Genomic DNA, 115,343 nt, shown 5'->3' on the forward strand with positions numbered 1-115,343 from the left:
CTTCACATTCTCCTTCAGCTTGCAGCCTGATGATATAGGTATCCAGCCCACTGCGATATAATTGCCGAAAAGGCTGAGTATGGCGAATAAAGCCGCAAAGGCTTATTTGGACACGATTAGTTTCCATAGCATTCACTCCACTTCTCTTAGTAGTCGATGACCAGATTGTTGAGGTTCTTAGCCATATTGTTTCTTCAAAGAGCAGTGAATCTCCTTCTATAATAAAGACAGAATTTATATGTACAGGAGGTTACCAACCCTATGAGTAAAATTGTTCGCGTCATTCAAACAGCCAAAGATACCACCGACCGTTTAACGGAAAAAGACCCTCTGATTTTCCTTCCCGACACTTTAGGAGTCGAATCAGAGCTCATCAATATTTATGATGATCTGGAGTATCAGGAAATTGCAGGTTTCGGTGGTGCACTTACCGAGGCCTCTGCTGTTACCATCGCTAAACTAAGTGAAGCTAAGCAAAAAGAAATTATCGAGGCTTATTTTGATCCTGAGCACGGAATTGGCTATACTCTATGCCGCTCGCATATCCAGAGCTGCGACTTCTCACTGGGCAACTATGCTTATGTAGAAGAAGGCGATTCGGAGCTGCGTTCATTTGATATTTCCAGAGATCAAGAGTCCATTATTCCCCTAATCAAAAATGCTGCAGCAGCTGTTGGTGAAGATTTCCGTTTATTCTCTTCTCCTTGGAGTCCACCTGCTTTTATGAAGACGAACGGTCAAATGAACGGTGGCGGAGCCCTTAAGCCTGAATACCGTGAGGCTTGGGCCAACATGTTCGTTAAATATATTCAGGCTTACGCGGCTGAAGGCATCGATATTTGGGCCGTTAGTGTTCAGAATGAAGCGAAAGCTGTGCAAATATGGGATTCTTGCCTTTATACTGCCGAAGAAGAAAAGGATTTTGTTCGTGATTACTTGGGTCCAGCCTTGGAACAAGCCGGCTTGGCACATGTAAAGGTAATGATCTGGGATCATAACAAGGAGCGCGTGTATGACCGTGCCAAGGTTGCTTTCGAAGATCAAGAAGCTTCCAAATACATTTGGGGAATTTGCTTCCACTGGTACTCCGGCGATCACTTCGAAGCCCTATCTGCCGTACATGATCGCTTCCCAGACAAAAAGCTGTTCTTCAGCGAAGGCTGCCAAGAAGGTGGCGTTCATCTCGGCTCCTGGAACACAGGCGAACGTTACGGCCATGATATCATTGGCAATCTGAACAACTGGATGTCGAGCTGGACCGACTGGAACATTGTCTTGGACGAGCAAGGCGGCCCTAACCATGTAGGTAACTACTGCGATGCTCCAATTATCGGGGATACGAAAAACGATGAAATTATTTTTGAGAGTTCCTTCTATTACATCGGGCATTTTAGTAAATATATTCGTCCGGGCGCTAAACGCATTGGGCATTCCAAATACACAGATAAGCTTGAAACCACTGCTTTCCGTAATCCAGATGGCACCATTGCTGTTATCGTTATGAACCGCACGGAACAAGAGCTACCTTTCACTCTGCGCTTCCAAGACAATTTGGCTGAGAACATGATTCCGGCTCATGCCATTCAGACACTGCTCATTAAGTAGGACTTACAGTTAGTCACCACTAAATAAACGGGCTGTCCCATAAGTCATGAAATGGCTGGGACGCCCCTTTTTTTTGGAGTTGGATAGACGCTTGCTCTCTGTGAGGACGCTCCGCGAACGGACCGTTGTTCCAATCGCTGTGCTCTCCAGATTTTTTTCATTCCCCTTAGCGGTGAAAATCCGGAGACCAAGGCGAGCGCTGCCGCTTTTCCACAATCAGTCCGTTCTCTCCACTGTTTAAGCGGGAAATGTACTAAAATATTTATACAAACGCAAAAAAGAACCCCCTCGAAGTCGGGTGGCTTTCCCTTGCCCATAATCTGCTAAAGCAAGCAGCCAATGACCAAAAACGCAGAGCAGCGATTCTCCAATAACGAGAGAATCGCTGCTCTGCTCACTTTTTGTGGTTTTAAGAATGTAGAAAACTGCCTCCGGTCATAGAAAATCTACTGTGTTAAAGCCTAGCCGTCAGTATTTCGCATAAAGCTCCGTACAGCGTATGTTCAAGCTCTAACGAGGCAAGGGCGGCTAATGCTGCCATCGGCGTTGCTGATTCTTTGACTACACGGTAAATTTGTTCTTTCAATTGAAAAAGAATTTGCGCACGGTTCAGGAGGTTGAACACCTCATCATCTACCGAATTCACAGCAATCCTAGCATCTGTGAACATTACCTCCAGTGAATTCTCTACCGCTTGATCCGAGATCATAACCGTTAGTGTGTGTGTAGCTGCGTCATACTCAATTTTTGCTGCGATTTCTATGCCACTAGCAAATACTTCTACCTTCGAATCCGTAAAGCCAACAAAGGATAACTTCCATGACCGCCGTTCAGGCACGACTTTTGTATTCCCTCTAGCAGGCTGAATCTTGAAATTAACGACATCCCCCACATCCAGTACCATTTCCGTGTCGCACCATTGATCGTCCCGGTCTTCCGCAGTATTGCCCTCATCCTCCCAGAGATGAAAGTGACCACTGCCCCCAGCAAAGACACGAACCTCCATCTGTTTGGGATTGTCCACTGAAGAGGTATATTCCGTAAGATCCGCCATAGGAACGATAGCGCCTGCTTTAGCCAATACAGGAATACTCTCCAGATTACGATAGAGAGAAAGCTTTCTTCCACCGTCGTACACTCTTCCGTTAAAGAAATCTATCCAGACCCCTTCAGGTAGCCAAGCCTTAAATTCAGCAACACCCACTTTTTGGTTCACTGGCTGCGTAATTGGACACGCTATGAGCTCCGTTCCGAAATAATATTCATTTGGCACTTCGTAAGCTTCATTCCACTGCGCATGATGATGATACATCGGCCGTACAAGCGGAAGTCCTTCCCTACTGGCATAACGATTCATTGTATACAGGTAAGGAAGCAGGCGATGACGTAAACGCAAGCAATCCTTCATCACAGCTTCCGCTATCTTATTGAACCGCCATGGCTCCTTACTGTTAAAAGGACTCGCAGAGCTATGTAACCGCAAAATAGGTGAAAACACACCAAATTGCACCCAGCGCATCGCCAATTCATCGTCTAAATAACCGTTCATATGCCCCCCGATATCATGGCTCCACCAACCATAACCGGCGTTTGCGGCATTGGCTGTGAAATAAGGTTGGAAATCCAGTGACTCCCAAGTCACAATGGTGTCTCCAGAGAATCCCACTGGATAACGATGGCTGCCAAGACCTGCATAACGAGAAAAAGTAATCTGCCTATTACCTCTTCGGCCGCTATCCAAGTAGTGATAGTGGTTCAGCATCCAGAGCGGATCTAATCCCGGAACCTTAGTCACGCCACCCTGCTGCCAATCAATCCACCAGAAATCCACGCCTTCATCCTCTAGCGGATGATGCAGAAACTTAAAATATGCTCGTAAAAAATTCGGGTCAGTGATGTCAAATTCAACTGCATCACCTTTTTCCGGGTCCATGCCCATCTCCGCTGCAATAGCAAGGTAAGGATCTTCAAACGCCCGTACACCGTCTGCTGGATGCACGTTGAGCGTTACACGAAGCCCTTTTTCATGCAGCCATGTCAAAAATCTTTGTGGGTCAGGAAACAGTTCACGGTTCCATGTATAACCCGTCCAGCCACTACCGTACTGCGGATCAATATCGACGAGATGCCAATCCATATCTATAACAGCGACAGAAAACGGAATTTGCTCACTCTCAAACCGTTCTATTAACGCTTTATATTCTTCCTCTGAATACCGATAATACCGACTCCACCAGTTACCAAGCGCATAGCGTGGCAATAAGGGTGTACGGCCGCAAAGGTGATAGAAATCCTTTAAGCATTTCAGGTAATTATGACCATATCCGAGAAAATAAAGATCGAGGCCTTTCTGCGCCCTTAGTTCGACTAGCCCATCCTCTTCCAATACAAGTGAGGTGCTGTCATCAACTAACGTATATCCGGAACGTGAGAGTAATCCATGCTCTAGCGGAATAGCACCATCGGCATTATCCAATGTACGTGCCGTGCCTCTCAAGTCTTGTACTGTATCACCGTAATTCCAGACACTCATCAGATGACCCGCTTCGTTTCTCACCTGAACACTGAGCCCATGCCGGGAGAAGGGCTTCTTATCATAAGATAAATGCAGGCGATCTGTAATCAACTCAAGCTTGTTCCCCAGATCAATTACGCGGAACGCTGGAACCGGAAAATTGCGATTCACAACGGTCTGCGACGCCCGATCTTCGAAATAACCCTCCGCGCTGTATTCCATCCGGATGAGCTCCGGAGTTAATACAGAGAAACGATAGCATTCGCCCTGAATAATTACTTCGGCATTAGCGTTTGGTTCAGAATGCAGCTTTAAATGCTCAGATAATGGCGTTAGTTCTTTCAATATATTTCCCATCTGCTAATCCTCTTTTCTTTTATTCAACGTTCATGTAACGACTGTAAGCATTCGTCCGAATTTTGACCATCTGATCAAGGCCCATCCCCCGCAGCTGCTGCACATAGTCAGCCCACGCTTCGTCGACTCCACCTAACATAACGAATTGAGCACGCATTGTATTGATATAACTATCAATATCCGTGGTCAAGGTCGGTAGCTTCTTAAACTCATCTGCAGTGTACATTACATTAGGAAATGGTAGTTTTACGTAATTGCTTCCCAGCTTATCGAGTTGAAGCTTAAGCCCATCTCCACTATTAGGGTTCAGAATGATCTTATTTTCAAAAGATGGGCTAACATATTTCGGTCCGAAATCTCGTAAAGACTGTTCCCAATACCAGGCATCTGCACTAGTTCCAGCTGGTGGGTCCATCAACATATAGGTGCTATCATCGTTCTTCTTAATTACCGTTCCAATAGCTCCCCAGAAATTCTGAATGCTCGCTTCATTTGTATAGAATTGGTCGGCCCAACGAGCTGCAATCTCTGGATATTTACAAGAAGTAGTGATCAGCAGTTCGTTGCGTGACAGATTCATTCCATTCGGATTTCCAACGGTATAGCGTTTACCATCTGGTCCAGCAATCGGCGGAATGGTCATATATTGATTGCTCCATTTACCAAATACGGCGTCTGGAGTCCACTGATAGGAGAAGCCTACAATTGGCGCATCCGGATTGGAAAACTTGGCTGATCTGAGCGTTTCGTCTTGAGTAAATATCTCATCATCAAGTACTCCTGCTTCAAACAATTTATTCTCCCATTTCAGAGCCTCTTTGTACGCCTCTGAAACAGGATAAAATACCGGTTCTCCGTCTTTAATCACCATATAGTTATTGTTCAAGTCAGCGATCCCAAAGGGACTGATCAGATCATTACCTGTCTCGATAAAAGGAATCTCATCCTGTTTTCCGTTTCCATTCGGATCTTGTTCCTTGAAAGCTTTAAACACGTTATATAGATCATCAATCGTATCCGGAATCTTCAAACCCAATTTGTCCAGCCAGGTTTTGTTGATCACAGGCTGGCGCGAGCTTTTTGGACGCGAAGGCAGTCTTGCAGGCAGAGAGTAGATTTTCCCGTCAGGGAAGGTACTGATTCTTTTCATCTCAGGCGTTTCTTGCATAGCTGCTTTGAGATTAGGCATATTCTGCTCTATATAATCATCCAGTGGGCGGAATAAGCTTAGGTTATTGACAATATCGGAATCCCCGAAGGTTTGACTCCCAATGATGATATCTGGCAGCGTACCACTTGCCAACATAATAGACTTTCGTTCATTCCAATCATTGGAGGACATCACCTGCCATTCAATTTTGACATTTGTCTTTTCTTCCAGCTCCTTCAGCCACTCGCTATGGGTAAAATTATCTCCCATACTTCCCCATCGAACAGTCAGCACCTTTAATGTCACTGGCTTATTGACAATCGGCAAGCCCACTTGGTTGAAGTCACCTGGCTCAGATATGACATCGTTAGCCCCTTTGTCTCCTTTACAGGCTGTTAGGCTTGCAAGCAACGTTGTCGCTAAAAGAATGGCAGTGATTGTTTTATGCATTTTTCTCATTGCTATCCTGGTCCTCCACGATTGTTAGTTGAAAGTATTTACTCTTTCACTGCCCCAATCATAACCCCTTGATTAAAGTATTTCTGTACAAATGGATATAAGCACATGATTGGAACCGTTGCTACAATAATAACAGAATAACGCATCATATTTGCGAGGCGCAGAGCGATTTGTGCGGCTTCGCCTGTTCCCATACCCGATTGCATCTGGTTGGTGACCAGAATATTTCGAAGAATCAGCTGTAATGGATACATATTAGGATCTTTTAAATAAATTAAGGCGTTAAAATATGAATTCCAGTAACCCACGGCGATCCATAATCCCAGCACTGCGATAATTGCTTTCGACAGCGGTAGCACAATCTTAATAAAATAACGGATATTGCCACAGCCATCAATTTGGGCTGCTTCCCACAAATCCCCAGGAATGCTCGTCTGAAAAAACGTTCGTGCGACGATAATATTAAAGACCCCAACAGAGAAGGGCAGCACCATAACCAGGAAAGTGTTATATAGATTGAAATCACGAATCGTTAAAAAGGTAGGAATCAACCCGCCGTTAAAAAACATTGTAAAGATAAAAAACAGCGAAATATATTTTCGTCCCACAAGGTCTTTTCTTGACAATGCATAAGCCGCTGTGATATTAACTACTAACCCGATCGCGGTTCCCACCACCGTGTAGAGGATGGTATTCCAGTACCCGGTCCAGATATTATCGTGACGAAGCAACTCTTTATAGCCATCTAATGTGAACCCCTTCGGAAATAACCATACCTGTCCACCTGCCACCGCAGAAGGATCACTGAATGAAGCAATGACGATAAAGTACAAAGGGTAAATCAGGATAACTAGGAAAATAGCCGATATTACATACATAATAATCTCAAGAACGGTATCTGATGAACGATTCTTCTTTATTTTCCCTGCATTTCCATTAGTTGCTGTTTCTAATACTCCCATTTCAATTTCCCTCCTTCCTACCACAAGCTATTTTCGCTTAATTTTTTAGAAATCTGATTGACCATAATTAATAAAATAAAGCTGATGACGGTGTTGAACAAGTTGATCGCCGATGAGAAGCTGTACTGGCTGCTGAGTAAACCAATTTTGTAGACATAAGTGGACAGAATTTCGCTTGAGGTGATGTTCAGATCATTCTGCATTAGATACACCTTCTCAAATCCAACCCCGAGCAGCCCACCGACCCGCAGGATTAACAGAGTAATCGCTGTTGGCATTAACATAGGAATATCGATATAACGAATTTTGTGCATTCGACTTGCGCCATCCACGGTTGCAGCCTCATACAAGCTCGGGTCGACTGAGGAGAGTGCAGCGATAAAGATAATGCTGTCCCAACCTACATGCTGCCACACATCGGACCAGACATATACACTGCTGAACAGACCAGCGGAGCCCATCAGATCGGGAGCTTCTTTTCCAAACAGATTGTATAAATTCCCAAGCAACCCAGAGCTAGGTGAGAACAAAATCATCATCAAACCCACCATTACAACTGTTGAAATAAAGTGTGGCATATAGGATACCGTTTGGAAAAACCGTTTGAACCGGTTAGGTCTCATCTGGTTAACCATCAGCGCGAGTATAATCGGAATTGGAAACGTAATCAGACTATACACGCTAATGATCAATGTATTCTTAATCGTTGATGAGAATTGGTAGGAATTAAAGAACTTCTCGAAGTACTTGAATCCAGCCCATGGGCTGCCGTCAATACCCAACGCTGGGCTGTAATCCTTAAATGCAATAAGCACCCCGTACATCGGTTTATACGCGAATAATAACGTAAGTACTACCGCGGGGAAAAGCAATGTATATAGACCCCAATTTTGTTTGATTTGTCCGAATGTCCGTCCTAAATTAGATTGACCGGATTTCATGACATCCCTCCTTAGTATCTGTGAATTTTCTTCTTGTGCTGTAACAAAAGTTGAACACCTTCAGTATAGTGTCTCAGCCTCATTTCTACCGGACATTATGTAGGGGTTAATCGGACTTTTAGGGTCCGCTTTTCATGCTAAATAGAGAAGCTTCTCCATGTGAACAGCAAACCCATATGAGATTCGGACTTTAATTGACGTTTTCTGGACTTTCGTAACATAAGAATAGAAAAGACCTCCCACTTGTTTGGAGAAAAGCTCTTTTCCATTTAAAGTTCAATGATGATCGGCTCTGCAATACTGTGTAATTTGCCTTGTGTGACTGTTACATTACTTCCGTTAATCAGATTTAAATAGACACCGTCCGGAAGCTCAATGTTCACCTCTGCGGACTTTCCCTTCAAGCTGAACACACCTGCCAGCTCTTGTTCACCCCATGTATAAGTCCCAATAATGATATCATCTGCATCAGATGCTCTCAGACTGCATATACCGTTTGCCATGATTTCTTTTTGAAAGTTCCAACTTCACTATGATTGCGTACATAAATCGAATACACTACATTGTTGCGTAGCGTATTTTCTGTTAACTTTGCCATTGAATACACTTCTAAAGTGTTATGAGCGTACGTTTAATTTATCTTCTACAAAACAAGTTTGGTATGGACGACTCCCGAACGATAAGCCCATGCTCAATAATGAAGCGGTTTGGAACCTTGATTTTATTACCCAACCCTTGAATACTCTCTATTAATACTTTGGAGGCTGTATAGCCCAGCCGGTAGCTTCCGATGTCGATGCTGCTAATCGGTGGAGTCGATAACTCTGTAAGCGAAGTATTGTTGAAGCTGACTACTGCCAAATCATTAGGCACCTTATACTTCAGCTTATTCAGTTCGCCAATCACACTAAATGCTGCTATGTCGTCCACGGCTAGAATCGCTGTCGGGCGCTCTGGAAGCCTCATAAAGTTAGATATGCCGTGATAACCTCTGTCCTCCACGGACTTTCTATCCATTATCCATTCGGGACGCCATTCCAAGCCGTTATCCAGCATAGCTTTCCGATAGCCCTCCAGCCTATCTAATGAAACGATTTGATTCGACGGACCGTGAACAAAACCAATTCGTCTATGGCCCATGGAAATCAAATAGTTCGTTGCATCGCAGGCTGCTATTAAATTGTTGGTATCTACGGACAAAATCCCATTATATTTGTCGCTGCGTCCGATCAAGACAAACGGGTAGTCCTTTTCCTTCAGGAAATCGATCACAGAGTCATCTTTACGGGAGGAGCATACAATTATACCGTCGACCCGTCTTCCTTCCAGAAGGCGGGTGACGATTTTCAGTTCTTCTTTCTCACTGGCTCCTGTGCTAATGAAAATATCGAAGCCCGAAAGGTTGGCCTGTGCAGTAATTCCACGTATCATTTCCATAAAGAACATATTGGAGAACATTTTCTCTTCCTGCTTCGGCAAAAGAATGCCAATACTACTTGTGGTATTGGAAACAAGACTTTTCGCGATTATATTGGGAGTATACTCCATATCATCCATAATTCTTTTTACCTTGCGAAAGGTTTCTTCACGGACATTTGGATGACCCGCTGCCACCCGTGAAACCGTAGAGGGAGAGACTCCGGCTCTACGGGCCACTTTCTTGAGGGTAACTACCATATCATTCTTCTCAGATCCGTCCCAGCAGGGCGAAGACAACTTTCGCAGCTTCTGCGTGGGTAAGCTGTGAATCCGGGTCGAACTTGTTACTTGTCTTTCCGTTCAACAGACCGGATGCGGTGGCTTCTTTAACAGCATCGGCCGCCCAGAGTGAAATACTGGATTCATCCGCGTAGTGGTTGGCAGCGGTTAGCGTTCCGGTAGGAGCTTCGGTGTGAAGCTTATACGCACGGATCAGCAAAACAGCCATTTCCTCTCTGGTGATAAAATCGTCCAATCCCAACTTGTCGCTGCCTTTACCAATCACGATGCCTGCCTGTGCAGCGGCGGCCATCTCGGTTTCATATGATGCTTCAGCTGGATTTAGCTGAAGCAGCCTAACCAGCATCGCGGCAAACTCGCCACGCGTTACCACTCTGGCCGGCTCAAACTTATCAGAACCCGTAGCTATAATCTGCTTCGCCGACAATGATTGTATCGCCGTGAAAGCCCAGTGGAGGTTGCTCACATCTGAGTAGATAACTTTATACTCCAGTGCGCCATAACGATCGGACCTCCCCACCTCTGCAGCTATCGTGCCGCTTGCTGTTCTCCCATTTACATAGGTAAGGCTATAATCATCTCCGATCCGATAGATACCAGTCATATCGGTATTCACATTAAAGGTAAGCGTTACCGGCTTCGTGAACGTTGGCAGCAATTTCAGCTTTCCTTGATTAGAAATAACCGACACGTTGAAATCATATAACAACCCAGTCAATCGGATGTTGCTGTTATTTTTCTGTGCACCCGTCAGCAAAACATTAGCAGCAGATGGTTCCACCATGGAAGCAGTGATCTGAAGCTGTGCTTGTTCGAAACCTGACTCCTTCATAGCCTTTTGTGCTTCAATTAAGACTTCAACCGGAAGCTCGACCGTAACCTGATCAAATTTGATTTGTATACCTGCATCGCCGGTAATCTCGGCAGCTCGGATTGGAAGAAGTACTTTCTTCACAGCTTTGTTCACTGAAAGTGTAACTTTACCCTCACTTGTCACTTTCAGGCTGTTCTCGTCAAATACAGCAACCGATTCATCCTTCGGCTTCACAGTGGGACCTCCAACTGTGATCCCACCTCCCGATGTATTTTCATTACTAGGTGTTGGTGTTGGTGTTGGTGTTGGTGTTGGTGTTGGTTCTGCATCAACATCTTTGCTTGTAAGGATCTGATATCCCCAAGGCTCAAGTGTAAACTCTTGTTCCGATGTGATCTCCGTACGCGACTGGACAAAATAATTGTAATAACTTCCTGCCAAGTCTTCCGCCTGTACAGTTGCTTTACGCTCCACATCAGACAGATTCAGGATAACGATCACTTTGTTGCCATCCTTCACCCGCTCAAAGGCCAGCACATGTTCATCATTCACAGATAAATATTTGATTTCTCCGCCTTCGCTGCCGTTCCAAAGCGCAGGATTATCTTTCTTAATTTGAATAAGCTGTTTGTACAATGTCTGCTTGGACAAATCACTCCAGTCGATTTCATCCTTTTCGAAAAATTCAAGCCGCTTGTTCAAATCTGCTTCCTGACCAGAGTAGATAAGCGGCATACCCGGTATGGTAAAACTGAACGCTGCCAGCATATCCTCTGCATCGCCGAGCATTTCCGAGGCCGAACCTTCCCACGAATTTATATCATGTGATGTAATATAGTTCATCGGATAAGAACCTTTTGGATATTTTTGAAATTGATTGTCCAGAAATTTCTTCACATCACCGCTACGGATGGTTCCTGTCGGTATTTTAGCTGTGATGTTGTAGAACAACTCCCAATTGTAGTTAGAATTAAAGGCTTTCTCCAACAAACCATATTGGCTGTCGTCTTCGGCCAACATGTAGACTGGCTTGATGGCGTCCAGCTCCTGCCGAGCCTCTTCCCAGAAATCCTGCGGTACGCCTGAAGCAAAGTCAGCACGGTAACCATCAATATTTACATCTCTCACCCAATATTTCATGGCGTCAATCATCGCCGCACGCATGTCGGGATTGTTATAATTCAATTCAGCAACATCAGCCCAGCCTTCAGGGGAGACGATGTTACCACTGCTGTCGGTAACGTACCAGTCTTTATGCTGTATCCAGGCGTTATCCCAACCTGTATGGTTGGCCACCCAATCCAGCATTACCGTGAAGCCCATTTCATGCGCTTTATCCACAAGATGTTTGAAATCTTCTATCGTTCCAAATTCAGGGTTAACTGCTTTATAGTCCGAGACAGAATAATAAGATCCTAAAGAACCGACTCGATTCGTCTCTGAAATCGGGTGGATTGGCATCATCCACAGAATTTCTACGCCAAGCTCCTTGAGGCGAGGCAGATGCTCTTCGAAAGCCTTGAAAGTACCTTCCTTCGTGTACTGTCTGACATTCACTTCATAAATGGTAGAATCCTTGGACCATTCAGGAAAGTTGGCTGAGCTTTCAGTCTCGGTAACATAAGGGGAGGTATAAATAGAAGGATTCCCTTCTTTCAGGTAGATCGTCTGATACTCTTTTAGTCTGATGAAGCTGCGTCCATCCCCATCTTTTTCATCCTTTGTGCGATTAACTACAATAAAACTGATTTTCTCTGCATTCTCGTTGAAAGGCACATCCACATAGGCGCCATTCTTGTCACTCTGACTGTTGGAAAACGCTACTGCGCCTGTTGGCCAGCTCCCCACTGCTTCAGACGGGGTCGTCACATCATCCCACAACCACAGTCCCCAATCATCGTAATTCTGATCTTTCCGTTCATAATAGATTCGGATCGTATTTTCATTCTGCTCATGTGGTGCCGTTAATGAGACGACGTCTGATCCTTCACTAATCCATACTTCATTGAGTTTCGACGAAATCAGGGTTACATTCTTCTGATCTGCATCTTTTTCGTCAGCTATTTTATTAATGACTATAAAGTAAATATTCCTGGCATCTTCCTTGATAGGAATATCAACATAAGCGCCATAACTTGTTAAATGCTCGTCGCTAAAAGATAAAGCGCCAGCCGGCCAGTCTCCTACCTGGTCAGATGGAGTACTCACATCTCCCCATAACCATAGCCCCATATCCCCATATTGATTGTCTGCCCGTTGATAGTGAACTCTCAGTGTATGATCCGGAATTGGAGTGGTTTCAGATTGGACAGTATTCTCCACTTCTGCGTTAACAGGTTGAATAAAGATGAAACCGCTTGCCAAACAAACTAACATAACTACACTCATCACAAATGCTGTTAGTACCTTCCATCTCCTTATCACAATGACACTCTCCTTATCAAAATGTAAAAAACATAAGCTAAAATCAAAGTACATAGAGAGTGCTGCCCCACATCGTTCATGCAGGACAGCACTTCTTGGAGACAAATATGTTATTTTACGCTCATGTAACGGTTGTAAGCATCAGTCCGAATCTTGATTAACTTTTCAAGACCCATTTTATTAAGTTGCTTAACATAAGCGGCCCAACCTTCGTCAATACCGCCTTTGCTAATAAATTGAGCACGCATAGTATTCACATAGCTATCGATATCTGTAGTCAATGTTGGCAGTTCCTCGAATTCTTCAGAAGTGTACATAACATTTGGGAAAGGTTCTGATACATACTCACTGCCCAGTTTATCGAGTTGCAGCTTCAGTCCATCTCCACTTTCTGGATTTAGGACAATTTTCTCTTCAAAGGACGGACTTACATATTTCGGCCCGAAATCACGGAGCGATTGATCCCAGTACCAAGCATCTGCGCTGGTTCCAGCCGGTGGGTCCATCAATGTATAAGTACTGTCAGCATTTTTCTTAATAACGGTCCCAATCGCACCCCAGAAATTTTGAATACTCGCTTCGTTGGTGTAGAACTGGTCGGCCCAACGAGCAGCGACCTCAGGATATTTGCTGGAAGTGGTGATCAGCAGTTCGTTGCGATTTAGATTCATACCAATCGGATTTCCTACGGTATAACGCTTACCATCTGGTCCGGCAAGCGGAGGAATAGTCTCATATTGATCACTCCATTTACCAAACACAGAGTCCGGGGTCCACTGATACGAGAAGCCCACAATCGGAGCATCCGGATTTTGGAATTTAGCCGATCTCATTGTGTCATCTTGAGTGAACATTTCCTTGTCAAGCAAGCCTTCTGAGTACAATTTATTTTCCCATTTGAGACCTTCTTTGAATTCCTCTGAAACAGGATAGTAAACCGCTTTCCCATCCTTGACGATCATATTATTGTTATTCAAGTCAGCAATGCCAAAAGGACTGATTATATCATTACCTACTTCAATATAAGGAATTTCATCTTGCTTTCCGTTTCCATTCGGATCTTGTTCTTTGAAAGCTTTAAATACGGTGTAAAGCTCATCAGTCGTTGTAGGAACCTTCAAACCTAATTTATCCAACCAGACTTTGTTAATCACAGGCTGACGCGAGCTCTTTGGACGCGATGGAAGTCTTGTTGGCAGAGAGTAGATTTTCCCGTCAGGAAAAGTGCTGATTTTTTTCATTTCAGGATTTTCTTCCAAAGCTGCTTTAAGATTAGGCATATTCTGATCAATATAATCATCTAAAGGGAGGAAAAAGCTTAGATTATTAACGATATCGGAATCTCCAAAAGTCTGGTTTCCTATGATGACATCGGGAAGTGTGCCGCTTGCCAGCATAATAGACTTCTGTTCAGCCCAGTCATTGGAAGACATCACTTGCCAGTCAATTTTGACATTCGTATTCTTTTCCAGATCCTTCAACCACTGATTCTGGGTAAAGGTGTCACCCATACTTCCCCAACGGACGGTTAGTACCTTCAATGTCACAGGCTCATTAACAATCGGCAAACCTTCTTTGTTATAACTGCTAGTTTCGCTCGTTGCGGCATTATTCGTATTGTTTCCACCGCAGCCCGCAATTCCAAATACCATTGCAGCCGCCAGAAGACTTACAGACAATTTCTTTGTAGTCATTTTCTTACTGTGTTGACCCATTTCATAATCCCCCATTCATATTATTGAAACCATTCGATTCATCCATTTGTGGAACGCGAATCTGAATATCTTTATAATAACTTCTTGTTTTTTCTCTTTCCGGACACTTTAAGACTGTTTTCCAGACCTTTGAATTCGCTTACAAGAAAAAGGGGTGTTAAAATCATCTATGGTTGAAATAGAGTAGCATTATTCAGACTTCCGTATGCGCTATCCGGACTTTGAAGTGAATTGATACTGACTTCGTATGTTTTTTTTACGCAGAGGTTTTATAATGAATTTAGCACTTATAAAAACGCATTCATAAAACGGATGCACACAGAAAGGATTACGAGTAAGGGCTTATGACAAAAAGAACAGCAGTAAAGAAAACCTACCCTATTCGTCATTATATAAAAGTCATGATTGCAGTCTCATTTGTGGTTTTTATTCTAGACTTAGCCATCAGCATCGCTTCCATTTCTATTGTTAAGCAGCAGACCAATAGAAATTTACAGGATACTGCCTCTATCTATATCAATCGTATTGATCATGATTTTGCTTACATTAATCACTATATGGGCTGGACGCTTGCGAACGACGAAAGCTTGCTTACAATGAATACTTACGGTGTCAAAAGTAAGGAATTCTTAAAATCGAATGAAAATCTGCATAAGCGTTTTACTGAACTGCAAAAAAACTATGGCCAGGAATATAACTTCTTCTACTATTTAAAAAACGAGTCCTATTTTCTGAATTGTGCGCCACTCAGCGTATCCTATACGGATTACCGGGATCTAAAAAAGCAGATCATTACTTTTATTGATGACAAACAGATGTACGAAAAATATTATTCCAAGTGGACTCCTATCCTTGTAAACGGCAATCATTATGTAATTAATATTGTTCCATACTATAACCGCTACTTAATCGGATTGATCTCTGCAGATAACCTGATCCGCCCCCTGCGGGAAATTAATCTTGGGGCAAACGGCTATGCTTCACTCATAGATGAGAATCAAAATACTTTATCCAGCCCCATATCCAACAACGGAAAGTTGTTACAGGAAAATGGCGGGCTCTTGGATCGGTTACAATCCAGTACAACGATCATCAGTGAGTTCTCAGACATGACGTTCAGCACCAAGATGGTTATTAAGTTTGGAATATTTGAAAACATCATGATAGCTCAGCTGCTTATTATGTTGTTGTTCTTCATAGTGATTTCTGCTTTATGCCTGGTTATGCTGTTTTTTAAGAAAAGGGTGTTAAGCCCCATTCAAAGCTTCTCCGAAAACCTCGCTTTCATTAATGAGGAGGGGCAGCCGGCAGACTTCAAAAGCAGTGAGATTATTGAGCTGGAACAGGCGAACACACAATTCAAAAGTCTTGTTGAACAAATCAAAACGTTTAAAATCACTATGTATGAACAGGAACTGGAGAAACAGAGCATACAGCTAGACTATATGAAACTTCAGATTAAGCCGCACTTTTTCTTGAACTGCCTAACTAGTATCTATAGCATGGCTCAAATTCAAATGTATGAAGAAATCGAGAATATGGCGATGTCTACATCTAAATATTTCCGTTATCTTTTTCAAAATGGTGAGAATTTTGTCCGACTGAAGGACGAAATCGAGCATGTCCGAACCTATCTGGAAATTCAAAAGCAACGTTATCAGGATGCGTTTATTTACTATATTGAACAAGAGGATCAGGCAAGTAGTGTGGAAATCCCACCGTTAGTGCTGCAAACCTTCATCGAAAATTCAATTAAATATGCTATCTCACGAGACCATCAAGTAGTGATCAGGCTTACAGTACAACGATTACGAATGGAACAGGAAGAAATGCTCGTTATCCAGCTCACCGACACCGGTCCTGGTTTTCCACCACAAGTGTTAGAGAAACTTAACCATGGAGAGCCCTTGGATCAAAGCAAAGGTACGCAAATTGGCATTATGAATACCCTTAAAAGGCTCGAATACCTCTATCTTAAAAGAGCTAGAGTTAGCTTCTCCAATTTGGAGGGAGGCGGCGCAAGTGTCATCTTATTTCTTCCGAAACCACCTAATGAATCAACAGAAATGGAGAGAAAACTATGAATGTATTGCTTGTAGATGATGACTTTTATGTTATAGCCGCATTGCAAAAGAGAATAGATTGGGATTCACTAAACATCGAAACGGTTTATACCGCTAATAATGTTGCCCAAGCACGTGAAATTATAGAAAAGCATTCGATTCAGATTCTGATTTCAGATATTGAAATGCCTCAGGGTAGCGGACTCGAACTACTGGCGTGGATTCGGGAGGGGAATTATAGTATTCAGACGATTCTTCTTACCAATTACGCGGATTTTAATTATGCGCAGAAAGCGATTGAATTGCAAAGCTTTGAATATTTTCTTAAACCCATTGAATTTGATAAGTTGATGCTTATAATCCAGAAGGCTGTTACACAGGCAAAGGAGCAACAAAGTAACAAAATAGCCATACAGGAAGGCTACTTTTGGCAAAAGAATCAGGCGAAAATTCTCGAGCATTTTTGGCGCAAAATGGTTAGTAGCAGTACATCATTCCCGATTAAACCTGCAGACATCACTCATGACATTGAAGAACAAAATCTGTCCTATCAAATGAACGATATATTGCAGCCTATAATATTCAACTTATTTCCTTACAATGGCAGTATGGGAAAAGAAGAAAAGGATCTTTTCGACTTTGCCCTGCTGAATGTACTATATGAATTATTTCAGAATCTTTGCTTTACCATCGAAAGCATTCTGGAATACAAAGATTATAACTGGATCGCCATATTAAAATGGAATCAAGCACCCGATACGCCATTGCTTGAAGAAATATGCTCTTCCTTTATTCAAAAGGCGAATCCTTATTTAAAATGTAACGTCTGCTGCAATATCGGTTTATACGATAAACTGAATAATGTGGGGAATGTTCTAAAACAATCTCTAACTATGGATGAAGAAAATACGAGATGCAGAAATCAGACCTTTTTGGTGGAAACCTATCTTCATCAAAATAAAACAATCTACACTCCGCCAGATCTTGCCTATCTGGAAGAACTGCTGAACCAGAATAAATTCACTATTTTTCTTGAAGAGGTTACGCAATATTTAAAGGTTATGCTTAACAACAGGGCACTTGAGACTTCTGTGCTTAGCTTGTACCGCATAGATATTGTTCAGCTTGTTTATTCATTTCTCAACCTGAAGGGGATACGGTCACACAAATTATATTCAGGAAAAACAAATGATAAGTTATTCATGCACTCTTTGGATTCGATCGAGGATATGGAGGAATATCTAGAATATCTAGTCACTATAGCCATGAAATACCGTGACTTTGCCGCACAACCACAATCCGTCGCAGAAGAAATCAAACAATACATTCATGCCAATTACGGCGATGACTTGACACGAAATGATTTGGCCGAAATTGTTTATCTCAATCCTGATTATTTGGCGAGAATATTTAAACGAGAGACTGGTGTTTCGTTAGGTAGCTATATCATCCAAGTCCGAATCTCAGCTGCGAAACATCTATTGGAAACAACGAACATGTCTGTGTATACCGTTGCGAATAAAGTTGGATACAACAACTACTCCTATTTCTCCAAGCTTTTCAAACAAGAGGTAGGCCTTCCTCCTAACGAATATAAAAAAGAACAACATTATAATCCTGCTTATTAAAAAGAGGGTAGCCCAGAAGCCATTTTATGAATGCTGGGCTACCCTCTTCCTCACTTACTCCAACTACAAGAAACCTTCCCCGTCCACATAGTGCTTTCGGACCCAGATGCCGTTATTTGCCCATTTATCGCCTTTTCAGCACAGTTTCGGACTCCAGTGCCGCTATTCCTTCGAAATCGCTCCAAATCGAGTGTGTTTCAGACCAATAGCGATCATGCGGTCCGATAGAATTCCAAAAGTGGGAATATGCCACGTTTAACGCCCGCTGGGTCCGATAGCTCCGATAGCTACATCGTACGCGGAATTCCGAGCGAATCAGCGGAGCTTGCAGGGGATAAGGAAACGCATAACACAACCAATAACCTTACAAGTTCTAAAAAAACGCATAAATGCCCCAGCCGTCATAATAACAACGGTTGGGGCACCTCTTTTACTAAATTAAACCTAAAGCGCTACAAATTTATCGCCAAGTAAGTTTTTAAAATAAGTGCGATTATATAACATGCTCGGATGGGATGGATAAAAGCTCAGCGCCGTTTCATTATGATGATTCGCTAACTCGTGTTGACCGAGGCGATCATAACAGAGTGCCAATTGGAGATGCGGCAGCCAGGTGTAAAAGATCCCATTCTTCATCCCCATCGAATCGTTATCTCGAGGTAGCTGAATGGCGAGCTCATACCAATATGTCGCAGGATGCAATTGGCCTTTTTCCAAAAGAAGAGCCCCCAGTCGGCAGCAGAACTCAGAACGTGGTTTATCGTATTGTAAGGTTCTGCATAACGCTTCAAATGCACCTTCTTTATCCCCCTGCCGTTCCCGGCATTCGGCAAGCTTTAAACATGCTTGAAAATTATCTTCTATCCAGCCCTGCCCGCCCGCCAAAAACATCTCGTAGTATTTACAAGCCTCTTCATTCAAAGCATGATCCCGTAACTCATTTGCAAAATAATACTGATCTCTCGGGGAGAACAATTCACCCTCTGCCACTCTTTTTTGGTAAATCCGCAAATTACGGTCCGTATATTCCTTATCTTTCTCATGTGTAATACAAACATCACTACTGAAGGAAGGACCACTTACCTCTAAGTACTCATGCACAGGTCCTATCCATTGAAAATTACAGCTCCGACGAACAAGCCGGTTCCGACGTAAGCTAGCTGTGACATTTCCCGCCTCATCAAACGCCAGATTATATTGCATGTTCACACTGTGTATATGTCCTGGCAGAATTTCTTTTAGCTTTTTAAACAGAATCTGATCCGCTTCCTTTATAAAGTCATCCGCATCAAGCCACAAAATATACTCCTGTGTAGCTTTACTAAAGGCAAAATTACGTGCGGCGCTAAAGTTCTCGATCCATTCAAAATCATAAATCACAGCTCCGAAGGACTTTGCGATTTCTTTTGTTTTATCCGTCGAGCCTGTATCCACGATATTAATTTCATCTACAAGACTTGCAACGCTAGACAAACATCTATGCAAGCTTTTTTCTTCATTTCGTACAATCATACATAAACTAATCGTAACCATACTCGCCCTCCCATGCGTTTTATTAAAAATTTCTTTCTATATTGATATGCATGCTCCGTGAATCGGACTCCTGCTCCTGCTTTTTAAAAGACGGATGTGCTAATTTTTGTTATAATCATTTCAGTGCGTTGTTTATGAAATCAGTTATATAAAGGGGACGTTACCATGACAAAAATCATTAAAACACTTACTATTGCAGGCAGCGACTCCAGTGGTGGTGCAGGGATCCAAGCAGATTTAAAAACATTTGAAGAATATGGAACCTACGGCTTCAGTGCCTTAACCACTATCGTTACTATGGACCCTGACAATGGATGGCACCATAATGTGTATCCTATTGATGCATCTATTGTTGCTGAGCAATTAAAGACTATTTTCGCAGGCGGTCCGGTAAATGCTATGAAGACGGGTATGCTGGGAAGTGTTGAAATTGTGCGTGTTGCTGAGCAAGCCATTAAAGAAAATCTACAGACAAATGTAGTAATTGATCCGGTCATGGTGTGCAAAGGCGAAGATGAAGTCTTGAACCCTGAGAGCGCGGATGCTATTCGCGATTTACTGCTGCCTCTAGCCACTGTGGTTACACCAAATCTGTTCGAAGCTGGCGTTCTTTCGGGTCTTGGCAAACTTTCTACCCTAGAGGATATGAAAGAAGCTGCTCGTCTGATTCATAAGCTCGGTGCACGTAATGTCGTAGTTAAAGGCGGCAAAGCACTCGGCGGTGATCAAGCAATTGATGTCTTCTTCGACGGTTCTGAGTTCACTGTATTTCAAACAGCCAAAATCGAGCCCGCTCACAATCACGGAGCTGGATGCACCTTTGCCGCAGCAATTACAGGCGGTTTAGCTAATGGATTATCCGTCCATGAAGCTGTAGCAAAAGCAAAAGATTTTGTCTCCGCAGCCATTCGCAATGGATTTGCGTTTAATGAATATGTGGGTCCTGTATTTCATGGTGGCTACCGTTTAGAGCGTTAGAACCCATTAGCTAGAGATCCAGAAACACAAATGGCAGTTCAGATGCTGAAATTCAGCACTGAACTGCCATTTTGTATTTATCTTAAAACAATACATTATTTATTTAGGCACAATCGCTTTTCGAATTGCTCCGAAACGTCTTGAAAATGGAGTTATCTGAAGTTAGTGGCTTCAGCCAATTTCTTTAATTCATTATTTCGATGTTCTAAAAACCTTTTCATGTATTTTTCAAGTATGATCCTTTCAACTGCCCGTCCCAAAAGCCCAAATGGGGCTTCAAAATGCAACGTATCAGTCATCAATGTCTTTCCACCAAGTTCTTTAAATTCATGTAAGTGTTTTAATCTCTTAAATGCACCCTTCTGCATTTCATCCACAAATAAAAATGGTTCATTATAATCGGTAATTTTTGAAGTTAATTTTTGTCTCACTAAGAAATGAGTGGCTTCAAATGTTACCGATTGGCCAGGTCCGATCAGTCCCGAGGTAACTCCCATGATTGCTTTTTCTTTTGTGTGTATCCAAACTGTTTTTGTATGTATTTCAATGTCTCTGGCTAAGTCAAAACAGAGCTGAATAGGTGCAGAGATTTCAATTTGGGTCTTAACAGTAATCAAACGAACTCCGCCTTTCATAGCTTTCTTGTTTCAAATACGGCTTAACGATGTCCATGGCTGTATCAGATAGTATTTAAGACGATCTTTCGCCGCTGTTTATTCTTTATATTTTATTGTTCAGGCCGGCTACGCTAAAAACAATAATCAATGTGCTGTCATCGGCATATATTGGCATTTTATCATTCCAATGCAAGTTACCGCTATACAATTGCTCAAGCAAAATGTATTCGGTCAGCATTCTTCTCATATTTAATACGCACAGTATCTGCATCAATCATGATCGCGGATACTGTTCCAATAATAGTTCCTAGAATTGCGATGATTATATTGCCTGGATCTCGCTGTCATTAAGCTTTGCTATTCAGTATATACAACCCGTTTATAAGCGCTTAATATTTTAATAGAGAATGCACATAAATGATGGTACCTATTCGAGAAGGAGACATAAGGAATATGCTGAACACAAACATAACTAACCAGTTACAAAAAACACTGAAAGCTAGCATCGTTAACAAAGAAATCGCCGGTGCGAACCTTATGGTAATCAAAGACGGTAAGGAAGTGTTTTACCATGAAGACGGCATGGCTGACCTTGAGTCGGGACGCCCTATTACCAGGGATTCGATTTTTCGCTTATATTCGATGACTAAGCCAATTACCGCCACCTCCGTAATGCTGCTGATGGAGCGTGGAGATATCGACTTGTTCGATCCGGTAAGCCGCTATATTTCAGGTTTTAAGAATCAGCTAGTTGAGAAGAACGGTGAACTAGTGTCTGTAGGCCGAGAAGTCAACATTCATGATTTGCTAAATATGACATCTGGATTGGTATACGGGGGAACCGACAAAGCCGGACAGCACACAGATGCATTGTTTCAAGAACTGAGCAGTCGATTGTACAGTGAGAACCCGATGAGTACCATGGAATTCGCATCCAGTCTAGGCCGAGGGCCCCTTTCATTCGAGCCGGGATCGTACTGGCAGTACGGAACGTCGGCAGATGTCCTTGGCGCAATTGTGGAAGTGGTTAGCGGCATGCGTTATGGGGAATTTTTGAACAAGGAAATTTTCGAGCCTCTGGAAATGGAAGATACCGGGTTCTGGCTACCTGAAGCTAAAAGAGAGCGTCTTGCAAAAACCTATCAGGATGACGGCAACGGAGGCTTGAAGCTATATGCGGAAAGTCATCTTGGTATCTGCCATCAGATGGATCTTGAACCAGCCTTCGAGTCGGGCGGAGCGGGGCTTGTATCTACGATTGACGATGCCGCCAAATTTACGACAATGCTGATGAATCAAGGCAGCTTAAACAACGTTCAGCTACTCAAGCCTAGAACGGTTCAATATTTGACGTCGCCCTCTTTAACGGATTGGCAGCAAAATGGGTTTAGTCTATGGCACTCCTTGTGCGGTCATAGCTATGGCAACCAGATGCGCATCATGACCGAATCTGGAAAAGCCGGACTTATCGGCGGCCAAGGTGAATATGGTTGGGACGGCTGGCTGGGAGCGTACTTCAGCAACAGTCCTCAAGACAGCCTAACGATACTTTTTATGATTCAGAAAAGAGATGCCGGCACGATGTCGATTACGCGCAAGCTGCGTAATATCGTGTTTAGCAGCTTGTAAGGGACATAATATAGGAAACCGCGCGGCGGGAATAACGCCATGGCGCGGTTTTTATAATTTTTTTCTATCAAAAATAGAGTAATATTTAGCATTTCTATGATCCATTTAATCAAAATCCGTAAACTTAATACTCTGCTTATGCTTTCGTCTATTCTGATCTTTCCATGAGAGAACGACTTCCAATTCTTTTGCCCCATTCTTTATAAAAAAATGACTAAAGCTAACGGGCTCATTCGGTCTCATAACATAACTTGTTGGATCAATTAAGATGATTTGTTCTTGAAGAGGTTCTTGCACGGGTCGATACAGCTCAAAAGTTACATCTATCGTATCTTCACTTAAATTTGTGATTAATAACTCGTAGCTCTTATATTTTTCTGGTTGTGGCGAAGGCAGTTTGCTTTTATTAAGCTCCACAGCCCATTTGGGTGTCTCACTCCTTACAGGTAGAACACTTTTAACAGCAAAAATACTAGATCCACCAGTAATTATCAAACAAATAACTAGCAGCGTCAGCACAAACTTTCTATTCAATGCTCATGTCTCCTCGCTTTAGGGATGCGTTTAAGATTCACAAACACTGATTTTTTATGCATTTTTCTCATAAAAAAGTGCCCGAATCGAAATTCGAGCACTTCATATACAAGTTATTTTATCAAAATAGATAAGGCACTTTTAGAGGCTAAACGGAACATTAAATCATCCTTACCTTGCAAGTTCACAGCAACATTCTCAGCCTTTTCACTATCATTGAACAGGATTACTGCAATAGAGCGATCTGTATTCTTAAAAGCTACGGAACGAATCACTTCTTGATTAGTGGAAGCGTCAATACGTACAGCCTTAGGACGAATGAATTTGCTGAAATGCGCCAACGCATAATAGTCGAGCGTATACGTAAGCTCCTTCGTTTCTTGGTTGACCGTCACAATACCGCGACAAGTGCTTTTGCCAAAGCCCGGCACAGTTGGACCATTCTTCTCATCTAAAGCCATATTCCATAATACAAAGGATTTACTATGATTTCTGAGAATATCAATTCCAGTTCTCATTACATTCGAGAAGGCTTGCCCAAACGGAGGAATCCATTCCCCACCTGAACCTTCTGTAAAATGAACTTCTTTATCCGCAAAAGCCTTCAGAACCTCGGATTGTGCTGAAGCATTCCCACCATACCAGTGCCAAGCTACACCATCTACTTCATCTTTCGCATAATCTAGCACTGTTAGTGGATAATCTGGACGATCCCAGTTGTGATCATAGCAGAGAATTTTGGTATGGATGTTGTGTTTCACGAAGCTAGGCTTCAGATAGTTTTTAATGAAATCCCTCTGTGCCTCAGGCAGCATTAACATACTTGGATAGTGCTTTGGTTCAAAAAGAGGCTCGTTCTGCGGTGTTACCGCATAAGTTGGCAGGCCGTGCGCTTCAAAAGCTTGAATGTATCGTACAAAATAGTCGGCATATGCCTGGTAATATTCGTGTTTGAGTTCTCCCGCAATCATCGATCCGCTAGTCTTCATCCAACCTGGTGCACTCCAAGGTGAAGCCATCAGCTTAATCTCAGGATTAAGTTCCAGCGCTTGTTGCAACAAAGGGATAATATCAGCTTCATCATGTGCGATGGAGAAATGAGTTAATTCTGTATCGGTTTCCTGTGCAGGCATATCATCATAGCTATAAATATCTCTAGCATAATCCGATGCTCCCATTGGATTTCTTAATACCGACAAGCCAATTCCGTCTTTGGAATCAAAAAGCTTGCTCATGACTTCTTTTTTCTGCTCATTGTCCAGCACTTGGTTAATCAAGTAGGCGGATGAATCCGTAAAGGATGCCCCAAAGCCATCCATTTCCTGAAAGGTTTGCTTCTCATCAAGGTTTACAGTTGTGATCTCCTCACCAGTAGCGATTGGAGTCAATTGTTCTAGTGTTTGCTCTACGAACAATTCATTCTCCCCTGTAGATTGATACATTTTAAGTTTTGTCATGTTGTTTCCCTCCACTTTTCTATATATTTTGCTGTGTTTATCACTCCTGTAACGATAAGGCCCCGGAAAAGGGGCCCACGTCCATCCCTCTACTTATTTAAGACCTAGTTTTTCTTTGTTGTTCTTCATTTTTTCACTGCGGATTTCTACGATCTTATCCCAGTTGTTATCGGTCAAGAATGTTTTGTAAGCAGCCAAGGTACTTTCAAATGTAGCATCATCCTTGGAACGAATCATACTTACAAGCGTAGTGTTCCAATTCGTATCGATTGCCGATAGACTACGAGCTTCCGGTGTTCCTTGAGCTGGATTGATGTTTTCAAGAATAAAGTGTGGTTTCAGCTTTCCTTTACCCCACTCTTGCATTTGTTTAATGGACTCTGCGAATGCGTCATTACTCAAAGCTTTATCACGGTCATGTCCGAAGAACATAAATTCGCCCATCCGGTAATCCTTTTTAAATTTATCGGCATTATTCAATTGAAGGTCTTTGATTTCAGGTAAAAATTCAATTTTACCTTCTTCGTTAACTTTATAGGTTTCCCCTTCAATACCATAGTTCATAAGCTTTTGACCTTCTTCACTCAATAAATAAGTGTAGATTTGAATCGCTTTAGCAGGGTCTTTAGCTTTTTTAGTAACATAGGTGATCATCCAACCTGTAATGCCTGACTGGTTCAAGGTTGGCGCATTTCCAACAGTGCTTTGCGGTCCATCAATAGCGATATATTCTTTGCCTGGATTCTCAGTCATGAAGATTTGCAGGTTACCACTTTGTTGAGGCGTTCCATCCAGCAGCATTGTTGCATATTTACCTGACTTTAATTTTTCTTCAAAAGCCGTACCGTCATCCGCAAAGCTGTCATCACTGATGTCACCATTTCTGTAGACTTCATTTAATGTTTTCACCCAAGTCAGGTAATCCTCATCTAGGTTACGATTATAGAATTCACCATTTTCGGTTTCCATCGGTACGCCGATGAAGTCCTGAAGTGCATCTCCCAGAGAACCGGTACCCGAACCAATAGAGTTAAAGCCAAATGGAATCATTTCTGGGAACTGCTTTTTAATTTGTTGCATAGCGCTCTTGAATTCTTCCGGAGTACCAATAGTTGGTTTTCCAATAGCTTCGTAAACATCCTTACGGATGACAAATGCCGTTTTAGCTGGAATGTTACCGCTGTCAAAATCGTTCTGAGTATTAGAATAGTTAGGATAGCCATAAGTCTTACCGTCTGCTAGCTGGAACCAGTTCATCGTATCTTTTGCAGCTACTTTATTGAAATAAGGATCATATTTATCCGCCAGATCATTCAAAGGCAGGGCCCAAGTTGCGGCTTTTTGTACCACTGGTGAGTTAGAATCAAATATTGTCAACATGTCCGGCATTTCGCCACCAGCAAAAATAGTATTTAATTTCGTGTCGTCTCCAGTAATGAATTTAATATTGATGTTCAGATCCTCTTTAATCTTTTTAGTAACGAGGTCCTTACCAAAATCTGTGTTCCACCAATCCGCATTCACATACCAAGTAAGGTCAGTAGTCTCTTCTTTTGTATCTATCTTCCAAGCTGGGGTTTCCGGATCTATCGTATAGCGGCCTTCAATGGAGCTTAATTCTTTGCTAGAATTATCAGAACTACCTTTTGATCCACAACCTGTAACTACCAATACAACAGCCATAAGCGCAGTACAAAGTATGAGTCCTTTTTTCCCAAATGCTTTGATCATCTTTTGTTTCCCCCTAAAAAGTTTTGTAAGCAACGGAAGTGTAAATCTGAATGCGCTATCAACACTTCCGCTTGACCACTTCGTTCACAAACATTTTCTATAAGATCCCTCCGATCTTCTTATTCTTTAACCGCCCCCATCATCATTCCTGAAATAAAGTATCTCTGTAATATTGGATACATCACAACAATCGGCAGAGTTGTAATGACAATTGTTGCTAGTTGAACCCCTTTTGTCGTAGTTTCGATAATGGCAGATCCACCGATATTTTGCATGGATTGTGTTTGCGACTGAACGATAATTTCATAGAGCTTCATCTGCAGCGGATAAAGTGCTTGATCGGTAATATATAATTTGGTGGTCATAAAGTCATTCCATTGCCCAACCCCGTTAAATAACGCAATCGTAGCCATAGCCGGCATGGAAAGAGGGATAAATATTTTCAGGAAAATACGCCAGTCGCCTGCACCATCGATTTTGGCTGACTCTTCAAGTGAATCCGGCACGTTTCTAAAGAAATTCATTAGAATTACTACATCGTAATAACTGAACAAGGCCGGGATAATATAAACCCAAAAACTATTCAATAAACCGAGTGACTTAATCAGTAAATACGTTGGGATCATACCACCCGAGAAGAACATGGTGATTACACCCATGGCAACGTATAGCTTGCGGCCACGTATGTATTTTTTACTCAAGCCATACCCGATCATCGCGCAAAAGAATACGTGGGTGATGACACCGATGAACGTTTTGGCAATGGAAACCAGAAAGGCTAGTCCAATCGTCTCGTCATTAAATACTGCACGATAATTCTCTAAGGAAAAATCGGTAGACCAGAATATAAATCCGCCTTCTGCGAGCGCCTTGCCTGAACTTAAGGAGGATATGACCACATTCCATAAGGGAACAACGATAATTACTGTACAAATACAGAGTAAGATAATATTTATGGTATTAAAGATTCGACTGTCGAGATCTTCTTTAGCTACCGTACGATTCACAGAAATGCCTCCTTCTACAGAACGGATTGATTATCATTTAATTTACTGGATACTTTGTTGGCACTGATCAGTAGGATCACTGAAACAATGGAGACACCTAAACCAACAGCGGTAGCATAAGAGAAGTCACCTTGCGTCATACCCATACGATATACATAAGAATTAATTACTTCTGCCTTCGCACGGTTCTGAGAATTCATCAAGACCAAGGTTTGATCCAAATTCGAGCCTAATAAACCGCTTACAGTGAGAATCAGATTTAAACTGATAATCGGCTTCATGTTAGGGAGCGTAATATTCCAAATTTGTCTCATACGGCTAGCCCCATCTATTTTTGCAGCTTCATAATAAGTAGGATCAATTTTCGACATGATGGCTAAGTATAAAATCGTTCCCCAACCAGCCTCTTTCCAAATATCCGATAACGTTGCAATCCACCAATATTTGTTCGCATCGAGCAAAATATTTACCGGTTTCGAAATTATGCCTAAATTGAGCAGGATCTCATTAAACATACCGGATGAAGAAAACCAAGCAATCAACATCCCGCCCAGAACGATCCAGGACAAAAAGTGAGGTAAATAAGAGATCGTTTGTACTATTTTCTTAAAACGTCCACCGCTTAATTCATAAATCATAACGGATAGAATAATTGGAATCACAAAACCTATAGCTAATTTCAGAAAGCTGATCCCTAGGGTGTTGACTACAGCATCCCAAAAATATTTGTCAGATAAAATAATTCTGAAATTATCAAGCCCAACCCATGGCGCAGAATCGAGCGTGTCAATTACGGTGTAGCTTTTAAAAGCAATCGTTAATCCGTAAATAGGAATGAAACAAAAGATAATCATAAAAATGATTCCCGGGATGACCATGGACTGAATCTCCCATTGCCTCTTATAATCAATCACAAATTCTTTGACCCTCTGTCCCATAGGTTTCTTACTATTCATTGGATTCTTCCCGTTCACTGGCACTACGGCTAATTTATCCACGTTGTTCTTCTCCCCTCCAAATCATGATCCCCAAAACAATAAAAACGTTTTTATTTCTTCGAAAAAAAAACCTCCCAAAACAACAAAAATTATCAAGTATAAACGCCTTCAGCGTCCTTATTAGGACGGTATGCATTTAAGCGAGAAATATAAGACATAAAGTATAGGTGCAAACTTATACTTTCTTATATTTAAAAAATGATCAGATACTACTTGTTGCCATTCTTAAAAGTGTTAGTACCGATCAATCTTCACTTGAGTAGAACCGCGTACTATTAGTTCGCCTGTCAATTTCATCATTTCGCCCTGTTCCTTCTTCTGAATCATGCGAACCAGGTGATTAATGGATAGAATGCCTTGTCTGGCAATTTGATTTCTTACCGTCGTTAATGGCGGTGAGAAATACTGCGCGATATCAATATCGTCAAACCCCATAACGCTTACTTCTAGAGGGACTTCATATCCATTCGATTTCAAAGCTTGAATACATCCAATGGCGCTCAAATCATTCCCTGCTAAAAAAGCATCAGGCATTTTATCAGGACTCAAGTGAACTAAAGACTTTATGGCGTTATAGGTGCTCTCTTCCTCAAAATATCCTTGTATAATATACTCTTCCTTCGTCGGAAGCTGATACTGACGCAAGGCAGCCAAGTATCCTTCTCTCCGCTGAACACTGTCATACATCTCATCCACACCAGATATGTAAGCAATCTTCTTGTGTCCCAGACTAATTAAATATTTGGTTGCATCGTAACCCGCTTCAAAGGAATCAAAGATCACGCTTCCCATCGTATCATTCTTAAGCGGTCGATCCAGAAACACAGCTTTGATCTTGTCTTTCACCATCGCGGCAATTTCTTCTTCATCTATTCTCTGCTCTTCGTAAATAATGACGCCATCCACACGTCGGCCTAGAATATTGCTCATAATCACTTGCTTATCCTTTGTAACAAATACATTCAGCCCGTAACCTAACCGATCACATTCACGCGACATGGACTCCACCAGCTTATAGAAGTAAGGACCCGCTACACTTGTCGTGAAAAAACCTAGCATTTTAGTTTTTCCGTTCCTTAGGAGCTTACCATTTAGGTTTGGAACATAATTTAATTGCTTCGCGACCTTAAGAACATGTGATTTCGTCTCCGGGTTTAATACATCAACGTCATTTAACGCGTTAGAAACTGTAGAAATGGAAACGCCAGCCTCTCTAGCAACGTCTTTGATGGTTACCTTTTCCATAATGATTCAATCTTCCTTTACGAATAAAAACGTTTTTATAGATTTAAATTAACATAAAAACGTTTTCATTACAATATGTTTTTTATTTTTTCTTTATTTCACTATTTCGCATCATTCATAATAGACTCTGAACACCATGTCTTGCTCATAGTTCCCAAATCCACGCCCGAATACCGTTAACCCACCTCTTCTATGTCCGCTATCCTCTGCGCTTAAACGAAATGTCCACTGGTCTTGGTCTACCAGCACATCATCCAATGTCACCTCTGATATTTGCTGCCCATCCATAAATGTTCCACCTGCATTAATCCGCAGAACCTTCAGGAAACCGTATTGGTTAACATCTGAATTCCACCAAGCGGGGGTTAATCGTCCTCTAGTCAGTCCGAAATCTCCGGGACTTGTCCATTTCCCTAAATCCTGTCCATTCATAGCAAAAGCAATATCCGATGGCCATTTCTCATTTACATGTGGAGCCTCAGAACCAATCTCCATGGAAATTTCTATCTCCTGAACTACCTGATCCTTAAACAGATAATTAGGGACCTTATATTCAATGTACCCTTTGGCAAACCATAAAATACTGGCATTCACTCGTTCTGGGTCCAGAAAATACCTTGGATCGTCATAATATCCGATTAGCTTGTCGGTCGTTGCAATTCCGCAGGTCGGTGATGCCTGAACATCAGTATACTGCCCAACAGGAACCGAAACCTCAACCACCTTTCTAGCGATTCCCCGAGAACCTGATAATTTAATCTGCAGGTAATTCGCAGACAGTGAGCAATACTTATAGGTTCCTCCATCCACACGTCTCATTTTAGAGCTGATCAGGCCTGCTTTTTGCAGCTTGGCAACATGGGTACTAACTATCGCACTACTTAGATAGAGCTCCGCAGCTAGTTCTTTAATATGCATCTCTTTTCGGTCCAGTAGTTCGATAATCCTTAGCCTGACTTCACTTGCTAGTGCTTCATACACCCGAAGCGATTCAGTATCTGTAGTTAAATGCATTCTATTGTCCCCTATGCCTTTGAATTAGTATTTTAACGAATCCTAAATTATTCAATTGCTTATTATCTCTTAATATAAGTACTATATAATCATAATTCGATTCCTCAGTTAGTAATATCATTAATTCCACTAAAGGGAGATATGTATTCATGACGATTAAGTCCACCATGATTATTGACAAGGATTTCAAGCTATCCGAAGTAGACCCACGGATCTATGGCTCATTCATCGAGCATCTAGGCAGGGCCGTGTATGGTGGTATTTATGATCCTGGTCACCCTACTGCAGACCACAATGGTTTTCGGGAAGATGCCATTAATGCTATTCGTGCCCTGAGTGTCCCTATCATTCGTTATCCCGGAGGCAATTTTGTATCCGGATACAACTGGGAAGACGGCGTTGGGCCTAAGCACGAACGTAAGCAATCCCTTGAATTAGCTTGGTGGACAACAGAAACTAATCAAGTGGGTACCAATGAATTTGCAGATTGGGCTAAGCTCGTTGGCTCTGAAGTCATGATGGCGGTTAACCTGGGTACACGCGGCATCGACGCGGCTAGAAATCTGGTAGAGTACTGCAACCATCCTTCTGACTCCTACTTTAGTGACCTACGAATCTCACATGGATATAAAGAGCCTCATGCCTTCAAGACCTGGTGTCTTGGTAATGAAATGGACGGTCCTTGGCAGATTGGAGCCAAAACTGCGGCCGAATATGGTCGATTAGCGAACGAAACGGCGAAAGCCATGCGCTGGGTAGACCCAACGCTTGAGCTTGTGGCATGCGGTAGTTCAGGCAGTGGTATGGATACTTTTGCAGAGTGGGAAGCTACTGTCCTTGATCTCTCTTATGAGAATGTAGACTACCTCTCACTGCATACCTACTATAACAATAACGAAGATGATACCCCTAATTTTCTAGCTCGCTCCCTGGATATGGATCACTTCATCAACAGTGTAGCTGCTACCTGTGATTATATTCAAGCTAAGAAAAAGAGCAAGAAGAAAATTAATCTTTCGCTAGATGAATGGAATGTTTGGAAGTCGCAAGGAAGCAGCCGTGCCGAAAAGCGTTGGCAGATCGCTCCGCCAGAGTTCGAAGATGTCTACACCCTTGAAGATGCACTGGTCGTTGGCTGCTGTCTCATTACATTACTAAAACATGCGGACCGTGTAAAGATGGCCTGCATCGCCCAGCTTATTAATGTTATTGCACCTATCATGACCGAAAACGGCGGCCCACTATGGCTACAGACCACTTATTATCCATATCTGCATGCTTCGCTTTATGGTCGAGGAACCGTTCTTCACCCGCTGGTCTCCAGCCCTAAATACGATTCTAAAGATTTCAGCGATGTGCCTTACTTGGAAGCGATTAGTGTATACAACGAGGAGCAGAATGAAGTAACTGTCTTTGCTGTAAATCGTCATTTGTCCGAGGGACTTGAGCTGGACGTAGACCTACGAAGTTTCGGTTCGGTTAGCATTATTGAGCATATGATGTTGGGACATGAGAATATTAAAGCTGCAAACACCAAGTTCAATCCACATACTGTGATGCCAAGCCATCAGAGCAACACTGCTGTGGAAGAAGGTCATGTGAAAGCCCTTCTCGCAAAAGCATCTTGGAATGTGATCCGTCTGCGAGTGAACGGCTAAGATACTGCGAAATAGCATCACAAAAACGCCCCATTGAATCTTAGTAACACTAAAGACTCAATGGGGCGTATTCGTTATTTTATTCTAAATATAATTACGGATTGCTTCGGAAATTCATAAGAAAAGCTGCTACCCACTGCCGTAAAGCTTGTATATTTAGGGGAGACAAGCTCTTTGTTCTCAAAGTTGTTTTCGTCCTCAAGATGGTATCCCGACAATTCATATACTTCGATGTTCAGGCCCTCTTTTGCCAATTCTTCTAATACAATCTCTGCAGAAACACTCTTCTCTTGTACGTTTACTACCTTGAGAATGATATCACCTGTCGAATCCTCCACACTCGATGTGTAATACAGCGGTTCGATGACCGGAAGTTTATCCTCCGTCTCATTTACCAGGTCTCCATTAATAAAAGTACGGATATGTCTGCCTGATACTTCTAGCTTTAGATCGTATTCTACGCCCGTCTCAACCGTAAACATAGAATGCGTTAGTACAGAATTTCTTCCGTTGATAATAGAGGCCACAATGGAATCCTGATTCTGCCAGCCACCTAACTCCCAGAATAAATGATTCTGATCATCCGCTTTGCCAAAATAAAATACAAACCCTTTATTCCCTACGGTTCTTGTCGCCTTAAAATTTAAGGTATAGTGCTCCCAATCCGTCTCACCGAGCTCCAGTGTTCGTTCGGCCGTTCCGTTCTGAGCAGGGTCTGGCAGATTCGATATTTCTGCTGACAAGTCAGAATACGCCTTAACTTCTCCCGTAAGATTGTTGACCAATGTGATCTCGGAGAAACGAGCTGCAGAGGCATCCACGCCAAAGCTGATTGCTCCCTTAATCGGTTCATTTCTTCGTTCCTCTGGTAATGTGAACCCGCTTGCTTCTAGCTCCAGTAGCTGATCACCCTGATGGTTCATGAACAGCTTTTGCACATAATAGTTTGCAGTCCCGTACACTTCATGATTATTGAACCAGATCAGATCCGGCTTCCAGTTGATATAATCCACATTGCAGAGCATAGGCGCATAACAAGCCAAGCCAATCGCATGGGCATTGTTCTGAAGCCCCGTCATAAACGCCGCTTCCACCAGCGCATTATAATAGGTATTGCCCCATGAGGCATACTCGCCTAGGAATACTTTCGGTTCATCGGCTTTGAAGTCATCATAACGATGATGATTAGCTAGGAACCATTCTGGTGTACAGTAATAATGCTCGTCTACGAGATCAGACTTATTCTCTTTTGCTGATGTCCAGCCCCGCTCATATTCCTTGCCGGCAGAGAATGGACCACTCGAATTAATGACCTTGATTTCCGGATATTTCTCTTTAATCGCTTGATGAAAGTAAGGATATCTCTCGAAAAAGGGTGCACCTACCTCTTCATTACCGATGCCGATATACTCCAGACCAAAAGGCTCAAGGTGACCGAGACTTGCACGGATACTTCCCCATTTTGATGAGCTGTCGCCATTAGCAAATTCGATCAAATCGAGCGCATCGTCAACCCAAGGCTTTAATTCGTCCAACGGAACCATACGTTTATGATGTGGATCGTAACCGCCCGGAAGGACGGGGATCGGCTTGGCGCCAATATCCTCACAGAACTGAAAATATTCAAAGTATCCTAACCCAAGCGTCTGATTATAAGACCAGTTATTCCGTCTTGCTGGTCTTTGCGCCACATCCCCGATTGTATTCTTCCATCTGTACATGGAGTCTCTGTCATCTGGGTTCAAGGAACCGTCATGCACCAGACAACCTCCCGGGAAACGCATGAACTTAGGCTTTAAGTCAGCCAGAAGCAACGAGATATCCTCACGCATCCCCCCAGGTCTGTTCATAAAGGTCTTCTCCGGAAACAGAGAAATCATATCCAAATATACTTTCCCGCTCCCTTTGGTAACGATTACAAGACGACACCTAGTAGACGTAGCATTTGCCTTAATGACTGCTTCATATCGGGTCCATTCGGAGTTGTGAACGGCTATTTCAGCTTTTCCTAAAACAGTACCATAAGTACTTTCGATCGTTACGGTAAGCGGTACGTCAAAGCTTGTCTCCCGACGAGCATACACCGAGAACTTATAACTCTCGCCCTCTTTTACCGGAATACCACTATTGAATCCCAGATTCATCAATCCAACGCCGTCACCTTCAGCCACAATATCAATGGCTACATAATGCAAATTGCGATCATTCAAGGGCTCGCTGTCTTCCACGGTGATTACGGCCTTTCCATCCCCACGTTGTACGAGCTCCCAAGCCATTAACGCATGATAATCTGCCCGATCAATCGGATCAAATTCAAAGGATCGGTTCTGAACTAGCTCAGCATAAAGTCCACCATCTGCCGCATGATTTAAATCCTCGAAGAAGATCCCGAATAAATCCCCTAGCTTTGCACCACGCTTCTGTGTATGTATTGTCAGAGTTCCTTCTGTCTTCATTTATTCATCACTCCCTTGTCGAATCCAGTTTAGTTTATATTTATGTTATTTAGTTCATATCTATATAAATCATTATAATGAGTTCACTTCATATTCGTCAATTCAAATGCTTTGAATGAACAACAAAAGACCGATATCGTATGAGAAACCATACGACATCGGCCTTTATTACAGGTCTATTTATACATAATCATTTATTTATCATTCATTTGCCCAGCTAAGAACTCAACAAAATCAGTTGATTTGTTCTTATCTTCGCCTTCCCCAAACACCCCGATGATCATCTTCCGAGAATGAATAGGAAGGTCTGTAGCAAACTTCGTATCGGTGATATCTACACCTGTGATCGATTCCTCACCGTTCTCCGTATTAGTTATACGTTTCAAACGAATATCATCTAAAGGTAGTCCCGCTGATTTAATAAACGGCTCCAGATTCTTAAGTCCCTGCTGCTGCCCGATCCAATCAAAAGTAGCATCATCCAAAATGAGGATATCCGGACGTTCCGCAGCCAGCATCGCCATCGCGCGCTGGATGTAAGTCATGTCTAACGCTCCTCCACCCGTTCCACCAGTAGAGGGAAGATAAACAATATCCGTCTTTACTCGCTTCCATGCTGGATACCGATTGACAATCTCTTGTTTAAGCTCTTCATCCTTACCTGTTGAATCTTGAGATTCATAATTGCCTAAGAACATGATATGTACATCCACTGGCGGGAGTGAAGCTTCATATTTTTTGGCCTGATATTGATTATAGAGAGCGTTACCTCCAAAGATTAACACCAACAGCACGATGATAGATACAAAAGTATGGACTTTGTAAAGTCTGAAAAAATTCTCTGATTTACGCGCTACGCCGGAAAACGCTCCCCATTTCTCCAGCCGTTTGTCCTCTGCCTCCTGAATTTCCTGCTGATCCAAGCCGTCTAGGATCGTTTTGAAAGCAAGAAATTCTTCTTCATAGGCCGTAGCCTCACCTTCCGAGGAATTAGATCGACGGCGTTTCAAGTGCAAATCAAACTTTTTATTCAGTTCCTCGCGGGTAATGTCTTCAGGCAAGCTCAAGCGTTCATAGGCCTGCTTTAACTTCTCATTCAAATTGATGTCTCCTTCCTGATGCTTAACTTGATATCTGAGCGTGAATCTGGTTCTATGTATTGAATTCAGGTGAGCGAATTCGTGAAATAAACAACGTATAAACTCTATTAAACTATATCATGGAGTGCTAGACGCTAACAAGTAAGCGTTTATCATAGGGATTAGAAGTATTCTCCATCTTACTAGTCCAAACCATGTAGCTGTTTAAATTGCTCAGGACTCATGCCGGTCAACCGCTTAAATACTAAACAAAAGTAGCTGGCATTTTCGAAACCTACTAACTGAGCAATTTCATACATTTTTTTATCACGTTCATTAAACATTAGTTGTTTACTCAAGTTGATACGTTGCTTGTTGATAAAGGTTACAGGTCGATCATGAATTGTTTTTTGAAAAAGCCTACATAAATACTGCGGCGACACCGCAATAACCTCCGCAAGTTCCTTTAAGGGGAGCGCCCTATGAAGATTACTCTCTATATGACGAAGCACCGGTTTAATTCGCTCCAGTTCAAGAGCCTCATTTAAAGGAGAGACTAGGTTGCTTTTTAAATCCAGTAGCAGCGCATATAGTTGTTTGGATCGTTCCAGATTCGTCTCCAGTTCATTGCTGTCTGACAAGCTGAGCATTTCCTTTAAAGGATTTAGCCACTTATCCTCCTTCAATCTTGCAGGTCCTGATTCACGGATTCCTGCGTATAGCAGCATTTGACCGGCCTCTCTACCATTGAATGAAATCCATGACAGCTTCCATTTACTACTGATTGGTGCATACGAATGTTTAATATTCGGAAACAAAAAGAAGACATCCCCTGCTCCGACTAGATATCGTTGCTCATGAATGACCAGCTCACCCTTGCCTTCGTGAATCTGATGCATTTGATAATCCGGAAATCCAGTAGGTCGTTCCGTGTCTCCCTGATGCTCCCAAAATCCTATCGTTGTAGCATACAGCGGCAGCATGATTGTATCTTCCGTTTGGCAAAAGATTATCTTGCTCTCCATTTCATCACTCGTTTCATATTTTGTTATAGTGGATGAAAAATCTTTTATATCTCTTAACATTACTCCAACTTATAATATGAATATAATAACATCTCTATTATAAAGGAGTTTTACTCATGCGAGCAAAATTTGTTTACCAGCCTCCTGCAAACGGTTATCCCGAATGGAATAACAACCCGGAAATTTTTGAACAGAATCGATTGGATGCTCACGCCTCCATGATCCCTTATAGCGATTTATCGCAAGCCTTAATGGGAGATAAAGAAACCTCGCCATACTACAAGACGCTTAACGGTATTTGGAAGTTCTCCTTTTCCGAAACACCAGATCTACGGGTCGTGGATTTCTATGAGGCTGATTTCGATTGCAGCACCTGGGCTACGATTCCTGTACCCTCTCACTGGCAATTCCATGGCTATGATTATCCGCAATATACTAATGTGAGATATCCTTGGGCAGAATCTGAACCCGATCTCAAACCACCCTTTGCTCCGACAAAATATAATCCAGTAGGCTCGTACATACGAACCTTTACTGTACCTGAGTCCTGGAACGGGCAGCCTGTATACCTCAGCTTTCAGGGTGTTGAATCCGCTTTCTATGTATGGGTTAACGGCGAGCGGGTCGGTTACTGTGAAGACACCTTTACACCTTCGGAATTCGATATTACCCCATATTTAATGGCTGGTGACAATAAACTAGCTGTCGAGGTCTATCGTTGGTGTGATGCCAGTTGGTTGGAGGATCAAGATTTTTGGCGTCTTAGCGGTATTTTCCGAGAGGTCTATCTGTACACCACTCCTTCCGTTCATATTGCTGATTTTTTCGTCCGAACCGAGCTAGATGAAGATTTCGTACATGCGGATTTAACTGTAGACATCAAATTGGAGAATTATTTTAATCAGAAGCCAACCCCCTACACACTCCAAATGCAGCTTTATAATAAAGAGAATCAGCCTGTATGGGAGGCTCCAATATCTACTGTTTCATCCTTTGATCAAGAAGAGGTTCAGCATTTCAAGCTTTCTGAGCATGTTGAACAGCCCTATAAATGGAGTGCTGAGACACCGTATCTGTACACATTGGTTCTCACCATAAATGACGACAAAGGAATTACGCAGGAGACAGTCAGCTGTAAGGTTGGATTCCGCACCTTTGAGATCAAAGACGGACTTATGAAGATTAACGGCAAAAGAATCGTATTTAAAGGTGTTAACCGGCATGAGTTCTCTTGCGACACAGGACGCGCGCTGTCCAAAGCCGATATGATCCAAGATATCAAACTTATGAAAACACACAATATTAATGCCGTTCGAACCTCCCATTACCCGAATCAGTCTGTTTGGTATGAGCTGTGCGATGAATACGGACTTTACGTAATTGATGAAACTAATCTGGAAACGCACGGCACTTGGCAGTATGGGCAACAAGGCTTGCATGAGGGAAATGTACCTGGAAGCAAACCGGAATGGCGGGCCAATGTAATCGACCGTTGTAATTCCATGATGCAAAGAGACAAGAACCATCCTTCAGTTATCATCTGGTCACTGGGAAATGAATCCTATGGCGGCGATAATTTCATCGCTATGCATGACTATCTCAGAGAAGCTGACCCAACCAGACCTGTTCATTATGAAGGTATCTTTCATTGCAGAGAGTCAGAAGCAGCTAGTGATATAGAGTCGACCATGTATGCTAAACCGCACGAGGTTGAAAAGTATGCGTTGAGCAATCCTCAAAAGCCTTATATCATCTGCGAATACAGTCATGCTATGGGGAACTCCTGTGGTGGACTACATTTATACACGGACATGTTTGACAAGTACGAAATTTTCCAAGGTGCATTCATTTGGGATTGGGTGGATCAGGCCATCCGCACCAAAACGAATGAGGGTATAGAGTATCTTGCTTATGGCGGTGACTTTGGCGAGTCGCCTAATGATGGCAACTTTAGCGGTAACGGATTACTTTTTGCCGATCGTTCAGTAACTCCAAAGCTATTTGAGGTCAAAAAATGCTATCAAAATATTAAAGTAACTGCCTTAAATATCCGTGAAGGTCTCTTCCAGATTCGCAATAACTTTTTATTTACGAACATAGAAAAATACGATCTTAAATGGGAGGTTACTTTAGATGGAGTAACCGCGCAGGAGGGCAATCTGCAAATCTCTGCTGCACCTGGAGAAATCATTGAATGTACTGTTCCATTTAAGCTGGATTCACATAACGACAATCACGAGGCTGTTCTGAATTTATCCTTTATTCAGCGTTCTGCGACATCTTGGGCAGATGCTAACCACGAGATCGCCTGGGAACAGTTCATTCTGTCACCTCGCATCGTGACAGTCGCTCCAAAGACAACGGATGGAACGTTAAATGTGCAGGAACATGAGGAAGCATTGACCGTACAGGGTGGGAATTTCACTCTGACCTTTAATACAACAACTGGCGAGCTAAGCTCTTACCATTCATCCGGTAAAGAACATCTGCTTGAGCCTGTAAGACCCAACTTCTGGAGAGCGGTCACGGATAATGATCTTGGCAATGGATTGCCAAAGCGCTGTGCAGTGTGGAAGCAAGCTGCCACTGACCGAAGCTTGGTGAGCATGACATACAGAACCGAAGGAAATCTCTGTTTCGTTTCCACCACTTACCTTCTACCTACGAATCCGGATTCCACACTTTTGGTTCAGTTTGAGATTCGCCCTGACGGATCTTTAGAGATCCTACAAGAATTGAATCCGGGTAGTAGCGATCTGCCAGAAATCCCTGAGTTTGGAATGATGTTCGTCCTTGATGGAAGCCTCGATACCCTCTCATGGTACGGCCGAGGACCACATGAGAATTACTGGGACAGACAGACCGGAGCACCACTTGGTCGTTATACTGGAAAAGTCAGTGACCAGTTCATCCCTTATCTCAGACCGCAGGAATGCGGCAATAAGACAGATGTGCGATTCGCTTCTATCACGAACGGCAACGATGGATCAGGACTCTATTTTGAAAGTGCCATCCCTATGGAGATTAATGCATTGCCTTGGAAGCCTGAGGAGCTGGAGGCGAGTGACCATGTTTATAAATTGCCTGCCTCAGACAAAAGCGTACTGAGAGTCAACTACAAGCAGATGGGTGTTGGCGGCGACGATAGCTGGGGCGCGCAGACACATGAAGAGTTCACTCTATTAGCTAATCGTCCATATTCCTTCCGTTTCACCTTATCTTCACTCTAATTTCATATACTAAAACAAGGCCGTCTCTGGTGAATTTCTACCAAACAGAACGGCCTTGTTTTATTTTATTTCACTACTACTGTTCCTTGGATACTGTTTTGCCAGACAAATGGGGGTATTTCATGCACATGATGTTGTATTCCGATATAATACGACCGTGAAGCGGATGTTTGGTGGGGATTTTTAGTTGCAGCGCAATGACATCACTAAGTCCGAGGTTTCGGATGTCCGCCTGAAGCTGTAAAGCTTCTGGATCTTTTTCATAATCAAAATAAAGCGCTGAAGCTATAGCCGAGACAAGATGCGAAGTCTCAAAGCCAAGCTCATAGGCGAGCATTGTTGGTTTTACGAGTCGATCATTAGGTGAAAGCTTGCGAAGGGGGGATCGGGCGACACGTGTGATTTTATCGTTAAAATTGGGGTTAGTGAATCGTTCCATCATCTTTTCTATATATCTTGCATGTTCTAGGGGCTCGAAGCCATACAAATGCACCAGTAAGGCCCCTGTTTCCTTAAGCACCCCACGAACACGAGCTCTAATTGTAGAATCAGACATCGCTTCCTGTATGCTAGTATAACCTTCCAGATATCCAAAATAGGCTGCACTGCAATGGCCAGTATTCACAGTATAAAGCTTCCGTTCGAGGTATGGTGCCAGCGAATCCACATAGTGGACGCCTTTGATTTCGTTGTAATTACCAATCATTCCACTACGGGGAATTACCCACTCACTAAAGGGTTCAACGAGGATTTCAAGCGAATCTGAATTTTTCTGCACAGGTACGATCCGGTCAACCATCGCATTGGGAAAAGCGACATTGCGGTCCGCAAGCGCCTTGAAGGATTGCTTCATATGCCGATATACAGATTTTTTCAACTTCTGACTGCTTCCAATCCCATTCTCACAGGCGATGATATGAAGAGGGTTGAGATCCATATTATTTATGAGCCTTCGTTCGATTCCCTGTGCGATGGTCCCAGCAATATCGTTTAAAGCAGATAGCCCAACTGCAGTAGTCACAATTTCAGCCTCTGCTATAGCTTTAGTAACGTCTTCAGTATCATTCAAATTGATCGCAGTAACATTATCAACGATAAAGCTGTCCCGATTCTTGTTAGCCAAGATGATGGGATATTGTCCTCGTTTTTGCAGTTGAGCAATTTTGCTCTTATTTCTTCCGACGAAACAAACGTTGTAACCGGAGTCCGACAATATAGGTCCAATAAAGCCTCTGCCAATATTGCCCGCTCCAAAATGTACGGCTCTCAATTTGGTATCCCCCTTTAATTTGAACTTCGTTTCTCAGTTTCTCTATACGAAGCATCGTTGAGTAACTACATGATCAAAATCAAGAAGACTTAAATTGTCTATTTTATGGTGCTGTTTATCGAATTCAAGGAAATTAGTAATTTCGTTAGGAGTCACAATACAGCGAATACCTGCTGCTGCTGCTGCCTTCGATCCATTTGGTGAATCCTCGATTGCAATCGCCTCACTTGGGGTAATTCCAAGACAAGCTAACGTTTGGTTGTATAGCTCCGGATCTGGCTTCACTTTTGCCACATGGTCAGCAGTCCGAATACATTCGAAATACGCACGAATTTCTAGTTGGTTTAGATATTTTTCCACCCATTCCAGTGAAGAACTTGAGGCTAGCCCTATCCGTAGTCCAGCTTCTTTGGCGGAATCTAGATAATGTTGAATCCCTGGTCGAATTGTTTCAAGCTCCATAAGTTTGCTATGTCTCTGTTTAACAGCCTTACTGAACTCTTCTTTGTCAATTTCGAGCTTAAGATCAGTCATCAAATATTCATAGGGATTAAAGCTGTTCAAACTCGTTCCGATGCAGGTAGAATACTGTTCAAGCGTCAAATCCACTCCATATTCTGCATAAGCCTCGTTAAATGCGGTGTACCAAGCAGTCTCCGTGTCGATAATCGTTCCGTCAAAATCAAAAATAATGCCTTTGATCACAATCAACCATCTCCCTCGTATTATGTTTGGTTAGAATATCTTACGCAAAATCTTCTGAATGTTCTACAAAAAGCTGTTTTGGCTTGCGTTTAACTATAAAAACCATAACAAAGGCCTTCTGCTGACGTCAAGCACGATAGATAACATGCCACGTTATGATAACGATTACAATCGATGAGGACAATCCTAGATTTTAGGATCTCATAAATGTCTAAATTCACAACAATCATCCACTTCAATAAAATACCATAATCCTATGTGCTTCAAGGGATTCCGTATGCCATGATTGTCTTGAAGACAAGCCCCTTTCTTTCTCTTTTTTTCCGTAATTCAGAGTGTTTTTTCATGCAACTAAAGATAATCAAAAAAAATTTTAAACACCACCTTTTTACATGATTGTACAAATCAAAATATAGGGTTATGTTTTGTCCATTGAGTAAAAAGAGGCTTTAATTTATGATTGTTTTTATCGAGAATGATTATCATTATTGGTGGTCGTTACATATAATAGGGAGGCAATAAGATATGAACAAGGTACGACAATCCTTCGCTCTGGTATGTGTACTATTTTTGATGAGTACTTTGCTACTAGCGTGCGGAAGCTCAAAGGAACAATCATCTGCCAATAGTACGACCAACGCAACCGGAAACTCTTCTGCTGCAACCGCGGTTCCTTCAACAGAACCCACCAATAGCAGTACAGATGAAGCTGCTGCGACTACTCGCTCCTATACGGATTACATAGGCCACACTGTAGAAATTCCTGTTAACCCTAAGCGCGTGATTTATTCAGGAGAAACCTATGGCGATCTGCTCGCACTTGGTGTGCAGGCTGTAGGTTATCCTCTTTCTATGGGCGAAGGCCAGGTTTTTGAAGATCAGTTGCAAGGTGTCGAAGATGTAGGCTTTCCTATCAACCTAGAAAAGACATTGGAGCTTCAGCCTGATTTGATTATCTATGCAGGAACAGACGAAGCTGATTTCGAGCAGCTGTCCAAAATTGCACCAACGATAATATTCGATACCTTTGCCCCGCTAAAAGAACGGATGCTAGATATTGGTGGTATTCTTGGTAAAACGACCGAAGCAGAGGCATGGCTTGCTAAGTATAAAACGAGTGAAGATGCCATGTGGGAACAGTTGAAGTCAGCAGGCATAAAAGAGGGAGAAACGGCTTCGGTCTTCACTTATTATCCTGGAGACAGATTGTTTGTGATGGCGGCAACCGGACTTTCACAGGTACTCTATGGAGAGAACGGATTCAAACCGACGCCTGCGATCCAGAAGGTACTTGACGAAGGCATGGGGTTCCAGGAAGTATCTATGGAAGTGCTTAAAGAATATGCCGGAGACCGGATTTTCATCCTGACTCCTGTGGCCGATGAAGCTAAGAAATCCACAGACACTCTATTAAAGAGTCCAATCTGGAAAGGCCTTCCTGCTGTCAAGAACGGATATGTCTATACACAAGACATTATGAAGACCTCAAGTGATGCAACAACAAGAGAATGGCTGCTTGGTGAAATCCCTCAGCTTTTGAATATGAAATAATTCTAACCATAATGTGACATTTTTCAATTAACTGAAAGAAAACTGCAAGAAGCATGTCAACATCTGTTGATATGCTTCTTATTTTTATATACAATGAATTAATTGATAATCATTCTCACCAGATGAACGGAGGCTTCTTCTTGCTGCAAACATTACCCTTCGCTACCCCACTCCGCTCGTTGCTGTTTCAGCTGAACGATGCGGGACTAACTGTTCAACCAGCAGGCTTTTGCTCAGAGTCTCATACTACTGACTTTTATAGTCTTCTAATATTCACAGGTGGTAGCGGACAGCTGATCCTTAACGATCAAACCATTATACTGGCCACAGATACTTGTTATCTGCTATCTCCCGGAACTTCCTATAGTACGGACAATCAGGAGATGACACTTTATTATTATCTCTTCACTTTTACAGCTATTAATACAGCCGAGTTTCCCAAATATTGTTCAGAGGAGCTCCTTCCGGGCAGGCAGGAACTAATTGTCCACCCGTTCACTAAGGTAATCCGCCTTGCAGAAGAACTGCTTATGGACAAAAATAATGCCGATGATGTGCAGCTATTTAAGCGGCAGTTGAAATTTCAAGAATTGCTGCTCTTACTCTTTGAGCATAATTATCCTTCCGAGCAGGTGCCAAGTCCCGCGGATTCCGTGGAAAAGACCGTCCAATATATGCAAGAACACTATACGGAGAGTATCACCGTTAAGCAACTAGCTGAGCTCGCGGGTGTAACGCTCTGGCAGTATACTCCGATCTTTCAAAAGCTTACCGGCAAAAAACCACTCGATTATCTGACTGAACTCCGCATCAATCATTCGAAGCGTTTCCTGCTGGAATCCGCTGAACCGCTGCGTGAGATTGCTCGGCTAGTTGGCTTCTCCGATGAATATTATTTCAGTCGCCGCTTTCGCCAAAAAACCGGAATTACTCCCGGACAATATGCACATCAGCAAGGTCGGAAGCTTACTGTAAAAGATTGGACTGGCCATGAGGTGGATATTCCTGAGCGGCCTAGGCGCATTGTATACCATGGTGAGACGCTTGGCGACCTTCTCGCATTAGGTGTAAAGCCTATCGGAGGAGATGAAGCCTTTGCACGGAACAGTGTCTATAAACATAGGCTTAAGAAGCTCTCTAACGTGGGCTTTCCACTGGACGCTCAGCTTACCGCTTCGTTAAATCCTGACCTGATTATTATAGCTAACGCGGATGAAAGAGCCTATGGAGCAGTCGCCGGCATCGCCCCGACACTTACCTTTGATTCATTCGCTCCGCTTGAACACCGTATGCGGACACTAGGAAGCTGGCTAGGTAAACAGCACGAAGCAGAAGCATGGCTTGATTCATTCACAGCAAAAAACGCTGCCATGTGGCAACAGCTTTACACGGATACACTCCTACCTGGAGAAACAGCCTCCGCTTTGTTCTATGACCACGGAGATCACCTATACGCTATGGGAATGTCCGGATTGTCCACTGCTCTCTACGCGCCTTGCGGTTTACAGCCTACCGAAGTGATTAAAGGCATTCTCGATGAAGGGCTAGGATTCGCCGAGGTTGATCCAGAAAGGTTACATGCATATACTGGAGACTATATTTTCATGCTCATACCGGAACGCAAAGATTCACGAGTTGCAATGGAGCGACTATTGCAAAGTTCGCTATGGAACAGTCTACCGGCAGTGCGTCAGGGGCATGTTTATCTGCTCGACGGAAACAAATGGAACTCAAGTGATGCGTTAACCCGTGAGAAGCTACTAACGCTACTGCCTAAACTGCTCGGAGGAAGTATCGTTAGCAGCGGAAACTGAACTTAGGAATGATTTAATTCCTCTCCAAACTTAGAAAGGAGAATGTATTTTATCTATGGGAATTGATAATCTAATTGAAGCAGGCTCAAGTGGAGATTTGAGGGCTTGGTTACAGGAGAATTGTAAGACTGAAAAATCTTGTTGGGTCGTAGTTAGTATGACGCCAAACCCAGATACATTGTTATATTTGGACGCGGTCGAAGAATCTTTGTGCTTTGGATGGATCGATGGAGTCAAGAAGAAAATATCGGAAACTGGGGTGGCACAGCGCCTGTCTCCTAGAAGCAAAAGAAGTTCTTGGACTGAATTGAATAAAGAACGTGTCCGCCGCCTTGAAAAGCTGGGGTTAATGACTGATGAAGGAAGAAAGGTACTTCCTGATATGGACTACGATTCTTTTAAAATAGATAGTGTTATAGAGCAACGGCTAAAAGAAGAAAGCCAAGTATATGAGAATTTTTTGACATTCCCAGCTCTTTATCAAAGAGTTCGGATCGACACGATACAAAGCAATAGAAATCAGCCAGAATTATTTAAGAGTAGATTAGACAAATTTATAACAAACACTAAAGAAAATAAAATGTACGGTCTATGGCATGATAATGGTCGCCTTCTAGATTATTAAGCTGCAATAGGTCGAATGAGCACTGTTTGATTAGTAGCAGCTACTAATGATCGTCTGCTGGGTCAAATGCTACTGAAGCATGATCATTCGTTGGGATTGATACCGTCTCAGCATGATCTTATGCTGAGACGGTATCGGTCCCCAAAGACGTTATTTACTAACTAATCTCCATTGGCGCAGTCTATCGGACTCCAGCGCAGTTATACCTTAAAAATAGGCTCATATATAGCATTTTTCACGCCAATAGGAGCTATACGGTCCGATAGTATTCAAAATGTCGGATAATCCTGCATTTAAGGTCCGCTGAGTCCGATACCACCTACTCATAAGCAGCTACTAATCCGAAAGTGCTATTGGAGCACCTCCCTTTTTAATTAAAGCCCATCAGCCAGAATCCGTTTCAAGAACATCCCCGTGTAAGATTCCTGTACTTCTGCAACCTGCTCCGGTGTGCCTTCAGCTACAAGCTTACCACCTACATTGCCCCCTTCAGGACCAATGTCAATTACCCAGTCGGATTCCCGAATTAACTCAAGGCTGTGCTCTACAACTACGACGGTATTTCCCGTATCAACCAGCTTGCTCAATAAGGTATGAAGCTGTTTAATATCCGATGGATGAAGGCCTGTCGTTGGTTCATCGAGCAGATAGAGCGTATGGTTTTTAGATGGCTTGCTCAGCTCTTTGGCCAGCCTGATTCGTTGTCCTTCGCCACCTGATAAGGTTTTGACGGATTGTCCCCATTTAAGATATCCAAGACCCACCTCACATAACGTCTCGATGATACCCGCAATTTTAGCCTCCGACTTAAGAACCGATAAGCTTTCCTGTACGGACATGTCTAGCAGATCTGAGATGGAGTAGCCATCATACTTCACCAATAAGACCTCATCCGTAAATCTTCTTCCTTTGCAGGCGTGGCACTTCACTTCTAGATCAGGCAGAAAGTTCATGTCTACGGACAATACACCAAGTCCCTGACAAGTTTCACATCGCCCACCCGGTGTGTTAAAGGAGAAATGCTTGGAGGTCAGCTTTCTTGTCTTTGCCTCCGGCAAAGCAGCAAACAACTGGCGTAGATGTGTAAATACATCGGTATACGTCGCTACATTAGAACGCAACATTCTACCCATGGGTGATTGGTCAAAGATCACAAGGTTACCGACTTGATCTAAGCCCGTAATCTCCTTGCAGCCTGTTTGTTCATGTCCTTTAGAACTTCCTTGCGCAAGGATATCAAATATAAGCGTAGATTTACCCGAACCCGAAACCCCTGTTACAGATATAAGACAGCCCAGAGGAATGGAGACTTCCGGGATATCAATGTTCCTATACTGTGCCTGTCGGATGATGATCTGCCTTCCGTCTCCTTTCCGGCGAACGCGTACCGAAGCTTCGAGACGTTCTTCCCTAAGATAGGCTCCAGTAACCGAAAGCTCACTTGCCATTAAGTCTTCCAAGCTACCTTCACCCACTACGGTTCCACCTTGCAACCCAGCACCCGGTCCCATATCAATCATATGATCAGCAGCACGCATCATCTCGATATCATGCTCAATAACGAGGACAGTATTGCCTAGATCACGTAGCTCCTGAAGCACACGAATGAGCCCAATTGTATCTCGCGGATGAAGACCAGTCGTCGGTTCATCCAAAATGTATATCACACCGGTCAGCCCTGAACCCAGCAAGGACGCAAGACGTAGGCGCTGTGCTTCCCCGCCAGATAGGGACACTGTCTGCCGGTTCATGGAAAGATACCCAAGCCCGACATCGATAATCCGTTTTAGTCGGGTTGGCATCTCATGAAGGATCGGCTCAAGCAAATGAAGTCCTTCGGCAGGCAATGCCGTCTCCAGACCTTTTGTCCACTCATACACCTCACTAAGCGACCAGTCGGATACCTCTGTGATCGATGCGTCAGCAACTCGAACTAGACGAACTTCTTTTTTTAGACGTGCTCCAAGGCATTCCGGGCATTGCTGCTCATGAAAAAAGCCACCATCTTTCTCCTGACCACCTGACTCCCCTTCCTTCTCCTTATAACGCCGCCACAAACCAGGTATAACGCCTTCAAACTTAGTACCTTGAATTGGCTTAACATTGGGGAAATGACGTTTGAAAGCTTCACTGTCCACGCCGTAATACAGCAAATCACGCTGAATTTCACCATAATCCTTCAGTGGCAGATCCGAGTCAAAATCGAATCCGAAATGCTTTCCCGCAGCAACTAATATACGCATCTGTATATCCCGATGAACGCCATTCAGAGAGGCTACCCCACCCTCCTTCATACTTAGCTCTGGATTAAATACCGCTGCTTCATTTATAGTCGCCACAGACCCCAGTCCACCACACGCTTCACAAGCTCCTTCAGGCTTATTGAAGGAAAAGTGGGACATTCCCAATAGCTCAAGCTCAGCTCCACAATGCGGACAGCCCATCGACTGACCATCCATTTCCTCGTCTTCCTCTATTAGTAGCCCCCTCGCTTCAAAAGAAGGTGAGATGCTGCCATTACAGGAAGGGCAAACTCGAACTCCTAATCTAGAAAAGATAAACCGGACAAACGTATAAATATCCGTAACAGTCCCGACTGTGGAACGTGGATTACGATTCGTAACATGCTGTCCAACGCTAATAGATGGGGACAGTCCGACAATGGACTCGACCTTAGGCTTACTGATCGTATCTGACGTCATCCCCATGGAATCTAAATACTGTCTTTGGCATTCCCGTTGAAGTGTATCCATAGCTAACGTCGATTTTCCTGATCCCGAAGGTCCCGTCAGGACAACAAGCTTATACTTAGGAATCGTGAGCGAGACATTCTTCAGATTGTTCTCTCGTGCACCTTTAATAACAATAGCTTCTTTCACAACGATTCCCCTCTCAATTAAAGCAATCACACATAGATATATCTCTTATCCATAACCGTTTACGAATGCCGTCATACCACTTTCTTTGCAAAAGTATGCTGATTTCGATAAAATGTAGTTGTTAAATAACACATTTTCTAATAACTTCATAATCAAATATCTCGATGGACGAGATATAAATATTTTAAAAGGGGCGTTATCCTTTGTCAAGCCATGAACAAGCTCAACCTACACCAGAGCAAGAACAATTCACCTTACTCATGCGTGGTCTGGGAACCCGAACGGTAGTATACCAGCAAAATGTAGCCGCCTCTCTTGGGTTATATAATAACGATTTCTTATCTGTGGATATCCTGCGAGAAAAAGGTCCCATCACTGCTGGAGAACTGTCCAAATTAACTGGACTTGCTACAGGCAGCGTTACAGCATTAATAGATCGGCTCGAAAAAAACGGATATGTTCGCAGACAAAATGACCCTAATGATCGTCGTAAAGTGATTATAGTCCCGTTATATGAAAATAAAGAAGATGTCATTGACACGTACCTGCCGCTTCATACCGCTATGGTTAAACTGGCTGCCTCCTACACCGATGAAGAGCTTGCCCTCATCTCTGAATTTTTAGGCAAAGCAAGCACTGTTCTAGACGAGCAGATTGATCATCTCAGTTCCACAACGCGCAGTAAATCTTCTTCCTAACTCATATGCTAAAAACAACAAACCCCGCTTATTTGCACATAACATGCATAAAGCGGGGTTTGTTGTTCAAATTCTTTTGGCAACGATTGATCTTAATCAAACTTGGCGATCACGATACTCCGAAGGACTCATTCCGGTCGCATTCTTAAAAATACGGCTGAAATAGTGTTGGTCGGGATAACCAACGATGGTGGCAATTCGACCAACTTCACTTTGCGGATTTTCACGAATTAGCCGTTTCGCTTCTTCGATTCTCAGCTTGATCATATATTTAAGCGGTGTTCCGTTGTATTTCTTTTTGAATATTTTGGACAAATACGATGAAGTAAAATGAAACTTCGTAGCTAGCTCCTCGAGGCTAATATCCTGTGTATAGTTTAGCTCCAAATAGTTGGCGACTTGCTCCACCAGTTTAAGCGTATCTTGATCTTCTTCGCCGATCGAAACCATCTTCTCTACGAGTTCCCATACCTCGATGTAAAAAGCGGGAAGTTCTCGACATACGGTCAGTTTGGCGAACAGCTCGATCTCCTTTGAGAACAACTCAGCTTCGGATAGTGCCCCTGTCTGCAAATGAACGGACCGGATCAAATGCATGGTTACCTTCTCCAAAAGCCGTTGCGTGTATCCCGCCTTTTCCCATTGATCAAAAGCTTGGAAAACCTCACTCTTGAGTGAATTCGTCTGACCGGCTTGAATAAATGCGCTAACTTTGTTCCTAAGCACTTGATCCAAAAGCTGGGTTGTAGATTGTATCTCTTGCTCGCGGGGAGCAAATAGCAGGCTTGATCTGCAGGGCACCAGCTCCTGTTCCATCAGCCTTCTGACAGTCTGTGCTTGCTCCCAAATATCTGCCCGTGTCACGAAAGAGTCGAGATGTCCAATATGAGTGGGCAGCCCACCGGTTCGATCAGCAATGGATGCTTGAATCTGTTTGGCCATGGCATGGAGATCTTCCTCTCGCTTCTGGTCGGCAGCTACGAGCACAAATTTCTGGTTCGGTGCCTTCTCATCGACCACAACCCAGTATTCATCCGGGCCGACGGCATGCCTCAGTACTGACTCCAGAGATACATCTTTCCAAAGTTCGCGGAAATAGGTGTATTGATCCAGGGGAACAATGGAGGCGCATAAGTTGCCGATGCAAATCAAAAATATCGCAAACGGTTGACTTGGATTCCCAACCCTTGAATCGGTCTCTTCCTGCCCTCCGTTCATAGAGGACGTCAACAATTCCCTCCTCCTTCGTTGGTTCCTCGTTAGTAAGCTTTCACTGATATTCTTCAAACACTCGTTCAGAGCTTCTACACTTACTGGCTTAAGCAGGTAATCGCGTACTCCCAGCTTGATTGCTGTCTGGGCGTATTCGAATTCGTTGTAACCACTGATGATGACGAAATGAGTCTCCGGGAGAGATTCCTTGATTTGTTGAACCAATTCTAGACCGCTCATCTTCGGCATTTTGATATCGGTGAAGACGATATCTGGCTTCTGCTCCAAAATAACGTTTACCGCCTCCACACCATCCGAAGCCGTTCCTACGATCTCGTACTCTTCTGATCGTTCTATTTTTTGTGCGATGTTCCTCCGGATTTTGGGCTCATCTTCTACAACCACGACCCGATGCTTGAAAGTATTCATCTTGGCTTCCCCCCTGGTTCATGATGGACGATTAGCGTAACGATCGCACCTCCTTCCGGATGATTAGAGACGCTCATCGCGAAGCGGTTTCCGAACAATAGTCTTAATCGAGTATAAATATTCATCAGACCCATACCATTGATGCGTAATGCCGGAATTTTGACCGCGGAATCCGTCATCTCGAACTGTTTCTGAAGCTGAGCGAGTCTTTCCTCCTCGAACCCGTGGCCGTTGTCTCGAATCGTCAACTCCCAACGATCCTCCTTTACGGTGCCGGTAATCGAGATGATCCAAGGGGGATCGACGTCAATTCCGTATTTAATCACGTTCTCAACAATTGGCTGGACGATTAGCTTAGGAACTTCGATATGATTTAGCGCTGCTGGCACATCAATCGAGAAGCGGATATTATCCTCATAACGCAGCTGCATAAGATTCAAATAATTACTCGCGTGTTCAAGCTCTTCGGAGAGAGGAACAGGGGCTGCATCGCTAGACGAAATGTATCGAAGCATTTGGGCCAGCTTCTCGCAACATCCCACGATCGAGGTCTGCCCTTGATCTTCGGCCAGAATACTGATGTTTGTGATCGTATTATAGAGAAAATGTGGATTCATCTGCGCCTGTAGTGCGAACTTATGAGCTTCCAGTTCCTGCTCGCGTGATGCCACCGTCTCCTCCAGCGATTCTTGCAATCGCAGTCTCATTTCGTTGAACGCCATATTCAAATGTTCCAACTCGTTAAGACGGGCTGGTACTTTAGCCTGAGGCTTCGGCGGGAGCGTATTAAGACTCAACAGCTTAATGGATTTGTGCACTTGTTTGATAGGGATCGTCAACGATCTTGACACCAAATAGGATATCACCAGTGTGACGAACAGTGTCAGAATCCCCAGCACGAGAATCGCGTTGCGAAAGTTGTTGACGGGGGCCAGCAATCTGCTTTTTGATTCCGCAGCGATGACCGTCCAGCCCGACAAGTCGGAAGCACTATAGGCAATAATGTTACTATTTTTCCCACTCGAGTTGATAACCTTAGCCAAAGTATCGTTGTTAATACGTTCTTTCACCAACTGCCACCAGGTTTGAGCATTGGCAGCCTTAGCAACCGAGTCGATCGGATAGACTAACCGCCCTTGTTCATCAAGGACGTATATTTCGATGTCCTTATTCTTTTTTAAATCCGGATGGGCTTGCGCGTTATCGATAATTCGAGTAAACACTTCGTAATCCTGCTGCACCTCTAAAATGCTGTCGACTTTCTCGCCCCAATTAGGCGCAAAAGCCCTATTCAGGGAGATGACGAATTCATCTCCTCTGTTCCAAGAATCCGGATGAGGGAGAGTGATCATCCTTTTACCGTTCAAGAGAAGGGTATCATTAACCCACGAGGTCGTAGCGATTTCTTTCGCAGGAAGCTCTGAGAATCGAAAATCGTCACCGATGCTAGCGAATTCGCCGGTTATACGAAACATATTGATTTGTCTGAAAGATTTGTCATAACCGATAATGGGATAGATAATATTATTGAACCGGCGCTGTTTATCGATGGACGATTTGTTGATCTGGAACATTGAGGAGTAAAAAAGCTCATGAAGCGGCTCAGAAAATAGAATTTTGGTTGAGATGGAGTTCATGTTTCTAATCTGAGTGTCGAATTCTGTGGAGATGTGTCCTGACAATTGATAGAGCGATTCGGACGCCTTCTTCTGCAAAATATCGGAGATGTAAATGTAAAAAGAAACGACGATGACTGTGACGACGACGATAATCAACATCGAATAATTGTAAAATAGCTTCGCTTGAATACTTTTTGTTCTCATTCTATGAAAACCCTTTCTCTCAAATTACACACATTATAGCGCTCGATTTCGAGAGTTACAAATATTTATTTTTAAAATTGAGTAATTCAAAAATGTCCACATGAAAACGCTTAAAACATCCATGTCACTTATAATTTTTGTGTTATATGATGGATTCAAGGTAGGCCACCCCAAAGATAGAAATTAACAAGGAGGCGTCATTAGTAATGATAAACGTAAAGAAAAACAAATGGACCAGTAGCGTCATTGCATCGATTGCATTGGTAAGCCTGTTGGCTGGTTGCGGAACTAATGGTGCGAACTCGAACGCCTCACCGTCAACTTCAACAAATGCGCCCGCAACGGAGAGTGAGTCTACCAGCACCCCACCTAAACAAGATGGAGTGACAATCACGGTCGCAACTTCTGCAAACTGGACTAAGGATATTGATAAAGAGCTCGCCAAAGATTTTGAAACGGCAACCGGCAACAAGATCGAATTTCAAGTATCCCCGGACGACCAATACGTGAACGTTCTGAAAGCAAAATTCCAAACGGGCGAAGGCCCGGATGTTTACTTAACTCAAGGCGGCGTAGCGATGGAACAATTTATGCCGGACCAGCACGCACTAGATCTTAGCGGCGAAGCGTGGGTTTCCCGTTATGCGGATTGGGCGAAAGCCGGAACAACCTATAATGGTAAAGTCATTGCGCTCAATACTTGGTCTGTAGACGGCTGGGGCATGCTATACAACGTTGCCCTGTTCGAGCAAGCAGGGCTCTCGGTACCGAAGACTTACGATGAATTCGTCAAAGCCTGCGAAGCTTTGCTCGCCAAAGGGATTACACCCATTTACGAACCAGGAAAAGCGGAATGGCACCAAGAAATCCTGTTGAATACCATGGGTCCTTTGCTCTCGAAAAAGACATCCGACATTTATGAACAATTTAACACCAACAAAGCTAAAATGGCCGATCAAAAGGAGCTTGAGCTCGGTCTAACGCAGCTCAAAGAAATAGCTGACAAAGGATTTTTCGGCAAAGACTTCCTATCCCAAACTTGGGAGAACTCAGTCGATGCCATGGGCTCTAATAAATACGCCATGATGCTAACCTATTCGACGTTCCAGAATGAAGTGTTGGCCAAATTCCCAGACTCCAAAGCTGACACTTGGGAGATGTTCCCGCTTCCACTCGCGGACAACAAAACTTGGGCCATCAGTGCTGGTGGTGTCGTTCGCTCTATCAATAAGGACTCCAAAGTCATTGACGCAGCTAAAGAATACTTTGCTTTCTTAACTCAACCAGATACCTTGAAAAAGTATTATGCTGCTCGTCCGGATCTCGGACCGATCTCATTTACAGACGTAGAAGGCAAAACGACTAACGGTTACACCTCCGTCATCGCGAACTCGGCTGACGGCACTGGATTGGACTTTGAAGGTGGCGTCAAGTACTGGAACCAATCCGTCATAGGCAAACTAGTTCAGGACCTCTACCTTGGAGGCAAAACTCCGAAGCAAGTGCTTGAAGCTATCGATTCAGATCGTGAGAAAATGTTCCAGTAATCCTTTCTTATATTTCAAGTTAAAGGAGTTCGGCGGGTAGATGATATTATCCTCTGCCGAACTCCTCTTCTATTCCACCAGAACTTTAGGAGATAATCGTATGCAAAATAATAAGCTATACAGCCGCCTCTTCGTGCTTCCAGCCTTTTTACTCTATACGATTCTATTCATCTTACCGGTACTAGGAGGACTGTACTATTCGTTCACGAACTGGTCGGTCACGAGACCAGACATTTCTTTTATCGGGCTGGACAATTATAGAGAAATTTTCTTTTCATCGGGTTCTTATCTGAAAAGCATTTACCATACGCTCTCTTTCACGTTTTACACCGTCATTTTCAAAGTAATTATTGGTTTAGGATTAGCTCTTCTGCTGAATGAAGGATTAAAAACGAAAAAGGCATTAAGAACTATATTTTTTCTGCCGTACACGTTGTCACCGCTCATTATTGGTATCCTGTTTGTCTCTATTTTGGGGCCGGATGGACCACTGAATATAATTCTAAGATCTATTGGACTGGAACAGCTTGCACATAGCTGGCTAACAGAGAAAAACGTCGCACTTGGCTCCACGATGGGCGTTGAGGTATGGCGGATGGTCGGATGGAATATGGTTATTCTGCTCGCCGGACTCCAGACGATTCCGAAATCCTACTATGAAGCTTCAGCCTTGGACGGGGCTAGCGGTTGGAAACAGTTCCAGACCATTACCATCCCGTTCCTCATGCCAACGCTAATGATCGCGACGATCCTTAATATTATTCACGGTCTTCGCGTATTTGAAATTATCTACGCCTTGACCAACGGAGGTCCTGGTGATCTGACAGAGGTAATTAATACACAGGTCTATAAAGAGTTTTCCATGGGAAGGTACGGCATGTCCAATGCCCTTAGCATGGTCGCATTCGTGTTTACACTCATCGTCGCATACCTGATCAAGCTTGTGTCTTCGGGCGAGGAGGCTTCTTCATGAGACAAAAACCAATTTGGCTTATCCTAAAAGAGTCTTTCACTTGGATTCTAGGATTTTCAATATTGTTCCCTTTGTATTTAATCATCTCTAATTCACTGAAGACGACGCAAGAAGCGATGTCCATCGACTTCCACTGGCCGAGCAAACTGCAATGGGCTAATTACAGTGAGGCCTTCGCTGGAGGAAATCTAATCCGTTCCTTCTTCAACAGTATGCTGATGTCCTCCGTATCCGCAGCTATAAGCATTCTCGTCACAGCGATGGCCGCATTTGTTCTCGTACGTAACAGGGACAAATGGAACAAAATTATTTATAACTACTTTTTCATTGGATTAGTTGCTCCGCTTAATTATGTAACCACCATCAAGGCTTTACAGATGCTTCACCTGCAAAATACTTTTTCCGGTATCATTCTCATCTTTGCGACCCTGGGTATACCATTCGCAGTCTTTCTTTTTTACGGTTTTATCAGTAGCGTACCCCGAGAACTGGATGAAGCGGCAATCATAGACGGCTGCGGACTAGGACGGCTCTTCTTCAAGGTGGTATTTCCTTTGCTCACTCCGGTTACGATCACAGGGTTTATTCTAAATTTTCTTGGGGCGTGGAACGACTTTGTTACTCCACTTTATCTCTTGAATCGTCAGAATAAATTAGGGATGATCAACTCGATATATGAATATTTTGGTATGCATTTCAATCAATGGAACATGATCTTTACCATTATCGTGCTTACCGTATTTCCAGTCTTGGTACTCTATATGTTTGGTCAAAAATATATCATTTCCGGCATGGTCTCAGGATCATTAAAGGGATAAGGAGTATAGTCATGATTAAACACGATTCAGAACGACGATTATGGGTGCTTGAAGGGGAACGTTCAGCGTACGTATTAGGACTAAGCCCTTCAGGCATGGTCGTGCAGACCTATTTCGGGGAGAAGCTCCCCTACTTGTCAGACTACCCAGATCCAGAGCTCGTCGCCGAATATCCGTACACAGTCGGCAGCGAATTATATCAAGAGACGTATATGGGCTGGGGCAAAGCCCTCTTCAATGAGCCCTGCTTAAAGGCCACCTTCGCGGATGGTGTCAGAGACGTAAAGCTGACCTTCGTCGATGATGAGTTATCCGATTGCCTTCTATCACTCCGCCTGAAGGATGCCTACTATTCTCTTGATGTCGTTCTCCATTATCAAATTTTCCCGAAATACGATTTAATAGAAATGCGAAGCGAAATTCTGAACTCTGGTAACGAATCCATAGTATTGGAGCAAGTCCTCTCAGGATCTCTCTATATGCCGCGCGACGAAGAATACCGTCTCACGTATTTAACGGGCAAATGGGCCGGGGAAACACAACTCAACAGGACTCCTCTTCCGGATGGAAAGCTAGTGTTAGAAAGCAGACGGGGAACGACAAGCCACTTTTACAATCCTTTCTTCCTGTTAGACCCAGGCGGAATTGCGCAAGAAGACTGTGGAGACGTTTATTTTGGGACGCTCGCTTTCAGCGGTAACTGGAAAATCGCAATAGAGAGAGATAGGTTGGGTATAACCAAAATCAGCGCCGGTGTCAACGATTTCGATTTCGCGTGGAATTTAAAAGCTGGAGAAATATTTGCAACTCCCGGATTCGTCATCGGATTCACTAGCGGAGGGTTCGGCTCCGCTAGCCGTAATCTCCATCGTTATCAACGGGAAGTCGTTCTTCCGGCCGAGCATCGTTCAAAGCCCCGGAAGGTGCTCTATAACTCCTGGGAAGCCACTTCGTTCGAAGTAAAAGAGGAGCAACAGATCAAACTGGCGGAAATTGCCGCTTCCACTGGCGTCGAGCTGTTCGTTATGGATGACGGGTGGTTCGGCGCACGGAATTCCGACCGTGCCGGCCTTGGCGATTGGATCGTTAACCACGATAAGTTCCCGAATGGCCTTCAGGGACTGATTAAGAACGTAAATGAATTGGGCATGGACTTCGGATTGTGGATCGAACCGGAAATGGTTAATCCCGACAGCGATCTGTACAGAGCGCATCCAGACTGGGTTTACCACTTCCAGACCCGGGACGGCACACGTATTCGTAACCAGCTTATTCTCAATCTAGCTAGAGCGAATGTTCGAAATTATCTTTTCGATTGCATTGATCTTCTATTGACAGAAAATAATATTCGCTTCGTTAAATGGGATATGAACCGTAATTTCAGCGAGCCGGGTTACCCGTCGGCGCCGCGAGAAGAGCAGAAAGAAATTTGGTTCAGGCATACCGAAGGTGTGTACGAAATCGCCCGGAAGCTCAAACAGGCACACCCTGAAGTTATTCTCCAATCTTGCTCTGGCGGCGGTGGACGGGTCGACTTAGGCATTCTGCGTTACTTCGACCAAGTCTGGACGAGTGACAATACCGATGCCTTCGACCGGCTGAAAATTCAAGAAGGCTTCTCCTTCGCATATACTGCTAAAATCATGGAATCATGGGTCACCGATGAAGTGAACTGGATCAGCGGCCGCAAGCTTTCGTTGACCTACCGTTTCCATAGCGCAATGATGGGTAATCTCGGTATCGGCGACGATTTGCGGAAATGGAACACGGAAGAATTAGTAGAGGCGCGGGAACTCATCCAACTCTACAAAGAAATCCGGTATATCGTACAAGACGGAGAGCAATATCGGTTGAAATCGCCAAGCGAGGGTCCGCTGACATCAGTCATGTACGTAGACGAAGCGCAAGAAGAAGCTGTTGTTTTCACCTTCTTGCACTCGCTAAACTTCATGAATGAACTTCCGAGACTGCGGCTGAAGGGATTGCGGAAGGATAGCTTGTACCAGGTCGACGGCATGGAAAGACTGATTAGCGGACAAGCGCTGATGAGCGTGGGGTTAAAGCTTCTTTTAAAAGGCGATTATCAAAGCAAGGTTATTCGGATACAGAAGGTTCACTAATATAAAGAGGCCCATGTGATCGCTCGCATGGGCCTCTTCTTTCTGTGAAGCATCACTTCATTATCTCACGCGATACTGATCAAACAACGTTGGTATAATCTCAGTCGATGCACCCGGCATTTGAGGTAGAATGTAGTGCCCATTGACTACAGTAGCCGGCTCCACAAAAATATGACGGATCCAAGGAATGTATTCCAGCATGATCGCACCTGGTGTTGATGCCACCAAATGCTGATGAATTTGCCCCATATCTCCAACATGCGGGCAAATCGGAATATCGTATGAAGCAGCTAACCCCGCTACCTGTTGCCACTCTGTAATCCCACCAACACGCGTTACATCTACTTGGCAATATTCAAGCGCCCCTTGATGGATGTAATCCCGAAAAGCATATTTCGTATAGACATGTTCACCTAATGCAATAGGTACATTCAATGCATCAGCCAGCTTCTTATGCCCCATGATATCATCTGGATTTAAGGGTTCCTCTAACCAGAACAGATCAAACTCCTCTAACTTCTTCCCCCATGTCATCGCTGTATTGATATTCCACTGTTGGTTCACATCGATCATGAAAATGGTTTGATCTCCTATCGCCTTACGAACAGCTTTACAACGATCATAATCCTCATGAGAATCTGCTTTACCCACTTTAATTTTAACTCCAGTAAAGCCCTGCTCGACAATTTCACTAACGTCCTTGATCAAACGTTCTTTGGACCAGTTCAACCAGCCGCCGTTTGTATTATAAGCTTTTATTTGTTTCGATTTATGTCCGCCAAGATACTGCCACAGCGGTTTATTGGAAGCCTTCGACATAATATCCCAAAGTGCAATATCTACTGCGGCCAACGCCATATGAGTAACTCCCGCTCTACCAATCCAATGCATTTTTCCAAAACGCAGCTCATCCCAAATCTCTTTAACCATAAACGGATCTTTGCCAATTAATATAGGAGCGTAATAACGATCAATCGTATCAACGATCATATCATCACCATGTGCACAGGTTCCTGTATATCCATACCCCACAAAACCCTCATCTGTAAAAATCCGAACGCCCGCAAGTCCCCAATGTGTAGCAACATTAATAGCATCCGTAATTGGTGGTGTAATAGGTACGTGTAAGACGAAACTTTCTACTTTTGTAATTTTCATATTTTTCATCTCCCTAGCTTTAATTGAAATGATTACTCAATCCATATGGAAAACCTCTTCCATACTCGCCCACCATTCACCCTCTAATGCAGACTTCACTGGATACTGACAAGGATCTGTTAAGCTCCACCATTCTTGTGTACGAGGATCTGCAGCCATGATGGCCATATCAGCCGTATAGTCATCCCCTGTATATTCAAAATAACTGAACAAATAGCCGTCTCTATAAAAAATGGAATAGTTCCTAATGTTGCACTTCCTTAATCTATCCAACACTTCGGGCCATACAGATGCATGTAACGCTTTGTATTCTTCTAGCTTCTCATCCTTGATATGAATAACACTTCCATATCGAGTCATTACGTCTCTCCCTTTCCAATAACACATTAATAGCCTAAGGCTGCTCCACCATCAACAGGGAGTGCTATTCCCGTAACAAATCCAGATAAATCACTCGCTAAATACAACACTGCTCTTGCAATCTCTTCCGTTGAGGCACATCTTCCCAATGGATGCATATCGATCAAATCTTGTACTGTAGTTGCTGGATTGGGCTGTTGACCGATCCACTCTTCTAATAAAGGTGTCATTACACCTGCTGGACATATGCAATTGATACGAACACCATCGCTCGCATAATCTAATGCCAGTGCTTTAGTCATGGCTATAATTGCACCTTTTGAAGCAGAGTACACTGGATTTTGCTTTTGCCCTACCAATCCGCTTAATGAAGCCATGTTCACAATGCAGCCACGGTTTTCTCTAATAGAAGGAATGCAGAATTTAATCATCAAATAGACACTCTTCAAATTGATATCCAAGGTACGCGTCCATTCTGTTTCAGAGATGTCCTCCAAATATTTTGGCAATACCACAGCAGCATTATTGAATAGAATGTCAATCTTTCCAAACTTATTTAATACTAGCTCTACCAATTGTTTAACTTCTATCTCCGATGAAACATCCGTTTTCACAGCATAAGCATTAGGATCTCCACAATGAACTGATTGGATTTCCTCGACTACTCGCTTTGCTTCAGCATCATTCCAGTCCGCAATGATAACTTTAGCACCCTCGCTGGCAAACAATTTGGCAGTCGCTTCACCAATCCCGGATCCACCGCCTGTGACAATAACGACTTTCCCTTGTAATTGCATAGGCTACACTCCAGTATTCATAAAATGTGTCTCCAATTGATAAAAACGAATCGCGTTATTGCCAAAAATATCGTCTATTTCTTGCTCTGTAAGCGCTTCAGGTAAATTGTTTAACAAAATACCTACTGCTTGATCATAGCTTGCTGCAAGTAGACAAACTGGCCAGTCGCTGCCAAACATGACACGATTCAAACCAAATGCATGTGTAACATGTTTGATATAAAAGTTAAAATCAGATTCTACCCAGTCGGACATATTTGCTTCGGTAACCATGCCAGATAGTTTGCAATACATCTGCGGATATTGAGCGACCTCCGTAACCCACTCTTGCCAAGGGGAAATTTCTTGCTGAGAAATTTGTGGCTTACCTATATGGTCAATGACCGCATGTAAATTTGGCACAAACTCGAGCAATTTCAATACGGCAGGGAATTGTGCAGCATGAATCAATAAATCGACAGGAAATCTCAGAGTCTCTAACCATTTTAAATGATGAATAACTAGAGGACGTTGCAAATATTCCGCCGCATCAATGCTCTGTAGCATTAAACGAACGCCTATAAAATATGGATTTTTACGCAAAAGTTCAAAGGTTTCCACGAAATTATCCTGATCAAAATCTAACCACCCTACTACACCAGCTATTGAATCATACGTCTGGCATAGACCTAGAAGAAATTCCGTTTCTTCAACAGTCGCCGCTGCTTGAACTACAATTGTTTTCGCGATTCCATGTCGTATTAATGATTCTGTCAGGTCAGCAGGCATAAAATCTCGATATAGTGTTGGAACCTCTGGTGTAAGCCATCCGTAATCGTTTCGACTTAATTGCCAATAATGCTGATGTGCATCAATTCTCATGTCTTCACCTCACACAAATTGAGTACATTCTCAGTCTTCCTTAACGAGCCGATTCGTCAGCTTACCCAGCTTCTCAATCTCAATTGTGACGATGTCTCCATCCTTCAGGTAAACCTGCTGATCTACCGGATAACCGAGGACGACACCTTCAGGTGTTCCAGTCAGAATGATGTCTCCAGGCACAAGTGTCATATGTTGCGAAATATAGCTTACGATTTCGTCACAACGGAAAATCATGTCTGACGTATTAGAATGCTGACGGATCTCTCCGTTGACTGTACATTTAATATCCAAATCATTCGGGTTTCCGATTTCATTCGCTGAAACAAGATAAGGCCCAAGTGGGGAGAATTTATCACATGACTTACCTAACAGCCATTGTTGAGTTCTTAACTGTAAGTCCCGTGCAGACAAATCATTCACGTTGCAGTAACCAAATACGTGGCTGAGTGCGTTCTCTTTCGTGACGTACTTAGCTGTTTTGCCAATAACGATAACAAGTTCCGCTTCGTAATCTACTTTCTTCGTCACTTTGGGAAGAGGAATATCATCGCCATGTCCTGTCAACGTATTATTGAACTTATTGAACAAAATCGGATACTCAGGGATCGCTGCTTTCGTTTCTTCCGCATGCTTGCGATAGTTAAGACCGACACAGATGATTTTATTCGGGTGAGTCACGCATGGACCAAGCGTCAACTTCGCTTCATCTAAAAGGTATGAACAGTCCTCTCCTGCCATAGCTAATGCTTGAACTGTGAATTGATCCAGCCTCGCAACCCCTGCCTCACCACCCTCTATCACTTGGTGAACCGTTGTCGGTACGGAACCCCCATTCTGTGTAGGCAAAACCTTTAAAGCGCTTACAACATCCAGTATCCCTTTTTCAGTTACGACCCCCAATTGGTAATCGCCATTGTTAACGAATGTCAATAACTTCATTATGAATTCCCCTTCCTTATATCGTTTTCTGCTGTTTAGGCATTTTTCCCGAAAGTAGCGCCTCCATCAATATAGAGAGGAGAACCCATCATAAATTTCGATTCATCAGAAGCAAGGAATAATGCGGCTAGTGCAACATCCTCAGGTAAGCCTAACTCTTCACTCAGCTGACGTTTCTTAAGTGCCGCAATTGCAGTTTCCGGATTATCGTAGGAGGTTTTTAAGTAATTTTCAACAAATGGTGTTAGGATTGTACCAGGTAAAAGAGCATTTACTCGAATATTGTAGGCTGCGTAATCTACTTGCATGGATTTCGTCAGGGCCAATATCGCTCCTTTGGTAGCTGAATAAGAAGCTCTTCTCGCTAACCCGATTTCTGCGACGCAAGAGGACATATTAATGATGTTGCCAGATTTGCGTTTCATCATATGCGGAAGCACAAATTTAGAAGGTAAATATACACCCCGAATGTTGACCTGAATAACCCGATCCCATGCATCCGGTTCAACTTCATGCAAAGCGCCTACCCCGCTAATTCCCGCATTATTAAAAAGCACATCAATATGACCATATTTTTCGATAATTTGCTCTACCATCTGTTGTACAGACTTAACATCGGTCACATCTGCATGGATGAAATGGCCTATTCCTCCATCTGCATGAATATCCTTCAAAGTCGCTATACCTTTTGCTTCATCCAGATCGTTCACAATTACAGTTGCACCTTCACGAGCAAACAGCAATGCCGTGCTTCTACCGATCCCTGAACCCGAGCCCGTAATTAAGATGACTTTATTGGCTAATCTCATGAATGATTGCCTCCTTGGTATAGGGATAACCGACTCGCCAATTGACGAATTTCAGCCTCCGCAACATCCTTCTTTTTCTCCCAGATATGCTGCTGCATAGTACAGCTCACTGCTGCTATAGCCTCACCTGATTTAGATAGGATCGGGGCTGAAACACAGCTGAACCCAACGATAACTTCCTGCTCATCGAAGGCAATTCCCTCATCACGAATGATTCGTAGTTGCTTCACCAGATCTGCCTTTGTTTTCAATGAATACTCTGTAGCGCTCGTTAACTCTTGAATCGGATATAATGAGTCCAGCTCCTTATCCTCAACGAACGACAGCAGCAATTTCCCGAGCGCAGTCACATGAGCAGGGAACTTCATACCGGGACCGGATGCTAGCCTGACCATAGTCGGCGCTTCCTCCTTAGCCAGATACAGCACTTCATTGCCTTCAAGTCTGGCCAACTGAATCGTCTCCTGCAGACGGTCTCTTGTGGCGGTCGCTTCGCGGTGAAATGACGAGATTAAATCCTGACCTTGCAAGTAAGAATCCCCCCACCTTCCCGTCGCGGAGCCGATGGCATAAGTATCGTTAATATCTCTATTCACCCAATCAAGTACTTCCATAGTCTGTAAAATGGAATACATAGAGCTCTTATGGATACTAAGCAGATTGGAAAGATCAATTAATCGATGCTTATAGGGTTCCTCTGATACAAGGCGTAGTATCCCATCTGCTTTTTCCAAAGCAGGTACCCAATATTTTTTGTCCATGTGATCACCTCCTCTGAACATTATACAAAACCAAGTTTTCTATACAAACTAATAATAATTTTAATAGTTATATTTGGCAATCTTTTTTTCAAACTTCCTTGATCCCTCGTCTCACATCCCACCATGATAAAGTTATTCCCTCTTATTCATCCATACTTTTCGCTGGACTATAGAAAGCCTGCAAATGATCAGCTTTTTTTACATATATCCTCTTCATTAAGTCCAATAACTGCAAATGTACAGGTAAATCCTCACTTTTGACTCGTAGACCTCTTCTGGAGCAAGAATAACTGCATTTTTGCAGGAAATAATCGTTTAGCCATCCTCGTATCAATAAAAAATGTACTTTTGCAGGTTTATTCGCATGCTATAGCTACTGATTTGTCAACCATCAGATTTTTGAGCTATAACGTGTTGCTAATACCCCTGATTGCCCCTTATATATACGTAAAAAAAGACGATAGCTTCCAAGGCGAGATGCCGAGGCTTACTATCGTCTTTATACGCATACTGATTAATAATACGGTACTTTAAGTCTGTTTTGCCATGTTCACCTTTATATTACTTGACCAACTATCGCCGAATACCAACTGTTACAATTTCGCATGGACTGATCTCTAAGGCCAAACTACCTTGCTCTTCGCTAGAGAGTGGTTGGCTATCCTCTTCCAGAATCGTCGTTTTATAGAAGTACTGCTGCGGAATCGTCGAATTGAAAGTCAGGTTAGTGTTCTGCTGGCTCATGTTATACCAGCGAAGCAGCATGTCTCCCGTCTGCTCGTTCATTTTCAGTGAAGAAAATGCAAGCTCCTTACTTTCCCATTCGAATGGAGTATACACCGGAGCAACCGTTCCAGCATGTACTTCTGTCTGACATACGACCCAAGGAATCTGGAATTGATAAGCTTCAGCAAAAGCACCTGAGGTCATACCATCTCCTGTGTGTGGGATGAGCTCCATACGTACAACGTGCTCACCGAGACACTGCGCTTCTGGGGTTGGGAATAGCCCCCAGTCTCCAAGCTCGCCTACACTACGTAGCAGTGTAATTGCAATGGTGTTACGACCATCCCGCAGCACTTCATATTCATTCAATCCAAAGTTAGCAACTGTTAGACCCGCTTTCTCATTACTGATATCTACAAAGGCCTGCTGATGCTGTGTGTTACTCGGATTCATCCACTCTGTGGCTGGCTCAATATTCCGCTCTGCCACCTCAAACATCGAATCCACTTGATGCGTGGTGGCGTTCAAATCTGTCGGAAACAACGCACGAATCCGGTGATCTTTAGCCTGGTTGTCTATCATCGTTTCGATATGCAGTCCCTTTCCACCTCGCTCCAAGCTAATTACGGTGCGAAGTTTCAGAATAACTGTGTCACTACTGCGCTGCGCTTTACGCTCCGGATAGTACACCAGTGCACGCTGCTCTTCGTCCAGCTTATCATCAGCCGAGGCTGGAATCTCCCAGTCATGCTTAATTTCCACGGATGCTCGATATGGCGTATCTTCCAGAACAGAAATGTTTGCCTGTAGTCCTTCGGTCGTCAAAGCTTGTTCAGCCTCTGGCTGTTTATACATGTATTCATTACCGATGTCACCTGTGTTTTCATACACGCCAAGATCCCGGTAGGTCATGCCATTGGCTTTATCACTGAGCGTAAATGAACCATTATCCTGGATCACTACCTTGATGGCCTCATTCTCCAGCACCCGATCCCCTTGAAGCAAAGATTCAGGAGCTGTAGATAATTCAGCGTCTGCACGGCGAACCCAAGCATAAGCACGAAGACCCAGCGCTGGAACTTGTGCAGCTTCAAAGGTAAGTCTTACTCGACGACACATATAGGGCTGACGGAACTTATCGTCTGGTAAATCATAGCCAAACTGAAGGCCCAGGTCCTCCATCTGGCATGCAATGGTATTCCCTTGCTCGTCTACTAGTACACGACCGTTCAAATCTATATCCTTCATACGGTTAGCCGTTTCTTCTAAAGAGAACCCATCTCGCAAATATAGACGTGCTGCATCAAGTTCTATGCTCACCGTCCCCGTGCGGCTCCACCCCGTCATATTCATAGCTACAAGCGGAAGCACTTCTTCACCATATGCTGCAAAACCGGACGTATCCACAGCGTCTGCAATCACACGCTTACTATCATCAACAATCGTCTCTGCCACATGACGGCTTTTATCAAAACGGGTTACCATTTCGCGATGTACCTCATCCACGCTACAGCCACAAATACTGTCGTGAGGATGATTCTGCATTAACGTCTTCCAAGCATAGGTGAACAGATGATGGGGATAATCTTTGCCCAGTAATTGCGCGAACGATGCAAGCGGCTCGGCCACCTTTTCAAGCAAGACTTGCCCTTCCTGATTCATCTGTTTCAAATAAACACGAGCAGACGCGGTATTCACTAAGGTCCCCCATCCGTCGGTGTGCTGGCTCCGCAGTTCGCCCTTTACGGTCGATAGGTTGCTGCGATCCATTACATCCTCTACAGCCTTAAGGTAATCGGGAAAATTCGAATGGATAAACTCCATATCTGGATACAGCCGCTTCGCAGTTTCAATAGCCTCTGGTAAATCTAGTTGGACTGGCTGATGATCGCAACCGTTCATGAATAGCAGTTCACCAGTAGAGGCGAATTTCCGCGCATCTGCCACCTTTTTCTCCCAGAACAATTTAGCTTCAGCTTCATTTACAGGCACTTCGTTCCCGTTAGAATACCAGTTAGCAAATAGAATACCGAGCACTTTCGATCCATCTGGACCTTCCCAAATCAGCTCGGAGAAAGAAGATTCATAACCACCGTCTGATACCGTATTATTGAATCCAGTCGGCTTCACTCCTCTTCCAAAAAAGGCATTATTGATGCCTGATTGCTTCATTAATTGTGGGGTCTGTCCAACTAGACCAAAGGTGTCCGGAAAATAACCAATCTTGGAAGGTTCCCCGTAGCGTTTCGAATCCTGATGGCCAATCTGCATATTACGTACATTTGCCTCTCCACTGGTTAAGAAAGCATCTTGCAGAATATACCAAGGTCCGATCAGAAGGCGACCTTCCGTAATATACTTTTGTAGACGCTCCTGATTCTCGGGACGAACTTGGAGGTAATCTTCCAGAATAATCGTCTGTCCGTCAAGATAAAAGCTCTTAAATTCACCATTCTCATCCAATCGATCCAGCAATTCATCGACTAGTTTAACAAGGCGCACGTGATGCTTTTCATATGGAAGATACCATTCCCGGTCCCAGTGGGTATGGGAAATAATATGAGCAGTCTGAGGTTTATTTGATCGATCTAAGCTTTCCATTAGTAAAGACCTCCTTATTTGAAATACGTTCTTTCTATTATGATGCTTAATGTAGTAGCTGTGGATAATTTACAAGGATCTCAACTTCCTCTGGGCGATAAACGCCAAGCAGATCACCTTTAGTATCTGTAGCGAAGAGGACCGAACGTTCCTGTTCCAACAGGAATGCATATGTCCGGCCAGTGGCCGAATCCTTCACCTCGATCTTCGCATCCTGGGCATATTCTGACACGAAGGTGAAGAGCGCTCCTGTAGCAAAGCTCAATTTCCGTCCGTAGATACCCACAAAGTCACCCCCGCTAATCCATTCCAGGTCATACTCCACACGAGCAGCCTTCGACGCATAGCGGTACAGTGCAGCTGTAGTATCACTTCGGTCACTCAATTCAACTGGCAGTGGACTCCATATGAGTCGACCCTTACCCAGCGGAATATTCACGACAGTATCTGTGGTAGAACTTCCGCATTCGGCAGATTCGTTAATCATCGTTTCCTTCGTCACCTCAGCAATTCGGCGGTGACCGAAAGAGACGGGTAGCACTTTGCCTTGAAGGCTAAGCACTTCTTCACGGCGCACATTACGCAATTCACGTTTGCCAAGAATATCGTTCAAACGCTCTGTAGAACGCCAATAAGCATCCATACCGAGTGGGCCAGTTGCAAGTAATACCGCACCTGTCTCTTCAACGATTTGTAACAACCGCTCCATCGCTGTATCATCAAAGTTATGTGCGCTAGGCAGCATAATAAGCTTCACAGGATGTTTCTCCAAATCTTCTAGGTGGTATTCAGAAGCCCCTCTGAAAGGCAGCTTTAGATCATACGAAAGAATACGGGTAAGCTCTGTTGTTGCTGCAAAAGCTAGCTTTCGGTTAGAGAAATCATTCGAATAAGGAAACACTACAGCAATCTCTTCCAGCTTCCGATCATCAAACACATCTCGGATACCTTCTATAAACTTTCCAAAATCATAAGAGACGTCCGCCTCCGGCTTCTCAGTTCCATCCGCTCGCAGTGCTCCGATATGGGACTCATTTGCATTATCCATATAGAAATTCGTATTCCAAATCCAGTGTATGGCCCCTGCACCAGCAGTTCCAAACGCATAAGCATATTTGCGTTCGAGCAGATTCCGTAGCTCTTGCTCCGAACGTTTGGCTCGTCCATCAGGAGTTTCTACATACATGACGCCAGTCTCCTGAATTAAGTTTGGCTTATTAGGTGTCTTGGCAAAGATGCCATCCCACACCAGATAGTCATTAAACCACCAGGAATGTACAGTGGTGTAATCTACAGCCTCCTCATAGAAGAACGGCGAAGGACGCTGCGCACCTAGCCCTTCATCCTGACCAACCGTAACCATCTGATCTGGACATTGTTCCTTAATGGTGTCGGATAACTGCTTCACCCAGCGGTTATGCATATCCATAGAGAACAAGCAATAATCAAGCCAACGTGTCCCTCTCTTAGCACTGTGCATATCCTGTACATCGAAGTTAATCTCTTTCACTTCTGGTAGCCCTGCCGATGCAAAGTTCGGAAGCTGTGCGGGTGTCATATTCCAGCGTTCCTGCAACACTTCGATTACACCATGTCTATGTTGAAGCCATTCTACGAAAGCTTGTTGCTCAAAGCGATCATGACATGAACTCGGACCATCCGAGAAAATACGTGCCTGATCAAACATCGACGGCTCATTAATCAGATCCCAGTCTACATTTGAAGATTTTTTATGACGAGAAACAATAGAACGAATGAAACGCTTCTGAGCTTCTACACTTTGTGGGTCCAGATAAGGATTCACCCCTCCCCACGTTTCCGGGGTGAAGGAGAAGAACGTAAACGTCACCTGAAGACCATACTTCTTCGCCGTCATGATAAAGGCATCAATCGCCCGCAGCACCTCTTCTGAGACATGACCATCATCTTGCATCACATTGCGATAAGCTGTCCAGATCCCTGTGCGAATCCAGTTAATCCCAGCCTTCCGCATCTGACTCATATCGCGATCCCATACCCCAACGTTCGGCAAAAATAGAAATTTACGTGCCACATCACTCGCCATATAAGTCATACCAACAACTGGTAGCGGACGCCCATCTTTTATGAAATAATCTCTTCCGCTCGTAACTGGTTCGCCTGCAGGCAGCAGTTCAGGAGCATGGCCCCAGAATCCTTGGTGCAGCATGCGAACTTCACCATCACTGGCTTCTGCTGCGCAGACTATCTGGTACAAACCACTCCTAATTTCAATAGGAATGGGCAGACGAACAATGTTAAGTTCACCATTTGCCTCCATCTCCAAACTCTGAGACCAGTGCAAGGACGAATCTGTTTCATGCTCTACATGAATTGTAAACTTCCATGTATCTTCATTTCTCATAGAAGTCTTTGCCCGTTCAAGCTGCTGGATCTGAAGCGTTAGGGAAGCACGTTCTCCTGACTCATATGACGCGTAATTCGGTTTAACCCACATTTCCGTTACACCTTTGCTGCAGAATCTAGCCCACTTAGATATCGCAGACAGCCCTTTATCCTTCCATAAAGAAGACGTTGCAGCCGTATTTACGAACAGCCAGCGTGAACCTGCAAATAAACCAATCGTATTCTCCCAAAGAACTACTGGAGCAGCAGTTTCTCGACCTTCTTGCGTAATTCCTTTCAAAAGCGGGTAAATCCTTGTGCTCATTGGACCTGCCGATCCCATTTGATGTGGCAAATCACTCGTCTTCGTCGTATGTGGCACAAGGTTCCATGTATTTGCACTCGCTAGAAAGAGAGCTTCTTGCCCCTTAAGCAAAGGAATGACATCCGATGCAAGCAAGGATTGGTTGCGAGAACATTCAACACGTAGTGCCTCATGAATATACAGCTCTTGATGATAAGAGGTTTGTTCCGCTTCCACATGCCATTGCCCAGCTTCCCATCGAACAGGTTGTTTAAAGGGGGCACCCCCAATGCTGATCAGCCCGCCACCTCTTTGCAAATATTCAAGAATGGCTACCCATGCGGATTTCGGAAAATAGGGTGCATGCAGATTGATGAAACATCCGCCTTCTGTTTCGCTAAGCGCTCCTGCAAGCTGATTCTCGTTGACAATAGATCCGAACTCACGCATGGAGTTAATCGCATCGCTTGGAACCGGATTAGAAATTGGAAAATCCGAATCATAGAATATGATTACGGGCCTGCTCATAGAAGTCCATCCTTCATCGATTTATACACGAGTTGGGAGAACAGACTATTAGACCAAGTGAACCATTTTCTGGTAAATATATTCGGGTCATCGACATGAAATCCTTCATGCATAAAGCCAGTATCCGCATCCGTTGCCTCTAGCATCGCTAGCATCTCCAGCTTTTCTTCCTTAGATTGAGCCGTCAAGCCTTGCATGGACAACGCCATATGCCAGATGTAGTCTTTCGGAGTATGCGGGCTGCCGATCCCTTTCGCTGCTGTTCCTTCAAAATAAAAAGGATTCTCCTTGCTCAGTGCAAATCGTCTCGTATTCTGGTAAATCTCATCATCTGCTGTGACATAGCCCAAATAAGGTATCGACATAAGTCCTGGTGTTCCCGCATCATCCATCAAGCAGTAGTTGCCATAACCGTCAGTCTCGTAAGCATAGATTGGACCGAATTTCGGATGACGATAAATACCATACAGCTTGATTCCATGATCAATGTCCGCTTCTAATGCTTTAAGCTCTTTCAGAAATTCAAGATCACGGAATACCCATTCTGCGAATTCCTGCATATGACGTAATGCAACAACGGCGAACATATTCCCCGGGATATTGTAATGGAAGTCGCAAGCATCATCGCTCGAACGGAATCCGGACCAGACCATCCCCGTATAATTCACTGGCATACCAAGACCGTTGTTACGCAGCGTATCTTCAGGAATTCCGTTATTACGCGTAAAGCGGTAAGGAGATAATTCAGCATGGCGTTGTTCCGTTCTGAACAAGTTATATATTTTGACCATTGCTGCTTTAAATCCGGCGTCGAATATATCAGCCTTACCCGTTTCTTTCCAATAGGCATAGGCCAGACGCATGGAAAAACAGAGAGAGTCGATCTCAAATTTACGCTCCCACACCCATGGGGACATTTCTGTAATATCGCTAGTGCTCCAATGCCAATCATTCGCTGTTTCATTAAATGCATTGGCGTACGGATCGATATGAATATACTCTATATGACGTTTTATTAGACCGCCAATGATACGTTGAAGATCCGGATCGTTCTTAGCAAATGGCACGTAGTGCATAACCTGCTCCACAGAGTCTCTCAGCCACGAAGCTGGGATATCTCCAGTAATGATGAATGTTGTTCCATCATCCAAGAGCTTAGTCGTTGTCTCAAGTGTATTCGGAAAGCAGTTCTTGAAGAGCTGCAACAGTTTAGGCCGATGAGCTAACTTCTCCTCTGCTTCGTCCAATACTTCCTGAATCGCTTGTGGAAGCGGAAGCTTCGGCATTGAGATGGTTGGCAGTCTGAATTGTTCCATATTTCCACTCCTCTTGATAAAAATGAGTATATATAGAGAAACGGGCAGCTTAGCTGCCCGTTTCCACTAATCCTATTTGTGCAATCTTTTAGTGATTAATCATAGGCGTAATACGTTTAAATCTTATTTCTTTGTCTGGTTCCACTCATCAAGCTGCTTTTGAACTTCTGCAATGACTTTTTCCAGTCCAGCTTCTTTAAATTTCTTGGTTGCTTTTGGCAGATATGTTTTAGGATCAACAGAACCTGTGTATAGAGCTGGCATAAATTCTTTAGTTACGTTGTTGATGGCTGCTACTTCTGTTTTTACAGGTGTAGGATCAAATGCAAAACCGAAGGTAGGGGCTTCTTTTGACGAATCATTAAACTTCTTGAACGCATCCCATTTATCAGCAGGGTCATCAGCATGCAGATAAGTCAGTAACATATTTCCAAGCGTGAATCCTGGCATTGCATAGCTGTCTTGCATAGCTGGCAGATCTTCAATGACATTCTCGGAAATTTTCTTATAATGAGTGCCTTCGATACCATAATTGAGCAAATTGCGTAAGTATTTATCTGTATTCAAAAGATTCAAGAACATCATTGCGCGTTCAGGATCACCTGAGGTTACGGAAATAGCGTGCATCGAACCTGCGGCGGACTGTGTATACACATAAGGCTCATGCATAGGCGAAGTTACAATTTCATAACCCGCTGAACGAGACCAACCTTTTTCTGCATAAGGCTGTGTAATTTCGCGATCGGCAAACCATTTACCTGTCTTAATGTTATCAATACCTTCAAGTGTTGCAACGTCTGGGCGTAAGTAACCTGCTGTGTAAAGTCTACGCATCGTATCTAACGATGTTGCAAGTTCAGGTGTCTCCAGAATATTAACAACCTTGCCATCTGTGGAATCCATATAAACCCCAATTGGTAGTTCATCACCTAGAACATAGTCAAACGGCATAAATGGTTTAAAGCCTTTAGGAACAGCTAGTGGTGTAATATCAGCAGGCTCGTTCTCTTTAATGGTTTTAAGTAGAGGCTCTAGATCATCCAATGTACGAATATTGGAAATATCCATTTTATATTTATCAACATATTTCTTATTGAAGCGCCATACCCATTGCTGACCAAGCTCCTTATTTACAGGAACACCATAGATCTCACCTTTAATCTTAGTTCCTTCTAAGAAACGTGGGTCCAAGACTTCTTTGGTTTCTTTTCCATACTTATCTAGCAGGTCATTTAGTCCCAAGAAAGTACCGTTAGCTGCATTACGACGGAAATCATTCGTCCAAGAAGATGTAAAGGCAATATCATAAGGCTCACCAGAAGCCGTAATAACTTGCATCTTCTTATCGTAATCGCCCCAATCGAACATCGTGATGTTCAACGTGGCATTAATTTTTTCTTTTGTATATTTGTTAACTTCTTTCAATACAAGATCCAAATCCTTTTGAGGTCCACCAATTAAATACATCTTCAATTCATAGGGCTTTAATTCCGATGTATTCCCTGCTGTATTCCCTGCTGCCGCTGAATTGTTTGTTTCTTTAGCAGCATTTGTATTATTATTCGAACCACATCCAGCAAGAAGGCCAGACAAAAGCATTGTACCTACAAGAGCGAGCGTTAAACTTTTCTTCGCTTTCATTTCTATTTTCCCCCTTTAGATTAGTAAATCTTTATTTATATCGTTTCCTAAATTAGCGATCCGATTAAATACATCTTAGTAGCGTTACTCTTTTAAAGAGCCGACGGTTAAGCCTTTTACGAAATACTTTTGGAAGAACGGATAAGCTAGTGCTATAGGCAAGGTCGCCAGTACAACCATCGCCATACGAACGGTTTCTGTCGGCAAGGTCGCAGCAATCTCAAAGCTCGATCCCATCTGCATGCTGTTCTGGATAACAAACTCCATATTATTCTGAATTCGCATCAGCATCGCTTGGAGCGGTACAAGACTCGCATCATCAATATAGAGCAGTGCATTAAACCAATCATTCCAATAGCCCAGCGTACAGAACAAGCCAATCGTTGCAATCCCCGGCAAAGAAATCGGAAGTACGATTTGCAGGAACGTCCGAAACTCCCCTGAACCGTCAATTTTCGCAGCCTCAATGAGTGCATCAGGTACGGTTGTCTGGAAGAAGGTCCGCATGACTAGAATAAAGAATGCATTCATCGCAATTGGCAATATCAAAGCCCAAATCGTGTTGTACAAATGTAAAAACTGCGTAGCCACAATATAGTTTGGAACCATTCCGCCTGAGAATAACATCGTGAAGAAGGCGAAGAAGCTGAAAAAATTACGATAGCGAAATGATCTTCGAGAAAGAACATAGGCGTAAGTTGTAATTAGAAATAAACTAATGAGTGTACCTAGTACAGTAACTAGCAAGGTAACTCCAAAGGAACGAAGTAACTGATCACCTGTTTTAAAAATAAACTCATATGCCGCCAAACTAAATTTTTCTGGAATTAAGCTAAATCCATTTAATGCGAGTACTTTCTCATCTGTAAAAGAAATTGCAATGACAAACAAGAACGGAAACACACAAGTAAAAGCGAATATTCCAACTATAAAATTGAGTACCACATTCCAAAAAGGAGTAATGGCGTTGTTGTCGACTTCTTTTTTCTTACGTTTGATTAATTCCATAACGTCAATGACTCCTTTCTAGAATATCGCATTTTCTTTGCTGATCTTTTTCACAATAGAATTCGTTACAATCACCATGATAAATCCAACGATCGATTGATATAAACCGGCTGCTGTACTCATCCCTAGGTTCCCTGTCGTGCTCATGCTTCGATAAATATAAGTATCGATTACATTCGTTACGGAGTATAGGACACCGGAATCCCGTGGAATTTGATAGAATAAACCGAAGTCTGATCTAAAAATACCACCAATCGCTAGAATAGTTAGCGTTACCATTAAAGGTTTAAGCAAAGGAAGTGTAATAAACTTAATTTGCTGCCATTTGCTGGCCCCATCAATCATCGCCGCTTCATAGTAGGACTTGTCGATACCCGCTATAGCTGCTAAGTAAACAACACTCGAATACCCGATTGATTTCCAAATTCCCATGAAAATTAGGATATATGGCCAAAAGCGAGTATCCCCATACCAGGAAACTGGATCGCCTCCGAAGTACACAATCACTTGATTCAAGATCCCTTTATCTACACTTAGGAAGCTGAATGTAAAGAAACTAATAATAACCCATGAAAGGAAGTACGGCATAAACATCGCCGTTTGATAAACTTTGGCCATCCGTTTGTTCACAAGTTCGTTCAAGGTGATCGCAATGCCCACCGCAAGAACTAAACCGAGAGAGATCAACGCCACGTTATACAGTATCGTATTTCTTGTAATAATATAGGCGTCCTCCGTCGAGAACAAAAAGTTGAAGTTTTCAAGGCCAACCCACTTACTATTTAAAACGCTTGCAAAGAATCCATCCCGATGAATCTTGAAATCCTTAAAGGCAATAATGGTTCCGAACATCGGTAAGTAACAAAAGATTAGGAACCATATTGTCCCTGGTAATACCATGAACCACAGTACTTTATCCTTATTTAAGCTTTTGAAAAATGTAGACACTATTCCACATCCCCCTTCTCTATCCCCAAACAATCCCCGTAATACCCTTTCATTCTTATTTCCTTGCCCCTTTAACTATCTCTAATTCTGCGCTATAAAAGCGGTTTCATAAAGTTGAAAAACTTCAGAATGACATGTAAAAATTAAAGATTCCAAGAAGAAATTACAATCGTTAGGCTTAAACTTTCTTATAATTTGAACAAAAAAAAGGAAACATTCTCGTGATCAACGTTCGTGAACCCCCCACTTGAACGTGATACCCGGGAACATTTCCTTCATGCTACGCCTTTTCTTTTTTATACATATTTCGAAGTTCAGTTGGCGATATACCTACTGATTTTTTGAACTGGCGATAAAAATACGCTGGATCTAAATACCCTACTTCTGCTGAAATTTCATTGGTTAATAACGTAGTCTGAAGCAGCAGTTGTCTTGCCTTTTCGATTCGGAATTGATTCACATAATCAGAGAAGCTTCGCCCCATCTCCTTCTGAAATAGCTGTCCCAAGTAAGTAGGATGCATATTCATTCGCTGACTGATCGTCTTCAGAGATAGCTCTTCTCTATAATGCTTGCTGACTTGATCCACCATATATCTCATATTAGGGCTTAGTTCATCACTTACTAACGATAATTGGTCCAGCGTTTCTTTCACACTCTCCTGCACATGGTGAAGCAGCTGCTCAATGGTATGGATGCGTAGCAATGGATTAAACACGGCACTGAAATTAGAGTTTTTCTCCATTTTCTTAGCGATCAACATTAATTCAATTGCTACGTTGTAATTATCAATCCGGGTAATCACACCACAGCCGAACAGCTTCTGGAACGTTTCTGCGATAAATTCATTTGCCGCCTCACGCTCACCAGATAATAATAATTTTGTAAATGCCTCATAATCAATTTCAAGCTTCTCCTCGTGTAAAACCATCTTCGATAGTTGATCCACATCTATAATCGGATATCCGGGCAGCATCAGATGATCTACATATAAACTTTTCGCTTTTTTATAGCTTTGTGGTACTTCTTGAAAAGTATGTTCTTTACTTCCTATCGTGATCCAGACGGACTTTCCTAATTCTTGCAGAATGTCATATTGCACTTGTTCCAGCATACAATAAATCTCTTCTTTGTTCTCAGCTTCAGCCGACTCCGCAACAATAAGAACAAGATCACCTTCCATATCTATAAAAACAATAACCGTTCCACGCTCTGCTACAGACTGCACAGCGATACGATAACATTCTTCCATAAGCTGATTAGGGTGCGGGTGATCCTGACTCTCATCCTCTTCATGTTCCGTTATCAGCCGAATCGCAGCCACCGAAAAAAATGAACAGTCTAGCGAAATATTTAATACTTTTGAACGATGCAGTAGCTCCTGTCGATCTATGTTTCCAATGACCCAGCGATTCAGAACATTGTTACGTAAAACTTGCTGATCCTCCTTAGCATGAAATTGTTCAACATCCTCTTGATTGAGGACTTCAACAATCTGTTCAATCGTCGATTCCAATTCTTTTATATTAATGGGTTTAAGAATATAATTCTCAATGCCAAGACTCATTCCAGCTTTTAAATACTCAAATTGCTCATATCCGCTTAAGATAATATATCTCATTTTTGAATCAAAACTCTTTATTTGTTGAATCAGTTCAAGTCCCGTAAGCTTTGGCATTGTAATATCTGTAATTAATATATCTATGGCTTCGTTATGATTGCGTAGAAATTCTAAAGCTTCTTCACCATTGCCCGCTTGCCCTGCGATTCTTAGTCCATAATCTTCCCATTCGATCACTGATCGTAATCCTTCAAGAATAAGAGGTTCATCATCCACAATAAGTATGTTGTGCATTATTTAATACTCTCCCTTACCACTGGTATCTTCATGATGACTGTTGTTCCTTCACCGATCTCACTAGCAATCGTTAATCCATATTCAGCCCCATAATAAAGTTTAATTCTCTCATTTACATTACGCAGTCCAAGCGAGGAAGGTGGTGCATCCATTCGCATACTAACTTGAAGCGCTTGTTGTAGTTCCGTTAGCTTGCTGGGAATAATACCATTTCCGTTATCTTTTATTGCAATTTGAATGCTACCTTCTGATTCAGTTACTTCAATACGTATTAGGTTATCGAAACGATCGGGCCTGAAACCGTGAACAATATAATTTTCTATAATCGGTTGGATGAGCAGTTTCACGATAGAGCAATTCATGGCCACTGGACTTATCCGCGACTCAATTTGAAGCTTATCTTTATGCCTAATTTGAAACAGCTCAAGATACAGATTACAGTATTCAATCTCATCAGCGATGGTAACAATCATACTTTTCTTAATCATCGTTCGGAATAACGTAGATAAAATGTAAATCATCTGACCCACATCTTTCGCCCCTTGCGAAATGGCCCGCATCCTTATAGCTTCAAGCGTATTATATAAAAAGTGCGGATTAATCTGCGATTGAAGAGCAACGAGCTCTGCATTTTTTTGCGTAATTTCTGAGATGTAAACTTTATTAATATATAGCTCTAGTCTTTCACACATATAGTTAAAATTGTTAGCAATAAGCTGCAATTCATCCTCACGATTAAGGTGAATACGCGTGCTTAAATCGCCTTCCTGTAAGCGCTTCATAGATTTGATAATGATCTTCACTTTTTTAGAGAAACGTAAAATAATCCCGTAAGTAAAAGCCATTGCTGCAACAATAAGTGCTGCTGTAATCCCGATAATCCAATTTCGTACAACAATCATTTCTTTATTAACCTGTGACTTCTGAATAATCCCTGCCACAATAAGACCTGAGCTATTCGTTGAATTTAAGTTAACCTTGGCTAACCCATCGAGTGCGGTCCAACCGTCTGAATAAAGACTAGCGGTATGTGGATATCGTTGCCCCATATACCTTCCTGTCGAATCATATATAACATCACCACTTGGTGTTAAGACCAATACTTGGCCATTATTCTCCGTACCTTTCACACCAAGCCATTTTGAAATAAGTTCAGCATCAAAATCTATAATGAGCATACCGATCGTTTTCAATGAAATCGGATCTTTAAGTTCCCTTGTCATTGTATATAAATTGTTATTGTCTTCCCTTATTTCCTTAAGTAATAATTTTTTTTCATGCGAGACCCATCCATTCTTTGGCAGGGGTACTTTTTTCTCTGAAATATCTATCTCTCTCGTGTAGAGCTGGCGTGTGTTATTTTTATATAAATAATAAAATTCTTTCTCTGTGCTGTATAAGATAACGTCAGAAATACCACTTTTTTGATTCAAATACGTTTTGAAATAAGTATCGAACGTATGGGGTACGAAGCTCCCAATTTTTGCATATTGATCTAATCGATATTTGAGATAATCTCCATAATCATGTTGTAAGAAGTATGATAAATCCTCACTTACGGAGGCATCACTATAAATTTGTTGGATGGCCAATTGAACACCTTCGTACTGCTGATTCATATATAAACTCACATAATCCAATGCCTCTCGATTGGCGTCTACATGTTGACGAGTGATCGTCTGTTCATAGTATTTATACACGGTAATGGAAGAGGCTATTAACGTAATAATAATGATGGTGGAGTATATAGCTAAAATTTTATTAAACAGTTTTTTTTGTAAATGATTTTGATAAAATTTCTTTACATTCAACCAATTCACCATCCTTCAAAACTCACCTTTAGGATTAGAAGCTTAACACCACCTTTCTTTTTGTGCAATGGGAGCGTATTCATTTTTAGATGTAAATCTTTCCTACTCACATTATTTTTTCTATATCAAGAGTTTACATCTCGCTTAAAATCGTCTATAGTTGGTTTCTACCCCCCAAACAAACCTGTAATCACCCCATAAATCTTAATTTCCTGGTCCCCCATCAACCTAATGGAGGGCTATTACTCATGTTTCTAACCAACCGTAAACTCAACTCCCAACTAAACGAGATTTCTGAATATCGTTACCGGGATCGTATACACATTCCTTTTTTCAACTCTATGATTGACGAACAAGGTGAAATAGCTGCCGAACCACCTGTGGATGGTGAATGGTCAAAGCTAAAGGTTGGCGATACCTGGAAAGGTCGCGATTTGTATTTATGGTTAACGACAAATATTGACGTACCTGCCTCGTGGTCAGGACGCAAAGTACTAGGCCGTTTTGATTTTGGTGAGACTGGTGCTGGAAACAACTCCGGTTTTGAATCTTTATTCTTTTACAACGGCAAACCCTATCAAGGTGTAGATTCCAATCACACTGAAGTGTTCTTGCCGAATGAAACGGTAGGTACGCAGCTTCCTCTTACTTTCCGGTTATGGTCAGGACTTGAAGGTGGCGGTCCTAAAAAAGATCAAACACATGGCATTCGTATGGCTGAAATTTGTTGGCTGGACGAAGCAACGGATGATTTCTACTTTACCGCGCTTGCTGTAGTTGAGACGCTGAACGTACTCGATGCTAAAACACCAGAATATACACAGCTATTGAGTGCAGTGGACCGCTCATTTCTTCTGATCGACTGGTCTCGTCCAGGTTCCGATGTCTTCTACGCTTCGATCGAGGAAGCCCGCAATTATTTACGTGATGAAATTAATAAAATGGAGAAGTCTTCGCCAGTTACAGTTACCTGTATTGGTCATACCCATATTGATGTCGCTTGGTTATGGCAATTGAAGCATACCCGTGAGAAATGTGCGCGCTCGTTCTCAACCGTACTCCGCCTGATGGAAATGTTCCCTGACTATACTTTTTTACAGACTCAACCACAGCTCTATGAATACATCAAGAATGATTATCCAGAAATCTACGAGAACATTCGTGAACGTGTAGCTGAAGGACGCTGGGAAGCAGGCGGTGGCATGTGGCTGGAGGCAGATTGCAACTTGACTTCAGGAGAGTCTCTTGTCCGTCAATTACTATATGGAACCCGCTTCCTACGTAACGAATTTGGTGTCGAATGTGAATATTTATGGCTGCCAGACGTATTTGGCTACAGCTGGTCCTTGCCACAAATTCTAAAAAAATCAGGAATTAATACGTTCATGACCACAAAAATTAGCTGGAATCAATACAACCGCATGCCACATGATACCTTCCAATGGCGCGGTATTGATGGCACTGAGGTATTAACACACTTCATTACGACACCAGAGCCATGGTCTGAAGAAGATTCTTGGTTCTACACGTATAACGGTCGTATCATTCCAAAGACTGTTAAAGGAATTTGGGATACGTATCGGGATAAAGAAGTGAATCGCAATCTATTACTTTCTTACGGATATGGTGACGGCGGCGGCGGTGTTAACCGTGAAATGCTAGAGATGCGCCGCAGGCTCAACGATCTCCCAGGTCTACCGAAAATTGAAACAGGAACAGCGGGAGACTACTTCCGTAACCTGCAAGAGACTGTTGCCAATACAGATCGTTATGTCCATGTATGGGATGGCGAGCTTTACTTAGAGTATCACCGTGGCACGTACACAAGCCAAGCTTACAATAAGCGGATGAACCGTAAGCTTGAACTGCAATACCGCGAAGCGGAATGGCTAAATGCTCTACAAAGTATTGTGTCAGAAGATTGGTCGAACTATCGTCAGTCCGATTTAGACGAGGGTTGGAGAATTATTTTGCGTAACCAATTCCATGATATTATTCCGGGCTCGTCGATTCGTGAAGTGTATGAAGACAGTACGATTGAATATGCACAAGCTGAAGCCATTGGTCACTCTGTTTGGGAGCAATCTACGAAGGCACTTGTGAACGGAAGTGAAGCTGGTAAATATACCATCTGGAACAATGCTTCTTGGGAATTGACTGAGCTCGTAGAAATTACTGTAGAGCCTGGCATGGAAACAGGACATTGGATAAGTTCAGATGGTAAACAGCTACAAGCTCAGCGTGAAGGTAACCATTGGATCGTTGAAGTATCCAACATCCCTTCACTCGGATACACAACAATCTCCTTTGTAGAAGATGTAGCTTCTGAGCCACTAAGTACTCCATTCACGCTGAATGGGTCAGGAATTTCAACGCCTCATCTCGAAATAGCGTGGAACGAACAAGGTCAACTCGCATCCATCTATGATAAACACGAACAGCGTCAAGTATTAGCTAAAGGAAGCCACGGTAACGTGTTCCAAGTGTTTGAGGATAAACCATTAGCACATGAAGCTTGGGACATTGACATCTACTATCAGCAAAAAATGCGCGAAGTGATCGACTGCCGTAGTATTGAAGTCATAGAAAATGGTTCCTTGCGTTGTGTTGTACAATTCACGTGGAGCTATATGGATTCCACAATTAAACAGCAAATGATCTTACACGCTGGGCATCGTCGTATCGACTTCGTGACAAAGGTAGACTGGCATGAGAAAAAACAGCTAATGAAAGTAGCCTTCCCAGTTGCGATACGAGCTACCGAAGCTACCTATGATATCCAGTTTGGTAATGTTAAGCGTCCAACGCACTGGAACACTAGCTGGGATTACGCTAGATTCGAGACTGTGGGCCATCAGTGGGCAGATTTATCGGATCGTGGTTATGGCGTTAGCTTGCTGAACGACTGCAAATATGGCTACGACATCAAGGATAATGTGATGCGTTTATCCCTAATCAAATCAGCAACACACCCTGACCCTGAAGCGGATCAAGGCGAGCACACATTCACCTACTCTATCCTTCCGCACACTGGTGATTGGCTACAAGGTGACACCGTCCGTCAAGCTTGGTCCATCAATAATCCACTGCGGAGTACTAAAGGGCAAGCTGAAGTGGAAACAAAGTCCATGATTCGTCTTTCTACGAATACGGTTATGGTATCCGCCGTTAAGAAATCTGAGGATGGTCAAAAGTTAATCGTACGTGTTCACGACTATTCAGGAAGCCGCCAGCAGATTGATATGACCAGCGACTTGAACATTATTTCGTGGCAAGAGTGCAATCTTATGGAGCGTCCTGAGGGTGAAGTTCACACTGAACCTGTCATTACTTTTATACTTGATCCTTACGAGCTTAGAACATTTGAAATCGAAGTTTAAACATTTGCAGCTAATTAAATGAAGTAACGTACAAAATCGGGGTGTCCCTGTAGCCATTAAAGGCTGCGAGGACACCCCGTTATTTATTCTCTCACGAGTGTTTCTTTCGCATTTATGTATACACGTTGTGCAACGAGTTAACATATCGTATACTCTGAGAAAGGGGGAGATGTATATGAGAAGAATGGGGAAAATCACGATATTCACAGGTATTGGATTATTGAGCCTTGTTTTGATCGCTATTCTTGCGATCAGCGCTTTTGTGATCAAGAGACCGGCGACCGCCACTCCCGTAATCACGGAAGTGAAGCCTTACGAGTGGAATAAAGTCAATCTGGACGGAAATGTCATTTCAAGTGATGGATCAGAGTATTTTCTCTGGAATAAAAAGGGCAAAACTAATAACTGGATCATCTTCTTTTCCGGGGGCGGGGCCAGTTGGGATGCCCAAAGCGCCGCACACCCAATCAAGCTCATGAACTTCATTAAAGGTGGAGATACAGGCAACTATTTCCCTAACATCCCCTTCTATATGCTGACATTGCTGAGAGGCATGATGGATACGGATAACCCTGTCAATCCCTTTCATGGCTGGAATGTAGTCTACCTTCCCTATTCGACGGGTGATTTCCATATCGGTAACCGTACTGTTGATTATAAAAAAGGTGACGGCAGCACCTTTACAATGCGTTATAACGGCAGCAATAATGTGCGAAGCAGCCTCGATTGGATCTATGCCAACGTGGATAAGCCCGACAAACTGCTGATTGCAGGTGAAAGTGCTGGTGGATTCGGGTCCGCCTTCTGGGCTCCTGAAATCGCCTCTCATTACAAAGACTCCGAGATCTTCCAATATTCAGATAGCTCCTTCCTGAAATCAGACAAGTGGCCAAATGTTGTGAATAAGGAATGGCATGCGGACTTCGTGAAGAACTTCGGATATACCCCAGAAGCGGATATCATCGGGGCAGCTTTTAAAGCAAACGGTCATCTACTGCCTGCGGATGCGGTAATATTGCAATCCTACTCGGTATTTGACGAGATTCTGATCCATTTTCAGAACAATATCAACGATTACAAGGGACCAAGGGATCAACGCATCATTAATGAATGGTCACAGGAAATGCGGCATTCTGTATCTTCTTTGGCTGGCACTCTACCTAATTACTATTACTATCTGACCGACCATGGGCTAAATGCTAAGACGGGTACAACTCCGCACACTTTTGCAACCAGAGAGACCTTTTTTCAGGCTGAACAAGATGGTGTGAAGCTTCTGAAATGGCTCAGTGACGCGGTCAACCGTCAGAAACCCTATTCAGTAGGCAGTAAGTTCCTCAAGACGTCGGTGCCAGCTCAGAAATAGCGAAGTACTCGCACAAGACAGGAGAGAAAATCAATGAATTTGCGTGAAAAGCAGATGCAAATGACGAGGGAGATCATTAAAGATACAGCGCTTAGTTTGTTCTGTGCTCAAGGTATTGAGCGCACGGATATGGCTCAGATTGCGGAACAAGCCGGTATCTCCCGGCGCACTTTGTATCATCATTATAAGGACAAAGAAGAATTAGCCGCTCAAATCTATGTCCTGAACCTGGAGCGGATGTTTGGACAGCTGCTGTTTGATTTTGATTTTGAACAGCCGGTACATTCACTGGAGAACATTCTGGATCAATATTTGGCGCTAAGAGATCATCAGGAGTCACTAATTTATTATGATGCCATTTTTGGAGTTTACTACAGCACCCTTTCTAAGAATCCCACGGAACTGCCTGATTTTAAAAAGGCCATGGAAGGCTGGTATTCGCGGCTTATACTGCTTGAGACAATACCACTGGCTCCGGAAGAGAAAAATAAGTGGCTGGACATTCTGCAGAAGTCCACCCACCTGTTTTTCATGTATTTACAAAAAGCGGTTATTATTACTCATCAGCGGGGCGGTGTAGTTACGGAGGAAGACCGGGCAACGGACCGACAATTCAAAGATTTCATCATGCATGGCGTACGGGTACGGCATTCCCAGGATTACAAAACCCTTTAATTTCACTTAAGGGGCACTGTCAGCTTACTCCAGCTCAGTCCCTATGCCACTTTCCCTCGCTTTATTCACATAATATACCGCTGTAGTAATATCGAAGACGGCCATACCCATAGGGCAAAAGAAGATCGGATCATCTTCGACGAATTCAGCTAGGCTGTCTCGCAGGACAACATCGGTAATCATTCGCGTGTCAGCGCGTGTTAGCCCCTGTTCCAAATGAAGCTGTTCGATATCAGTATTCTCACGGCACACTTCATCCCAATCGTCGACGATTATGGCTTTTACCGAAGCTAACGCCTCCGGTTTATAATCACGCAGTGAAACATTCAACAGAAGACTCCCTTTTTCAGGAGGAAGATCGATATACCGATGTTCTGATACGGTACAGGTGATGAAGATATTAGATTGCTGATAAACGTCCGCCCAAGTCTCTGCCACTTCCATCCTGTCCCTATAAAGAGCTGAGAATCCTGACAAATCTACTTCCTTGATATCGTAAATACGGATACGTTCGATTCGTTCTCCGTACAGAGCCGTAACCATTTGAGCATGATACTGTCCAATCGGTCCCCAGCCAATAATACCGAGATGAATCTTTTCCAGCGAACGCGCCTGCATAAAGTAACGGATCATCAGTCCGCTGATGGAAGCAGTCCTTACGATGCTGGGTAGCGGAGAGTTCAGGACGGCTGAAGGTTGGCCTGTACTGGGATCATTCAATACAATGATGCTGTGCGCGCGGGGAAGACCGACCTGTGTATTATCCGGAAAGCTGGAAATCCACTTCAGCCCTACTGCATTCACGTTTCCACCTACGTAAGCGGGCATTGCAATGATCCGGTTATGAGGATTCTTATACCTTAGATAAGGCTTTACCGGCTGCGCGTAATCGCCTGAATCGATGATACTCACTGCAGTTTCAATAGACTCCACAAGGATAGACCAATCAAGCCCTACTGCCCGTATATCCCTGTCATTCAAGTACAGCATACCGTCACTTCCTCGTGAAACATATTTTCTTATATCTCAGAGGCATCGCTGCCTGCAGCCACAAACTCCTGTCCGAACTGGCTCTGAGTCCATGAGTCAGAGTATACGGTATCGAGGTAGCGTTCCCCTTTATCATGCAGAATGACCGCGCAGACAGATCCCGGAGTCAATTCTTGCTCCATCTGCTTAACGGCTGCAATGATCCCACCGGAAGATGCGCCGGCCAGAATGGATTCGTTCTGCGCCAGTATCCGGCAGCCTTTTACGATATCTAAGTCCGAGACATGTACGATACGATCGATTAGATCTGATCTGCAGAAGGGTGGCACGATGCCGGCACCCAGTCCTGGGAATCGCCGAATGCCTTTATTTCCGCCAAAAATGGCGCTTCCCTCTGCGTCAACCGCCACAATCTTGGTTTGAAGTCCGTGATCTCTTGCGTATTCCGCGAGACCCCGAATGGTGCCGCATGTACTAACGCTGCAAAACAAATAATCCACTCGGCCAAGTGCAGTCATGATTTCTTTCATTGTCGTATGGTAGTGGGCTAGATAATTATTTGCGTTCGCATACTGATTCGGCCAGTAGCTGCCCGGTATTTCCGCCAATAACTGCTGTACACGTTTCAGTCTAGCAGGAAGAAACTCCCCTGTTTCGGGATCTGGAAGGGCGACATAATCGATTGTTGCATCCAATGCCTTCAGGATTTGCAGATTTGTTTCCGTTGTTCTAGGGTCGATAACGCTAATAAAACGCATCCCTAAATACTTACAAATCATTGCCAAGCTGATCGCCATATTTCCAGAGCTCGATTCAATGACGGTAGTTCCCGGACCTATTATGCCTTCCTTCCAAGCCTCATGGATCATCCGCAGGGCGGGACGGTCCTTCGCGCTTCCTCCAGGGTTCAGCAGCTCCATCTTCGCGTAGACCTCAATCTCACTTTTGTGGAACAGGCTCTTCAGCTTAATTAAGGGTGTATTTCCGATGGTCGACAAAATGCCGTCATTGAAGGCCACCTCTACCCGATCTTTGTCATTATGATAATAAAGCTTCTTGTTCTTAACCTTTCCACTATCCATCGGCTCGTCTTTGGCTACTATAATAACTTCAATGTCATCTAGCAGATGGTTTCGAATCATCATGCCGATTTCTGGAATGCACTCCCTAATTTCCTCCCTGATCGCCGGAACAATGGCCTTATCCGCCGACTTACTTTTGATATAAACGGTCAGCGCATTGTTTCTTACTTTGACCCGGATGATCGCATCTTCTATATGACGGTATATAACCTGCTCGATATCGTACAGACTGATTTTCTCCCCGTGCTTCAATTCCCGGCCCACTCGTTTGACTATGGAGCTAAAGCTCTGCTTTTCTACACCGCCGATCATCACCGGCCTGAAGTCCCTTACAACATCATAGGTAACGAAACGAATAGCTGGCAGCAACTTGCGGACAGTTGAGGTAAGAACAAGCACACTTTCGTCTTCCCCCAGAGGTCTCAAGTCCTCACCTATCTCCTGCGTCCTGACTCCTTCAGCAAACACTCCATCGACAAGAATATACCTCCGAAGATCATGAGAGTAATAAGCAATTGTGCCGATTTCAATGGAGCCATACGTGTCAATAATATCGCGCGGTTCAAGACCGAACAGACGAGCCATACTCCGCTGCCACTCCAGTGAAGCGATTTCCCCGACCAGAATGATCTTGCGGATTCCGAATGCGCGCGGATTTCCGGTAGCCTGTACGATATGATCAAGGATGGAGGGCATTGTGTATAGCAGGTCAGGCTTAAACGCTTGAAGCTGCTCAATATGCTGTTCGATCGGCAATTCAAAGGGGATTGAACGATTTTCCAATCCTAACTGTTCAAAAATGGACAGCGCCGTATTCGCTGCATGCCCAGTACCCATATCCGCCAAAGCTTTAGTGCATCCACTGCCGACGATAAGCTCACCGAACAGTTTTGTTTTAATATCCAAGTAGTGCTTTTCGTCTTCCTCAGAGTAAAGTATGGCTTTTCGACGTCCCGAGCTTGTACCCGATGTCCTGTACACGGCCAGAGAAGGATCCATGGACTCAGTATAATAATGGGTTTCAAGAATTTCCGACGTCATAAGAGGAAGGTCCTGTATGCTATAATTCGTTTTTTCAGCGCCAATTAGCGCCTTGTACCAAGGAAATACTTCGATTACTTCAAGCACCTTACCCTGTAATTTGTCGAGCAGCATCATTGCCGCCTCCTGTTGGCCGCATGCTGCAGCCCAATTAGATAAAAACCTACAATAATCATATGTAAAGTTCTTTTGGTGTGTTCTACTATTCTGTCGTTGCCCAATCAAAAGCTGAGCCATTTTCGTAATATAGCCTATAGATAATTGAGACGGAGGGACAAAATGAAGGAGCCTATAAGGCGTGTATCCAATAAGCTGACGAAAACAAGGGTACTGGTTAGGAGCGCAGAGATAAAGAAACATGTCCCGGTTACGAGAAAAATGGATAAGAACACACTCTATAACATGCTGAAAAAGCATAAGATGGTGTACATTAAGCCATGCTGCGGATCCTTGGGACAGGGTGTGATGCGGGTTGAACAGACAAGCGCACAATACAGCTATCAATCCGGTACGCACGTACACAAATTTTCTGATTATGACACGGCTTATCGAGCAATCTTTCGAGAGACCCAGGGAAAGTCCTATTTGGTACAGAAAGGGATCAGGCTTTTGGTTTACGATGGCCGACCTTTGGATATCCGGGTAATGGTGCAAAGAAATCCTAAGGGTGGATGGGAAGCTACGGGGTTTGCAGGACGAGTGGCTCATCCTAGAAAAGTAGTTACAAACGGGAGCCAAGGGGGAACTATTTTTCCGGTAGATGTATTATTGGAAGCCTACACAAGTGCAGAAAATTGTAACACATTAATCCAGACCATGAAACAAATTGGAGTGAAGTCCGCCAAGCAGCTAAGCACTGCCTATCCAGGTCTCCAGGAAATCGGTGTGGATATTGCCTTGGACCGTCGTCTTAAACCATGGATTTTAGAAGTGAATACGGCTCCGGATCCGTGCCCATTTACTAAGCTAAAAGACACCCGTATGATTGACCGAATCGTCAAATATGCAAAAGCATATGGTCGCACATACAATCTTAAGTGCATGAAGTCAAAACAGGGTTTGGTGTAAAGCGACATCCAGAATAAATAAATCAATATGAAAAGGCGAACTGTGGATTTACAAATCTACAGCTCGCCTTTGGTCTGGAGTATATGGTTTGGTTGGGACTTTATAATATGGACGAAAAGAGACGAGAACCCCCCTCTTTAAATTTGATCATTAGGGACCTTTCTTTATAGCGTTCAGGGGTAAGCTCTGTACTTAGCAGGCTATCTTCATGAAACAATTGTTGAAGCTGTTTAGCAACTTGCTCATCATAAACAATTGCATTCACTTCAAAATTGAGTCTAAAGCTCCGGGAATCAATATTCATTGTGCCTACAGACGCTACTTCTTCGTCTACTACAATCGTCTTGGCATGCAGAAAACCATTTTCATATAACAAAATTTTTGCTCCATAACTCAATAATTCACCAGCATACGCCCAAGTTGCCCAATAAACAAAAGGATGATCAGGCTTATTTGGAATCATAATACGAACATCAACACCGGAAAAGAGTGCTATTTTACATGCATCCATAAAGCTGTTATCTGGAATGAAGTATGGAGTTTGAATATATACGCTATGTTTGGCATTCAAAATAAGCTTAATATACATATTTTTAAGATGCTCATCGCGCGAGTTTGGACCGCTGGACACAATCTGAACGGGGCTTGATCCCACATGTTGTAGAGTATTAAAAGAAAATTGTTCGAAGTTTACCTGATCATGTTTCCTGGCATGTTTCCAATCGAGAATAAATCTTCCTTGAATATGATTAACACTATCTCCCTTCATTCTAAAATGCGTATCACGCCAATAGCCAAACTTTTTATTAATCCCTAAGTACTCATTTCCCACATTAAATCCACCAATATAAGCAGTTTCCCCGTCGATAATACATAGTTTTCTATGATTTCGATTATTCATGCGAAAATTTATCGGCCTAAGCAGTGAGGGAAAGAACACCTCCACTTCTCCACCAGCAGCGATTAGCTCTTTAAAAAACTTAAGAGAAAGTCTCTTTGAGCCGATTTCGTCATAGAGAACCCTCACTTTTACGCCTTCTTTGGCTTTTATGGTTAATTCATCTCTCAACTTTTGTCCCAAGGTATCAGGCTGAATTATGTAGTATTGAATGTTAACCTCTTTCTTGGCATTTCTTATATCCTTAAACAAAGAATCAAACTTTTGTTTACCATCATTGAAAATATATATCTCGTTATCCATTGTCATTAACGCATTCGATGAAACAAGGTTCATTTGGATCAAATCAGCATATTTCGTGAGCAGAGGGTTACCATCCCTAGGTTGATCCTTCAATGTGGCTAATTGACTATCTACAGTTGACTGCAAATAATTACTTTCTTCAGCTGAAAGTCTATAGAAATTTTTCTGTGCTAAGTTACGGCCAAGAAAGAGATAAATGATAAAACCCAAAATCGGGATGAAATAAAAAACCATAAGCCACGCCCAAGTATAACCAATATCTCTCCTCTCAAAAAATAAAAAACCCGCAGAGAGCAATATGTTTATAATCATAACAAGTGAAAGTATCCACGTGACCAGACTGCCAGTGTCCATAAGGAGTTCCTACCTTTCTTATCTTTCTGTTGATGTCGGTATTTCTAGTTTTGCCAAAAGTTAGTTTTTCCATCGCCTGCTAAAGCAATTCCTACTTTAATCATTCTAAACCGAACCTAAAAAATAAGCACCTCAAAGTTGTCCCTCCTATCTTAAGATAAGAGTAGACTTCTTGAAGGTGCCTTGTTTCGTCTTTTATTCATTCTTCATCTATGGCTTCCGTATGACAAATTCATTTCACAAACCGGTAAGCCTCTCGTATTACTTTAGCGTTCTGACCATTCTCCCAGGGTACTAATAAATCGCTCATATACGCTTGCCATTTAATATTTGCAGGATGTGTCTCCAGAGCTTTCATAGCTTCTTCATAATTTACTACAGCCATATATGCGAATAAAGTGCCTTCATGATAATAAATGTGATAGCGTTCGATGCCTACCTGTGAGAAAGCTGCTTCAAGTTCAGGATACACCATTTCATGTCTTTGAAAATATTCCTTTTCCTGCTTAGGATCAATCTGTAACAAGAAAGATACATGTTCCATATAGATCACTCCCTTTGATTCTCTGTATTTTGGAATATATAATTCTGATCAAGCAGTGAATGAACAGTTACATTATCCATAACTAACCCTGTAATGTTGTATGCACCTCTAAACCATTGACACTCACTATGTTCAAGGCTGTAATTGCGCAATGTACAATTCTCATAATGAATGTTCTCAATGATAGCACCTCGACCTCTTGGAGCTTTGATCGTAGCTATGCTGTATACATCTTCAAATTTGCAGTCCTTCACCAGAACATTTCTTACATTACCAGCCATTTCACTTCCTACAGCAATATAAATATCTCTTGAGAAATCCGGGTTGAGTCCATCAGCATTCACCATATTCTTATACATTCTACCATATTCATCATATTTGGTATGAAGCTGAAGTTGCTGTGAAGGAACGGTCTTTTGTTTTCTTCGCTGAGGATGAACCTTTAGAGCAGGAGCATCCGCTGTTTGATTTATCCGAATCCCGTTCGGAGCTCCGCCGTGCTTTTGAAGAACTAGATACCCTTGCTTTATACACCATCATCTCCAAAATGATCGAAATCTTCGAAGACCGACCCGACTTTGCTGGTACCCGCCACAGATGCTGCCTGCAATATTCTGTATATGGCCACTTCGCTTCTTGCGGATGGAGAAAATATTGTGGAGCATATCTTCGAAAATGAGCCGGAAGGTTACCGGGCCATCTGTTCTCCAAGGTTGCCAAGGTCAATTATGCGGAATATATCACGGAGACCAAAATCGCTGCCGCCAAGGAAATGATGGTACGCGGAGAAGGTCGTATTTACGAAATTTCGCAGAAACCCGGTTATGAAAGTGCCTCCTATTTTAGCAAGGTCTTTAAGAAGGTAACTGGAAATTCCCCCAGAGAATATATGCATCAAATTGAAGTAGGCTAATAGTGATCGTCGAACCCTCCAAAAAGCAGCTGCATTCTTTAGCTATAATAGTAAGGACTCCATCCGACAACAAAAAATCTCGTTTCCCAAGACAACTGTCTGAGAAACGAGATTTACTTTCGTAGTACCATCCTTGTCGCCAATCTAACACTAGGGACAAGTACCAGTAACTATTTCATTTGAGCTTGTTCTTCTCTAGTTGGACCAATTACGCCAGGTACACGAAGACCTGCTTGACGCAAGAGAACCGTCATTTGACCACGATGATGTGTCTGATGATCTACGAGCGATCTAAGCATAGCACCACGAGGCATTAATCCAGCAAAGGTCTGTACACTCTCAACCATTTGCTCGTCCGTTAATTTCTCTACTTCAGAAGCAACGTTAGCTGCAATATTCTTATAAGCTTCAACAATCACAGCTGCTTGAGCTGGAATTTCCTTCGGGTTGCCTACTGGAGTAAGAGTTAAACCAACCTGACCACCAAAGAACATCGGACAGGTTGCCAAATGCCAACCTAACCATCCCAATGAGTTGTGACCTTCAACAATTGCCTGATCTAATTTTTCATCGGTAAGCGATTCGAGAACGCGAATTGTCCCTGCAGAAGCGTTTGCCCATTCTCCTAGAAAATCTTGAACTGTTCTGTACATTTGAAATCTCCTTTATTAGTCGTTAAGCAACGATTACTTGTAATACCAAGTAAATTATAACCTGTCACATGATCTGTTACAAATTTTCCGTAAAATTTGAACTGTAATACTAAACGATCAGCGAAATCCTTCTTGCTCGTATACTGATCCGGAAATACCAGACTCAAACTGCTACTTCTTTGGGTTTGGTAGCAACCTATTTTTTCCATCTCCGCCATAACCGGTAACCTCTGCGTACCGTCTCCAGAACCAGACGGGGAACTGGAAACCTCCAGCGGGAGGCAACCGGTCGGTACAGGCGATAATACGCCGCCTTGTAATCCTCCCACATAATGCAATCCTCTTCCTTCAGGAAATCGGATATATCAACGATCAGGCCGCGGGTGTCCTGAATCATTACATTCTTGGCGTGGACATCATGCGGGTATAGCCCCCTGGACCGGGCATAGTCAAGCGCGCTGTCAATATCCTCTATGGCCTGCTCGGTGATAAGAATACCCAATTTCATAGAGTCATAGAAGGTGACTCCCCTTAGCCGTTTCAAGATCAGAAAGTCAGGACCGTTATAATAACATTCGGAGAATGCAGGATGACGACCGAGGCGGCGATATACCTCAGCTTCTTCCGTAAGTCCCGGCCTTCCCGGTGCGTATACCTTCACTGCATAATCAGGAGCTTCCGGATGATAGAATACGGCGGCATAATTTCCCGTTCCGAGTACCTTCCAGGGCTTCGGCACGCTGCGGACCTTCACAGGTTCCTTCGGATCAACACTCTCTATCGTTGCCTTTGCCAGCAGCTCACCCGTTACCAGCTCTAGCAGCTTCTCCATTCCTGCTCACCCCGCAGCTCAGTTCAAATATTCTTTCTATCCTCCTAGTTTACGCCAAAATACTAGAATCAGCTAATTTATGTAAAGAAGCACCAGAAGAGCCGAATAGCATCTGCTGTCCGGTTATTCTGGGTCTGAGAAGATAAGATTCACTTTTAAGGCGATGGTTGTCTTGCAGCTGCAAAGGATCCACTGAAGAGCGTTCCATTAAGTTCACCTAACAGTTCACCTGTTACAAATACTTCCACGGTATCTCCCGCATTTAATTCAAGGATATCCGTTAATTGAGTAACTTGACCAATGCCTTGATTGGCAAGATTAAGTCTAGTATCGGTATCGATGTTGACAAATTGACCATTCACTTTAAAATCCATAAATATCGAGCTGATTATCGTAACAGGCTCTGTCCGATGGATGAAACCTATAGTGGAAGTGATATAGTATGCTCCTGAACTGGAAGGGGTAAAGGTTGAGGTGACCGGATTAAATTCGCCATTCAAATCAAATTCCTCCGCCGGAAAAAACACTTTAAATTCTGAAAACAGTGGAACTGCGACATTCACCGGATTATTGATTATAGCTCGAAAGGCTGATGCTTTGACAACACTTGCATCCTCAGTGTCAACGGTCACAACAGGGTTACCGATATCGGTAAGGTCTTGGGTTCGAGTTAAAAGCTGAGCCTGTAGCTGCGATTGTATCTGGAATTGTTCTTGAATCTGGGCCAATAATTGAAGTTGGAGTTGAGCTTGGGCCTGAGCCTGAGCTTGCAGTTGCAATTGCTTTTGAGCTTGCTCCTGCAGTTGGGATTGTACCTGGGTTTGAACCTGGGTTTGATGTTGCACTTGAGCTTGGAGTTGATTCTGAAGTTGATTCTGGGATTGAAGCTGCAGCTGAGATTGTTCTAGGGTTTGACTTTGTGACTGAATCAATTTATTCAGCAGAGCTCGCTTTTGAGAATTTCTTTTTCTAACGATGTATACCTTCCTATTCCTCACAGATTTATACATGTTTCACCTCACGTTATTCATAATATTAAATTAGGCTCAGATTATTGGAGAAGGTTGTCTGACAGCTGCAAAAGATCCACTTTGTATTAAACCAGTAAAAGATTCGGTGCCAACTCCGGAAATGAACACTTCCACAACATCACCTGTGTTTAATTTGAGAATATCGGTAGCTTGAACAATTTGGCTGATGCTTTGATTGATTGGATTAACTCTTGAATCGTCTTCTAATGTAACTGCTGAACCATTAACAACGATTCTTAAAAAGATCGTGCTATTTCGTGTGTTTGCAGCGATATTCTGAAGATATTCAACATCCGCAGTAATACAATACACACCTGGCGCCGTAGGAATAAAAGCGGAAGTAATCGGATTATATTCATTTGCTAAATCAAATAGCTCAACAGGGAATAATACTTTTCTAGAAACTGTTACATTAGTGCTACTTGTAATTACCGCTCGAAAGGCAGAAGCTCTCACAAGGTTTGGATCGATACTATTAAAAATAGTCCTCACGGTGACATCTGGGTTACCAACATCAGAAATGGACACTGTCTCACTTTGCTGCTGAGCCTGAAACTGATCTTGAAGCTGCTCTTGTTCCTGCGCCTGAGCCTGTAATTGTGCCTGTAATTGCGCTTGTGCTTGAGCCTGAGCCTGCAATTGCGCCTGCAACTGTGATTGTCCTTGCAATTGATTTTGCAGTTGTGTTTGTGCCTGCGCTTGTGCTTGTGTCTGTTCTTGCAGTTGATTCTGCAGTTGATTCTGCAGTTGCAGCTGAGCTTGAAATTGTGCTTTAGCTATGTTCTGTTCCTGTATCAAATTTCTTAATTGTCGCAATCCTCCCGATGCCCTGTTTCTTCTGCTAAATTTGATTCTCCTCTTCGTAGTGAAATAAACTCTCCTATTGTTCAGCCGTTTTCCTTTAATCCAAGCTGTTCTTTTCATGCTCCACCTCACGTTTATTTCGAATTTTATTAAAATCTTTTGAGGAGTTTACGTTATTTGGGCGAGATTTGTCTTGCGCCCGAAAAGGATCCACCGAATAATCTTCCATCTAATGGAAGAGGGGTCCCGTTATCAAATCTAAAGAATCTGCCTAATAAAAACACTTCAACCGTATCACCTGCGTTCAGTTGAAGAATTTCGGAAACCTGCGACGTTTGCCCAGTGCTCGAACCTTGATTCGGATTGCCCAGATTAACTCTGGTATCATCATCAATATCGCCAAGGATACCGTTTATTGCGATTCGTACGTACACAGTGCTAATTACTGAAAAGAACTCGGGAGAGCGAGTAAAATTCACTTGAGCATTAATGCTATAAACCCCTGAAACCTTTGGGATGAAGGTCGAAGTAACGGGATCAAATTCATTTCCTAAGTCGAAACTTACCAAGGGATAGAATACTTTTGCAACTCCGCCTATAGGAAGTTTAATGTCCACATCATCACCTACTAGAGCCCTAAAAGAAGAAATAGCGACTAAGGGAGAATTGACTTTATTCAAATTATTGGTTACTTTTACAACCGGATTCCCAATTTTCGAAAGTGTTTCCTTTGCGCTTTGGGCTTGGAGTGTTGCCTGTAGTTGTGCTTGTTGTTGACTTTGCGCTTGCACCTGTGCTTGTAACTGGGCTTGTAATTGCTCTTGCGCTTGTGCCTGACCTTGCAGCTGTGCTTGCAGTTGGGATTGGTTTTGCAGTTGGGATTGTACTTGTGCCTGTGCTTGCGACTGGTTTTGAATTTGAGTCTGGAGCTGACTTTGCATTTGATTCTGTAATTGCAACTGAGATTGGAAGTGTTTCTGCGCCTGGACCTTTTCCTGTATCAGTTGCTTTAGGAGAGTTCTCTTAGCGATATTTCTTTTACGTATTAATCTTCTTTTTACCTTATAAATTATTTTACTCATGCTCCACCTCACACTCATAGATTTCGAATAGGAACAATTGACCCTACGCAATTATCTATACTCATATGCCTTATCCGCTGTAAGGGCATTTCACACCGGAAATACGTCTATTTCAAACGATGGGCATCAGACTGTCTATCAAATGATTGCTGAGTAGGCTTTAAAAAGTAGATCAGCAAGTGTTTCTGTGGCCATAACTAAATAAGCTGCATCCGGTAGTGTACCGGATGCAGCTTATAGCGCTAAACAATAAATCATCTACTTTCTAGACTAAACAGCTTTTTATCTAAAAATGCCTTTACATCTTTAGCAAGCTGTATGGATGCTTCAATTTCCAACTTACTTGTTGATACACTTTCGATGCTGCATCCAATTGGAATTCCCTTTTCCAGACCGAAATCGAATATGTCTGCATATTCTGTAAAAACAACAAAAAATCATGCCTCATCTTTGCTCACTATGTCGTGTGCAAAAATAAGGCATATTAAAATTTAAGAACAATATGGAATTGTCATTTAACTTTATTCATCCGGCCTTACCCCCAGTTTGATCAGTTCTTCTTGCAGCAACTTCACATCCAAGCTACGGGGCTTGCAGCCCTTCTCTATGCACAGTGCCGCAGCAATGCCTACCGATTGCCCCATATTTGCGCAGATCGGCATTACCCGGAAGCTGGAATGCGCCATATGGGTGCCAGAAATATTCCGACCAGCCAACAGAAGATTGTCCACTTCAGTAGGAACGAAGCATCCGTAAGGAATCGTATAACCTTTTTTTTGTTTGAAATGCTTTTGCTCCCCGGTCTCGTCCAATCCCGCTCCGGACAGGTTGTGCACGTCAAAGTTAAAATGCACGTTGGCCACGGCCCAATCATCGAAAACTCTGGCCACCATAATATCTTGTTCATTTAATGTCTGTTCACCAATGAAGTGACGAGTCTCCCGAACGCCAATCTGCGCAGAAGAATTGATTACGAAACAATTCTCAAATCCCGGTACAAACTCTTTCAGAAATTGGATAATCGGTTCAATCTGATTTCTACATGTTACGGTTGCGCGGGTTAAATCCTCTGCTTTAGTACCGTTCACTTTAATGCTGTTCGTCATATTGAGCGTAACGATACCTGGAAGCGGCGACGGATAGATCAGCACATGGCCGGCTGGATATGGAATATGTTGCCTCCCCAGGGTCTGGATATCTCCACCCGGAAGATCATAGGTTTCTTCAAAACCATGCACATAACGTACTTGAGAAGTATCCACGCCAGCCACCTGTAACATGATAGTCATCGGTTGCATTTTACCGTCATATTCACGTCCAAGATAGTGAGGAGCACCTGCTCTGGCTGCGATATCCCCATCTCCGGAGGCGTCAATGACAATGCCCGCCATAATGGATTCCCGTCCGGATTTACTTTCCGTAATAACACCGGTTATCGTCTTGTCTTCCAAAATCGGAGCGCTTGCAAACGTATAGAGTTGCACAATGACACCGGCTTCCTCTAGTATTTGCAGCATAACGGTCTTTAGGCGTTCGTGATTTATGACTTGCCGGAATGTACCATGTCCTCCCATGCTAGGGCCTTCTTCCATATATTCACTACGACTTAATATTTCCTCGTAAAATCCTCCCTTCGTCTCTCCAGTCCAGTGGCTCATGAGCCCCGAAGTGGCTACACCGCCCACACTGCCAGACTGCTCAATGAGCATCGTCTTGGCACCCCTTCGGGCTGCATTCACGGCTGCAGAGAAACCTGCTGGACCGCCCCCTATAACGAGCACATCGACTTCGTGCTTAACCGGAATTGTTTTAGCCGGCTCCAAATAATACTTTGTCATTAGAATACCCTCCTCGTTTTATCCCTTGACCGCTCCTGCGGTTAATCCTTTGACGAAAAATCTCTGCCCTACCAAGAAGACGATGAATACTGGAAATAAGGCGGATACGGACGCTGCCATGACCAAATTGTATTCCGTAATGCTCTCGTCAATAAAGTTATTAAGCGCCACCGGTATCGTATAGGTTCGCCAATCCCTAAGAAACACGAGCGCATCGAGATAGTTGTTCCAACTCCACAAGAACACGATCATTGCGAGAGACGCCATCGACGGTTTCGCGATAGGCAAGACGATCTGCGCCCAGGTTCTGAACTCTCCGGCGCCGTCGATATGCGCCGCTTCAATTAATTCGTTCGGGATTTGCATGAAAAATTGCCTCATGAGGAATGTTCCCGTAATCGTTACGATCCCGGGTAAAATCAAAGTCAAGTGCGTTCCCATCATGTCAAGCTTATCGAATAATACAAACTTAGGAATCAACGTTACCTGTGAAGGAATCATCATCGTCGACAAATACAAGAGAAAGACGACGTTAGCCCCTCTGAACCGAATCTTCGCGAATGCATATCCGGCCAATGAGCTAGTAAGCACTCCGAACACCATGTTGATGGTCGACACTTTCAAAGAGTTGTAGAAACTGAGTGCGAAGTGATAATCTCTTGGTGCAGAGTCGCCAATATTCCACACGACTTTGAAGTTATCGAGATTCAAATAGTTTGGAATCCAGTCTGTCGGGAGCTTTAACACGTCTGCCGAAATTTTAAATGATGCCGATAACATCCACAAGAACGGAACGATCATCGTGAAAGCCAGAATACCAACCAGTAACGTAAATATGATCTTCAAGGTAATTGTTTTCGTTTTTTTCCTATTCATAGCAGGGAATCTGCTCGGCTGTCCTCGTTTCGATAAGATCTGCTGGTTTGTCGTATCCATAAGATTTCCTCCCTGCCTAGGTGTAGCTAACCCACTTTTTCTGACCTTGCCACTGAATGATCGTAATAATAAACAAAACAATAAATAGAATCCAGGAAATCGCCGCGGCATAGCCCATTCGATAGAAGGAGAATGCAGTCGTATATACGTAATGGACGAGCACACTGGTAGACGTTCCGGGACCACCTCTGGTCATAATCATAATCTGACCAAAAACCTGGAAAGAAGCGATGAAAGTCGTAATCACCAAGAAGAACGTCGTAGGGGAAAGCATAGGAATCGTAATTTTGAAAAATTTCTGGACTTCACTGGCGCCGTCGATCTCTGCGGCTTCGTATTGTTCAGTTGGCAACGACTGGATGGCAGAAGTGTAAATCATGATACAGTATCCAACACCTGCCCAGATCGACATCACGATGATGGCCGGCATCGCCCAGTTGAAATCGCCTAACCATTTGGGCGGGTTCTCGACTCCCAACGATTGAACCAATTGAGTGATCGGTCCGTAAGGAGAGTACATCATGACCCAGACAATCGATAATGCCACGATATTAGAAATGTAAGGCATGAACATTGCGAGTCGAACAGGCGTCTTACCGATGACATACTTATCGATCACCACGGCTAGGACGAGGGCAATGAAAACGGTTGCCGGAACGACTGCGAAAGAAAAGTAGAATGTATTGATCAACGAAGCAACAAACCATTCGTCCTTCCACATCTCTACGAAATTATTGCCCCAGTTAAAGGTCATACTGTTAAAACCTTGTGTGTAATCCCAATCGGTAAAGCTGATGACAACGGAAAATGCAACAGGGAACAACGTAAATATTAGAAATCCGATTAAATTCGGTGCGATAAAGGTATATCCAACGATGTCCGTTTTTAACTGTCTGCTTATCTTCAACGGATTTGTACCTCCTTATTGAAGGAGTGCAGTGCAGGCAACCCGCACTCCTTCTAATCTATCTATTTCACTTCAGTAATTCGTCTGCGCGCTTCTTCGCATCTGCAAGCCCGTTTTCGGTCGTTTTGTTTTCAAGATAGATTTTTTCCAGCTCTTCACCCAATACTTTCCTGATTTCAGGAAGTTTATTGGAGATTGACGGAACCGCATAGTTGGTTTTTGGATCGATTAATACCGCTTTCGTCGTTTGGGCATCGAGAATATCTTCCGCACCGCTGATGAATGCCTGGAGAATGCTATCCTTATCGAATTGCTTGTATGCCGGAACTCTTCCGCCTTGGGACAGCGGCAACATACCTTCTGTTGCATACCATTTCAGGAATGTCCATGCCGCATCAATATTTTTGGACTTCGGATTAATCGAAACCAGATCACCTAAGCCGCCTTGCGTAAACATGTCCGACTTCTTCTCTGGTGTAGGATAAGGTGCGAATGCCGTTACAAAGGAATGCGGATAGTTGACCTTATCCTTGATGCTGCGGATCATCCAAGGGCCGATCGTCATAGCGGATTTACCGCTCAGAAACATCCCTTCCTGGGTCAACTTTTGGGTCACGCTATCCACGTGAGTAGGAGCGCTCTTGTCCACGTTCATCATATCTGCAACGGTGCGGGTTGATTTAACGATCGCAGGGTCCGTGAAGTTAGTTTCCTTGCCACCCTGCTTGTAGAATACGTCGCCGCCCAATACTTGCACAGAGAAGTAATTCAAAGAGCAGAATATATCCTGTTGCGTGTTGAAGAACATGCCGTATACTTTCTCCTGTCCCTCACCATGGGTCAATTTCTTAGCGATCTCACGGAATTCATCCATTGTCCATTCCGTCGGTATAGGGATACCGGCAGCATCGAACATATCTTTGTTTAAAACGATCCCAAACTGGTCAAACTTGGTCGGAATCGCATAGCTCTTGCCGTCAACGTTGTAAGAAGTCGCCATGGCACCGCCGAAGCTATCTGCCAGGTCGATCTTGTCCTGTTCCAGATAAGGGGTTAAATCCAGCGCCATTTTGCCCGAAGCTCTCTTCTTCAACCCATCCAGCGTGTAGGAGACATAAATATCTATGTCGTTACCTGCCAGAAGATTCGTTTCCAACTTCATATTGCCTTGATCATCATTGACGTACCGTTCATATTCTATGCTGATGCCCTGATCTGCAAACGCCTTATTAAAATTATCCATGACAGCTTGTGGACCGGCTTCCGGTGGAACAGCCCCCCACATTTTCAGTTTAATGGACTGTTTGCTCTCTGATTTCTCCGTGTCTGTATCTTGGGAAGCCTCGCTAGGAGCGGTAATGCCCGGTGAATTGTTCTTACTACATCCGGCAAACACCATTACCGTCAATAAAGCTGATAAAACCAACAAGCCTAATCTCTTTGCTTTCATCCATGTCCCTCCTTGAATTTCTATTTTTCTTATTGGGTTACATGTTTACTATAGGTGAAGTTAGATGAAATGGGGATCAACAGAACGATTGACTTTCATCAATATTCTGTCGTCATTACTTCATCGGACCCGGGTGCTATCAAGTGACGCAACGACGTTCATCAATAATCTTCGATCACACTACAAAATTCTTCGAAATAAAGTAGGAGCAGGCTCGCCTATGCGGCAAGCCTGCTCCTCACTGTCTGAACTCTGAAGGCGAAATTCCCGTCAGCTTCTTAAACAGCATGCTGAAGTAATTTGTATTCTCAACGCCGACCTTCGACGCGATTTCGAATATTTTCATATCAGTATGCAGTAGCAGTCCTTTCGCCTTCTCGATTCTCATGCAATTGACATAATCGACGAAACTGCTCCCCGTTTCCTTCTTGAACAGGTGAGAGAAATAGCTCTCGCTCATATTGACCAGAACTGCTACGGTTGAGACACTAATGTCACTGCTGCTTAAATTATTTTTCACATAGTCTTTGACTTTAACGATCTCCGGCCTACCCCTTGTTTGCCCCTTCTTGCGACATTCTTCCATAAAGTCATCGGCAAACTGCATAAACCAGGTCCGGATCAACTTGAGGCTCTCATATTGGGCGATGACTTGCTGCGCGGTAAAGCCCCCGTCGTATTTCATATTTTCCAAGTCGACCCCACGCTTTCTGGCGGCTGTGAGGAAGGGAACCAGCACTTCCAGTAGACGGTTGCGAACGCGATGCCGGGAAACGCGTTCGCAGGATTCCATAAAATCAAAATACTCCGCAAGGAACAACTTTACCTTCTCTATCGCAATTTGTTCCAGCCAGTTGTCCAATATTACGCAATTCAAGTTATCTGGAAAGTCAATACTGCCGCCAGCTGTAATATCCACTCTTTCCCGGTAATCATAAAGGCTCCCGCCTCCCGAATAGAATCGGGCTTCTAGCGCGGTAATTGCTTCTTGGTGAGCTTCTTGCAATTCACGTATCCCTCTATGATTCAAGCTGAGACTGCCGGACACGCTGATTCCCAGGTAACGTTGCATATATTCGCGGAGCATGATGAACGTCTCCAGAATAGTCACATGTTCTAATCCTTCAGTATTGACGATAACCAGGCAATCTCCCCCGTCATATTCGAACACTTCAGAGGATTCGATACGTTCGAACGCTTCGGCAATGAAATTCAACATGGAGAACTTCAGCAACTCCCGCTCCTTGATCCGACTGTTCACATTGGCTAGATAAAACTCGTCCGTACTTATGTAGACCAAAATATAGTCCAATTCCAGATCTACCTTTACTCCAAGCTGCTCGAGTTCCTTGCTGCAGTCCGCCGCGCTGACGTAACTCTTCTCAATGGCTGCATGAATGACTTTGCTCTTAATCGTGCTCAAGTTTTGATGTACGATCTGATCTGTGGCGGAGCTTACAGCTACATTCACCACGCCCATCTGATTCCTAACCATGTCAAGAGTTTGGATAAGCTCATCAGGCATAATCGTTAATTTAAATAAGTAGTCGCTCGCCCCAAGCCGCATCGCTTCCTTCACATTTTGAAAGTCGTTATGGCAACTTAGCACAATGATCCGAATGTCTGGATAATCCTGTCGCAGCACCTTTATCAATTCAAACCCGTTCATGGTGTCCATCACCAGATCAGTCATCACGAGATCAGGAACATTGTCCTGGATTTTCTCTAAGGCTTCCGCTCCATTCGAAGCTTCCCCGATCACCGTATACCCATGCTCTTCCCAATCAACAATGGACTTGATTCCTACGCGAACGAGGATCTCGTCTTCAACCAACAACACCTTCATCATATTCCGAAACCTCCTCTTGAACCATGGGAAGCAGGAATTTGACAACCGTGCCCTTTCCTGCTTCACTCTCAATCCATACTCCGTATTTATGTCCATATGACATCTTCAATCTTTCATTGACGATCTTCAGACCGATTCCAGAAATCTTCTTTTCGTTGCCTCGCTTCACCTGTTCCTCAACTAGAATCGACGCCAATCTATCCTGTTCGATTCCTACGCCGTCATCCATCACATATAATGCCAGATTGTTTTGTTCCGGGATCGCCTTCACCAAGATAGTGCCTTGACGGTTCGCATCCTTATAGCCATGAATGATCGCATTTTCCACAGCTGGTTGCAGAATGAACCGGATAATTTGCATATCCATCATAACGGAATCTACTTCGACTTCAAGCTCAATCTTCCCCCCATATCGGCTGTTTTGGATATGTACATAACTACGGATATGTTCGATTTCCTCCCGAAGCGCTACGAATTCGCTGCCTCTGCTCATGCTATAATTCATCAAATTGACCAAGGCATCGACGTTCTCTACGATGTTATCCGCTTTGCGAAGAATGGCCATCCACCGGATCGTATTCAACGAATTGAAAAGAAAATGCGGGTTGAGCTGGGCTCGCAGCGATTCGAAACGATACTTCTCCCGGATGTTATGCTCAGTTTCAAGCTTCTCGAACAGTTCAATAATGTTTTTTGCCATATTTTGAAAGGATAGATTCAGATGCCCGATTTCATCCTTGCGACCAATCTCCAATCGGGTAAGCTCATGCGAAGGATTGAATTTCATCATTCTCTTGTTTAACTTTCTGATCGGTTTCACGATTTGAACCGTAAGCACTCCCAATATGACTAACACTGCCACAATAAATAGTCCAAAAAACAATTCAACTTTAGAAGTAAACGTTTTCAACCCCTTGATGATTTTGTCATACAAAGTGAATACCGTCACCTTCCACTCACCATTTTCGAAAGTCCAGGGTACTCGGGAGATCGTGTAATAATTGACCATATACTTTTTTCCTTCTACTTCTCGCAGTTTATATCCACGCTCTTCATCAGATATTTCGTGCATCAGTTTGCTTACTTCTTGACTGTTACTGATCCCCCTCGGATCAAGAGACATAATCATTTTATTGCTATCATTGGTTACAATGACGATGTCATCTTTATTGCTAATATATTTATTTTTTTGGAATATCCCGATAAACACTTCTTCGCTTAAGCTGATGATCAGAACACCCGATTTGTCCTCCCCGTTACCGAAACCGTTAATGACCCGAGCCAGGGAGATATAGTTCTTATTCTTGTTTTTGTCTTCATTTATGAATGATGGCTCAAGCAAGCGCCATACGAGGTGTCCGTTGTAGTTGACTGCCTGCTGTACCCAATCTTCCTGATAGAGGAACCGATAATCGTTGAAATTCAAAGACCAATTAGAATAAACGTCCATACGATTATCGAAAATTGTAATCTTAGCTTGACTCAATACACTGTTGCTCTCAATCACGTTATCAATCGCTTTGCCAATATCGGTGGAACGTTCATAATAAGATCGGTTCTCATCCTCTAATACTCGGAGAATGCTGTCATTATTGCTCAATACGTTTGATGCTCTGACTAGATTGTCGAATATATTATTGATTTCATTTTCGATCCCCGTAATGCTCTCGATGCTCCGCTGGCTGACTTCTTCTTTAATGATTCCCTCGAATGTCCAGAAGCTATAGATGAACATGCCGACTACCGGAAAAATAATACATAGAATGACCCACAGATACAACCGGGTACCCAAACTTCGAAACCAGTATTTTCTCATTAGCGCTCATTCGCCCCTTTCTACCAATATGTTAGATTCATAAGCGCTGATATCAGATTGTCCTGCGTATAGTCTAGATTATTCCCATATTATTCACAATGCTTAAATCTGAGTTATTAGTTAGCGAATCGAGATGCGCTTGAAATGTGCCGCGTTGATCCTCTCGCCCAGAAACTATCACTTTTCATACAATTTATAAAAGAACCCTACCACTAAACTCCCTTAAATCCAGCCGTAGATCAGCAAGTGTTTCTGTGCCCATAACTAAATAAAGCTGCCTCCGGTAGTGTACCGGAAGCAGCTTATAGCGCTAAACAATAAATCATCTACTTTCTAGACTAAACAGCTTTTTATCTAAAAATGCCTTTACATCTTTAGCAAGCTGTACGGATGCTTCAATTTCCAACTTACTTGTTGATACACTTTCGATGCTGCATCCAATTGGAATTCCCTTTTCCAGCCCGAAATCGAATAGTTCTTCAAAGATTTTTTGAGATAGCTGAATTGATTTATCCAAAATGTCGTTCGAGTACTTCAACTCGTTTTCTAACCATCCCGGGATACTGATTCCTAACCATTTCATAAATTGTAATGTTTTCGCTGTACCACATGGTGCAAGATTAAATAAAATAGGAACCATCTCAAAACCGTGATTTGTATTGTAATAATATAAATCAGACAATAAATTCTTTGATGCCTCTACATTATAAGTTGCCTGAGTGATAAAAAAGTTGCACCCATTATTAATCTTGTCGACAACCCGTATATGCTCATCATTCTTTTTTATATGTCTTTCAGGAATGACAACTCCTCCAAAAGTTAAATTACGATTTAACTGTTTGCTAAGCTTGTAAGCATCTGGTAATGTCAATTTCACCTCTTGCTTACCTGACGAAGCACCCACATACACGGAAAATCTGTTTTCACTTTCGTCAGTCTTAATCCAATCCTCGAACTGAGCTCTTGTATCATTACCGACGCACCGATAAATTATTTTTGGGACCTCTAGATCTCCTAGATATTTATCACCATAGATAGACGGATCAAGTGTTGGTAAATATGGGTAAGGTCTATCATGATCAACCCTATCTACTTCCTCCTGGACGTCGTAAAGAATTAAAGCATCTAGATCAAGGTTTTTAAGTCTTTCAACCTGTTTCTGTGCAATTTCTGATATCTTTTCTGGTGAATGACTTGCCTTCGGTGGTGTCATCCCATATGTTAAAATACCAGGTTTCTTGCTCAATATTTTTTGTTTAAATGTATTCCCTGCCGCTCCCAAATTAAAAACCCCTCTACTCATCGCTTTTAAGTTAAGGCTACCACGGCTGGCTTAATATGTATAACTTCTATTTCCTATATCTAGTTATATCTTAAAGCTATTATTCCAAATGAAGACGAAGCGAAATCGCTAGTCCACCTCTTTGCCAAATGCGAGCCTAATACATTAATCTTCAAATATTATAGCTAATCAAGAATAAAAAAGATGACTCCCGCCAAAATACAGGAGCCATCTTTTTTCAATCTAACGATATGCGGGTTTTCACCGTTTTACCTTGCTTTGATATCCTTAATCATTACATTTCCTGAATCACTATCTGTGAAGCTTAACTCTAGTGACTTTACGTGTGATACATTAATTGAACCAAATGAAGTAAGATCAATCTTCAAATCCGATATGGGCGTAAAGGTAGAGAAATATGATGTTACGCTACCGTCCCATTCTTTAATCTGTTTTAAATCTCCTTTTTGATACGATAAAGCGGGATTTCCTTTCGGGACCTTGACTACCGTTCGATGGCCCGCTTGATCAGTAAGCGCAACCGTCATACCCTGATCCATACGATGATTAAGTGCACTAGTGCTATCCTGCGCTAAGCTAATAATTAACTGCTTCTTATTAGCTAAGTTCAGCATATTAGGAAAATCCATTACAACCTTTTGATTTTTCTGATTCCAGGTCGCATTGATGAGTCCATAGTGCTTAAAAGTGCCGGGTGGCTTGAAGTTTCCTGCTGTTCCACCTGGGATGGAGCTGAAGCTCACTTGCTTTACTTTCGCAGTTGAACGACTAGTCAACTGTTTGAATTCATTTGCTTGAATGGTATTCGCGTTCACCACATACTTGTCATTTGGTGTATACGTCGTGATAAGCTCACTAACATTGCCTAAGCTCGATGAAGCAATCGGCTTCTCCATCTGTGGTGTAATCCCGTGCTTCGTAACCGCGTCCATGAAATGTACAGCATAAGCTTGAAGGAAGCTTCTTTCTTGTTCTCTAGGCATTAACAGTTTCAAATTTTCCGGCTTGGCATAAGGATCCTGCGGCAAAATAGCACTATTGAATCCGCCGTGATCCGCATTGTGAAGATATACTTGCTCAACGCCGGATTTTTTATTCGAGTTCTTAAGCTCCTCGAAAAGTATACCACCATCTAATTCTGATACATCCCCATCATATTGTGGAAGGATAATACTAGTTGGAACGTCCACATATGGTTTAGCTAACTCAGTGGTTAATGATGGAGCAATGGAAAGTAGGCCAATGGGATGAATAAGCTTTGATGTTTTTGCAATATCAAATATATCAGCAGCGCCGCGAGAATGACCGATTAAAACTACTTTATTCAAATCACCCTTGTTTTTTAATGCTATACCAAAATCATTCTTCTTCCCTTCGATCGCGTCTTTAAGATGTGAAATCTGTTGCTCCACGATTTGTAATGTTCTTTCTCTCCCAACAGGTTCACCTGCCTCGAAAGAATAATTAATGCCTACGTTTAGGGAAATGGTTAGATAACCCGCTTGAGAGAGCGAATCGACCAGATAGCTAAATCCAAGATCATAACGATTATCCGCTGCTTTTTCCATAGGATGTGCACCGTGAATAATAATCGCAACCGGAGCGTTGTTCACCTTGGGTACACCTATAATTCCTTGCATGCTATATTTCACTTCACGGTTGGATGATTTATCCTTCAATATACCTTGTCCTAAATTATACATGACAAGATTACCAGGTGTAGCCGTGCGAATGATTGCCGTTTTTGCTACACGATCCCAGCTCACGGTCGGATTGGGTAGCAAGGAGAAGAAGTCAGGCAACACGAATATTTTACCATTTTTATTAGTGTAATCTTTGTATACTATTGCTGCCTTTCCATCTGCTTCAAATTTCCCCTTGGTTACATTGAATGTATAACCTTTTGCAGCTGATTTCATTACAATACTCTTCGTGGCGGCATCCCACTTCACTTGATAACCGGCCTTCTCCATAATATCTTTTAAAGGGAGATAGGCTGTTTTGTGATCTATAATGGGTTGTGTTGGAAGCTTCACATACTTGCCATCTACCATGGTTCTAGATTGATATTTACTTACATCCGGTAGTTGGTCCCCTCCCATTTCGTCGGGCATTCCTTCTGCTGCAACGATCATTGGAGCACTAAATAACGTCATACATATTAATAAGCTAATTAATTTCTTCATTATTCATATCACTCCGATTTTATCAATTCAAATAAATACTGCGTTTACTTCGTAAGCAAAATCGCCCTTATTCATCATACCAAAACAGAATTCATGAAAATTTACATTAGGTATACAAAAGAACCTCAATGTAGTCATATTTACTATTAAACAGTTATACTGACTATCGTAACGGGGATACTATCAATTGAATTAACGTGAAATCTTATACCACCTTATTATTTCTAGCATCATATCTATTGCTGCGTTGCTTAAGCTGAACATTAATATTCCAAATACATACTATGAGCCTCATTGGCTCATATTTACCAATATTGGTTTCTATTGAGTTAATATTGAGTTCACAATGATACATTAGAATTCGTAGATACTTAGGTAATTACATCAAAAAGAAAGAAGGCACTAATGCGTATGAAGAGATTTTTAAAATGGTTGGCCATCATTCTGGGTGTGCTGATCGTAATTGTCGTCGGGGGCTTTCTATATTTAATTAACCGCACACCGAGCACCGAAGAAATTATGAAGGTTATGGACAAGAATGTAAGTGAGCAGGTCAAGAATCAGTATGATCTGGAGAAGACTACCTCCGCGAAGCAAACACTTAATCTAGCACAATTTCGTCATGAGCTGGATGGGATGTCGGAGGACAAGTACAAGCAATTGGAGCAGATGGTTTCTGATGCCTCCATTCCAGAGATTCAAGCCATGTATAAGAGCAAGAAACTAAGTGTAGAAGATTTGGTTGTATACTATTTGAAGCGAATTGAGAAATATGATGTGAATAAACTCAATGCGGTGATGGAGCTTAATCCAGATGCCATCCGTATTGCGAAGGAATTGGATGCACATCCAACGACAGGGAAAATGTACGGAATTCCTGTTCTAATTAAAGGGAATATCGGTACAGGGGACCAAATGCATACAACTGCAGGTGCGTATGCGTTAAAGGATTCCAAGCTAGACAAAGATTCGTTTGTTGTGAAACAGCTGCGTCAAGAAAGTGCACTTATTTTAGGGAAGACGAATTTAAGTGAATTTGCAAATTATTTGACTTCAACGCCTGTTAGTGGTTATTCTGCGTTGGGCGGACAGACGCATAGCCCGTACGGTAAATTCGATGTCGGCGGCTCCAGTTCAGGGTCAGCAGTAGCGGCAGCAGCAGGATTTTCTACAGTAACCATTGGTACAGAAACAGCGGGTTCAATCATATATCCATCAAGTCAGAACTCCGTTGTTGGGATCAAACCGTCCCTTGGATTGGTCAGTAGAGATCGTATCATTCCAATTACAGAAGTATTTGACACACCAGGTGTCATTACGAAGCATGTCAGCGATGCAGCATTAACACTCGGAGTTATTTCAGGAAGTGATGCACAGGACGCAGCTACAGGAGAAGCGGATCAACACAAGAAAGATTACGCAGTATCTGCGAAAGGCGGAGATTTGAAGGGCAAGAAACTCGTGTTCTTAGATTTAACGCTAGGAAGAACGGGGGAAGAGCAGTTTTTCCAAGCAGCTGAGCAAGAAATGAAGGATCTTGGGGCCGAAACTGTACATGCGAAGCTGAAATTTAAAGATTTTAAAAAATTGGACTCATCCGCGATTCTAGATGCGGGCTTTAAATTTGATCTAGAAAAGTATTTGAAAATAGCAAAGGTTAGTGGCATTACATCTGTTGCGGATATCGTTCGCATCAATAACGAGGATCTAGCGAATAGAGCGGCTTGGGGACAAGATATGTTAGAAGCATCTGCGAAAAATACAATGTCCTATGACGACTTTACCAAAAAAGCGAAGTCCCATGTAGAACTAGCAAGTGCTATGTTAGATAAAATATTAAAGGACAACGGTGCGGACGCCATCGTCTCCATTTCTAATGATACATCCGGGTTGTATGCGGGTGCAGGATACCCAGCCATAACCGTTCCTGCTGGCTATAAGTCAACAGGTGAGCCTTTAGGGTTAACGATCGTCGGAACTAAATTTTCAGAAGATCAGTTGATTCATATTGCATCTGCGTATGAGCAAGCAACGAAGCATCGGAAAGATCCATCTTTGAAATAAGTACAAATAACCCTTACAATTTGCTGTTTAAATCGATGCCAGAAAGTTTATCACATGTAAAAGTCCCGATAAAGGAATTATCTTATCGGGACTTTTTGCATAGTTTTCTAAAATAAAATGCTTGGCTGAATCGGATTTCTGCCAAATCTAAATATTCTCACCTATTTTTGCTTTTTTTATGTTCGCAATAGTCCCACCATCTACTCGTAAATCAAAGCCTGTAATATAAGAAGCATCATCACTGAGTAAAAATGCAATAGCTGTTGCAATCTCAGAAGCTTCGCCTTCGCGGCGTAACGGTGTAATATCAAGCATTAACTTCATTTCTTTTTGCTTATCTGCTTCTTGGCGGCCCATTGCTGTGTTGATTGTTCCAGGTGATAGTGACGTAATACGAGCTCCTTTTTCTCCCCATATCCATGCCTGATCTTCAACAATTAATTGCACACCTAATTTAGATAAGGAATAAGCTGCGCCTGAGTTTCCTTGTGCAAATTGCTCCATGGTTTCAACAACGTTTTCCGCTAATGGTTGTTTTAATACTTCTACGTAAGGACCTTGACGAGCTGCCATATAACCACTCATGGAGGAGATACAAACAACCGCAGTTTCTTCTGTAGCAAGTGGTAGGAATGCTTCTAACACAATACCTGTACCGACTAGGTTAACTTCTGTAATCCGCTTTGAATCCGCCATTGTAGGGGAAAGGCCCGCTGTATGTACTAACCCTTTTAACGTACCTAATTCAGAAGCTCTTTTCGCTAAAGCAGTAACGTTTTCTTTTGAGGTAATATCAACAGTTTGGTAGTATACTTCTGTAATACCCTTTTCATTTAGTTCTTCTTTAGTTTGAATTAAGCGTTCTTCCGATATGTCTGCTAATAGAACAGTCCCTTTTTTCCCGACGATTTCAGCAGTTGCTTTACCCATTCCACCCGATCCACCTGTAATTACATACACATGTTTTGTCATTTCGCAACCTCCAAAATCATATTTGATTGTATTATAAGCGCTTTCAACAGAGCCATAACGAGACAATTTTGATATAAATGTCTAGAGGAGTGTCACAATTGAGAACAGCAAAAGAAGTAATATGTGAAGCGTTTTTAGAGCTGTTAAGTGAGAGAAGTTTTCAAGACCTTTCTGTAAAAGAAATTGTTCAAAGAGCACAGATTTCTCGTTCTACCTTTTATTTGCATTTCACTGATAAGTTTGAACTAATAGAGCATGTGAGAAAAACCCTAAATGACCTATTTTTATCTTTTTACAAACAAGACTCTTTATTAAAAGACACGCCAAGTACCCCTTATTTCTTATGTAGACATATTTTGAAATATCGCTCATTTTATGTGATTGAATTTGATAATGCAGATGAAATCAGAAAATTGTCTGATCAGCTGGCGGCGCATTTATTGAGTGCCTTTGGCGATCAGGATTATGCAATCTTCGCTAGTTATGGCACCATAGGATACCTAAGTTTTTGGGTAAGGAATGATTTCGTAATTAGTCCGGGGGAAGCAGCGGAAAAGCTATTAAAAATTGGGTTCACCGATTGGACCCATCATTTAAAAATGAAATTGGACCTTGTTAAAACAAACGATCAATCGAGCAATTTGGCTAAGCCGCCTTCTCGATGATCGCTTATTTTAGTATAATGAATCAAATTCTTATAGTAATGCACAGCGAGGGAAATCGTAAATTATAGGAGGAAATTATTAAGAATGAGAAAACCTACAGAAACACTAGACTGGAATACGTACCCTGGAATAGTTGCAATTGTTTCTTCACAATTAGGTGAAATTAAAAATATTATGGCCTCAGGGTGGCATACATTCATAGGAATGCAGCCTCATCGTTACGGTATTTCTTTAAGACGGGAAACTTATTCTTACCAGCTCATTAAAGATAGTGGTTATTTCGGCATTAACTTTCTTCCCGCCAAGTGTTCAGAATTGATACAAGCAGTAGGAACTTTTAGTGGAAAAGATATCGATAAATTCAGAGAGTTCAATATTTCTTATGAGGACGGTCTAAAAGCAAATGTACCTATATTAAGTGATGCTTATTTTGCTTATGAATGTAAAGTCGTAGACATCGTAAATTATGGAGATCATGACTGGATTGTAGGTGATGTATTGATTACCTATAAAGATGAGGAGTTATTCCATGAGAACAGACTACCCAACTTTAGTAAACTCAGTATTCCATTGTACGTTGGGCGTTCCTCTTACAGAGTAATTAATGATCAAGTAGAAGTGAAAACACATGATTTATACTTGAATAAAAATTAAGCGAGTACAATCGTATTCAAGTTGTTTCATAGCACATACTTAATGAATAGATATACCACACCTACTATAATAGCAATTCTCACATGTATTGGATCCTGCTTGTTCTTGTTGTGAATGAGAGCAAATACCAAATACATAACCAAAATAACCGTCACAAATAACACTCCTTATTGTGCCTTAATCGTCGCTTATTAGTGTGTGGACTATGATAACGATACAACGTAAGCTTCACCCAAAACATCCTTAATAAGATAGGACCCCTCTATTAATTCCGTGGCTATAAAAGGCTCTACCTTACTAGCTTCAATATCATATAACACTTCCATTTCCTTGGAGAATAAAATGTCTCCTTCCTTGAAAAGCTTCGTGAGAGGTGGAACATTTTGAGCTTTTACAACTCCATTGTGAACCTGCTCTAGTCCTTCGACATAGGCATCTAATGATCGTACTCCCACAATTTTTACGCCTTTATTGTCTTCATTCACCATGATAATGCTTGGAAAACCACGGACACCCAATCTACCTGCTAACTCAAAATCCTGTTCTAACAAATCTTGTGCCGATTCAAGAGCAGCATCCGCTACAATTTCTTCGCCATTTAAACCAATTTGATTAACGATTTCAACTAAAACTTGATCCTCCCCAATATTCTGATTGAAGGCGAATACCGCTTCCCTTGCCCGACGTAAGAACTCATTTTCTTTACCTGGATATTTACTTTGAATAACCTTGTATACTCTAGATGGCGGGTAAGAAGAAAGAATCGGATTATTTGTCCACAAAGAACCATCGATAGGCATACGTGAATGTAAACCGACTTCTCTCCAATGCTCCGCAACATCTGAAGGCTTTTGAATGCCATTAGCGGCATCAGCAAAACCATTCCAGCTAGAAAGCAAACCACCCATAATCGTCTTCACGTTAAAATATTGACCATACTGCAGTATGAAACGATTGAGTACCGGCTCAAGCGCCCAACAGTGGGAACAGATCGGATCTGTTGCGTAGTACAGCGTAATTTTTGGGGACAGTTGATTAAAGTCGATCATTTCCATTTGCTCTTCATCCCCAGGCCCACAGACACCGGTTTTCAGATCACACATCATATTAGAATTATTCATATATAAATCACCTTTCGTTGGAGAATCAAAGGGGCCTCTTGTAGAAGTTCTTTGTATGGGAGTATTATAATACCAATACAAATTCAAACAAGTACGTTTATTTTTAATACTAAGTATCTTTAACAATACTATTGGATGGGAGTTATATATGAAATACGAATTTAGACTTGACCAATTATGTCCTGCATCCTTTGCGTTCAATGTAATCAGCGGTAAGTGGAACCTCCCGATCCTAGCCATTCTTAGTGAGAACGACAACATACGTTATAACGAGTTAAAAAGAAGATTGCACGGTATAACAGGAAGTACATTAACCAACTCATTGAGGGATCTCATAGAATATGGAATTATTCATCGGGAGCAATATAACGAAGTGCCACCGCGAGTTGAGTATTCTCTGACTTCATCTGGGAGAGAATTAGTGCCTTTAATTGAATCCGTTGTTGAATGGGGACAAAGAAATATTGGGGCGAAGGATAATTCTTAGGGTCTCTAAGTGTAATTAACATTTTCTGCTTTGATACATCTTTGTGCATGTGTTATTATAAGTTTAATAAAGACCAAGTGCTGAGAACACTTGGTCAGTACAATTGGCTTGGATGGTTTATTCCCTTCTAAGTTAACGGAATAAAATCCCACCTTCGGCGTTCAAATCCTTGGGGTGGGATTTTATTTTTTCTTGTTGTTATTGCTGATGTATGTTAAAAGAGCAAGGATAAACATTCCAAATAGGAACATAATCGTTATTGCATCTTTTACTTCCATG

At 42.9% G+C, this 115,343-nt stretch carries 88 protein-coding genes (1 of these 88 only partly in view); 25 read left to right on the top strand and 63 right to left on the bottom strand.

The window, feature by feature from the left end:
* A protein-coding gene (locus tag NSS67_RS22295) for a helix-turn-helix domain-containing protein (RefSeq protein WP_339315779.1) crosses the window boundary here: on the bottom strand, nt 1-127 show its beginning. Its footprint begins 668 nt before the window's first position; 127 of the gene's 795 nt are visible here — the first part of the coding sequence; it begins with the start codon at nt 125-127; its stop codon lies off the left edge, out of view.
* Between the two features lie 134 nt (nt 128-261).
* Between NSS67_RS22295 and NSS67_RS22300 the strand changes: the two genes are divergently transcribed.
* A complete protein-coding gene (locus NSS67_RS22300) occupies nt 262-1,605 on the top strand; it encodes a glycoside hydrolase family 30 protein (protein WP_339315780.1) in 1,344 nt (447 codons plus the stop codon).
* A gap of 454 nt (nt 1,606-2,059) precedes the next feature.
* On the opposite strand, the gene NSS67_RS22305 is transcribed toward NSS67_RS22300, so the two are convergent.
* The 8 genes from NSS67_RS22305 to NSS67_RS22340 all read right to left on the bottom strand — a co-directional run bounded on the left by NSS67_RS22305 (nt 2,060) and on the right by NSS67_RS22340 (nt 14,661).
* The gene (locus tag NSS67_RS22305) at nt 2,060-4,477 is read right to left on the bottom strand and encodes a TIM-barrel domain-containing protein (protein WP_339315782.1); all 2,418 of its coding nucleotides are present in this window, start codon (nt 4,475-4,477) and stop codon (nt 2,060-2,062) included.
* Between the two features lie 19 nt (nt 4,478-4,496).
* Nucleotides 4,497-6,086 carry an extracellular solute-binding protein gene (locus NSS67_RS22310; protein WP_339315783.1) on the bottom strand — a complete coding sequence of 530 codons (1,590 nt, stop codon included), beginning with the start codon at nt 6,084-6,086 and terminating at the stop codon, nt 4,497-4,499.
* Between the two features lie 38 nt (nt 6,087-6,124).
* On the bottom strand, nt 6,125-7,048 hold the full coding sequence (locus NSS67_RS22315) for a carbohydrate ABC transporter permease (RefSeq protein ID WP_339315784.1): 924 nt from the start codon (nt 7,046-7,048) through the stop codon (nt 6,125-6,127).
* A 17-nt stretch (nt 7,049-7,065) separates the two neighbouring features.
* Nucleotides 7,066-7,989, bottom strand: a complete 924-nt coding sequence (locus tag NSS67_RS22320) for an ABC transporter permease subunit (RefSeq protein WP_339315785.1) — start codon at nt 7,987-7,989, stop codon at nt 7,066-7,068.
* A 269-nt stretch (nt 7,990-8,258) separates the two neighbouring features.
* The gene (locus tag NSS67_RS22325) at nt 8,259-8,492 is read right to left on the bottom strand and encodes a hypothetical protein (RefSeq protein ID WP_339315787.1); all 234 of its coding nucleotides are present in this window, start codon (nt 8,490-8,492) and stop codon (nt 8,259-8,261) included.
* 133 nt (nt 8,493-8,625) lie between these two features.
* A complete protein-coding gene (locus NSS67_RS22330; protein WP_339315788.1) occupies nt 8,626-9,705 on the bottom strand; it encodes a LacI family DNA-binding transcriptional regulator in 1,080 nt (359 codons plus the stop codon).
* Nucleotides 9,677-12,946 (bottom strand): pullulanase-associated domain-containing protein, encoded by a 3,270-nt coding sequence (locus NSS67_RS22335; RefSeq protein WP_339315790.1) that lies wholly within the window; start codon nt 12,944-12,946, stop codon nt 9,677-9,679. The genes NSS67_RS22330 and NSS67_RS22335 overlap by 29 nt, the downstream gene beginning before the upstream one ends.
* 110 nt (nt 12,947-13,056) lie before the next feature.
* Nucleotides 13,057-14,661 carry an extracellular solute-binding protein gene (locus NSS67_RS22340; RefSeq protein WP_339320669.1) on the bottom strand — a complete coding sequence of 535 codons (1,605 nt, stop codon included), beginning with the start codon at nt 14,659-14,661 and terminating at the stop codon, nt 13,057-13,059.
* Nucleotides 14,662-15,005: 344 nt separating this feature from the next.
* Between NSS67_RS22340 and NSS67_RS22345 the strand changes: the two genes are divergently transcribed.
* Nucleotides 15,006-16,745 (top strand): histidine kinase, encoded by a 1,740-nt coding sequence (locus NSS67_RS22345; RefSeq protein ID WP_339315791.1) that lies wholly within the window; start codon nt 15,006-15,008, stop codon nt 16,743-16,745.
* Entirely contained in the window at nt 16,742-18,352 is a 1,611-nt protein-coding gene (locus NSS67_RS22350; protein ID WP_339315792.1) for a helix-turn-helix domain-containing protein, read from the top strand. The genes NSS67_RS22345 and NSS67_RS22350 overlap by 4 nt, the downstream gene beginning before the upstream one ends.
* Before the next feature lie 444 nt (nt 18,353-18,796).
* Here the strand turns inward: NSS67_RS22350 and NSS67_RS22355 are convergent, their stop codons facing one another.
* The gene (locus tag NSS67_RS22355) at nt 18,797-19,885 is read right to left on the bottom strand and encodes a glycosyltransferase family 2 protein (RefSeq protein ID WP_339315793.1); all 1,089 of its coding nucleotides are present in this window, start codon (nt 19,883-19,885) and stop codon (nt 18,797-18,799) included.
* A gap of 165 nt (nt 19,886-20,050) precedes the next feature.
* Between NSS67_RS22355 and thiD the strand changes: the two genes are divergently transcribed.
* Complete coding sequence (gene thiD, locus NSS67_RS22360) at nt 20,051-20,863, top strand: bifunctional hydroxymethylpyrimidine kinase/phosphomethylpyrimidine kinase (RefSeq protein ID WP_339315794.1); 813 nt, start codon at nt 20,051-20,053, stop codon at nt 20,861-20,863.
* 152 nt (nt 20,864-21,015) lie between these two features.
* On the opposite strand, the gene NSS67_RS22365 is transcribed toward thiD, so the two are convergent.
* Nucleotides 21,016-21,480, bottom strand: a complete 465-nt coding sequence (locus NSS67_RS22365; RefSeq protein WP_339315795.1) for an SRPBCC family protein — start codon at nt 21,478-21,480, stop codon at nt 21,016-21,018.
* 103 nt (nt 21,481-21,583) lie between these two features.
* Entirely contained in the window at nt 21,584-21,718 is a 135-nt protein-coding gene (locus NSS67_RS22370) for a hypothetical protein (RefSeq protein ID WP_339315796.1), read from the bottom strand.
* Between the two features lie 215 nt (nt 21,719-21,933).
* Here NSS67_RS22370 and NSS67_RS22375 point away from each other — a divergent pair, with 215 nt between their 5' ends.
* Nucleotides 21,934-23,109 carry a serine hydrolase domain-containing protein gene (locus NSS67_RS22375; protein WP_339315797.1) on the top strand — a complete coding sequence of 392 codons (1,176 nt, stop codon included), beginning with the start codon at nt 21,934-21,936 and terminating at the stop codon, nt 23,107-23,109.
* Nucleotides 23,110-23,214: 105 nt separating this feature from the next.
* Here NSS67_RS22375 and NSS67_RS22380 read toward each other — a convergent pair whose 3' ends face one another.
* From NSS67_RS22380 to NSS67_RS22410, 7 genes are all read right to left on the bottom strand, one after another.
* Complete coding sequence (locus NSS67_RS22380) at nt 23,215-23,643, bottom strand: hypothetical protein (protein ID WP_339315798.1); 429 nt, start codon at nt 23,641-23,643, stop codon at nt 23,215-23,217.
* A 113-nt stretch (nt 23,644-23,756) separates the two neighbouring features.
* Complete coding sequence (locus NSS67_RS22385; protein ID WP_339315799.1) at nt 23,757-25,100, bottom strand: glycoside hydrolase family 30 beta sandwich domain-containing protein; 1,344 nt, start codon at nt 25,098-25,100, stop codon at nt 23,757-23,759.
* A 93-nt stretch (nt 25,101-25,193) separates the two neighbouring features.
* Nucleotides 25,194-26,831, bottom strand: a complete 1,638-nt coding sequence (locus NSS67_RS22390) for a sugar ABC transporter substrate-binding protein (protein WP_339315800.1) — start codon at nt 26,829-26,831, stop codon at nt 25,194-25,196.
* 119 nt (nt 26,832-26,950) lie between these two features.
* Nucleotides 26,951-27,838 carry a carbohydrate ABC transporter permease gene (locus NSS67_RS22395; RefSeq protein WP_339315801.1) on the bottom strand — a complete coding sequence of 296 codons (888 nt, stop codon included), beginning with the start codon at nt 27,836-27,838 and terminating at the stop codon, nt 26,951-26,953.
* A gap of 14 nt (nt 27,839-27,852) precedes the next feature.
* Nucleotides 27,853-28,794, bottom strand: a complete 942-nt coding sequence (locus NSS67_RS22400) for an ABC transporter permease subunit (protein WP_042193674.1) — start codon at nt 28,792-28,794, stop codon at nt 27,853-27,855.
* Between the two features lie 276 nt (nt 28,795-29,070).
* Entirely contained in the window at nt 29,071-30,081 is a 1,011-nt protein-coding gene (locus tag NSS67_RS22405; RefSeq protein ID WP_339315802.1) for a LacI family DNA-binding transcriptional regulator, read from the bottom strand.
* A 111-nt stretch (nt 30,082-30,192) separates the two neighbouring features.
* Nucleotides 30,193-31,095, bottom strand: coding sequence for an ArsR family transcriptional regulator (locus tag NSS67_RS22410; RefSeq protein WP_339315803.1), 903 nt, complete (start codon nt 31,093-31,095; stop codon nt 30,193-30,195).
* 149 nt (nt 31,096-31,244) lie between these two features.
* Between NSS67_RS22410 and NSS67_RS22415 the strand changes: the two genes are divergently transcribed.
* Nucleotides 31,245-32,753, top strand: coding sequence for an alpha-N-arabinofuranosidase (locus NSS67_RS22415; protein WP_339315804.1), 1,509 nt, complete (start codon nt 31,245-31,247; stop codon nt 32,751-32,753).
* Nucleotides 32,754-32,827: 74 nt separating this feature from the next.
* On the opposite strand, the gene NSS67_RS22420 is transcribed toward NSS67_RS22415, so the two are convergent.
* The 3 genes from NSS67_RS22420 to NSS67_RS22430 form a co-directional block, all read right to left on the bottom strand.
* Nucleotides 32,828-35,209 (bottom strand): alpha-L-arabinofuranosidase C-terminal domain-containing protein, encoded by a 2,382-nt coding sequence (locus NSS67_RS22420; protein ID WP_339315805.1) that lies wholly within the window; start codon nt 35,207-35,209, stop codon nt 32,828-32,830.
* A 194-nt stretch (nt 35,210-35,403) separates the two neighbouring features.
* Nucleotides 35,404-36,309, bottom strand: a complete 906-nt coding sequence (locus tag NSS67_RS22425) for a hypothetical protein (protein WP_339315807.1) — start codon at nt 36,307-36,309, stop codon at nt 35,404-35,406.
* A gap of 182 nt (nt 36,310-36,491) precedes the next feature.
* Nucleotides 36,492-37,313 (bottom strand): AraC family transcriptional regulator, encoded by an 822-nt coding sequence (locus NSS67_RS22430; protein WP_339315809.1) that lies wholly within the window; start codon nt 37,311-37,313, stop codon nt 36,492-36,494.
* 116 nt (nt 37,314-37,429) lie between these two features.
* Between NSS67_RS22430 and NSS67_RS22435 the strand changes: the two genes are divergently transcribed.
* A complete protein-coding gene (locus NSS67_RS22435; RefSeq protein WP_339315811.1) occupies nt 37,430-40,543 on the top strand; it encodes a glycoside hydrolase family 2 TIM barrel-domain containing protein in 3,114 nt (1,037 codons plus the stop codon).
* 76 nt (nt 40,544-40,619) lie between these two features.
* On the opposite strand, the gene NSS67_RS22440 is transcribed toward NSS67_RS22435, so the two are convergent.
* Together NSS67_RS22440 and NSS67_RS22445 are read right to left on the bottom strand one after the other, a co-directional pair.
* Nucleotides 40,620-41,813: a mannitol-1-phosphate 5-dehydrogenase gene (locus NSS67_RS22440; RefSeq protein WP_339315813.1), complete on the bottom strand. Its 1,194-nt coding sequence runs from the start codon at nt 41,811-41,813 to the stop codon at nt 40,620-40,622.
* A gap of 42 nt (nt 41,814-41,855) precedes the next feature.
* Nucleotides 41,856-42,518, bottom strand: a complete 663-nt coding sequence (locus NSS67_RS22445) for an HAD family hydrolase (RefSeq protein ID WP_339315815.1) — start codon at nt 42,516-42,518, stop codon at nt 41,856-41,858.
* A gap of 525 nt (nt 42,519-43,043) precedes the next feature.
* Between NSS67_RS22445 and NSS67_RS22450 the strand changes: the two genes are divergently transcribed.
* The 3 genes from NSS67_RS22450 to NSS67_RS22460 are packed head-to-tail and all read left to right on the top strand — an operon-like array spanning nt 43,044 to nt 46,508.
* Nucleotides 43,044-44,069 carry an ABC transporter substrate-binding protein gene (locus NSS67_RS22450; RefSeq protein WP_339315816.1) on the top strand — a complete coding sequence of 342 codons (1,026 nt, stop codon included), beginning with the start codon at nt 43,044-43,046 and terminating at the stop codon, nt 44,067-44,069.
* 53 nt (nt 44,070-44,122) lie between these two features.
* Complete coding sequence (locus tag NSS67_RS22455) at nt 44,123-45,883, top strand: ABC transporter substrate-binding protein (protein WP_339315818.1); 1,761 nt, start codon at nt 44,123-44,125, stop codon at nt 45,881-45,883.
* Nucleotides 45,884-45,938: 55 nt separating this feature from the next.
* Nucleotides 45,939-46,508, top strand: a complete 570-nt coding sequence (locus tag NSS67_RS22460; RefSeq protein ID WP_339315820.1) for a YdeI/OmpD-associated family protein — start codon at nt 45,939-45,941, stop codon at nt 46,506-46,508.
* A 374-nt stretch (nt 46,509-46,882) separates the two neighbouring features.
* On the opposite strand, the gene uvrA is transcribed toward NSS67_RS22460, so the two are convergent.
* On the bottom strand, nt 46,883-49,387 hold the full coding sequence (gene uvrA / locus NSS67_RS22465) for an excinuclease ABC subunit UvrA (protein ID WP_339315822.1): 2,505 nt from the start codon (nt 49,385-49,387) through the stop codon (nt 46,883-46,885).
* Nucleotides 49,388-49,647: 260 nt separating this feature from the next.
* Here uvrA and NSS67_RS22470 point away from each other — a divergent pair, with 260 nt between their 5' ends.
* Entirely contained in the window at nt 49,648-50,085 is a 438-nt protein-coding gene (locus tag NSS67_RS22470; RefSeq protein ID WP_339320670.1) for a MarR family transcriptional regulator, read from the top strand.
* Nucleotides 50,086-50,181: 96 nt separating this feature from the next.
* On the opposite strand, the gene NSS67_RS22475 is transcribed toward NSS67_RS22470, so the two are convergent.
* Nucleotides 50,182-51,726, bottom strand: a complete 1,545-nt coding sequence (locus tag NSS67_RS22475; protein ID WP_339315823.1) for a response regulator — start codon at nt 51,724-51,726, stop codon at nt 50,182-50,184.
* On the bottom strand, nt 51,723-53,549 hold the full coding sequence (locus NSS67_RS22480) for a histidine kinase (protein WP_339315825.1): 1,827 nt from the start codon (nt 53,547-53,549) through the stop codon (nt 51,723-51,725). Before NSS67_RS22480 ends, NSS67_RS22475 begins: the two co-directional genes overlap by 4 nt.
* A 206-nt stretch (nt 53,550-53,755) precedes the next feature.
* Between NSS67_RS22480 and NSS67_RS22485 the strand changes: the two genes are divergently transcribed.
* The 4 genes from NSS67_RS22485 to NSS67_RS22500 all read left to right on the top strand — a co-directional run bounded on the left by NSS67_RS22485 (nt 53,756) and on the right by NSS67_RS22500 (nt 59,007).
* Nucleotides 53,756-55,096 (top strand): ABC transporter substrate-binding protein, encoded by a 1,341-nt coding sequence (locus NSS67_RS22485; RefSeq protein ID WP_339315827.1) that lies wholly within the window; start codon nt 53,756-53,758, stop codon nt 55,094-55,096.
* Between the two features lie 100 nt (nt 55,097-55,196).
* On the top strand, nt 55,197-56,069 hold the full coding sequence (locus tag NSS67_RS22490) for a sugar ABC transporter permease (protein WP_339315829.1): 873 nt from the start codon (nt 55,197-55,199) through the stop codon (nt 56,067-56,069).
* Nucleotides 56,066-56,887, top strand: coding sequence for a carbohydrate ABC transporter permease (locus NSS67_RS22495; protein ID WP_339315830.1), 822 nt, complete (start codon nt 56,066-56,068; stop codon nt 56,885-56,887). The genes NSS67_RS22490 and NSS67_RS22495 overlap by 4 nt, the downstream gene beginning before the upstream one ends.
* 11 nt (nt 56,888-56,898) lie before the next feature.
* A complete protein-coding gene (locus NSS67_RS22500; RefSeq protein ID WP_339315831.1) occupies nt 56,899-59,007 on the top strand; it encodes an alpha-galactosidase in 2,109 nt (702 codons plus the stop codon).
* Between the two features lie 60 nt (nt 59,008-59,067).
* Here NSS67_RS22500 and NSS67_RS22505 read toward each other — a convergent pair whose 3' ends face one another.
* The 15 genes from NSS67_RS22505 to NSS67_RS22575 all read right to left on the bottom strand — a co-directional run bounded on the left by NSS67_RS22505 (nt 59,068) and on the right by NSS67_RS22575 (nt 79,800).
* Nucleotides 59,068-60,165 carry a mandelate racemase/muconate lactonizing enzyme family protein gene (locus NSS67_RS22505; protein ID WP_339315833.1) on the bottom strand — a complete coding sequence of 366 codons (1,098 nt, stop codon included), beginning with the start codon at nt 60,163-60,165 and terminating at the stop codon, nt 59,068-59,070.
* A 36-nt stretch (nt 60,166-60,201) separates the two neighbouring features.
* Complete coding sequence (locus tag NSS67_RS22510) at nt 60,202-60,525, bottom strand: L-rhamnose mutarotase (RefSeq protein ID WP_339315835.1); 324 nt, start codon at nt 60,523-60,525, stop codon at nt 60,202-60,204.
* A gap of 26 nt (nt 60,526-60,551) precedes the next feature.
* Nucleotides 60,552-61,322, bottom strand: coding sequence for an SDR family oxidoreductase (locus tag NSS67_RS22515; protein WP_339315837.1), 771 nt, complete (start codon nt 61,320-61,322; stop codon nt 60,552-60,554).
* 3 nt (nt 61,323-61,325) lie between these two features.
* Nucleotides 61,326-62,183, bottom strand: a complete 858-nt coding sequence (locus NSS67_RS22520; protein ID WP_339315838.1) for an amidohydrolase family protein — start codon at nt 62,181-62,183, stop codon at nt 61,326-61,328.
* A 30-nt stretch (nt 62,184-62,213) separates the two neighbouring features.
* Nucleotides 62,214-63,125 (bottom strand): fumarylacetoacetate hydrolase family protein, encoded by a 912-nt coding sequence (locus NSS67_RS22525; RefSeq protein WP_339315839.1) that lies wholly within the window; start codon nt 63,123-63,125, stop codon nt 62,214-62,216.
* Nucleotides 63,126-63,160: 35 nt separating this feature from the next.
* Nucleotides 63,161-63,934 (bottom strand): SDR family oxidoreductase, encoded by a 774-nt coding sequence (locus tag NSS67_RS22530; protein ID WP_339315840.1) that lies wholly within the window; start codon nt 63,932-63,934, stop codon nt 63,161-63,163.
* Entirely contained in the window at nt 63,931-64,695 is a 765-nt protein-coding gene (locus tag NSS67_RS22535; protein WP_339315842.1) for an IclR family transcriptional regulator, read from the bottom strand. The genes NSS67_RS22530 and NSS67_RS22535 overlap by 4 nt, the downstream gene beginning before the upstream one ends.
* A gap of 573 nt (nt 64,696-65,268) precedes the next feature.
* Entirely contained in the window at nt 65,269-68,022 is a 2,754-nt protein-coding gene (locus tag NSS67_RS22540; RefSeq protein WP_339315843.1) for an alpha-mannosidase, read from the bottom strand.
* 46 nt (nt 68,023-68,068) lie between these two features.
* Nucleotides 68,069-71,218, bottom strand: coding sequence for a beta-galactosidase (locus NSS67_RS22545; RefSeq protein ID WP_339315844.1), 3,150 nt, complete (start codon nt 71,216-71,218; stop codon nt 68,069-68,071).
* The gene (locus NSS67_RS22550) at nt 71,215-72,534 is read right to left on the bottom strand and encodes a glycoside hydrolase family 125 protein (RefSeq protein ID WP_339315845.1); all 1,320 of its coding nucleotides are present in this window, start codon (nt 72,532-72,534) and stop codon (nt 71,215-71,217) included. The genes NSS67_RS22545 and NSS67_RS22550 overlap by 4 nt, the downstream gene beginning before the upstream one ends.
* A 123-nt stretch (nt 72,535-72,657) precedes the next feature.
* Nucleotides 72,658-74,175 carry an ABC transporter substrate-binding protein gene (locus tag NSS67_RS22555; RefSeq protein ID WP_339315846.1) on the bottom strand — a complete coding sequence of 506 codons (1,518 nt, stop codon included), beginning with the start codon at nt 74,173-74,175 and terminating at the stop codon, nt 72,658-72,660.
* Nucleotides 74,176-74,259: 84 nt separating this feature from the next.
* Complete coding sequence (locus NSS67_RS22560) at nt 74,260-75,183, bottom strand: carbohydrate ABC transporter permease (RefSeq protein ID WP_339315847.1); 924 nt, start codon at nt 75,181-75,183, stop codon at nt 74,260-74,262.
* A gap of 18 nt (nt 75,184-75,201) precedes the next feature.
* On the bottom strand, nt 75,202-76,131 hold the full coding sequence (locus NSS67_RS22565) for an ABC transporter permease subunit (protein ID WP_339315848.1): 930 nt from the start codon (nt 76,129-76,131) through the stop codon (nt 75,202-75,204).
* A 280-nt stretch (nt 76,132-76,411) separates the two neighbouring features.
* Complete coding sequence (locus tag NSS67_RS22570; protein ID WP_339315849.1) at nt 76,412-77,986, bottom strand: response regulator transcription factor; 1,575 nt, start codon at nt 77,984-77,986, stop codon at nt 76,412-76,414.
* Nucleotides 77,986-79,800 (bottom strand): sensor histidine kinase, encoded by a 1,815-nt coding sequence (locus NSS67_RS22575; protein WP_339315851.1) that lies wholly within the window; start codon nt 79,798-79,800, stop codon nt 77,986-77,988. Before NSS67_RS22575 ends, NSS67_RS22570 begins: the two co-directional genes overlap by 1 nt.
* Before the next feature lie 248 nt (nt 79,801-80,048).
* Here NSS67_RS22575 and NSS67_RS22580 point away from each other — a divergent pair, with 248 nt between their 5' ends.
* The 3 genes from NSS67_RS22580 to NSS67_RS22590 all read left to right on the top strand — a co-directional run bounded on the left by NSS67_RS22580 (nt 80,049) and on the right by NSS67_RS22590 (nt 85,221).
* The gene (locus NSS67_RS22580; protein ID WP_339315852.1) at nt 80,049-83,180 is read left to right on the top strand and encodes an alpha-mannosidase; all 3,132 of its coding nucleotides are present in this window, start codon (nt 80,049-80,051) and stop codon (nt 83,178-83,180) included.
* Between the two features lie 175 nt (nt 83,181-83,355).
* On the top strand, nt 83,356-84,546 hold the full coding sequence (locus NSS67_RS22585; RefSeq protein WP_339315854.1) for a pectin acetylesterase-family hydrolase: 1,191 nt from the start codon (nt 83,356-83,358) through the stop codon (nt 84,544-84,546).
* A gap of 33 nt (nt 84,547-84,579) precedes the next feature.
* Nucleotides 84,580-85,221 (top strand): helix-turn-helix domain-containing protein, encoded by a 642-nt coding sequence (locus NSS67_RS22590; RefSeq protein ID WP_339315856.1) that lies wholly within the window; start codon nt 84,580-84,582, stop codon nt 85,219-85,221.
* 24 nt (nt 85,222-85,245) lie between these two features.
* Here NSS67_RS22590 and NSS67_RS22595 read toward each other — a convergent pair whose 3' ends face one another.
* Nucleotides 85,246-86,211, bottom strand: coding sequence for a 2,3-diaminopropionate biosynthesis protein SbnB (locus NSS67_RS22595; protein ID WP_339315857.1), 966 nt, complete (start codon nt 86,209-86,211; stop codon nt 85,246-85,248).
* Nucleotides 86,212-86,240: 29 nt separating this feature from the next.
* Complete coding sequence (sbnA, locus tag NSS67_RS22600; protein ID WP_339315858.1) at nt 86,241-88,451, bottom strand: 2,3-diaminopropionate biosynthesis protein SbnA; 2,211 nt, start codon at nt 88,449-88,451, stop codon at nt 86,241-86,243.
* Between the two features lie 162 nt (nt 88,452-88,613).
* On the opposite strand from sbnA, the gene NSS67_RS22605 reads away from it, so the two are divergent.
* Nucleotides 88,614-89,402, top strand: a complete 789-nt coding sequence (locus tag NSS67_RS22605) for a YheC/YheD family protein (RefSeq protein ID WP_339315859.1) — start codon at nt 88,614-88,616, stop codon at nt 89,400-89,402.
* A 100-nt stretch (nt 89,403-89,502) separates the two neighbouring features.
* Here NSS67_RS22605 and cls read toward each other — a convergent pair whose 3' ends face one another.
* The 3 genes from cls to NSS67_RS22620 all read right to left on the bottom strand — a co-directional run bounded on the left by cls (nt 89,503) and on the right by NSS67_RS22620 (nt 91,860).
* On the bottom strand, nt 89,503-90,957 hold the full coding sequence (gene cls, locus NSS67_RS22610) for a cardiolipin synthase (RefSeq protein ID WP_339315861.1): 1,455 nt from the start codon (nt 90,955-90,957) through the stop codon (nt 89,503-89,505).
* A gap of 232 nt (nt 90,958-91,189) precedes the next feature.
* On the bottom strand, nt 91,190-91,501 hold the full coding sequence (locus NSS67_RS22615; protein WP_339315863.1) for an L-rhamnose mutarotase: 312 nt from the start codon (nt 91,499-91,501) through the stop codon (nt 91,190-91,192).
* Between the two features lie 5 nt (nt 91,502-91,506).
* A complete protein-coding gene (locus tag NSS67_RS22620; RefSeq protein ID WP_339315864.1) occupies nt 91,507-91,860 on the bottom strand; it encodes a hypothetical protein in 354 nt (117 codons plus the stop codon).
* Nucleotides 91,861-91,901: 41 nt separating this feature from the next.
* Here NSS67_RS22620 and NSS67_RS22625 point away from each other — a divergent pair, with 41 nt between their 5' ends.
* Nucleotides 91,902-92,180, top strand: coding sequence for a hypothetical protein (locus tag NSS67_RS22625; protein ID WP_339315866.1), 279 nt, complete (start codon nt 91,902-91,904; stop codon nt 92,178-92,180).
* A 21-nt stretch (nt 92,181-92,201) separates the two neighbouring features.
* Nucleotides 92,202-92,414, top strand: a complete 213-nt coding sequence (locus NSS67_RS22630) for an AraC family transcriptional regulator (RefSeq protein WP_339320671.1) — start codon at nt 92,202-92,204, stop codon at nt 92,412-92,414.
* A 170-nt stretch (nt 92,415-92,584) separates the two neighbouring features.
* Here NSS67_RS22630 and NSS67_RS22635 read toward each other — a convergent pair whose 3' ends face one another.
* From NSS67_RS22635 to NSS67_RS22695, 13 genes are all read right to left on the bottom strand, one after another.
* Nucleotides 92,585-93,067 carry a DinB family protein gene (locus NSS67_RS22635; RefSeq protein ID WP_339315868.1) on the bottom strand — a complete coding sequence of 161 codons (483 nt, stop codon included), beginning with the start codon at nt 93,065-93,067 and terminating at the stop codon, nt 92,585-92,587.
* A gap of 196 nt (nt 93,068-93,263) precedes the next feature.
* Complete coding sequence (locus tag NSS67_RS22640) at nt 93,264-93,899, bottom strand: serine/threonine-protein kinase (RefSeq protein ID WP_339315869.1); 636 nt, start codon at nt 93,897-93,899, stop codon at nt 93,264-93,266.
* Nucleotides 93,900-94,054: 155 nt separating this feature from the next.
* Nucleotides 94,055-94,897: a hypothetical protein gene (locus tag NSS67_RS22645; RefSeq protein WP_339315870.1), complete on the bottom strand. Its 843-nt coding sequence runs from the start codon at nt 94,895-94,897 to the stop codon at nt 94,055-94,057.
* Nucleotides 94,898-94,945: 48 nt separating this feature from the next.
* Nucleotides 94,946-95,854, bottom strand: coding sequence for a hypothetical protein (locus NSS67_RS22650; protein ID WP_339315871.1), 909 nt, complete (start codon nt 95,852-95,854; stop codon nt 94,946-94,948).
* Between the two features lie 53 nt (nt 95,855-95,907).
* Nucleotides 95,908-96,816, bottom strand: coding sequence for a hypothetical protein (locus tag NSS67_RS22655; protein ID WP_339315872.1), 909 nt, complete (start codon nt 96,814-96,816; stop codon nt 95,908-95,910).
* Nucleotides 96,817-97,337: 521 nt separating this feature from the next.
* The gene (locus NSS67_RS22660) at nt 97,338-98,654 is read right to left on the bottom strand and encodes an FAD-dependent oxidoreductase (RefSeq protein WP_339315874.1); all 1,317 of its coding nucleotides are present in this window, start codon (nt 98,652-98,654) and stop codon (nt 97,338-97,340) included.
* 18 nt (nt 98,655-98,672) lie between these two features.
* The gene (locus tag NSS67_RS22665) at nt 98,673-99,590 is read right to left on the bottom strand and encodes a carbohydrate ABC transporter permease (RefSeq protein ID WP_339315875.1); all 918 of its coding nucleotides are present in this window, start codon (nt 99,588-99,590) and stop codon (nt 98,673-98,675) included.
* Nucleotides 99,591-99,606: 16 nt separating this feature from the next.
* Nucleotides 99,607-100,497: a sugar ABC transporter permease gene (locus NSS67_RS22670; protein ID WP_339315876.1), complete on the bottom strand. Its 891-nt coding sequence runs from the start codon at nt 100,495-100,497 to the stop codon at nt 99,607-99,609.
* 67 nt (nt 100,498-100,564) lie between these two features.
* The gene (locus NSS67_RS22675; RefSeq protein WP_339315877.1) at nt 100,565-101,947 is read right to left on the bottom strand and encodes an extracellular solute-binding protein; all 1,383 of its coding nucleotides are present in this window, start codon (nt 101,945-101,947) and stop codon (nt 100,565-100,567) included.
* Nucleotides 101,948-102,185: 238 nt separating this feature from the next.
* Nucleotides 102,186-103,796 (bottom strand): response regulator, encoded by a 1,611-nt coding sequence (locus NSS67_RS22680; protein WP_339315878.1) that lies wholly within the window; start codon nt 103,794-103,796, stop codon nt 102,186-102,188.
* Entirely contained in the window at nt 103,774-105,612 is a 1,839-nt protein-coding gene (locus tag NSS67_RS22685) for a histidine kinase (RefSeq protein ID WP_339315880.1), read from the bottom strand. The genes NSS67_RS22680 and NSS67_RS22685 overlap by 23 nt, the downstream gene beginning before the upstream one ends.
* A 322-nt stretch (nt 105,613-105,934) precedes the next feature.
* Nucleotides 105,935-106,894 (bottom strand): methylenetetrahydrofolate reductase, encoded by a 960-nt coding sequence (locus NSS67_RS22690; RefSeq protein ID WP_339315882.1) that lies wholly within the window; start codon nt 106,892-106,894, stop codon nt 105,935-105,937.
* A 269-nt stretch (nt 106,895-107,163) separates the two neighbouring features.
* Entirely contained in the window at nt 107,164-109,071 is a 1,908-nt protein-coding gene (locus tag NSS67_RS22695; RefSeq protein WP_339315884.1) for a stalk domain-containing protein, read from the bottom strand.
* A 441-nt stretch (nt 109,072-109,512) separates the two neighbouring features.
* On the opposite strand from NSS67_RS22695, the gene NSS67_RS22700 reads away from it, so the two are divergent.
* Nucleotides 109,513-111,165, top strand: coding sequence for an amidase family protein (locus NSS67_RS22700; RefSeq protein ID WP_339315886.1), 1,653 nt, complete (start codon nt 109,513-109,515; stop codon nt 111,163-111,165).
* Between the two features lie 147 nt (nt 111,166-111,312).
* Here the strand turns inward: NSS67_RS22700 and NSS67_RS22705 are convergent, their stop codons facing one another.
* On the bottom strand, nt 111,313-112,137 hold the full coding sequence (locus NSS67_RS22705) for an SDR family oxidoreductase (RefSeq protein WP_339315887.1): 825 nt from the start codon (nt 112,135-112,137) through the stop codon (nt 111,313-111,315).
* Between the two features lie 98 nt (nt 112,138-112,235).
* Here NSS67_RS22705 and NSS67_RS22710 point away from each other — a divergent pair, with 98 nt between their 5' ends.
* Together NSS67_RS22710 and NSS67_RS22715 are read left to right on the top strand one after the other, a co-directional pair.
* Nucleotides 112,236-112,802 carry a TetR/AcrR family transcriptional regulator gene (locus NSS67_RS22710; protein ID WP_339315889.1) on the top strand — a complete coding sequence of 189 codons (567 nt, stop codon included), beginning with the start codon at nt 112,236-112,238 and terminating at the stop codon, nt 112,800-112,802.
* Between the two features lie 84 nt (nt 112,803-112,886).
* Complete coding sequence (locus NSS67_RS22715) at nt 112,887-113,456, top strand: flavin reductase family protein (protein WP_339315891.1); 570 nt, start codon at nt 112,887-112,889, stop codon at nt 113,454-113,456.
* Nucleotides 113,457-113,659: 203 nt separating this feature from the next.
* Here the strand turns inward: NSS67_RS22715 and NSS67_RS22720 are convergent, their stop codons facing one another.
* Nucleotides 113,660-114,577, bottom strand: coding sequence for a DsbA family protein (locus NSS67_RS22720; protein WP_339315893.1), 918 nt, complete (start codon nt 114,575-114,577; stop codon nt 113,660-113,662).
* Between the two features lie 148 nt (nt 114,578-114,725).
* Here NSS67_RS22720 and NSS67_RS22725 point away from each other — a divergent pair, with 148 nt between their 5' ends.
* Nucleotides 114,726-115,064: a helix-turn-helix domain-containing protein gene (locus NSS67_RS22725; protein ID WP_339315895.1), complete on the top strand. Its 339-nt coding sequence runs from the start codon at nt 114,726-114,728 to the stop codon at nt 115,062-115,064.
* Nucleotides 115,065-115,246: 182 nt separating this feature from the next.
* On the opposite strand, the gene NSS67_RS22730 is transcribed toward NSS67_RS22725, so the two are convergent.
* Nucleotides 115,247-115,342 (bottom strand): putative holin-like toxin, encoded by a 96-nt coding sequence (locus tag NSS67_RS22730; protein ID WP_246054056.1) that lies wholly within the window; start codon nt 115,340-115,342, stop codon nt 115,247-115,249.
* Between the last annotated feature and the right edge of the window lies 1 nt (nt 115,343).

This window comes from Paenibacillus sp. FSL R10-2734 (assembly GCF_037963865.1).
Taxonomy (GTDB): domain Bacteria; phylum Bacillota; class Bacilli; order Paenibacillales; family Paenibacillaceae; genus Paenibacillus_AQ.

What these genes read in the sequence shown, in the direction of transcription:
- NSS67_RS22300 (WP_339315780.1), top strand. Translation starts at nt 262, where the DNA reads ATGAGTAAAATTGTTCGCGTCATTCAAACAGCCAAAGATACCACCGAC.
- NSS67_RS22305 (WP_339315782.1), bottom strand. Translation starts at nt 4,477, where the DNA reads ATGGGAAATATATTGAAAGAACTAACGCCATTATCTGAGCATTTAAAG.
- NSS67_RS22310 (WP_339315783.1), bottom strand. Translation starts at nt 6,086, where the DNA reads ATGAGAAAAATGCATAAAACAATCACTGCCATTCTTTTAGCGACAACG.
- NSS67_RS22315 (WP_339315784.1), bottom strand. Translation starts at nt 7,048, where the DNA reads ATGGGAGTATTAGAAACAGCAACTAATGGAAATGCAGGGAAAATAAAG.
- NSS67_RS22320 (WP_339315785.1), bottom strand. Translation starts at nt 7,989, where the DNA reads ATGAAATCCGGTCAATCTAATTTAGGACGGACATTCGGACAAATCAAA.
- NSS67_RS22325 (WP_339315787.1), bottom strand. Translation starts at nt 8,492, where the DNA reads ATGGCAAACGGTATATGCAGTCTGAGAGCATCTGATGCAGATGATATC.
- NSS67_RS22340 (WP_339320669.1), bottom strand. Translation starts at nt 14,661, where the DNA reads ATGGGTCAACACAGTAAGAAAATGACTACAAAGAAATTGTCTGTAAGT.
- NSS67_RS22345 (WP_339315791.1), top strand. Translation starts at nt 15,006, where the DNA reads ATGACAAAAAGAACAGCAGTAAAGAAAACCTACCCTATTCGTCATTAT.
- NSS67_RS22350 (WP_339315792.1), top strand. Translation starts at nt 16,742, where the DNA reads ATGAATGTATTGCTTGTAGATGATGACTTTTATGTTATAGCCGCATTG.
- NSS67_RS22355 (WP_339315793.1), bottom strand. Translation starts at nt 19,885, where the DNA reads ATGGTTACGATTAGTTTATGTATGATTGTACGAAATGAAGAAAAAAGC.
- thiD (WP_339315794.1), top strand. Translation starts at nt 20,051, where the DNA reads ATGACAAAAATCATTAAAACACTTACTATTGCAGGCAGCGACTCCAGT.
- NSS67_RS22370 (WP_339315796.1), bottom strand. Translation starts at nt 21,718, where the DNA reads ATGCTGACCGAATACATTTTGCTTGAGCAATTGTATAGCGGTAACTTG.
- NSS67_RS22375 (WP_339315797.1), top strand. Translation starts at nt 21,934, where the DNA reads ATGCTGAACACAAACATAACTAACCAGTTACAAAAAACACTGAAAGCT.
- NSS67_RS22385 (WP_339315799.1), bottom strand. Translation starts at nt 25,100, where the DNA reads ATGACAAAACTTAAAATGTATCAATCTACAGGGGAGAATGAATTGTTC.
- NSS67_RS22390 (WP_339315800.1), bottom strand. Translation starts at nt 26,831, where the DNA reads ATGATCAAAGCATTTGGGAAAAAAGGACTCATACTTTGTACTGCGCTT.
- NSS67_RS22400 (WP_042193674.1), bottom strand. Translation starts at nt 28,794, where the DNA reads ATGAATAGTAAGAAACCTATGGGACAGAGGGTCAAAGAATTTGTGATT.
- NSS67_RS22405 (WP_339315802.1), bottom strand. Translation starts at nt 30,081, where the DNA reads ATGGAAAAGGTAACCATCAAAGACGTTGCTAGAGAGGCTGGCGTTTCC.
- NSS67_RS22410 (WP_339315803.1), bottom strand. Translation starts at nt 31,095, where the DNA reads ATGCATTTAACTACAGATACTGAATCGCTTCGGGTGTATGAAGCACTA.
- NSS67_RS22415 (WP_339315804.1), top strand. Translation starts at nt 31,245, where the DNA reads ATGACGATTAAGTCCACCATGATTATTGACAAGGATTTCAAGCTATCC.
- NSS67_RS22420 (WP_339315805.1), bottom strand. Translation starts at nt 35,209, where the DNA reads ATGAAGACAGAAGGAACTCTGACAATACATACACAGAAGCGTGGTGCA.
- NSS67_RS22430 (WP_339315809.1), bottom strand. Translation starts at nt 37,313, where the DNA reads ATGGAGAGCAAGATAATCTTTTGCCAAACGGAAGATACAATCATGCTG.
- NSS67_RS22435 (WP_339315811.1), top strand. Translation starts at nt 37,430, where the DNA reads ATGCGAGCAAAATTTGTTTACCAGCCTCCTGCAAACGGTTATCCCGAA.
- NSS67_RS22450 (WP_339315816.1), top strand. Translation starts at nt 43,044, where the DNA reads ATGAACAAGGTACGACAATCCTTCGCTCTGGTATGTGTACTATTTTTG.
- NSS67_RS22455 (WP_339315818.1), top strand. Translation starts at nt 44,123, where the DNA reads ATGTCAACATCTGTTGATATGCTTCTTATTTTTATATACAATGAATTA.
- NSS67_RS22460 (WP_339315820.1), top strand. Translation starts at nt 45,939, where the DNA reads ATGGGAATTGATAATCTAATTGAAGCAGGCTCAAGTGGAGATTTGAGG.
- NSS67_RS22470 (WP_339320670.1), top strand. Translation starts at nt 49,648, where the DNA reads ATGCGTGGTCTGGGAACCCGAACGGTAGTATACCAGCAAAATGTAGCC.
- NSS67_RS22475 (WP_339315823.1), bottom strand. Translation starts at nt 51,726, where the DNA reads ATGAATACTTTCAAGCATCGGGTCGTGGTTGTAGAAGATGAGCCCAAA.
- NSS67_RS22480 (WP_339315825.1), bottom strand. Translation starts at nt 53,549, where the DNA reads ATGAGAACAAAAAGTATTCAAGCGAAGCTATTTTACAATTATTCGATG.
- NSS67_RS22485 (WP_339315827.1), top strand. Translation starts at nt 53,756, where the DNA reads ATGATAAACGTAAAGAAAAACAAATGGACCAGTAGCGTCATTGCATCG.
- NSS67_RS22490 (WP_339315829.1), top strand. Translation starts at nt 55,197, where the DNA reads ATGCAAAATAATAAGCTATACAGCCGCCTCTTCGTGCTTCCAGCCTTT.
- NSS67_RS22495 (WP_339315830.1), top strand. Translation starts at nt 56,066, where the DNA reads ATGAGACAAAAACCAATTTGGCTTATCCTAAAAGAGTCTTTCACTTGG.
- NSS67_RS22500 (WP_339315831.1), top strand. Translation starts at nt 56,899, where the DNA reads ATGATTAAACACGATTCAGAACGACGATTATGGGTGCTTGAAGGGGAA.
- NSS67_RS22505 (WP_339315833.1), bottom strand. Translation starts at nt 60,165, where the DNA reads ATGAAAATTACAAAAGTAGAAAGTTTCGTCTTACACGTACCTATTACA.
- NSS67_RS22510 (WP_339315835.1), bottom strand. Translation starts at nt 60,525, where the DNA reads ATGACTCGATATGGAAGTGTTATTCATATCAAGGATGAGAAGCTAGAA.
- NSS67_RS22515 (WP_339315837.1), bottom strand. Translation starts at nt 61,322, where the DNA reads ATGCAATTACAAGGGAAAGTCGTTATTGTCACAGGCGGTGGATCCGGG.
- NSS67_RS22520 (WP_339315838.1), bottom strand. Translation starts at nt 62,183, where the DNA reads ATGAGAATTGATGCACATCAGCATTATTGGCAATTAAGTCGAAACGAT.
- NSS67_RS22525 (WP_339315839.1), bottom strand. Translation starts at nt 63,125, where the DNA reads ATGAAGTTATTGACATTCGTTAACAATGGCGATTACCAATTGGGGGTC.
- NSS67_RS22530 (WP_339315840.1), bottom strand. Translation starts at nt 63,934, where the DNA reads ATGAGATTAGCCAATAAAGTCATCTTAATTACGGGCTCGGGTTCAGGG.
- NSS67_RS22535 (WP_339315842.1), bottom strand. Translation starts at nt 64,695, where the DNA reads ATGGACAAAAAATATTGGGTACCTGCTTTGGAAAAAGCAGATGGGATA.
- NSS67_RS22540 (WP_339315843.1), bottom strand. Translation starts at nt 68,022, where the DNA reads ATGGAAAGCTTAGATCGATCAAATAAACCTCAGACTGCTCATATTATT.
- NSS67_RS22545 (WP_339315844.1), bottom strand. Translation starts at nt 71,218, where the DNA reads ATGAGCAGGCCCGTAATCATATTCTATGATTCGGATTTTCCAATTTCT.
- NSS67_RS22550 (WP_339315845.1), bottom strand. Translation starts at nt 72,534, where the DNA reads ATGGAACAATTCAGACTGCCAACCATCTCAATGCCGAAGCTTCCGCTT.
- NSS67_RS22555 (WP_339315846.1), bottom strand. Translation starts at nt 74,175, where the DNA reads ATGAAAGCGAAGAAAAGTTTAACGCTCGCTCTTGTAGGTACAATGCTT.
- NSS67_RS22560 (WP_339315847.1), bottom strand. Translation starts at nt 75,183, where the DNA reads ATGGAATTAATCAAACGTAAGAAAAAAGAAGTCGACAACAACGCCATT.
- NSS67_RS22570 (WP_339315849.1), bottom strand. Translation starts at nt 77,986, where the DNA reads ATGCACAACATACTTATTGTGGATGATGAACCTCTTATTCTTGAAGGA.
- NSS67_RS22580 (WP_339315852.1), top strand. Translation starts at nt 80,049, where the DNA reads ATGTTTCTAACCAACCGTAAACTCAACTCCCAACTAAACGAGATTTCT.
- NSS67_RS22585 (WP_339315854.1), top strand. Translation starts at nt 83,356, where the DNA reads ATGAGAAGAATGGGGAAAATCACGATATTCACAGGTATTGGATTATTG.
- NSS67_RS22590 (WP_339315856.1), top strand. Translation starts at nt 84,580, where the DNA reads ATGAATTTGCGTGAAAAGCAGATGCAAATGACGAGGGAGATCATTAAA.
- NSS67_RS22595 (WP_339315857.1), bottom strand. Translation starts at nt 86,211, where the DNA reads ATGCTGTACTTGAATGACAGGGATATACGGGCAGTAGGGCTTGATTGG.
- sbnA (WP_339315858.1), bottom strand. Translation starts at nt 88,451, where the DNA reads ATGATGCTGCTCGACAAATTACAGGGTAAGGTGCTTGAAGTAATCGAA.
- NSS67_RS22605 (WP_339315859.1), top strand. Translation starts at nt 88,614, where the DNA reads ATGAAGGAGCCTATAAGGCGTGTATCCAATAAGCTGACGAAAACAAGG.
- cls (WP_339315861.1), bottom strand. Translation starts at nt 90,957, where the DNA reads ATGGACACTGGCAGTCTGGTCACGTGGATACTTTCACTTGTTATGATT.
- NSS67_RS22615 (WP_339315863.1), bottom strand. Translation starts at nt 91,501, where the DNA reads ATGGAACATGTATCTTTCTTGTTACAGATTGATCCTAAGCAGGAAAAG.
- NSS67_RS22620 (WP_339315864.1), bottom strand. Translation starts at nt 91,860, where the DNA reads ATGTATAAGAATATGGTGAATGCTGATGGACTCAACCCGGATTTCTCA.
- NSS67_RS22635 (WP_339315868.1), bottom strand. Translation starts at nt 93,067, where the DNA reads ATGTACAGAACAGTTCAAGATTTTCTAGGAGAATGGGCAAACGCTTCT.
- NSS67_RS22640 (WP_339315869.1), bottom strand. Translation starts at nt 93,899, where the DNA reads ATGGAGAAGCTGCTAGAGCTGGTAACGGGTGAGCTGCTGGCAAAGGCA.
- NSS67_RS22650 (WP_339315871.1), bottom strand. Translation starts at nt 95,854, where the DNA reads ATGAAAAGAACAGCTTGGATTAAAGGAAAACGGCTGAACAATAGGAGA.
- NSS67_RS22655 (WP_339315872.1), bottom strand. Translation starts at nt 96,816, where the DNA reads ATGAGTAAAATAATTTATAAGGTAAAAAGAAGATTAATACGTAAAAGA.
- NSS67_RS22660 (WP_339315874.1), bottom strand. Translation starts at nt 98,654, where the DNA reads ATGACAAAGTATTATTTGGAGCCGGCTAAAACAATTCCGGTTAAGCAC.
- NSS67_RS22665 (WP_339315875.1), bottom strand. Translation starts at nt 99,590, where the DNA reads ATGGATACGACAAACCAGCAGATCTTATCGAAACGAGGACAGCCGAGC.
- NSS67_RS22675 (WP_339315877.1), bottom strand. Translation starts at nt 101,947, where the DNA reads ATGAAAGCAAAGAGATTAGGCTTGTTGGTTTTATCAGCTTTATTGACG.
- NSS67_RS22680 (WP_339315878.1), bottom strand. Translation starts at nt 103,796, where the DNA reads ATGATGAAGGTGTTGTTGGTTGAAGACGAGATCCTCGTTCGCGTAGGA.
- NSS67_RS22685 (WP_339315880.1), bottom strand. Translation starts at nt 105,612, where the DNA reads ATGAGAAAATACTGGTTTCGAAGTTTGGGTACCCGGTTGTATCTGTGG.
- NSS67_RS22695 (WP_339315884.1), bottom strand. Translation starts at nt 109,071, where the DNA reads ATGACGTTATTTAGTGCTCCAATGATCGTTGCAGCAGAAGGAATGCCC.
- NSS67_RS22700 (WP_339315886.1), top strand. Translation starts at nt 109,513, where the DNA reads ATGAAGAGATTTTTAAAATGGTTGGCCATCATTCTGGGTGTGCTGATC.
- NSS67_RS22705 (WP_339315887.1), bottom strand. Translation starts at nt 112,137, where the DNA reads ATGACAAAACATGTGTATGTAATTACAGGTGGATCGGGTGGAATGGGT.
- NSS67_RS22715 (WP_339315891.1), top strand. Translation starts at nt 112,887, where the DNA reads ATGAGAAAACCTACAGAAACACTAGACTGGAATACGTACCCTGGAATA.
- NSS67_RS22720 (WP_339315893.1), bottom strand. Translation starts at nt 114,577, where the DNA reads ATGAATAATTCTAATATGATGTGTGATCTGAAAACCGGTGTCTGTGGG.
- NSS67_RS22725 (WP_339315895.1), top strand. Translation starts at nt 114,726, where the DNA reads ATGAAATACGAATTTAGACTTGACCAATTATGTCCTGCATCCTTTGCG.
- NSS67_RS22730 (WP_246054056.1), bottom strand. Translation starts at nt 115,342, where the DNA reads ATGGAAGTAAAAGATGCAATAACGATTATGTTCCTATTTGGAATGTTT.